Here is a 115,343-nt window from a genome sequence, read left to right on the forward strand (position 1 = left end):
GAATTCCCATATATCCGCCAACCGTACCGTCTGACAGATGATAGGCCGACAATGAATACAGGATATCATGCACTTCCCCGGACGCGAATTCCCGCTGCACCTGCCGGTTCACCGGCTGCCCGCTGATTATCACTTCCTCTTTCATCTCATTAATGATGCCCAGATCCTTACTGGAGAGATAGGGCAGATCGGACATCGGGGTTCCCGTCAACACCTCGCGGGATACCTGGAAGGCTTCCTCATAGGCTGTATTACAGCCGAAGAAATTCCCTTCAGCATCCATATACAGCATCGGGTGCGGCAAAGTATCCACCAGCTGGGAGGTGAAATACAGCTGATCGGAAAGCTCTTTTTTGATTCTTTTATACTCTGAGACATTCTCCTTAATGCCTACATAATGCGTAGTCTCTCCGTTATCATTAGTTATGGATGAGATAATTACAGCTTCGGTGTATTCTTCACCGCTCTTCTTGCGGTTGATGAATTCCCCCTGCCATTTTCCTTCAAGCTTAAGAGTCTCCCACAAATTACGGTAGGTTTCCCGGCTGGTTTTGTTCGATTTCAGAATGCCCGGTGTTTTACCGACGACCTCCTCCAATGTATAACCCGTAACCTCAGTGAAGTAGGGGTTTATGTATTCTATCCGGGTGTCCTTATCGGTAATTACAATAGACAGGGGAGATTGCTCAACAACGTCCATATAAAGTTTCAGCTTCTCACTGTACTCTCTTTCCGTCTCAAGCAGCTTCCTGGTGTTATTGATCTGTTTGGCGTACAGCCGTACGATGAAATAAGCCATAATAATAATAGTGAAATACAGGAACACATACACTGAGAACCCTTTGATTACGAAGACAAGCGCCGGATAAGCCAGGAACAGTATCCCGCCCTTTAACGTCCGCCCCTCCGCCTCCGGCTGTTGTTCATCCGCTTCCTGTACTGCCTGTTTCGGATACTTATAGAGCAGAATTCCGCTGGCGGCGGCACATAATACTGATATTTTATAGAATCCGTCTATAGGATAGCCCGAAATAATTCCATCACTGAGCGCCTGCATCAGATCCAGACAAGAAATCATGGACAGCGAGAACGTCAGCAGTATAAATCCCGAATTAAGGTATTCACGCCTCATATATACCCAGACCAGCATGAGCGCAGCCAGCGTCAGCAGCGGAACCAGCAGATAGAAGAACAGAATCAGGCTGCGGTAATTCATCTCCGTCAACGGTGAGAATCCGTCCTGAAAGAAAACAAACCAGACGCTGCCCACAATACATTCCAGTGTCGTAATCTGATCCCACAGCACCTGCAGCTTATTCATGCCGCGCTTGAAGATGCCGTACAGCTGCAAAGCCGCAATCAGTATAAAAATCCGGGTAACGCAGTAGAAAGTCAGGATAGTAAGAGTGAACGCCGAAGTATCCTCCCTGCCGAATTTGAAGCCATATTGGCCTATAATCAATAGCGCATTACAGATTACCCACAGGAAGAAGCCGAACTGGATCAGCCGCAGCGGCCGTTTCAGCAGTGATGGCGGAGGGCCTGATACCCGGTAATAGATGCAGACCAGCATTGGCGTGATAATCGTAAGAATTCCCCACAGGGGGCGGATATCCAGCAGCACTGACACCAGATAGGCTGCCAAGTAGACCGCCAGTCCCCCTAATAATCTGTTAGCTCTATATCTCTCCATCCCAATGCCAACCACCCTTGCCTCTATCTATTTTCCATCCCTGCAAAAGGAAATCTGTGCCTATCTATTCTATACGCAGATGTCATCGTCCCTCTACCTTTTTTTTCGACATTGTTCAGCAAAATACTTAGCTATTCCCGCCGAAAACCGGAAATCTATTAAATGCAAAAAAACCTCCCGGTTATCCGGGAAGCTTCTAATGAAATCTACAGGTTACACACCGTCATTCCGCCGTTTCCGCCTGATGCGCTTCCATCCACTCGCTTCCGAGCACGCCATAGGCATAAGTATTATGCCATCTCGGATTGCCGTATTCATCATGCTTGAAATACCCGGTCTGCAGAAAATGCCCTTCCCGGCGCAGCTTCAGCCGCTCCAGCAAATGCCATGATCGGTGATTATCCGGATTGCAAAATGCAGTCACCCGCCTGATTCCAAGCGTGCCGAACCCGTACGTAAGCAGCTTGCGGCAAGCCTCCACCGCATACCCGCAACCCTGATACCGGCCGTTAAACACATACCCCAGCATCCAGGTCTGAAACTGCGGAGGGTCCTGCTGCTGAAAATACAAGTTTCCGATCAGCTTACCGCTATCCTTCAGACACACAGCCCAAAAAGCCGGATCATCAGCCCGCCGCACGGCCTCAGTCTTGCTTGATGCTTCATCATATACACCGTAAGGCTCAAATCTCACAACTTCCTCCTGAGACAGATAATCATGCAGATCCTCTCCGTCCCCAGCCCTGAAGCGCCGGATGATTAACCGCTCCGTTGCGAATTCTTCCATTTGTCATTCCCCCGTTTTTGTACGCATAGAGAGTGTGATTCTGCCGCTTTTTTCATCTTATAAGCACATCCGATAGAAATCCAGTGTATCCGGTACTGAATCGGTCCATTTTCTTACAAATATACGAAACATTTTTTTCCAATCCACGTCTATACCTACAAATAACCGAAAGGACGGAAACTATGAAAATTAAACCCAAATTACTGCTTCTACCTGCACTGGCATTCGCACTCGCTTTCAGCATCCCTGCCGCTCCGGCCTCAGCAGCCAAGTCCGCTTCCGAAGTCCAGATTCAAATCACCTTCAGCAACGGACTGGACATAACCGGATCGGCAATAAGCAAGGCCCAGATTAAGAACGGTGTCTCCTATATGCCTGCCAGTCTGGTCAAGATTGCGGGAATCGAGATTGCCTGGAACAATTCAAGTAAAACCGCGTCATTCACCGGCTGGAACAAAAGCTTCCAGGTAAAGCTTGGCAGCATCAGCGGGGTACTCGACGGGAACAAGATCTCCCTGGACGGCGCTCCTTACATGTACAACAAGGAATTGTATGTTCCCGCCAAATTTCTGGCCAAAGCCATGGAAGGCGGGCCGGTAGTCTGGGATCCTGCAGCCAAAACACTGCTGCTGAACCGCCTGCATATGTACCGCAGCTATTCTGAAACCTATGAAGGTCAGGTCTACTCCTTGTCGCTTGACAGCGGAGAGCTCTATGTAACTTCGAAACAGAATAAGAAAACCAGGCTTGCCACACTGGGCTACGGCCTGGATCTCGTTGACTTCACCTTTGAGCGTACACCTGCCGGTCTTACACTGCTGCAGATCAGCAATAACTACGGTGAACCTCATATCCATGTTGAGTATTACAGCTATCTATTGAAGAATGGCAGCATCCTCCGCCAGGGGCATACCGATTTCCATACTACCTTCGGCGAGGCTGCAGTCTGGGCTGACGGCAAGCTGGTCATGAATGACCGGCAGACACTTAGGCTGATCGAGGATGGAACGTGCGCAGTAGCCGAGACGATAGATTTGCCTGAGCTGCTGGGTACTAGCGTAACACGCGATGTCTACTATAATGTTGAAGCGGTCTATCCCGATGTGCTGTTGGTCCGCCCCTCTAACAACGCCTTCCTCACGCTTGTCAACCGTTCGACCGGCGAACAGACTCTGCTGTACAAAGAACTGCTGAATCCCAGCCGCCAGCAGCAGGTAGAGCAGCCGGACTCCATGTTCCCAGGGGATTATCTTTACCTGATCAAGCGGGATGGTGATGTGTTCACCTTCAAGGCCCGCAACATGGTTAACGGCAAGGACGAGGTATATACGTATACTCTTGCGGGTACGGAGTAACCTCCATAATATTAAAAAGCCCGCCGGCCAAGGCCGGTGGGCAAGGAGTTAAAACGCGGTAATATGCGCATAAAAAAAGGCCCTCGAACCGAGCGACCAGCAGCGATGCTACAAACTGTGCAATGCTTCCATAATGTTGTCCTTCAAATACAGATGCTTCTCGGGTAATACGACTTCCTTGGCACCTGACACCTGAACACCTTGAGTACGCGCTTCTGTCTCTACTGCCTCAACAAATGACATCCTGTTGTCTTCCACATTTACCCTGATGTTATGTACATCCAGCAGATCAAGTATCAGAGTATGGTTTGTCTGTTCCATAGCAGATAGCTCCTTTCAGCATTTTCTCTATTGTGTCATAATGCGTCAGCTTTTGCCATGAAATATTTAACAGGATTTTTTATTTTACAAAAGGATACAAAACCCCGTCTGCCCCTAATTATAAAGGGCTGCAGACGGGGTTCTTCACGGTACAGCGTACATTCCGCTACTTGTTCATTCCGCCCAGGCTCGCGCCTGGAGCAAAGATCCGCTGAATATTGTGTTGCACCTCTGGATCTTCAATTAACGGCGGTGCCTGATGCGGCTTCACCCGGGCATCGATAATGACATTATCACAGCCCCAGTGCTTATGCTCCACTGTACTGTTCACCCCGTAGATATCATGGGAAGGGTTACTCCGGGTGAAGGTCGCCCAGAGGAAATTATTATGATGTCCGGACAGGAAACGGCTGTCATCACACACAATAATCATCGGGCAGGAATCCGGCATTCCCTGAGCTGAGAGCGCAGCACTTAAGCCGGCAAATTCCTGCGCTGCTGCTGAGTAATCTTGGAACGGCTTACCCTGCAGCGCCACAATACCCGGCAGAATCAGCGCCGCCGGCCCCCAGTCCTGCTGCGCGTGCAGAAGCTCCGGCACTTCTGTACAGAGGCTCCGTTTTTGCTCTCCAACCGCCGCAAAAATCACCTTGCTCCCGGTATTTATCCCGGTACCGGAATAATCCAGGGTATCAATGGTTGTATTCGTCTGGAAATGTATATCACGGCGCAGATTAATCCGCTCCAGAATATACGCCAGGAATCCGGGAATATCATGCGTGCTTACCGGGCGGTCCTCTTCCGCTGTAATGAACAGATACTTCGCCAGACTAAGCTGTCCTGTTCCGAGAATCCGGTTAGCAATCGTCAGAAGCTCCGCCGGCTGCTTAAGCTGCTGATACGGTGTATACCGTTCACTGCCGATAGCGAAGAGCAGCGGGTGCACACCGGAAGCGTCTACCGCATGCACCTCTTTGACTCCGGGGACCTCCGATTGGATGGCTCCGCCGGTCAGCTCATGAATCAGCTCGCCGAAGGCGGTGTCCTCTTGCGGCGGACGTCCGACAACGGTGAAGGGGAGAATTGCCCCCTGCTTGGCATATACCTTATGCACCCTCAGAACCGGGAAAGGATGGGTCAGGCTGTAATAGCCCAGATGATCGCCGAACGGGCCCTCCGGCTTGGTCTCGCCTGGATGGATCTCCCCTGTAATGACGAAATCCGCATCACTGCTGATACAGTAGCCGTCCACATAGCTGTAGCGGAAATGGCGTCCGGCCAGCAGCCCGGCGAAGGTCATCTCGCTCAAGCCCTCCGGCAGCGGCATTACCGCCGATAAGGTATGCGCCGGAGGTCCGCCGATGAAGATGCTTACCTTGAGCGGCTCTCCGCGCTTGTTCGCGTGACTCTGATGAATTCCGATGCCGCGGTGAATCTGGTAATGTACCCCGGCCTCCTTATTCAGCTCATACTCATTCCCGCTGATCTGGATACGGTACATTCCAAGATTGGAGTTCATAATCCCCGGCTTGTCCGGGTCTTCCGAATACACCTGCGGCAGGGTGATGAAGGCACCGCCGTCATCCTGCCAATGCTTGATCTGGGGAAGATCAGATAGCTTGATTTCCCCGAAGCCGGCAGGCACACCGCCCTGCTTCTTCAGCGGCAGTGCTTTTCTCGCCGCAAGCGCGGTCCCGGCATACCTGAACGGCTGCTTAAGCGCCTTCATAGGATTACTGCGCAGGGCAATAACGGCCTGCGAGGATTCCCAGGTATCCCGGAAAATGAACTTGCTGCGCTCTATAGTGCCGAACAGGTTCGATACCGCACGGTATTTCGAGCCCTTAACCTTTTCGAATAACAGTGCGGGACCACCTGCTTCATAGACCTTCATATGTATTGCCGCCATCTCCAGATGCGGGTCAACTTCCTCATGTATGCGAATTAAATGGCCGTGCTTCTCCAGGTCAATAATACATTCTTCCATTGTGCGATATGACATGCTTCTACCCCGATCCTACAAAGAATATGAACCTCTATATTATCAATGAGAGCGCCGCCCAGGTCAATCGCCGGGAGATACCTGCAATTTTAAGTAATTTCTTGCCTTCCTCTCCAAGGTGCCTATATTATAATTGTAAACCGGACAGCTCCGGATAAACAAACGGCAAAGGAGCCTTGCAAATGGTCATTAAAAAAGTAACCTGGCTGGAGCTCTTCTACGATCTGCTGTTTGTCGCAGCGGTATCCAAAGCCAGCCATGTGCTGCTGCATGTAGAGGATGAGATCCTGTCAATGGAGACACTGGGCAAATTCGTCCTGATTTTCATTCCGATCTGGTGGGCCTGGGTAGGGCAGACGCTGTTTGTGAACCGCTATGGGCAGGATACATTACAGCACCGGATGTTCCTCATCATCCAGCTGTTCTTCGTACTGATCATGACAGCCAGCCTGTCTGTAGATTTCGACACCAATTATTATCCGTTCCTGATCGGCTATCTCGGGCTGCGTGCCATGACTGCGGTACAATATCATTATGCGCATGCCAGGGAGACCGGCCATCTGCGGAACACGGCCCGCTACCTGGGAACACGCTTCTGGATCGGGCTCGTGATCTCCGCGTGCTCGCTGTTCTTCGACTCCTGGCTCCGGTATGCCGTCCTGTACGCCGGGATTGTGCTGGATGTCTTGCTCCCGCTGACCGGACGGAAGATTCTTGTAAAGACTCCCGCCAACACGCATCATCTGCTGGAGCGCTTCTCCCTGTTTGCCCTGATCCTGCTTGGTGAATCTGTAGTCAGCATTCTTGCCGTTCTGCAGTCCAGCACCTGGACCGGACAATCCGTCAGCTTCGCAGCCTTGACCTTTGTGCTGATTATCGCAATGTGGTGGCAGTATTATGACAACCTGGAGAAAAAGGTTGACCAGCATGTGCAAACTGCCGGACAGACGATTATTTACGGGCATCTCTTTATCTACTTGTCGTTATGTATGCTGGCCGCGTCGATCCAGCTGCTCTTCCTTGACCAGCTTCATTACGGGCTGATGCTGAATTTCATCTTCGGGTCTGTCTTGATCTACTTCGCATCTACAACCCTGGTCTTCCATGTCTACAGGCACAAGCAGCACCGGCTGGGCTTCATGCATCTGGCGCTGCTCACCGCCATCCTGGTCTGCTCCTATGTGCTGGATATCGTCATCCATATGCCGAATACGGTGATCATGGGGGAATTGGCCCTGTTCTTTGCGGTGTATGCGAAGATTACTACGTAGCATAATTAAGTGGAAAAACATCATATAATCCTGCGCGAAACACTTCGTCTGAGGATTTAATTGGAAAAACAGCACTTAATTCCACTGAATATCCGGCTTAAGGAAGTAATCAGTGGAATTAAGTGTATTATTTCCAATTAAATTTGTTAATGAGTCTGTTACGGAGAAATTAAATGTACAAAATCCAACTAAACTTGCGGCGCGCGGCTAAGGAAGGTTGGCGGCCGCGGCTGAGCTACCAGTGAATTCAATCTGATCATAGCTGTAGTAAGCTTGCAGAATCTGCTCCCTGCCATCCATGAACAGTTGGTCAGCTACGCCGCCGGCCAGCTTCGGAATCGCATTCCTCAGGCCGGAGATCGCCGAGGCGGATAAGCCGCAGCTGGCCAGTGCGGAGTAATTGAAGACGAACAAGCCGTGCAGGAGACTCCGCCCGGCTTCATCCCGGCTCTGCAGCGCGAACGCGGAGCTGAGATATGGATGGGCATCCAGCAGCGGATTCGCCGCTCCTGCAGGCGCCTGGTAACGGTCACTCCAGCGGGCGATATGACGCTCAAGCCCCTGCAGCTCCGGCCGCAGCGCCGGATCACTGATCAGCCCGGTGCTGATGATCAGGAAGTCGAAGCTGAACTCCCCCTTAGGGGTTGTGACCTGCACCCCTTCCCCTGACCGGGCAACGCTTAGCCAAGGTGAACCGAGATGCAGGCGGAATCCCGGCCAGGCGGCGGCGCGGGCGAAGGTATCATTCGTCGGCGGCTGGTTGCAGCTGAAGAAATGCGAGATTACCGCATATTTGTCCTCATCCGCGAGGGCATGGAACCGATCAATCATACCGGAACCTTCCATCTGGCGGATAGGGTTGATCTTAGGCAGCTGCTCGCGCCGGACAAACACATGCGCTTCAGCCGCACCTTCATTGAGCGCGAAGCTGGCATTGTCGAAGGCCGAGGCCCCGCCGCCGAGGATGGCTATCCGCTTGCCGCGGAGTACGGCGGGATCGATCTTTTGCGAGGTATGTGCGTACAGATGCTCCGGCAGATTGGCTGAGATCATCGGCGGCACATGCCACTCGCCTCCGCCCTGAATACCTGTCGCCAGCACTATTTTACGTGCGAGCAGCTGCCCCTGCACCGCCCCTTTCCCTTCAACATGAAGCCGGAAAATCCCGTCAGAGCCGGGCTCGATCATCCGCAGGCGCACCTCATTTCTGACCGGCAGCTGCAGCACCTCCCGGTACCAGCGCAAGTAATCCATCCATTGCCCGCGCGGAATTTTGTCCACCTGCTCCCAGGCTTCCGCACCATGCTGGGCTTCCCACCAGGAGCGGAAGGTTAGTGAAGGAATTCCGAGATCTATCGAGGTCAAATGCTTCGGAGTGCGCAGCGTCACCATCCGGGCATAGGTAGTCCAAGGGCCTTCCAGTCCACCTGCATTCTCATCAATAATCAGAATGTTGGAGATCCGTTCGCGCAGCAGGCCGAAGGCAGCACCAAGGCCGCTTTGCCCGCCGCCCACAATTACTACATCGTAGACATGCCCTTCAGTATGCTTCAGAGGATGGACCCAGTCTGTGCCGCCATAGGCAAGATAAGACAAATCGGTCTTCACACGTTCATTCAAGGCTTGCAGGCTCATCATTCCTCAGACCTTTCGCTGGCATCTTTAGGCTGCATATTTACGGCTGTCCCGCAGTGTACCACACCTATACCTGTGGCCACATTATAGCTTTTATCCCCGCATTTTTAAATATTCGCGTTATGTTTATTGTCATCAAAACCAATTTACGCGCTTATAATTGTGAATCAAAACAATATTTCAGCTTTTTTAGAGTATATTCCTTGACACGAAACTTTGCACCTGGCTTAAGCAGCTATTTTCATGTCACTAATATTCACTCTGGAAATCATAAAGAAGTGAAGAAGCTTACTGAAACCGCTCGAAGCAATCATAATTCCGCTGGCGGTGAATCAGGTTGTCCTTGAATTCAAAAACACAGCAGAAATACGCCTTCAGCTCCTGACCTGCCTTGAAGGCTCCGGCGTCTACCGCTACAACAGCGCTCCAGACCACCTCGGCGATCAATGTATTCCCGGCTTCATAAGTATGCTGAATATCATACTTCTGTGAGGAGAGCAGCTTGCGGCCACCCGGCATCCGTTTGAATAACAGCTCACGGTCACTCACGGTAAGCTGGGGCGTTAACGCATTCGGAAATTCCGTCTGCTCAATCTCAGGGTGCAGGATTTGCGCGTAATCGGCCTCGTCTGTCTTAAATTGCTCTGTCAGCTCGAAAAATCTGGTAACTGTCTGCAGCTTCATTTTTCCATCTCCTGTCATCACAACTGAGGATAACCCTCTCTGTAGAATTTCGCCGGACAGCTGTCTTTTTCCTACTGTACTTAGAGCTGTTATTCCGCATTTCGTCTTCATACCTTGAGGGGATAGAGATGCTCATGATTATGATCATTGAATACATAAGCTGACCCCGGCTATATACTTCTGCTGTTCCTCATCTGGTATCATATGTCCGGATTGATCGAATTCAACAACAGCACAGAATGGCAGTTCAGTCCTATATATATGCAGCGTCTCATCTGACAGGTCCGAACCGAGCTCTGCCGTCTTGTTCCTGCCTGCAAACAGTGTGACTGGGATCAGAAGCTCAGGCAGCTGTGCGGAGAAGTCCACTTCCCGGGCATCCCGCGCTAACCCTTGAATGGCCTCCAGACGCATATAGTTCAGAATCGGCACCTCTTGATACACCAGGCTGCTCCAGAAATTCACCGCTTCAGCAGACAAGCTGCGGTGAAGTGGTGGCTGGTCTACAAGAATAAGCCCCTTCATCTGCTCCTGATGCTGCAGACTCCAGCCAAGCGCATAAGCGGCACCACGTGAGAACCCAAGAATATAATAGTTCTCCAGCCTGCAATGCCGCACCACCGCCGCAATATCAGACAGATGGTCCTCCAGCCCATAGCCGGTTGCTGGCGTTGAGCTCAGCCCCCGGCCGCGGAAGCTGAATGCTAACACATGTCCCGGTACATTCGCCAGAAGCGGGATTGCCCGTTCTGCCGGCTCCCATAACCCGCCAATGATTAGCAGCGAAGCTTTACCGGAAGACTGTTTTCCGGATTCCAGAACATGTAACGCCAAGGGGCCATTATGTACAAAGTAACTTTTCAACTCTATCTTCATCCTCCCGCAAGAATTAGTATTTTTCCAACACACTATAAATATGTAACTTACTATTTATTATAATGTTAATGGTACAGCAATATCAAAACTCATGCTGTGACAAAAGGCAGCAGAGCGCAACAACGCGCCCCGGCTTAACCGGAGCGCATAATTCCCTTAGAAACGGGCTACGAAGAACTCACGGTTCGAAGGAACAAACTTCTGGGTGCGCTGCACATTATCCGCATCGATGATTCTAAGCGTGTAGCTTACAGTAGTCAGGGTGCTGATCGTATTAAACTGGGCTACGCCAAATTCATCAAACGGTGCGGTGATAACTGTGCCGGAGCTTCTGGTCAGTGTAGCCTTCCAGTCCTGGGTTTCATAAGGAACGTTATTGTTATTTACCGCGAGCACGATGAAATTGCTGAGAACCTGTTTAATTCTCCGTCTCTTGGGTCTGACCGCCGATGCTTTGGCTTTTTGGGACATAACGAGGCGTTTTGCCAGCAATGCCTTCTTCTCTGACTCTTTCAATTGCTTCACCACTTTCTGTTAGGATACAGTAGTAAATGCATGTCAGGAACAAAGCGAAACTTCTAATTGCCTACTGCTCATTGAAATGTGGTAGTGTCCTATATTCATAGTTTCGTACCCGCCAGGCATCCGGCCGCATATTATGCTCCCATAGAGGTGATCACAGTTATGAGTGACAAGTCATGGGTACAGCAGCATGCAGCCAAGCTTAACCATCCCCTGAAGCATATGATACGCAAGTCTTATTCATCTGCAGCTAATTCTGCAGCGATTCCGGTTATTATCCAGTTCAAGCGTCCGCTCACACCAGCCGGAATGCGGTCGCTGCAGACTCATCTGGGACAGCATGCTTTCAAGGTGAAGCATCATCTGCCGCTGCACCAGGCTGTTGCTTCACAGCTTTCGCTGAAATGCCTGGAACGGATGTGCTGCTGGCCCGGTGTCCGCAAGGTATATCTCGATGGAATCAAGAAAGCTAATCTGAATATTGCCACTCCGTCCATTGGAGCAACTGTAGTAAGACAGATCAAAGGGCTTACCGGTAAAGGGATTAACATCGCCGTCCTTGATACAGGGGTGTACCCGCATCCGGATCTGACCCGGCCCGTGAACCGGATCATTGCCTTCAAGGATTATATCAATCACCGGAAATGCCCCTATGATGATAACGGTCACGGTACACATATTACCGGGGATGCAGCCGGGAACGGCTGGTCGAGCAAGGGGAAATACAGAGGTCCGGCACCGGAGGCAGGTATCGCCGGCATCAAGGTGCTGGATAAGAACGGGGACGGCTACGATTCTACCATTATAAAAGGCATTGAATGGTGCATAGCCAACCGCAGGAGACTGAAGCTGCGCATCCTCTCGATGTCCTTCGGCGGTCCGGTAAACCCCTCACCGAAGGATGATATTCTCGTTCAGGCCGTCGAAAAAGCCGTCAAAGCCGGGCTCACTGTAGTCATAGCCGCCGGCAACAGCGGCCCCGGCCGGGGCACCGTGGAATCACCCGGCATCAGTCCTTCAGCTATCACTGTCGGAGCCGTGAATGACCGCCGCACAGTGACGCAGAAGGATGACCGCATCACCTTCTATTCCAGCCGCGGCCCGGCTCCCGGAGGCAAGGTGAAGCCTGACCTGGTTGCCCCCGGAGATGCCGTCGTCTCCCTGCGTGCCCCCGGCTCTGTACTGGTCCGTGAGTTTCCGGGCAACAAGGTCGGCAAGCGGTACTTCAGGCTGTCCGGCACCAGCATCTCTACTCCGATTGTTTCCGGCGCCGCGGCACTGCTGCTGCAGCGCAGTCCCGGCCTGACTCCCGGGCAGGTGAAGGCGCTGCTTAAGCGCAATGCCTTCCCGCTCGGCCTGAAGCCCAATACCGCCGGAAGCGGCGAGGTGAATGTACGGTTCCTGAACCGGAGCTGCCTCTTCCCGCACTCACCAAATAAACCGCTCCGATGAGCGGTTTATTGTTCATTACCCTATCCGTTTAACTGCTTGCGCCAGCTCTCAGCTAAAATATTTCTCATAACAGATGCATTCATGCACCCGTTTGAACCGGCTCCGGACAGCTTCACGGTCCGGGCCAGTGTAATGGGCAAAGGTATAGACAGGCCGCAGCCGGGGCAGATTTGAGCTGATGGTTCCTTCGATTTCTTCGTCCCCCTCCAGATATACATGCAGATAAGAATCCGCCTGGATGAACTGATTCCTTCCGTACCAGTTCCGCACCCACAAATCATCTCTGGTCCAGGCCTCCAGACGGTTCAGCCCTTTCTCCCTGGACATCACTTCAGCTGCTGCCAGCAGCTGATTGCCGGTGCCTTGTCTGCGGTAATCGGGATGAACAGCAATATGCCAGAGCATTCCCCCCAGCCCTGTCCCTCTCGAACAGACGGTCCGTTCCTCCGTTTCATATTCAATATCCAGCAGACCGATGATCTGCCCGTCCGCAACTGCAACCAGCTCAATCGCCGGATAGTCATAGCGTTCTTTTTCCCGGAGGACATTATCATAATAAGCCGTATCCAAAAAAGCCAATGTTCTGCAGCGCACCCAGCCTTGCTCATCCTCGGGTGTATAAGGTCTGATTTCTATTCTGACCGCCTCTTTTCATTTATTCTAACTGCTTATTTTCAGAACCATTTCCTTGTCCAGGTGACTGAACCCCAGCTTCTCATACACCGCTTTTCCATCTGCCGTGTAGTCCAGGAATATTTCAACGATCCCCAGACTGCGTGCTTCTTTGAAATGCCCTTTTTTCCTGAGGGATTTCCTAAGGTAGGCAGAGTCTCGTAAGTGCTCATAAGTGCAATAGAGAGGATAACATTATGTTCAGTGGCGAGATAACCGACAAGCCTGCCGTTTGTAAGGTTTACGAGTAAATAGGAAAGAGTATCCTCTTTTTAAGCTTAGACGTCACTGCGGTGAACATTTGGACTTCCGGCCGCTGTTATATTTGGATTTCCTGATTATATCCGCTGTTCGCGGTAGAAATCCAAATATAAAGGCGATCGCTATCGCTCCTACAGTTCCAAATTTCCCCTTCGCTCCTTTTTACTTTTAGTTAGGTTCTTTTGTGCTTTTTATATAGGCAGCAATATATTACATATTTCTGGATATGTCTATGATAATTAGCAGTTATAATAAGTAATAGATTTCTAACTTTTACTGGGGGAATGTCTATGAACATCCGCAAAGCTGTACCCGATGATGCCGGAAAGCTGGCTGCTTTGATGAAGGAGACTTTTGACACAGAAATGCGGCGCTGGCTGCCCGGTGAAGAGGTACAGGACAGCAACCTGCGGCCGCCCGGTTATGATTCAATAGAGCAGCACAGGTATGCCATAAGAGAATCCGAATATTACGTGCTGGAAGAAGAGGCAGTGATCATCGGCGGAGCGAGCATACAGCAGACAGGCAGGCATGCCAGAGTTGATAAGATTTTTATTGATCCGCTCTGCCAGGGCCGGGGGTACGGTTCGATACTTCTGGCCTACCTGGAAGAGCAATACCCTGAAGCCCGGGCCTGGAAGCTGGAAACCTCCAGCAGGCAGCTAAACAATCACCGATTCTATGAAAAAGCCGGATACACGCGAATCTATGAATCTCACGGAGAATTCGGATATGAAAAGCTTGCTGACCCGCTGCCTGCTGCCGGGGAGCAAGGCCCCAGCTTCATTGATCGGCAGCTCTCACAAGCCGAGTTTGAGAACTGCGTCATGAGCGGAGCTGATTTCTACAATATAAATCTTGCGGAAAGCAGCTTCAATAACAGCAATCTGTCCGGATGCGTCTTTACAGACAGCAATCTTCAGGATGCCAAATTCACAAACCTTAATCTGTGCAATACACTGATTGCCGACTCGAGATTAAGCGGCAGCGAAATCGCTCTGGTCGCCCTTGACGGTGTATATATTCACGATACCAGCCTGGGAACCTCACGCAAGCCAGCCGTATTCGAGCGCTGTGATCTTAGCGGGAGTCATTTTCTCGGCTGTGATCTGACTGGTGTAATTCTCTCACAGTGTGATCTCTCCGGCATGCGGATTAACGGCATACCCGTCGAAGAGCTGCAGGAAGCCTATGTTCGAGTGAACAAGGCTTAAGGGCCCGCGCAGTATCAGTTGCCTGATAAATGCGGCCACAGCACCCGTGCCCATGCCAGCAGTGTCTCATCTTCACCGAAGCTGCCGATACACTGGATGCCAAGCGGCATATTCCCGATCGTTACAGCAGGAAGGCTGATGGACGGCAGACCGGCGAAGCCCCAGACGGCAGGCATGCCGGACCAGCCTGTGTTCATCTCCTCTACTCTAGGAGCAGTCCCGCCTTGAGCGGGTGAGATCCACAGGTCTATTCCCTCCCCGGCCATAAGATCCTTCAGTCCGGCCCGCAGCACCTGCTGCCCATTACGGTAACCGTCCAGCTCCTCCTCAGAAACTTCCTTGCCTCTCAGAATGGCATCATGGACCGGACGGCCGTAGTCCTGTGCATGCTTCCCGAACCACTGCTCATGGCCCCGGGCCAGCTCTCCTTCAATAAAGCGCAGCATTGCATTCCCATAGATGAATTCATCCTCCCAAGGCATCTGGACATTGCGGATTTCATAACCCAGCTGCTCTAGTGCAGCAATCCGGTCGAGAAAGGCCGCTTTGACTTCCGGGCTCATCAGCTCCATATATACTCCCTTGGGGATGCCAAGTACCGGTTTACGAAGGGCATCCTCAGCCCGGGCCTGCCAATCCGGTACCAGCAGGGCAGCAGCATACTCCATCCCGGGCAGATCCTGCGTGAAGAAGCCTATGGTGTCCATTGAAGGTGAGAGCAGCAGCACACCATCCAGCGGAACCCGGCCATAGCTTGGCTTGAAGCCCACGATTCCGCAAAAGGAAGCCGGAGCAATCACCGAACGCAGTGTCTGGGTACCGACCGCCAGCGGACAGATGCCAGCAGCCACCGCTGCGGCAGATCCGGCACTGGACCCGCCGGGAGTATGGTCCGGGTTATGCGGATTCCGGGTAGCAACCGGTCCGTTATAGGCAAATTCCTCGGTCACTGTCTTCCCTGCAATGAACGCGCCCAGTGCCCGGAGCCGTTTGACGAGGCTTCCTTCCTCTCCGGTGATCAGCGCTGGCGGCAATGGCGAACCTGCACGGGTCAGCAGGCCATCTGCATGCAGCAGATCCTTAACAGCAACAGGAACACCGAATAGTGGAGGAAGATCTTCCGCAGAACTGCAGGACTGCAGCAGCAGATTTTTGTCCCGGGCAAGACGTTCTTCCGCATCGGGTTCCGCAACAAAAGCATGAATCTGCGGCTCGACTATTCCGAGGCGCTGCCGGAAACGGTTAAGGGATTCCTCAAGCAGACCGGCGGGTTCACCCCGGCTGTTCAGCATGTCCGTCAGAGAGGCTTGTTTCAATAGCATAAGATCAGCTCCATGGAAGATTATGTATAACACTTTTCTAATTACGGCTGGCAGCATAAAAAGGTGTCAAAAAAGTTAGAAGGCCCCCGGCAGGCGCTTCCGCACCAGGGGACCTTCAGCATCAAGCATCAGCTTCATGAGCGCAGGTTCATTCCTCTCCGCTTTTTTTATACTCCTCCAGCTTCTGGTTCAGCACCTTGGCTTCTCTTTTCCCGTCCATATGCATCATGGCGTACACCATACTTTTGACCACAAGAATTACGATAACAAACGGCACCAGCACACCTTTATCCATCAGCGGACCATCAGCGAAGAACCACAGCCAGAGGATTACAAAAACATCAGCGAGAATGAAGAAAACATAAAAGCTGATCGTTTGTACCCTTTTCTCCACCTCATGTGTATTCACCAAAGCATACCGGAAGCAGGTAAATGCCGAAGCGCCTAAGAACAGCTGCAAGAGCAGCGAGCCGTTAACTGTCTCCTTAGCGTTCAATGCCAGTACAGCCGCCGCCAGAACCATAAGAAATCCGCAAGCTGTTAACAGATCCTTCACGAAAAAAGAGAGATATTTACCGGTCTTGATCATCGTAAGCCCTCCTATAAACCTAATTTTCGCTTCAGCACAGGGACGTATTGTCTGGAGATATAGACCTTCTCACCGTTATGCAGCAGCGCCTCGTATCTTCCATAGAGCACCGGGCTGAGGGATTTGATCTGGGCGATATTCAGGATAACCGATTTGGATGCCCGGAAAAAGCCGCCGTGCCCGTAATCCGTCTCCAGCTCATACAGCTTCAGCCTCGACTCGTACACCAGCTCATGGCAATAAATGAATACCTTATGGTCGACCGCCTCGAAGTAATACACATCCCGGGGATTAATTACATGCAGCTGCGAATCAGTCATACCGATCAGCTTCCTTGTGCCTCCATTCACCGAGTAGATCAGCCTCAGCAAGGATTCATCCGGATCATTACACCTAAGAATAATTTCAGGCTCCCCGCCCTCCGGAACGTTCTCAATGGTAATCTTCATCGTCCATCGCCTCCTGCGCTTCTCCTTACATTTACAGTATATTTTTGTAGGAATCCTTATACAATGGCCTTTGCATAAGCTGCGCTGCAGCGGACCCAACTTACATTTTTGGCGGTTCAGGCTACCGCATTACATACCAAAGAACCCCACAACGTGGGGCCTCAGCTTCGGTATATAGAGTATGACGGCTCCCCTGCACACTATTGTGCCAGCTCTGCCCAAGTCCCGTTCAGCCACTGTGCAAACTTCGCTTTCTCCTCGAATTGCGGATAGTGGGCCGACTGGTCGAATACCACGAACTCCTTCTGCGGCGCCTTCAGCTCCTCCAGGTACCGGCGCGCTTCGTTCACCGGGGTCATAAGGTCATATTTACCCATCACGAAATAAACGGGAATATCGATCTCCTCCACCATCTCCGTGAGGTCACTTTTGGATACTTCCGGCATTAGTATAGTCTCAGACATCATATTCCCCTTGAAAAAGCGGACGGCATCCAGCAGATTATATTCCGTGCCGAATAGCAAACCTTTGAACAGATCGGATACATCGTCAATCTGCCGGGCTGAACCGCCGTATTTCCTGATGGTGTCACGCGGGGTGATCTTCTCGCCAGCAGTAACCGGTCCTCTTAGCAGCTCCAATTGATCCGCCTCAGCATCATTGCCCGCAAGCTTCGCCTGATCTATGACAAATTGCAGACTCTCCAGCTCACTGCTCACCCAACCAGCCATCTGGCCGATTCCAATATAGGCACTGAACTTGTCCGGTGCCTTATCCGCTGCCTGCAGCGCAATGTATGTCCCGAAGGAGTGGCCGATCAGCAGCACCTTCTCCTGGCCGAATTCCTGCTCCAGCTCATCCGTCAAGCTCAGCAGATCCTCCACCAGCACGTCCGCAGACAAATCCGAATAATCCTCCGAGAAATGATAGGATTTGCCGCTGCCCCTCTGGTCATACTGGACAACGGTGAAATTCTGCTCCAGCAGATCCTGATATTTCCGTACATATGGAGTCTCAGGCACCCCCGGCCCGCCATGCACAAAAATCACCAGCGGATTGCTCCGGTCCCGCCCGCGGATCATCACCTCCTGCTTCGTACCATTGATAGTCACTTGCTTAAGCATGCTGACGCTGTTGCTTCCTTTAATGCCCGGAGTCCATGTCGGAAACACCAGCCCGATTCCAATAAGCATTACTATCAGCAGCAGGCCTTACATTAACAGCCTCAGGGCTGTCTTCAGTTTAGTCCTTTTTTTCTTCAAATCCCGAATCCTCCTTCAACGCGAAAAAAAACCAATTTACCCACCTTATCACAAGAGAGGGTAAATCAGGTGTGATTAAGTTCTCTGCGGGGCAGCCAACCCAAGCTCACTGCGGAGATACCTCCCGGTATAGGAGGCCTCCACTTCCGCGACCTGCTCCGGTGTTCCTTCAGCAACCACATAGCCGCCCTGGTCTCCGCCTTCCGGGCCCATATCGATGATGTAATCAGCAGACTTGATCACATCCAGATGGTGCTCAATCACCAGAACGGAATGCCCGGAATCGACCAGTTTGTTCAGCGCCACCAGCAGCTTCTTGATATCCTCCAGATGCAGTCCCGTAGTCGGTTCATCCAGAATATACAGGTTATGTGCGCCTTTCTTAATCTTGGCCAGTTCATATGCAAGCTTCACCCGCTGCGCCTCGCCGCCGGATAAGGTGGTTGAGCTTTGGCCGAGGGTCATATATCCCAACCCCAGTTCATTCATAGTAGCAAGCTTGTGCTTGAGATATTTATGCTCCTGGAAGAACCCGGCCGCCTCTTCTACAGTCATGTCCAGCACATCTGCTATACTTTTGCCGCAGATTTTGATATCCAGGCCTTCTTCCGAGAAGCGTCTGCCTTTGCAGACCGGGCAGAGTGTCTCTATATCGGCCATGAACTGCAGGTTCGTGACCAGAATTCCGTCACCTGCACAATACTCGCAGCGGGTACCGTTCGCATGAGTCAGGCTGAAGTCAACCGGCTGATAGCCGCGGGCATCCGCTTCAGGCTGCATGGCATACAAATCACGGATTTTATCATAGATTCCGATATAGGTCGCCGGGTTAGACTTGCTGTTGCGCCCGATAGCCGTCTGGTCAATGTTGATAAGATGATTCAGCTGGTCCGCCCCGAACAGAAAGTCATGCTCCCCTGCTACAATCCGGGCTGAGGTCTTGTCAATCCGCAGCTGCTTCGCAAGAATCCCGTGAATCAGCGAGCTTTTGCCAGAACCTGAGACGCCTGTAACACAAATCAGTACCCCGAGCGGGATATCAAGGTCCACGTTCTTGAGGTTGTTCTCACGCGCCCCCTGGATGGACAGGAACCCATCACCAAGCTTGCGGCGCTGTGCGGGCACGGGAATGAATGCCTTTCCGGATAAATACCGGCCCGTAACCGATTCCGGTTGCCCCATCATATTGTCCACGCTTCCGCAGGCAACTACATTCCCGCCATGGATGCCCGGGCCGGGGCCGATTTCAATCACATGATCCGCGCTGCGGATTGTATCCATATCATGCTCCACTACAATCACGGTATTTCCGAGATCACGCAGCTTCTTCATCGTACCAATGACCCGGTGGGAGTCCCGCGGATGCAGTCCGATACTCGGCTCATCCATAATATAGAGCATGCCCATCAGCTCGCTGCTGATCTGCGTGGACATTTTGATCCGCTGCATCTCACCGCCCGAAATACTGTCACTTCTCCGGCCAAGACTGATATAATGCAGTCCGATCTCAATCAGCAGCGAGATCCGGGTCTGCAGCTCACGGACAATGGTATCCGCCACCTCACCGACATTTGGGCCGAAGCTTAATGAGTTCAGGAAGCCCAGCAGTTCATGCAGTTGCATCCGGCTAAGCTGGTCAATATTCTTATTCCCTACTGTAATCTGCAGCCGCTGCCGCTTGAGTCTCGCACCGCTGCATTCCGGACAGACCTTCTCGATCATACAATCTTTGATGAATGCCGGCTCAAAGGCTTCCGACGTCGAGGATTTGCGTATGTAATGCTTGTACCAGCTCTCCATCTCCTGGACAAAGCCGCCAAACGGCCGGTCCCGCCCGGTCATCCAGTTCTTTTTGGCGGAGAAGGGCGGCTGAAGCATCGGAACCAGCTCTCCCTTGGTCCCATAGAAAAGCAGGTCATGAATTGAAGACGGAAGCTCATGGAAGGGTGCATCCAGACTGAAGCCGTATTTCACGGACAGGCTGTACATCAGCACTGTACGGTAACTGTCCTTGCCTGCAGGATTGAATACAGTGCTCTTCAGCGCCCCTTTGTTAATGCTTTTCTCCGGGGCTACTACTAGGAACCGGGGCTCCACCACAAAGGACATTCCGACACCGAGGCAGGTGTGGCAGGCACTGGCCGGGGTATTGAAGGAGAAATGGAACGGCTGCATATCACAGAGGAAGAAATGATGCTCCGGGCAGCCGAAATGCTCATAGAACCCCTGCGTTATGCTCTCACCTGCCCCGCCGATAATCTCCACCTTGACCATAATATCCTCATCCAGTGACAGCATTGCCGATTCAATGGATTTGGTCAGCTGTATATAGGTTTCATCCTTTAGGGTGAACCGGTCAATAATCATCTCTATCCGGTATACCCGGCTCTCATCCGGCTCCCAGCCTTCCGCCAGCGATAAAGGCACGCCATCAACCAGCAGATGCTTGAAGCCTTTGTCCCGCAGCTGCTGAAAGGTGTAGCTGTAATCCTCACCATAGATTTTATAGACCGGAGCGCGGAGTTCTACGACGGTCCCTTTCGGCAGCGAGGAAATATGCTCGGCAATCTGGGCAGCGGATAATTGACACAGCAGTTTGCTGCATTCCGGACAATGACCCGTACCCGCCGTAGCGAACAGCAGCCGCAGATAATCGTTGGCATCCGTAACTGTACCTACGGTGGAGCGGGGGTTATGATTGCCTTTTTTCTGCTCAATCGCGATTACCGGAGACAGCCCCCGTACAGAATCCACTTTCGCTTTCTTCAGCTGGCTGATACGGCCCTTGGCGAAATTCGAAATCGAGTCGAGAAATCTCCGCTGGCCTTCTCCATAAATGACATCAAAGGCGAGCGAGGATTTACCCGAGCCGGACACACCTGTAATCACCGTTAACTGGTCACGCGGGATCTCCACAGATACATTCTTAAGGTTGTTCTGCCTGGCCCCGGATACTTCAATCGTTGTGCGGATGCTCACTGGCTGATTCCTCCTTGTTCTTCATCTTTTACGGGATGTATAAGTAGCCGATCTCTTCAACTGCCGGCCTGCTTTTGGGCGTAATACGGATCGTTTGCGATACCTTTTCAATAATCCCCTTATCCGCCAGATACTCCAGAATATTGATTAGTAAATGAGTGTCCAGCTTAAAATGCTTCGCAAGCATCGTCATCGTTCTGATCTCACCATCAGCGAGATAATCCAACACCGGTTCCTTCAGCATATCAAGCTTCCCGTCAATAAACCGGCTAATCCCCCCGATCGCCGTGCCGATATCCTCTTGGCTCATCCGGCGGGACATTGCCTCAGAATACAGCGGGGCCATTAATTCAGGCTTCCTGTCCATTACTGTAAGAATGGATTCTCTTATTGGGGGTTCGCCTTGTGAGCTGAGCTCCATCTTGGCAATCTGATCCGCAGCCTTCAGCAGATAATACTGGGCATAGAGCAGATCCTTCCGCACAGTGAGCCATTTCCGGCTTTTATCGAACAGATCAATCAGTTCACAGGCATCCCTTAATAAGGACAGGGCAATATCATGGCTGCCCAGCTTCTTGAACTCTTCGAAATACTCGTAAAGGCTGTCATCCGCCGAATACACGATCTGTCCCTTGGCAAAATACGATTGAGGAATAGAGCCTCCTACCATTTTCTCAAAGCCTCTCTTAAATTCACTTCTGGCAAACAGCTGCACATTGATTGTAATCCCATCCTCAACAAGGCAGTATCCATGCTGCTGAAGCAGCTGGTCGCGGACAATAACAGCCATATCGATATCGCTCCGCTCCCACACCTGATCGTAAGCAAGGCTGCCGCAGACAATCACGGCTATGACGTTCGGATCACCTTTTACTTTGTCCACAAAGCTCTCCGCTGCGGCTGTATAGCGGCTCTGCAGCTCAGCATGCACACTGGCTTCCATAATGTTGTACCTCCACCTTCAGTGCCCGGATTAACAAGAATATGTTAAGATGTTCTCTGTGGTAAATTATACTGCAAGCGTTCTATCAAAACAGGACAAAAATTGCTGGGGTGGATTTCTGCTCATGGACCATTATTTATTGTCACTTTTAAAGCAGACTACAGCGTACATGGAAGAGCATCTGCTGGATCCGCTGAGTCTGGATGAGATCGCCGGGCAGGTGAATGTCTCCAAGTTCCATCTTTTGCGGATCTGGAAAGGAGCGACGGCAACCGGATTGATGGAGTACGTCCGCAGAAGGCGGATTGCGGTGTCCCTCGGGGATTTGCTCCACTCCAGGAACACCATCGAATTCATCTCAGCGAAATACTCCTTCGGCTCTGAACGGAGCTATAACAGAAACTTCAAAGAGGAGTACCAGACTACTCCGGCAAAATGGCGCAGAAACCCTTCACCGGTAAGCATCTTGGACCGCTTTAATCCGGGACTGCTGAGTTATGCGGGGGAGGGACTGGTGTTCTTCAACTCCATTCGTGTACTGCCGTCCTTTGCGATTGCCGGGCACGAATTTAGAATCCCGGTCATGGAGAATGCCAGTACAATGGAAGCCACGCAGCGGGGCATTCATTTCTTTCAGCATGAACGCACAAGAATTGTGAACCCGCAGCACAAGGATGTGTATATCGGTTTCACCTCAGTTCCAGAACCGTTCGACGGTTCCACGGTATATCAGCCCTCCCTGCTGATCAATGCCGGCAGCCTCGTCCCGCCCGAGATGAAGATCCGGCATCTGCGGCCGCATAAATATGGCGTATTCACATATATCGGCCTCCACCGTCCAGAAGAGCTCTCCGCAGCAGCCCTGCAGGAGATCTGGAGATATATTTTTGAGGTCTGGATGCCTTTAGCGGAAATCGATATCCCGGAAACCTTCAGCTTTGAATGGGTTAATTACGCCAAGTGCAGCAAAAGCTACTGTGAATGCGATTTGTATTTTCCGGTTTCAGTGCTGGGCTAAGCGGGCTGCTGATATCATCAATGACTAAGAAATAAATCCCCGAATGCATTGATATCCTTCACCATCCCGATGCCGCCGTTATACTCAATCCAGCCCCGGCGCCCGTTGCCGTCATTGTCGTTGACCAGCAGCGCGAATTTCAGCTTCAGGCCAGCCTGCACCCGGTCAGTCTCGCAGGTCAGCCCGCTCCAGGGGATGGCTGCTTCATAGGCGGTAGTCTGTCCTTTGCGTACGACCGCCGCCTGAAGCGGAAGCGTGTCACCGGCGTCGAAGCCGCGCGGGGCCAGCCAGCGCCATTTCAGCAGCTTCCCCCGGCCGTCTCCGGCAATGCCGGCTTCATGATATCCGCCGGGATTACTTCCGTCAGGGTTGGTAATCCCTAGGGCAAACTGCAGGCTGTCACCGCTCCAGATCGCATCAGCCGCAGCACTCTGTGAATGAACATCATCGGTCACTTCAAGCGCCAGATAGAAATTCTCGGCATCCCAGGAGGTATAACCGGATGTGCTGAGATCCTGTCTGCCGCCCCAGCCCTCCAGCCTGACTCCGCTGATGTCAAACCGCGTCTGTGCTGCCCACTCTTCAAGGTTCCCGTCGATCTGAACCGGCTTAGTAAGCCTCGGACTCTGGGAGGCACGGGACAGCTGTTTCCTCTCCTGCAGCAGCATACCGGCTGAATTATAGCCACGCATCGTCCAGCTTCCGGTAACCAGTTCAGGAATAATAAGCGTTTCCGACTGTTCCGGCTCCAGCCCTTCTATCTTCGTTGCGTAAGAACCTGATGTCTGGCCTGCACCCCCGTAATCTATCTCATACGATCCGCTGAATGGCTGCTTCGATTGATTGGTCAGCACAATCCGGGTCTTAATGGTGCTGGCTGCATCATCATAATACGATTCCATTTCGGTCTTGAGCGGATTGATTACACTCACGTTCACGGCATAACCTGCGGAGACTCCGCTGGCCTGGACTACAGCAATGCGGACATAATAATCGCCTTGCTTAAGCCCGGCGGGAATTTGAATCCGCAGAGACTGATCATCCTGTTCCGCCAGCTTCCACCCGGCCGGCAGGCTGACCTTAAGCATATCGGCGGCCGTATCCGCCTTATAGCCTTCCGGCAGCGCAAGACTGAAATCATCCCCTGAAGCTGCTGTTATGCCCGCATTCTCCGGAAGCCAGCCGGAACCTTGGCGGTTCATAACATTCCAGAGGAACGCAGCCGCCGTATCCATAATCTGCTCTTGAAACCGTTCATCCTTATAGTCATGACCTCCGCCCTCCAGCGTGTAGAGCTCATGAGAGATTCCGCGGGCCTGCAGCATCTCGCTTAACTCCACACTAGTCTCATAAGGAACCGACCTGTCGAGTGTACCATGGATCATCAGCACCGGCGGCAGGCCCGGTTGGACACTGTCGGTTAGTGCTCCGCCATATATATCCACGATTGCAGCTACCGGCTTGATTAAACCGGGATCACTCTTCAGATACTTATTGGCAAAGTTAAGTGAAATCTGTCCTCCGGCAGAGTCGCCGCCCAGAAACAGCCGGCCCCTATCCAGCCCATAGGTGTCCGCATTCTGCCTGATCCAGCCCAGCACATCTGCGATATCCTCGCAGGCATCAAGCAAAGTGTCGTTGAAACGGATCGACGGTTCCTTCTTCAGCCGGTAGTTTACCGCCAGGACGGCGTAGCCCCGCTTGGCCAGACCCGCAGAGAACGCTCCGGCATCCTCTTTGCTCCCTCCGCTATAGCCGCCCCCGTGAATGAATATGAACACCGGGTGAAGCGCGCTTGGGTCTCCTGCCGGCTGATACAGATCGAGCTGAAGAGCTTCTTCAGCAGTACCTTCATTCCGCTTGCCCGCATAGACGATATCCTTCTGTACCTGGACTTCATATTGCGGGTTAAGGTAGAGAAGCGGATTCTGCGCATTATCCACTACTGCACTGACTGGCTCTGCTGCTATTCCTGCCTCCGCTTCCGCTGCTGCCGTCAGCGGAGCGGAAGCCGGAGCAGAATCCGGAGGACCCTGACTGTTCTGCCTTCCTATTAAAAGCCATACCGCGATAATTGCCAGGACAACCGGCAGCACATACAGAAGCCGACGTTTCATAACATAGAACCTCCCGGAATGATTTCTTGGCCTTATTCTAGAATTCCGGGCTTAATTTTACAATTACGCAGTTCATTGTTTATCAGGTGTTATTCTACGGATCAACCGCATAGCAAGTAGGGTAAGACGAGGGATTACTCCCTCGGACTCCCCGTCAAACCGTGCATGCGGATTTCCCGCACACGGCTTTCCTTCGTCAGTTCCCCATCTTCAGGAGTGAGTTTCCTTCATCCGTCGCCGGATTGCCTATTTCACTCCTGAATTAGGAACGTGTGGTGAGTAAGCTTGTTAGAAATACCATTCCCGCTGATTCCAGTACCTTGTTTGGAATCAGCCGGTTTGACACCGTAGATTTCTTTTGGCGCATAAAGGCTCGCACCCTCATTCGCGTCCATTCATCCAGACGTTGAAACTTTTTCTTCACATTCCCTATACCAAAATAATTTCCAAATCCTCGGATGATTTCGTTTAGTGTCTTGAGCATTTCGTTCAGATTGTTCCCTTGCTGCCTACGCGTTGCGTTTCGGATTTTATCCTTATATTTCTTCACTTTCGCGTCCGGCAAGGTCACATACTCTTTCCGATAGTCGAATCCCAGAAAACGAAATCCTTCTTCGAAATCTACTACTTTTGTTTTCTCCGGATGCATCCGCAGCCCTAGGTCCTCTTCCAGGATCTTCTTTGCTGTCAAGTACGCTTCTTTTGCCTGTTCCTTGCTCTTGCATAGGATCACGGCATCGTCCGCGTACCTGACTACAGCGAATCCCTGCTCCTTCATTTCCCAGTCAAACGTATTCAGATAGATGTTCGCCAAGAGCGGCGAGATCACTCCGCCCTGAGGAGACCCGATTTCTGTTTCATGGAACTGATCATCTTCCATGATTCCCGCCGTTAGCCATCCGCGGATGAGCGTCAGCACTTTTCCGTCGGTGATTCTCCCTCGCACCTTCTCCATGAGTCCTTCGTGTGGAATTTCATCGAAGAAAGATACAATATCCAGGTCTACCACATGTTCATATCCGTTTCGTTTGGCTCTCCGAATGGCCCGTATGGCTTGATGCGCCGAGTATCCTGCCCGAAAACCAAAGCTATAATAGTAAAAATCCTCTTCGAAGATAGGCTCAATGATTTGACGGACGGCTTGCTGACAGATTCGATCCCTGACCGTGGGAATGCCTAGCGGTCTTAATTTCCCATTTTCCTTCTCGATATAACGTCTGCGCACCGGATTGGGTACGTAACGACCCTGCTGCAATAACCTCTGGAGTTCCCTTAGGTTTATGTGCAGATTCTTTTCGTACATTTCAATGCTTACGCCGTCCACACCGCCGCTTCCTTGATTCTTCTTCACCGATAGCCACGCTTCGTGCAGATTGTTCATTTGGTATACCTTATCGATTAAGGAGTAGTAACGTCTTTTCGGTTTCATTGGTGTTTCACCACCTTTATCGTTACTCACCAAGCTGGTCTTGTTTTCGCTACAGAGCATCGATTCCTTGCTCGTTCCATCCCGGCAACTGCGTGTTAGAAAAAAAAAACCTTCAATCGCTCCTGCTGCCTTTGGATGTACTCAGGTCGTCAGTTTGCCTCATCCCCAAGCGTTCTTTCGCTCTCGGCGGGACGTACCCTCTCGGTCAAACCCTCGCTGGTTTAAGACGTTTACGATCTCCACTCACGAACACTCACGAGCTTTGACGAAGCACGTTCCCTTCGCCTCTGTCTCTCCTCTTTTGGAGTGAGAGCAGGGTATGCGACACCACTTTTTTTTTTTTTTTCCTCTGGCTACTTGCCGCTAAAAAAAAAAAAATTTGGGCACATACTCATCCGGGTTTTCTCCTCCAGTCTGTTACCAGCTTTCATTGGCCCGAATTTACTCACTACTACGGAACGATCCGCCATCTCGCAGCCCTTCGGCTTGGCTTTCCCTCTCGGTTATACCGCCCCTACCTTATCCGCGTTTGCGCCAAGGAGACTACGAGACTTCCCTCAGTTATCTGCACCTTCTGTTCCATCCATCCTGACCCTAAATACGTCGATGAGTCCTACAGGTCATGTCCCTTTGGTTGTTTTCCTGTAAGATATACGATTTTGTATAGGTTTCCCCGTTTTCTTGGCGGGTCACCCCGCATCGCCGCCACCTCTGGTTCACTGCATTCCGGGCTGGACTTTGCCTGCAGGCCCTTCGGATTCTTCCTCACGGAAGACACCCTGCCAATCCCGCACGTGAGTGCCGGATTTCTACTTCGGCTACGGCACTTTAAAGGGTAAAGTTACCGGGTGGATTTGAACCACCTAGATGATGCGACTGTGAGGCGCACAAAAAAACCGCAGATCAGCTCTGCGGGTTCTTGGAATATACAATTTTGCGGATGCTGTCTGCAGACAAGCCATATTGCTCTGACAAATGGTCGACCGACAAGCCTTCGCGGAAGGACTTCCGGATCTCCCCGTTCCGGAGCAGATAGAACCCTCTTGCCCCGGAGCTTTCGCCCCATTTTCTCCGGTCACTCGGACGGGTGGGGATATATAAAGCTTCCCCTTGAATATATTGCTGAACTTCCTTAAGCAGATGTTCGGGCAACAGCCCGGATGCGTTTACACTTTTCATCTCTGGCCAGCTCCTTAAAATATATTGATCTTTTAAGGGCAAAGCCTGTGGATGAATAACCGTACCAGATTGTTACTTCAGGCGAATAAATCCGCTCCATGCCAAGCTTTCGCCTTAGTTATTCCACAGGCTTTGCATGGAGCTTGCCCAGTACGTATTCGATTCTTTTTAACATCGTCTCTCACCTCCCGGACAGCATCTGCAGCCGCCGTTATAATTACATATCCTGGATTCTACCTTTTCTATTCTAGAGCAATCCTCACAGTGATTCAACGGGAAGCTCCCTCTGCCCGGCACATAATATTAAATATAATTAAACTTTCCGGGGAATAGAATGGTTTTTTGCCGGCTTCAATTATATAATAGGACTTATATGGTAAAGAAAGGGTGCTGATAATCCAATGAAATTCACTGAATACCGTTATGAACGTCCGGATGCGGAGCAATTCAAAACTGACTTCAGGAGTTTGCTGAAGGGCCTGGAGACAGGCAGTCTGGAGGAGCAAAAAGCTGCAATCGCTGCTATGAACGAGCTGCGCAGCAAATTCGACACAATGCAGACACTGGTCAGCGTACGCCACTCCATTAATACTGAAAATGCTTTTTACAAGGCGGAGCAGGACTACATGGATGAGACCGGTCCGGTTATCCAGGAGTACATAACTGACTATTACAAAGCGCTTGTCAATTCCCCGTTCAGAGCTGAATTTGAGCAGGAATGGGGTACACAGCTGATGCAGCTGGCTGAAATTTCACTGCGTACCTTCAGTCCGGAAATCATCAGTGACCTGCAGCTTGAGAATAAGCTGATCTCTGAATACTCCCAGCTGATCGCTTCGGCCAAAATTATGTTCGACGGTGAAGAGCGTACGCTCGCCCAGCTGATTCCTTATGATACCTCAACAGACCGCGAGATACGTAAGGGCGCATTCGACGCCCGGTTCGGTTTCATGGCAGAGCAAGAACCTGAGCTTGACCGCATTTATGACGAGCTCGTTAAAGTGCGGACTGCAATTGCAGTCAAGCTTGGATATAAGAGCTTCGTGGAACTCGGATACGACCGGATGGGCCGTACTGATTACAATGCCGAAATGGTAGCCAATTTCCGTAAGCAGGTGCTGGAGCACATCGTGCCGGTTGCCACTAAGCTGAAACAGCGGCAGAACGGGCGCCTGGGACTCGGGGAATTGAAATTCTTCGATGAAGGCATTAATTTCAACTCCGGCAATGCGGCTCCCAAAGGTGATCCTGACTGGATTGTAGCTAACGGAGCCAAGATGTATAAGGAAATGTCGCCGGAAACAGATGAATTCTTCACGTTCATGCAGGACAACGGGCTGATGGATCTGGTTAGCAAAAAAGGCAAGGAGTTCGGCGGTTACTGCACCTTCTTCAGCGATTATCAGGCGCCGTTCATTTTCTCCAACTTTAACGGCACTTCAGGCGATATTGATGTGCTGACCCACGAGGTCGGCCATGCCTTCCAGGCGTACTCCAGCCGTAATCTGGCTGTGCCGGAATATACTTTCCCGACTTCTGAAGCTGCTGAAATCCACTCTATGAGCATGGAGTTCTTCGCCTGGCCGTGGATGGACCTGTTCTTCAAGGAGGATACCGACAAATACCGGTTCAATCATCTGGGAGACAGCCTGCTGTTCATTCCATATGGTGTCTCCGTGGATGAATTCCAGCATTTCGTCTATGCACATCCGGAAGCGACTCCGCTTGAACGCAAGCAGGCTTGGCGGGAAATCGAGCAGAAGTATTTGCCGCACCGCGATTATGACGGCAACGTATATCTGGAGCAGGGCGGCTTCTGGCAGAAGCAGGCTCATATCTACAAGTATCCGTTCTACTATATTGACTACACGCTGGCCCAGCTGTGCGCTTTCCAGTTCTGGAAACGCTCGAATGAGGATTTTAAATCCGCGTGGTCCGATTATCTGCAGCTCTGCCAGGCAGGCGGCAGCCAGTCCTTCACGAAGCTGGTCGGGCTTGCCGGACTCATCTCACCGTTTGAGGACGGCTGCATCAGCTCCGTCATCGGAGAGATTGACAGCTGGCTGAACGGTATCGACGACAAAGCGCTGTAACAGCAGAATAACATACGCAAACGAGCCTTTAGAATTCTATCTAAGGCTCGTTTGTTTTTTTCAGGACAATTATGTTATAACCATTAAGAAACTCAAGCTCTTGATTTACAAGAAAAGTTGCCCTTAAGGCAGGGAAGGCTAAGCTGCGGTATGAATATCAATGAACTAATCACCCTATGGAATCATGCGAATTGCAAAGTCATAGATGTCCGCCGGATTACAATCAAAGCCGGTGAATCCCTGCTCTCCTATAAAATCCCTTCCAGCCTGTTTCTCATGTCTATCCGCGGCTATGCTACAGCGGAATTGGACCGGCAAATTCACCGCCTGCAGCGCGTTACAGTGCTTCATGCCGGTAAAGGGGCCATATTGAGCATTATTACGGGCAGCGAGGATCTGGAGTACTACTGCGTTTATTACAAAGCCGCCCTTATCCCCCCGGTACCGCCGGAACTTGCCAGATTACCGGGACAGGACCACTCTTGGAATTATTCCTACCATGTAACGCCGGATAATCCTGTATTGCTCCACCGGATATTAAGCGAGCTGTATAAGGATTGGCGGAAGCAGAGACCGCTGATGCATTTACGCGCCCGCACTTCTTTATATCACTTCGTCTACGAACTCCTGGATCAGATGCAGGCACATGCCATCAAACCTGCCACACAGGATCTGGCCGCTCAGGTTGCCGCTATTATCCATGAGCATTATGAGGAGCCGATCAGCCTGGAGTTCCTGGCGGAAAGCGTAAATTACAGCATCCCCCACTTATCCTCCTATTTCAAAACCCGTACCGGCCTCAGTCCTATTGATTATCTGATCAAGGTGCGTATGGATAAAGCAGGTTCCCTGCTGCTGGAAACGGATGCTACGCTGAAGGAGATTGCCGTTGCCGTCGGCTACCAGGATCCGAATTACTTGGGCCGGCTGTTCAAAAAATACAAAGGCGTAGCTCCGATACGCTATAGAGAGGTTCATGCCGGAAGGAGGCAGCCAGAAGATCGTCCTGTCATAACCATTGAATCCTCCATTGTCCCTCCTGAAGCATTTAACTATACTAATATAATTGATAACCATTATCAGTTAGAGAGTATAGAAGAGGGGGATCTATTCATGCCAAAACTTTCAAGACCCGCGCTGGCCTCGTTATGGCTGCTAAGCTTCGTTCTGATTCTGAGCGCGTGCGGTACAAACAGCGCAGCGGAGCAGCCGCAGACCAAAGTTGTAGAAACCGTTAACGGTGAGGTAGAGGTACCCATACATCCGAAACGGATCGTTGCCGGTGAATATCTGGGCAGTCTGATTGCGGTAGGTATTACACCTATCGGAACATCCGATCATCATATTAAGAATCCTTATTTCCAGGAGTACTTAAAGGATGTTGCGAACATTGGGGAAGGCAACGGCAACGTAGAGAAGATTCTCGCGCTTGAACCGGATTTGATCATTATGGATGACATGTATCCTGAACTCAATGAGCAAATGGCAAAAATAGCGCCTACTGTTGTCATTCCGTACGCCTCCTTAAAAACAGTACATGAGGAGGTCACATATTTCGGCGATCTGCTCGGACAGCAGACAGAAGCACAGGCATGGCTCGCTGATTATGACAGCCGCACTGCCAGTGCCAAAGAAAAAGTGCTGCAAGCTGTGCCTGCGGACAGCACATTTTCAGTTATTGAATCAAGTGACAATAGCCTGATGGCTGTCGGTACATCATTCGGCAAAGGCGGCCAGCCGATATACAACGGATTCGGCTTCAAGCCGCCTGCAGATATCGCCGCCGAGCTGGCCGATCCCGGCTGGGCTTCCTTCTCAGCGGAGGTATTACCTAAATATGCGGGGGATTATATTATTCTGACCTCTGATACGGCAACGCTGGATGAACTTAAAGCCGACCCCATCTGGGGATTGCTCCCGGCAGTCAAGAATAATCACGTCTTCTTATGGACAACTGACCGCTCCGGCTATTGGGACCCGATAGCCATTCTGAGCCAGACCGAAGAACTGGCTGCATGGCTGGTTAGCCTGTGAGTTATTTGCGGTCAAGCAGCAGCTCCTGCAGGGCAAACAATGTCTCTACCGGCTTGAAATAGAGGTGTCCATCCGGCCAGGGCTGGAAATGCAGATCCATTCGTGAGTCACTCCATACCTCCGGAGTACCCGAGGTCGCCAGCTTCTTCGGCAGCACAGGTTCTTCCACCACGGCCGGGAACTCCTGGTAGCCGAACAGCAGGTTCTCATGGATTCCGATCACTTCATATTTCGGCCCGTAGAAGGCCTGCTCTTCCTGAAGCTGATAGTGGTAGTACACATAACTGGCCGCCATTTCCGGCTTCAGATGCGCTACCCTTCCAACCTGCTGCTCCGGCTTAGTCTTCCGCCGCCAATGAGCGGCATCGCCCGGTGCATTGAAGTGAAACACATCAATCAGCGGAATCCACTGGCGGGGCTGGTCTTGCCCCGGCCAATCGGCCAGATACTGCGCGGCCTGCGGTAATACTGCTTCCGGCAGGATGGCTTCCTCCATACATTCATAGTAGAGGAATACATTATGCTTCCAGCGGAACCCGGCAGCTGTCATTAATAGGCCTTCCTCAATCAATCTTGCTGCAGCACCGCCAGTCCGCAAATAATGAATGCCTGCTTCGCCTGAATCCTTCAGACAGGCTCTTGCCATTACCCTGATCATCACCTCTGCCTCCACTTCTTACTTCCTGTTTCTTACTTCTTCTTCTTCGGCTTGACCGCAGCCAGCTTCTGATTCTCTTCTACTCTGAATTTTACAATCCGGGTGATCAATTCATACGGGAGCGGCTCATGAATCGGAAACTGTACGGAGCCTTTCGCCCCCTTATACTTTGCAAGTTCCTCTTTGAAGGCTTCAATTCCCTGCGGCGCCGGATAGAAGCCGATGTGATTCTTGAAGGCGGCGAAATGCACCAGATTCTTATGCAGGAAAAAGGTCGGCATCTGGTAGCTGATTTTCTCCACAGCCTCCGGTGCCGCCTCCTGAATGACCTCTCTCACCTTCTGCAGAAGCTCCCGGACTTCAGGCTCAAACGCGGCAATATACTGATCGATAGTCTCCAGTGTGCTTTTGTTATCTTCCATACTCTATTCATCCTCCTAAGTTAATCTATGGCCGCAAGCCATTCTAAGCAGACCGGAATGAATCCGGCATATTCATTCAGCGCTTGCAGCGTAGGCAGCACCTGGCTCGTCCCAAGCTCCCGCTCAGCCTCATCCGGGCCCTCCAGCCCGAGTGACCGCCGGATGCTGTATTCCAGCCAGCCCAGCTTACCCTGATAGCCCCCGCTTAACACTTCCGGCCAGGGATCAAGAATCTCTCCCCCGCGGCTGCGGTAAGCACGGATGATTGCATTGAATGCTTCCTTACGGACATGGCCGCTTTCAAAGTCTGACCAATAGAGCGCTACTTCAATCAGCTCCTGGGCCGGGTTAATCCAGCCGGCTGCCTCCCAGTCAATGATGACGGGCTGGCCGTCAGGCGCCCACAACACATTCTTCGGGTCGAGATCCCGGTGGCTGATCAGCCTGTTGCCCTTCAGCACCGGTACGGCTGCACTCACCTGCGCTTCATAACCGCATAGCTTGTCCGCCGCAGCATGCAGCGCGGCAGCCCACGGATGCCCCATTGCCCGGCCCTGCCCGGCATATTCTTCCCAATCCGTCTGCTGCAGATCAGCCTCCGGCTCCTTAGGGAATTCATTATGAAGCGGAGTGAAATCCGCCAAATGAATGGCAGCAAGAGTTTCCCCTATAAGGATGCAATGCCGGGTACTGGCAGCAGCTGCGCGTATGGATTGGCCTTGAACCCAGGGAAACAGCAGATAGTACTGCCCATCCGCCTCATGCATACAGCCCAGCTCCTGCCGGATGGCCGGAAGGGCGTTAATCCCCTGGCGGAGGGCAAGCACGGCTGCTTTTTCTGCGGCTATCGTATTCAGCATTGCAGCTTCCCGCAGCATGATTTGCGGATTCAGCGCTTTTACCGCGTACTCGGCTTCATCCGTGGTCATCCGGTACATCCGGTGCAGGAATCCGCCGAAGATTTGCTCAGGCTCTGCGCCCAGTGATCCCAATCTATATGTGGCACACAGCTTTTCAAAATTCAATTTATAGTTCATGGTGTCCCCCTTCATAATAACGCTTACTTATACTTTAGCATGAAGGTGGTTATTTATGGTATAACAACACGAATAGACCGCAGCTGCTGCGGCCTATCCTTCAATTATTACAGGGCGCTCACATTTTCCGGTCTGCTATGCGGCGGTATTGATCTGTCACAGCAACCGGCAGACTGCCCTTCAAATAGAACCGGTCCTTGACCTTCCAGGTGTGGCTCCCCTTATCCTTCCTGCGCATATATACATAATTGTAGGGAGTGGTCGCGTATATTCTATACCCTTTAGCCTTACATTTTCTTAGAAAAGCTACATCTTCACCGAGGGACCGGTCGGGAAAAGCAGCCTCCCGCGCCACCTTCCTCTTGAACAGCAGCGTGCCTCCCTGGATAAAATGAACATGTTTATTCTTTTCCCGGGGTGAGCGGATAATCAGCTTCCTGCCCGCTGCGAGGTACACCAGGCAGGCATGCTTGCCGACGATTTCACTGCGGGTGCGGCCAAGCGCCTGAACCTGCTCCTGTAAATAAAACGGTGAATAATAGTCATCATCGTCGAACTTGGCCAGTAACGGATAACGTGAGGCAGCAATTCCGCAGTTCAGGCATTGTCCCAAAGATATCCTCTCAGGAACCTTATAAACTGTGATATTGCTGTACGCACGGGCTGTACGCTGATACGTCTTCAGGTTCATCCTGTCGTTGTTAAGGATAATAATTAACTCTTTATTGGCATACCGCTGATTGTTGAAATTGCGCAGAACATTATTAAAAAACTGCGGGCGGTTAGTACATACAATAACTGATACGCCCGTTCTGCCGGATTTCGTACTCATAGCCAGCCCTCCCCTGTCATCCCTTCAGGATATGAAGTAATCCAGGCGCAGGTTTGGGCCTTTGCTCCTGCCTAGTTAATCTTAGTTAACAGCCATTTCTGGGCATCCGTTCCATTATCGGTCCATTGCTGTACTACCGCTCCGTCCGCTGTTGAGGAATTGGATACATCCATCGCGAGGCCGCTTGCTTTGGAAATAAGCTTGTAGTAGCCGCCGCCTGCATCGACAATGCTCCACCTCTGGGCGTTGCTGCCGTTATCATTGGCCTGTTGCAGCTGCACTCCGCTGGCGGTGGAGGCATTCGGAACATCCAGCAGCTTGCCGCTGTGCATAGCCGTCAGCTTGTAGTAGCCGTCGCCGGTGCTCTCTATTCTGAACTGCTGGTTGCTGGCGGTGTAATTCGTCCATTGATGCATTTTGGCTCCATCGGCGGTGGAGACATCCTTCACATCCAGCACCTTCCCGCTTGCTTTACAGGCTAAAGTGTAAATTCCGCCGCTGACAATGCCGCTTGAAGGCGCACCGGCCTGATATACACGTACATAATCAACGAGCATTTGTGCCGGGAAGCTGGTGGAGCTGTTCGGGGCTCCCGGCCAGTTGCCGCCTACCGCTAGATTCAGCAGCAGAAAGAATGGCCGCTGGAATTCCTCTGTGTTACCTGTTCCGTTCTCGATGTAGAACTGATTGAACTGGTTGCCGTCAACAAACCACTTGATATATTTGGAGTCCCATTCCACGCTGTATACATGATACTGGGAGAAATCCAGGCTGCCCGAGACCTGCCCGTATTCGGCATGGCCGCCTGCATCCCAGTGCACCGTACCGTTGACGAAGGCATTATTGTTGACCCGCTCCATAATATCCAGCTCCCCGGAGCTGGGCCAGCCGACTGTATTAATATTAGAACCGAGCATCCAAAAAGCCGGCCATATCCCCTGTCCGGAAGGCAGCTTGATTCTCGCTTCGATTTTGCCGTAAGTGAAATTCTTCAGCCCCTGCGTCTTGATCCGGGCCGAAGTATAATTCATGCCCCCATAGGATTCTTTAAGTGCAGTGATGACAAGATTGCCTCCGGTCACCTGCAGATTCTGTGTCCGGTTCGTATAGTATTGCAGTTCATTGTTCCCCCAGCCGCCGCTGCCCGTGCCGGTTTCAGCGGTCCAGTTAGACGTATTCAGGGAGGAGCCGTCGAATTCATCGCTCCAGGCCAGATTCCAGCTTGAAGCTGCACTGGAATTCGCCGCAGGCACCAGTGCGATTAATAATGTGAACAGCAGAAACAGGCTTAGGACTTTTCCTCTTCTCAACATCATTGTCCTCCTCTTGGCAATCCGAAGTTGTCAGCTTTATTTCAATGCACGCGTACGTTCGTACAGTTGAAACCTTACCCAACCGGTTTCGAAAGCGGCTACATACCCATATATATCGCTTTTGCCTTTGCTAAGAACCGCGAATTTGTCAATTTACCGAACAACGCGCGGACACTGATTACGGGATTCTGCTGAACAAGTGGAAACGGCTACGCCGTCCTTTCTAAGGACGGTGCCGTTTCAGCGAGAAATAGAAGGATAACTTATCAGGTGCAACATATAAATTCTTATATTTGAACAAATTTGCCCTCCGGGCGAGCTTAACTGCCTGCTCAATTGACCTGGTGAAGACTTTGAATCCCTGACAAGAAGAGTAGACCGCCACACTATACTTTTTCAAGTTAACCGCATCTTGCTGCGGACAGGAGAGACGTTAAATTGTAAAAATCACCTATGTACCAATCCTTAACGGACACCATGAAGTAGACTAATAGGTGGACACGGCAAACCCAACCCATGGATAATAGAATAAATGCCAGAAGAGGTGAACGCCGTGTCAGAACGGAAGCGATATAACCGAAAGTTTAAAGAAGAAACGGTAAAGTACATCCAAGAACAACGGAAGTCCATGGATGAGATTGCCCTCGAGCTCAATATTCCAAAAGGAACACTGAAAGGTTGGATGAGCACGTACCGTCAGTTCCCCGATGAACCGTTTGTAGGCAGTGGCCGGCTGCGTAGCCAAGAACAACAGATTGTGGACCTCGAGCAAAAGAATAAGGATCTGGAAGAGGAGATCGCCATCTTAAAAAAAGCCATGCACATCTTCAGCAAAGACCGGAGCTAGGGTTTCAGTTTATTGAGGAACACCGTTCCATGTTCCGGATTGAGAAGATGTGCAGCGTACTTGGCGTCTCCCGCAGCGGCTACTATAAATGGCGAAAGACCCCTCCCAGTGACCGAAAGAAACGACAGGAGCAGTTGGTGAAGCGCATTGAGTACCACTTTTACGATAACGATAAAATCTATGGCAGTCCGAAAATCACCAAAAAGCTGCAAGAAGAAGGGTTTACGGTGGGTGAAAAAACCGTAGGCCGACTCATGCGGGCGCATAAGTTCCGTTCCGAAGCCATGAGAAAATTCAATGTCCAGACGACGGATTCCAACCATGATTTCCCGATTGCCCCCAACTGGCTAAACCAGCATTTTGATGTGTGTACCCAACCGAACCAGGTATGGGTAACGGATATTACCTACATCCGAACACGCCAAGGCACGGTCTATTTGGCAAGCGTATTAGACTTATTTACGCGTAAGATTGTAGGCTGGAAGCTAGGGAACCGGATGAAAGTGGAACTGGTATCTGGCGCGCTAGCGAGGGCCTACGAGGCTCAGCAGCCGGGGAAGGGACTGATCCACCATTCAGACCGGGGAAGCCAGTACGCCTCTGCAGACTACCGGAAAAAGCTGAAAGAGTACCATATGATTCGTAGCATGAGCCGCCGTGGAAACTGCTACGACAATGCTTGCATTGAATCGTTCCACAGCATTCTGAAACGGGAACTCATTTACCGCAGAAAGTTTGAGACGCAAAAAGAAGCTGAACACCAACTGTTTCAATACATTGAGTTCTTTTACAACCGGAAGCGAATCCACAGTAAACTGGGATACCTGTCTCCGGATCGCTTCGAATCCCTATACTACCGTAATCTAAAACTTGCAAAATGACCTGTTTTTCCGTGTCCACTCTATTGACAGAAGTACACCAGCGCCGTTATTTCGCTGCAAAAGTAGGGTTAGCTACCTGAAAAGTGCTGAATAAGGGCTGTGATGTCCTCAAAGCTGCCAATTGGGCCGATAATCAGCTATTAAAGGCTGTGGTGTCCGCAAGGGTCAGACTTGTCACCTATTCACCCGGAGAAATGGTATTTCTTCACCAATACCTTGCGCAAGCGCAACATTCAGCCTGCATGGTCGGAGTTTGCCCGATTGCTGATCGATATGGCCTCCTTCGTTCTTTAGGCAGCGGCGCTGCTCCATTTCAATGACGGTCACCACACCATCCGCACTCTCTGCCACATTCTTCACCGCCTTAGCCATCTCTTCGCTGTTATCCACTTTTTATTGCGTTGTATCATTTCCTATGAAAAAACCGCCTCCATCCGGAAGCGGTCTAATCATGGCCTGGAAAACAGGCTATACAGCAGTAACAGGTTAGCGCTCCTGCCGTCTTTCGGCTAAAGGGCCGTATTTCTTGAGGCGGCTACTCGAGCCCGTGCTCCTCACGGATTTTGTACAAGCCTTGCAGCAGCAGTTCCGACGGGTCACGGTTTAACTGCAGATGCGTGAGCAGCAGATGGAGCGGAATTGCACATACATTGTTACCTTCAACAATACTTGGGAAGCCGGCTTCGAAGACCGGTCCGTGCTCTTCGTTCCAGGCAAGACCGGCATGGACCTGCTCCGGCGCGAACTCTTCCCGGACAGCCGTGATGCACATGGGAACCAGCACATTGTCTACAACCGCCTTGGCTTCCTCCTCAGTCGGAAGAGGCTTAGGCAGGGCATTACCGCCCTTGGTCTTCATCAGCTCATGGAAGAAGGAGGCCATCCAGATTTCCGGGCTGTTGCCGGTCTGGAATCTGGCTGCCATCTCGCGGAGGAAGAACCCGCAATAATAGTCATCGTTGTCTTTATCCTTCACCCGATACACAAAGACCGGCCCGTAAGTGCCCAAATTGAGCACCTGTCCTTCCACTTCACCAAAGCTCATTTTGAGAGCTACAATGCCATTATGAAAAACAGCCTTCAGCAGCTCGTTCCATTTCTCTTCGGTCATGCCATTCTCGTTGCCCTGCACTTCTTCATTCGTTGTCTCGCTTGTTGTCTCATTTGTCATAATTCAATTCACCCCACTTCCTATCATACCATCCTATTGAACAAGGTAACATATGATATCTCTCAGCTCAAATGGAAAGCGCTGGTGTTACGCTGACTTTTCTCCGGAATTTCCTGAGCTGTCACCAAGCTTATTGCCCTGAAATTGATTGCCACTCAGTTTTGGGATAGCCTCCCGTCCAAGTTGAAGCCCGTAACCGGCATTTCTCTGCAGCACATTAGCATTAAGCTCGGGAGCCGCTCTGCCGTCAACTGAAATTCCACTGTTACTGTTACTTACAGCAATATTTTTCTCAAGCACCGGTGTACTTTCTCCCGTAATGAAGATACCGTCCATGCCGTTATCATGACAATTGTTGCTGACAGCAGTCCCTGACGCCCGCTCAATATAACAAATGCCACTGCCTTTATTCATGAAACACTCATTTTCTCTCAGTATAAAAGAGGTTCGCCCTGCAAGATAGATACCCAGCTCATTTGCACTACACAGATTCTTAGCTGTAGTTCCCTTGGCTTCATCGTACATGTATATACCAAACAACTTGTTATCCTTGCTGGTGTTGGAATACAGCTCCACACGGGTATGTTCCCTTGCGGATATTCCAGCTTCCCCGTTCCGCTTGCAAGTGCTATGCTCCACACTGCCTGATGATTGATCACCAAACACTATGCCATTATACCGGTTGCCGTCTGCCGAACAGTGCTTGATGGCAGCCTGGGCCTCACCGCTTATGGCAATACCGGCTGAATTCGAATTACTTTCGCACCCGGTAACGGTTACCTTCGCAGCCTGCTTTGCATAGATACCGCCGTACAAGTTATGACTGTAATGCCCATCCTGCAGTACCGCCTGAGCCTGTTCAGAGACAAACAGGCCATTCTGATTGTTGCTGCAGTTGCCGTATGTGACCCACACGGTAACAGTGCCCCCTAATGCCATACCAGACTCATGATTATCCCTGCAGTTGTTCCCCTCCAGCTCATGGCTGCCGGCTCCTGCCGCATAGATACCATGCATCAGATTTCCGCTGCACTCGTTGCGGATAACTGCTGCAGCTCTTGCAGCATACTGGGCAATTCCCGCACTCCCATTGAGGTTGCACTGGTTATGCTCGAGGGTTACCTCGTGCTCCGTCTCATAATTAATCCCCGCTGAGAGATTCCGGTTACACCGGTTCGCTGCAAGATAACCTCCCGCAGAATCCAGCAGATGGATTCCATCCAGATTCATTTGGCAGTCATTCGCAACCGCCGTCAGGACCGCCTGACCCTCTCCGCGTATACCATCCCTCTCGTTAAATGCGATATTGTTCTCTTCAGCAATGAGCTCTGCATTTCCGCCGGCATAAAGACCATCCCCGCAGAAGCAAAGCCGGCTGTGTGTACAGCTTCCCTTAGCACTTTCAGCCAGGTGCAAGCCCGTCAGGTTATATGTCAGCTCACTGTTATGGAGTTCAACTGTACCTTGTCCCAAAGCTATAATGCCAGCCCTCTGATGACTGTGGAATACGCTGCTGCGGATGAGCAGCCTGCTCTCATCAAGCGCCGCTGCACCAACTGCGTTATGGATGAACCGGCAATTCTCTGCTTCTGCCTTGGAGTCTCCAAGCAACAGTAATCCTGCCCCCTGGAATAACGCATCTGCGGAATTCACCGGCACAGCGGCATCCTTGAATGAACAGTGTTTGAATAGAGCATGACCACTCTCGATTACAGCTATATTTCCAGCCGTGCCGGACAATTCAAATTGTACATTCTCTATAGACAGCTCCTTCATTGCCGTCAGCCGCAGCAAAGCTTCCAGATTGCCGGTAATTACTGTATTACCGGTGTCAGAACCGCGGATGGTTAGTGATTTTGTAACCACAAGTGTTTCGCTGAGCACATAACAGGCTGGCTCCAGTTGAAGCTCTGCGTTCTCCTCAGCCTCCGAGATCAGCACCAGCAAGCTTGCGGCAGCAGGGAGTGACGGCTCTATGTCCGATACCGCTGCCTCCATTGCCTGGGGACTGTCCAGACTTTCCAGTAAACGTTGCTCCAGCTTCTGCAAATATGCCAGTGACGGCTCCAGCTGCTCTCCTGTAATCTGCACATCCCCCCCGAGAGCAATCGTCTGTTGCAAGACAGCTCCAAATACACTTACCTCCCCGCTCATCAAATGGCTGAGCATAGACTTGGCGGCAGCTGTCCAGGCCAGCTCCTGCTGCATACGCTCAGCTTCAGCCTGGGTTTCCTCATGATTATCCAGCAACTTGTCGAATTCAGCGATACTATGCTTCAGCTTGTCTACAATGAGCTGAACCAATTCGAACCCCTCCTGCTCATTACGGTTCAACCGGTCCAGGAACAGCTTCTGCTGCGAGAGTATTTCCCGCCGGTTCGCATTAAGCTCTTCGGCTTTTTTATCCATTTCAGCAGACCTGGCATTCAGCGCCTTGAGCTTACCGTCCCAGTCCAGCAGAGGTTTTCCTCCAAACATCCCTGATTTATTGTACTCGCCGTAATCATTCTCAAGCCGCCTGTGGGCAATATTATGATCATTGATGTACTGATCGTTAATTCTGAAGCTCTTCTCAATACTGTTATGTTCTGCCTCCAGCTCCTTAAGTACAGCTATCAGCATCTTCATTTGCTTGTTCAGTTTCTGGGAGTCGCTTACAGTCCCCGGAAGTGGATGCAGCTCCTCTAAATTATGCAGTGCAGTCTCCTTGTTCAGAGCGTTGAACTCATTTAGCAGCTGCTGAACCTTCTTCCGGTTATTATTCAGCGTCTGGATCATTTGGCTCTTGTCACCTGCAAGCAGGCAGGCTTCCTCGTATTTTTTATTCTGTTCATGAATATCCTTGTGCAGAGCAGAGATAAGACTATGCAGTCTTGACAGGTGACGGGCGGTTTTCTTCATTGCGGATTTACCATAAAGCTCATCCTGCAGTGCCTGCTCCAGCTGATGCCAGCCGCTCCGGTTCTGTAGTTCCACATCTCCGGTTATCCGTCCTTCACATGCCTGAAGTGTGGATACCGCCTCCAGCCTGCTGATGCTGCTGCCGAGCCGTCTGCGTACCTGCTGCAGGAATGCAGGGAGTTCTCCCTCTTCCGGGTCATGCTCATCAATGCAGTTCACAACCCCGATAGGCTTCCAGCCGCCTGACATTCGACTAAGCCTGGACATTTCCTGCCTGGAACCTGCTTGTCCGTAGGAGAACAGCCACAGCACTTGATCGGCACGTTCTGCAAACCGTTCGGTTGCCCGGGTATGATGCTCATTATCAGAATTCAGTCCCGGAGTATCCACAATAGTCACCTTTCTCAGCAGGTCAACAGGAAGACGGACCTCCAGGTAATCAATGGATGCCCTGAAGGCGGCCGTCCCTTCATCCCCCTCTGCCGATAAAGCATGCAGCTTATCATAAGGATACGACTGTGCACTCCCGTCAAGCAGATGTGCGATAACCTCCCTGGTCTCGCCATAGCTGAGCATCGTAACAACTGCTGTAGCCGGGACATCATCGGTTCTCAGGAAATCCTTGATACCAATCAATTCATTAATAAAGCTCGATTTCCCTGATTTAAAAAGCCCCATCACCGCAAGCAGCAGTGGTTTAACCGCGTCATCAGCCAGCAGCTGAAGCTTACTTCTATACTCCTTCAGCTCCTCAAACCGCTCCAGCATTAGCGCCAGGCGCTCCGCCGTATTCTTCATCAGCTCCTCTGCCGGATAAAAGGTTAACTGATCCGGCAGCTTCACCTGCTGCTGCGGAATCCGGCGCTCCAGTTCCTCCCCGGTTATCCGCTGCACCGTCCTTATAAAGACGGGTTTCGTCAGCTCAGCTTGCAGCTTTGTTTCCGTTGCTTTCTTACGTTTATTCCGCTTCAGCCGGATATACAGCCCTGCAGCAAACAGTAGCAGCAAGGCAACTATAAGACCTGTATACACAATACTATTATTCACCGATTCTAGCATAGCCATAGCTCTATTTCCCTTCTTGCCTCTATCAGCTGTTGCTTCTCCCGGTCCTGCTCCTCCAGAGAACGCTTCACACCGGATATCTCTGTGTCCAGCCGGATTTTATGCATACGCACAATATCTACGTATCGCTGCTCTGCTGCTTCCCGCACCTGCCTGACGTTATTCAGCAGCCACTGCTCTACATGTCCGCTGAACTGCTCCATCACTTGATCAATAGCATTATCAAGCTCCGGGAGCAGCTTTTCTTTCGCTTTTTTCAGCTGATCTTGCAGCATGTGCTTCTGTATGAACGGGAATCCTGCCATCCCCACGATCGGAAGCAGGATCGGTCCACCAAGCAGCATAGCCAGCATCCCGGCGCCACCTGCGATCAGCCCTGCTATAATAGGGGTATTGGAAAGATCGTCACCGGTCAGTGCGAATCCGCTCTCCTCGCTGTGCAGGCCGTCCAGCCTGTTCTTATTCACAAGCGGATACAGGGCAGTATTGAATTCTGCAGCCAGTGCGGAAGCCAGCGCCTGTTCCAGCATCTGCAGCAGCTTCACCATGGGCTGCGAATGCAGCTCAATCCATTGCTTCAGCCGTCGCTTCACCTGCATGGTAATCTGGATTTCGATGAAATCCTTAAGCTGATTGCCGTTAAACTGTAAGACCGCAAATTCCATATCTTCCTTCAGCTGCTGCTCAAAATAGATAAGGGATTTCCGGACAAAGGCCAGTATCTCTGTTTCCCGGTCTCTCGTGTAATTCTCCATCTGCAGGCGGATATGGCTGTGGCGTTGCATCAAGCTCTCAATACTCTCCAGTTTACCTGCCAGCTCTTCCCCGGTCACATCCAGCAGTGCAAGCCGGCCATCAAGCTCACGGGCAATGGAAGCGCTCAGCGTATGCAGCCGCGTCCGGAACCGTTCAAGCTTCATCTCACCCTGTGAGCCGTAGCTGATAAGCTCCCGGATTGCTTGTGTTACAGACAAATACCCGGATGCTTCAAGGAACTCATCATTTCCGGATAGTCTTCCCTCTAAAGCCAGGGTTGCACAGTATGGCAGAACCGCCGGTTTGAACCCGCCCAGGGCAGCAGCCAGACGCTTAGTGATACTCTCCACATGGTCAGCCGGATCCTCATCAATCTGATCCATGAAATTTGCGATGAACAGCATACGGCCCGTTGCTCCGGCGGGAAGATTATCAGCCAGGAATTCCTTCTCGGAACGGGTCACAGGCGAGGTGGCATCCAGGAGAAAAATCACCACATCCGCCCGGGGCACAAACTGGTAGGTTACCTCAACACGCTGCTGATTAAGGTCATTAACCCCCGGGGTATCTACTAGCATTATTTTAGATTCAAGCATTTCCAGCGGCAGAGTCATTCTAAGATAGCGAATTTTATCCGGAATCTCTGCACCCTCGGCGGAAAAAGCGTCGATATTCTCCCGGCTAAGCTCCCGTAGCTCTGATGATCCATCCTGCATATGTACGGTTAAACTGCGCTCCTCGCCATAGTGAATCGCATTAAGGGTGGCTGTTGTCGGGGTTACATCGGCCGGCAGCAGAGCCTCACCCAGCAACCCGTTAATAAATGTAGATTTGCCGCGTTTGAACTCACCCAGGACCACAACTGTACAAAAATTTTCTTCAATCGACTCCTGCAGCTGCTCCAATTCCCGGACAAAGACAGACCCCGGCAGAAGCCCGCCAGTCCACTCCTTTATTTGAGCAATGGACTCAAGCAACTGACTTTTTCCGGCTTCATATTGCTCTGCAATGATCTCATCTGCTGCCAGCTGATTCACTATAACCGCTCCTTCCGATACCGAGCTCACCGCTCATCGCATCCAAATTGCTTATAACATGATCCAGTCGAGTCTCAAGCTTCAACAGATAAGTTCTCTGCTGTTCTACGCTGCCCGCTTCAGTATTACGTTCACGGATTGCTTGTTGCAATTGATCCGCAACAGCTTTAAGCTTGCGTCCTGTTTCCTGCTCGAAATGCCTTATCGTATCCTCAATTGTTTTTTGCCACTGTTTATCAAGGTCAGCGCACATCGCAGGAATCACATCCCTGTACCTCCGCTCCACCTGCACCCGGATTTTAGCCAGTGCATTATCACGGACCTTGTTATCAAAATAGGAATACATGAAGCTTCCTCCGAAAAAAAGCGCTGGTAAAGCAAGCGGCAAAGCGACATGAAGTCCGATAATCGCGCCCAGCATGCCTAGTGAGCCGATTCCAGTTTTGACTATAACCTCATCCTGGTCGTACAGCTTGCCAAATCCGGCACTCTCCTCCATGCTCTTCCCCGGATCCATGATAAATGTATGAAGAATCATCTGCTGAATAGCTTCCCACTCCTGCTCCAGCCGCCGGTTGCTCCGCCCGGTCTCCTCTTCAAGGACAGCAGCTTGTGCCGCATGTATGCGCTCCTGCAATGAGGTCTGTATAGGGGCCACCGCCGATTCAATAGCCCGGGCAATCTCCTCTTGCTGCAGCGGGCCTGTATAGTTCGTAACAGTCTGAACTGCAGCAGTCGCCACCTCATGCAGTCCCGACTCCCAGCGGACGCGAATGCCCAACCCTCCCGCATTCAGTGCCACACTCAGCCGTTGAATAGCATCACTAGCCACACGGGTTACCCGGTCCAGCTCCCCTTGTATCTTCAGCGCCTTCTTCTCCAGTTCGGATAAATGTATCCCCAGCATGGACAGCGGAAGCCGGATTGCATTCTGCTTCAGCTCACTCGCCATGCGAAGGGTGCGCTCCAGCGGTTTGGCCAGCTTCACTCTGCCCCGTTCTTCGGTCAGGAAAAGCCCGACAGCCGCTTCAAGCTCCGGATATCCGCTGTCGGACAGAGGAACAATAGTGCCTGCTACAGCTTCTCCAGAGGCTGCCCTTCGGGCATCAAGCGCCTGCTTGGCAGAGATCAGATAAATCCTCAAATCCTTTACAACCGGAGTAAGCAGATTAACAATCCGGTTCATTACCTTCTCTTGTCCCTCACTTGTGGCGAGTCGGTCCTTAAAGTTGACGACGAAAAATATCTTTTGGATATCTGCCTTGAGGATTCTGTCCTTAAAAAAATCTAGCTCCGTTTCGGTAAGCGGAGGCCGGGTCGATAACACAAAAATTGCCGCGTCTGCTTCCGGAATGAATTTATATGTAATCTCCTCACGGGCAGCATCCAGATCATTCGTGCCCGGTGTATCGATCAGTTCTACTCCGCCTTGGCATAAGGCAGCCGGATAACCGATCTCAGCATAGGAGACAGCTCCGTATTCCTGCAGAGCATGATCACGCTGCTGAAGCATCAGCAGGTCGTCCGGATCAGGCTCCTCCGGTGCAACAATGGACTGAAATTCCGCTTCAGTAACACTCATGATATCTCTTCCGTCACGATAGTGCAGACGATAATACTGCTGCTCTGCATAGACAATTTTGCTGAGCACCGTTGTTGTCGGATTAGCCGAAGAGGGCAGGACCCGCCGCCCCAACAGTCCATTCACAAAAGTAGATTTGCCGCGTGAAAACTCTCCGACAACAACAATTCTGAATACATCATCCGCGAGTCCTTCTTTGGTCACTTGCAGAACCCGCTCTACAGATTCAGCCTTTAGTTCTCTTGCCGTACACCCCACTTCATCAATCGCGTCCATAATCTGCTTGCGGCGTGCGCGGTATGATGACAAATCTATACCCGTCATTTTCACTTGTCCTTTCTGTCCGGGAAATAAAAAAAAGAGACCCGACCTAAGGTTATGGGTCCCTGAAGCGACTAAGTCATTAGATAAATGTGAGCACCGGAAGAGAATAACCCTGAATATGAGCCAGCGGATTAGGGTGCTGCATTACATGCTGGAAGGATGTGTCATATGTACTGAGATAAGCAAGCGGGTCACCTGTGGCAATCTCTCCCGTAAAAGGATTGATATTGCCCGGATAGGAATAATTATTAACCGGGTTGTCATCCGGATGTGAGCGCATATGCGCCTTCACATGTGTTCCGTCACTGCGGAAATAGTCCTCGACAAATACCGGATCATGTGAGGAGTGGGTAGTCTTTCCGAAAGCATGGTCAAGTATATCATGATGATTGAAAGGGTCATGATGATTGAAATAATTGGAATCCATGAAATTCACTCCCTCAAAAATTAGGACTTAATAAGCATAACTTTATAAGCATTATATCATTTCCGTTAATTTTTTCTAGTTTTTTCCCCTGAATTATCCAAGATAGCACTACTTTAGACATAGATACATAGAATAGAAGCCGCCTCTCCCCAACCCCTTACAGGCAGACGGGAAGAAACAGCTTCCAAAAACAATCTAGTATGTTAACTATTCTGCTGCAGCCGGGCAACTTCCGCCCGGACAAGCGGTGCGACCTCGGTGCCGAACAGCCGGATAGCCTGCATGACCTCTGCGTGCGGCATCGTGCCGTGCGGTACATGCAGCAGGAATCTTGTAATGCCTACGTGCTGATAGAGATGGATGATTTTGCGGGCAACGGTCTCCGGATCGCCTACATATAATGCTCCGCCAAAGCTGCTGGCCGCATCATAATCGGCACGGCTGTAAGCGGGCAGCCCCTTCTCTACTGCACGGAAGTTGGTTCTGGCATATGTAGACGGGAAAAACTTCTCGATCGCCGACTCCTTAGTCTCCGCAACGAAACCATGTGAATGCGAGGCAATCGGCAGCTGCGATACATCATGGCCTGCCTTGGCAGCTGCTTCCTTGTATAGGCGCACATGCTCCGCGTAATCCGACGGATTCACATTGCCGATAATCGCCAATGCAAACGGCAGCCCCAAGGTCCCGGCACGGACCGCAGACGCCGGGCTTCCGGCACTCGCAATCCAGACCGGCAGCGGATTCTGCTCCGGACGCGGGTAGATCCCCAGATTACGGATAGCCGGACGGTGTTTGCCGCTCCAGGTCACCTTCTCCGATTCCCGGAGCTTCAGCAGCAAGTCCAGCTTCTCGTCAAACAGCTCTTCATAATCCTTCAGATCATAGCCGAATAACGGAAATGATTCTATGAATGAACCGCGGCCCACCATAATCTCGGCACGGCCGCCGGATATCCCGTCCAGTGTAGCGAAATCCTGATAGACACGTACCGGATCAGCGGAAGAGAGAATCATAACCGCACTGGTCAAGCGGATTCTGCTGGTCAGCGAAGCTGCAGCAGCCATAACTACCGCAGGTGAAGAAGCGGCAAAATCAGGCCGGTGATGCTCACCTACGCCGTATACATCCAGTCCCACCTGATCTGCGAGCACAATCTCCTCCACTACCTCGCGCAGCCGCTGCGCATGGGTCATAGTCTCGCCGGTTACCACATCAGGCGTTGTCTCGACAAAGGTGCTAATTCCTAGTTCCACTTGTTGTTCCTCCTCAAAATTATGTAAGTACCTGCTCCATGGAATCCCCTTCGCAAAACTAGCTTCGAAGACTACGCTTCAGCAGCAATCTATATAGTTTAAATCCAAATAGTTAAATATTCAAAATATAAATTTATGAACAGAACAAACCCGCCCTCCGGGCGAACTTAGCTGCTCGCCGGGTATTAGCTTAGCCGTTACTATTGCTCCTGGCGAAGATTCTTCTGTTTAGTATCCGCTGGTTAAAATGCTGAAGCCGGCCTCTCTTATATATGGAATTAAATGGATAAACGTACTTTAATTTCATCTATTTCTCTAATTTTGGTCTGTTCCCCTAATATTAAGTGCTCTTTTTCCACTTGCTGTTTGACCTTCCCTCCATCGTCTTGTAACAAGTGTACTTTTTCCATCTATTGTTCTGCTGCCACGGCCTCCTGACTCCCTTAAGTACCGATCGACACTGCTCAAGCTACTTTTCCACCCTTATCCACAATGGTTCAGTTTACCTAATTTCCTGGATAATCAAAAAAACGGGATGTCTCCCCGCCCTATTGCGGCAGGGTGACATCCCGTTTATCCATGATTGGTGTAACGGAGCATGAAGCTTACTGCGCAAACCTGCTGTCGTTAAGCTTCTTCAGCACGGCTGTTACTTCAGCACGGGTCGCTGTTCCTTTAGGATCAAACAGGTTACCCGGTTTGCCGCTGATAAGGCCTGATTGCTGAATATTAGCCACAGCAGCCGCTGCCCAGGATGAAATCTCCTCACTGTCTGCGAAGCTTGAAGTCGCAGCCTGCTGCCCCGGCTGCAGCTTCAGATAGCTCAGATAATTGTTCATCAGCACTGCCAGCTCTTCTCTGGACACTGCCTGATCCGGAGCAAACCGGTTATTGCCTGTACCCTGAACAATACCGTTTGCCGCCGCCCAGGCGATGTACGGAGCATAATATTTCTGCGCCTGGACATCTGTGAAGGAAGACGCAGCCGATGTGTCCGCTCCGGACATTTTACCGAGGACCGTAGCAATCATACCCCGGGTTAAGGTCTGGTCCGGAGCAAATTTCCGGTCTCCAAGCCCTGTGAACCAGCCTCTTGCCGCTGCAAAATTAATGCTGTCCTTAGCCCAATGGTCTGCGGTATCCCTAAACCCGGAATCCAGATAACTTACAGCAAATTTGGAGAAGTGGCTGGTCTGGAATTCCACAATTTGCGTTGCCGCATTGTAGCGGCTGAGCACTGAGATGGCATTGCCGCTATTATCAATATAGTAGACGGCAATCGCATTTGGATCTTCTCCGGCGGCCTGGTTATAAGGAATCTGTACTTTGACGGCTTCCCCGCCAAAGCTTGTAATACCGGAAACACCATCGGTGATCGTGAAATCATACACCGGTCTGTTTCCTACCAGCGCCTGGACACTGCCGCCCAGAGCACTTACAGAGGAGCGGTCCACACTAATGCGGAGAGTCTCTCCCTTAGCTGCTTTGCTAATGGCATCAGCTGCCTGGTTCCCCAGGGTAATAACAGCAAAACCGGTATTGATTCTCAGATCAGCCTGTGTTCCCGAAGCCAGCTTGTTCAGGAAATCACTGCTGAATTCTACCGTTACTTTCTTAGCATCATTAACAGCTCCCCCGCGGATCTCAACAGCGGTACGCTGACCGGCTGTACCGCCCGCTGCCGCATTCGCAAGCAGCTTGGCTGCAGCCTCATCTGTAAGCTTGAAGCTTGCCTCTCCTGTCCCGGCATTCAGTGACAATACCGCTGCAGCAACGGTACCGGTAACCGTAATCTGCTGCGCCGAAGATGTTGGCTGTACCGAAGGCGTGGCCGATGGGACCGGAGTTACAGCCGGCACAGAGACCGAAGCCGATGTTGGTGCTGATGTCGGTGCCGGTGTTGCTGTCGGCGTTCCGGTTACCGGCGTTGGTGTTGGTGTTGCTTCCGGCTCCGGCGTTGGTGTTGCTGTCGGCGCTGTTGTTGGCACCGGTGTCGGATCTACCGGCGGTGTGTAATAGCCTTTAGGAATTTCAACAACAGATACGGTTCCAGACACTTCGTTAGCTACTAGCAGCAGCGGGTAACGTGTCGGGCTCTGATCAGCCGGAATGAAATGCTGTCCTTCAGGCGATACATCGCCGGCAATTTTATAAGCAGGCTTCGAACCTGAGTTATCCACTGAATTCGCGAAATCTCTGGTGTTCAGGTAATCATAATACACAGGGCTGCTGACATTTGAGATATCATACATCATGTTGCCGCCGACCCGTTCGAGCCCGATGAATGCATAAGGCTTGCCGTCTACGACACCTACCTTAACATCTTCCGGCTCCGGTCCTTTTTTGGCACTTCTTTTCTCAAAGACATAGTCATCATTGGACCAGTTGAAGTACTCCGGCAGCAGCTTGGCCGTAATCTGTTCGAACTCCGCACCGCTGTCATATACCAGGGACATATCCGCTGCATCCCAGATCGAGAATGAACGGGCACCGAACAGATACATAGTACCGCTGTTAAAGCCTGTTCCGCCGGCACCCACTTCATATTCCGAGGTATCGAAAGCAGTGACTTTCATATCCTTGCTGCTGTCTCCATCCTGGCCTTTGCCAAGTACGACATCCTTCTCGTTAAGATGGCCTTTCCAGTCTCTGGAATCCCCTTCATTGGCGGTAAGGATATAGGTTTTGCCGCCCGCTGTGTAGGTGGTGATCCCATCCGGATTGTACATCCCGAGCACGTTCGCTTCAGTTTGAATCTGTATTTTGCCATCCCGGCGCATATCCAGCTCATTACCGGTAAGACTGTGATCCTTGAATCCGAGGCCTTTGACTGCTGTAAAGATACCTTTCTCAATATCCAGTGTAGCAATCGCATTAGCCTCTTGAAGTGAGATATAGGCCAGCTTGCTGTCCGCAGACACTGCCGCATATTCAGGCTCCAGGTCTACGGATGGTGCAGTTTGTTTCTTGAGAATCACATTGTCTGCGAGAAGCGCATTTCTGGCCGCAGTACTGTCAAAGCCGGTGAAATCAACGATTTTGGCACTTTGAGTCTGCAGATTGATTACTGTAACAGATCCCTTGGGATCCGTTGCCGGAGCTTTGTAGCCTTCTCTCGGCTCGCCTTCATCGGCCGTCAGCACATACTTACTGTCCGGAGTGAAGGTAATCATATCCGGCTGTACACCTGTAGCATAATGTTTCAGGTATTTGCCGTCATAATCGAGCAGCAGAACAGCGCCTGCTTTGCTGTAATCTGCTTCCTGCACCGCAATCGCAATAATATCCAGTTTTGTGTTAATATCCACGCTTGTAATATCCCCGAAAGTAAATCCTTCGATCATTTTGCTGACATCAATCCGGTGATCCAGCGTCAGCTGCGTATCCTGCCCGGACTTCAGCCCTTTCAGGCTGACAATATCAACCTGCTTCTCTTTACCGTTCACCAGATAGAACTTTTGATTGTCACTGTTGTATTTGACGATCTCGGCCACACCGCCGTCCTTACTGGAGTAGCCTGTGGAATAACTGCCGATCTTCTTCATGATGGAGCCGGTAAGATGCTTGATCTCCTTCCGGTCACGTACACGGATTCTCTTGCCCACAGTGTCTACAGATGACAGCCCGATGGCCGAAATCCGTTCCCCAGCCTTAATGGATTCAAGCTGCACATCCGGAGTAATATACCCGTCGATAAATACTCTTACATCGCCGGATCCGTCATTCAGGACGATCGCTCCTACTTTTCCGCTATCCAGTGTTACAGACTTCACAATTCCTTCTACCTTCACCAGGCTTCCGCGGCTGGAGTCAGCTGTAGCTTCTGCAGTAGATACCAGCGCCGGAACAATTTCCTTAACACTGGCGTCCAGGAGCTGGATATCCGTAACCGTCAACTGCTTCTCCCCTTGATATCCGCCTACGGTTCCGGTAACCTCTACCTTCTGTCCGGCTTTGAAGTTGCCCGATACCGGGAACAGGTTAATTCCGGCCGTATCATCCTGTACGTAAATAGAGTCGAAGAACGCAGTGCTCTGGTTATACCCGCTCGCATTGGAGGTAACCGTACCCTGAACCGTAAACTTCGTGCCTTCCGCTGCCGCCTGAACCTCAGCAATCGGGGTTATGGTTCTTGGGGCAATCTCCTTCAGGATATTCTGGCTGATGTTGTAGTTGCTGTATCCAAGCTCAGCCGCATTGTCCAGCGTTGCCTGCACTTCAAAGTTCGACATGAACACTGAACCGGCCACGAACAGCTTGGCTCCCTTATCCAGCGTCTCTACAGTCAGAACTGGAATATTCCCCTTTACTACCGGGTTGCCTTCACCGCCCAGGCCGTCTTTATCCGAATCGAGGCTTTCCGAAGTGGCATGTGAAGCTACGATAGTAGTCACAGCAGCTTTATCCGCATCCGCTACAGTAATCGAAGAGCCGCTATAGAAGCTGTATTCCTGCGCCGGATCTACACCGAACGTATACGGGCTGTCCATATTATAGGCTTTGAAGCGGAGCCGGAAATTCTGGCTCACATAATTTGTATTGTCGATCAGCTCATCATCTACAAGCCGTGCCTTGGCGTTCAGTGCATCCAGAATTAAATTCTGCTGATATGCCGCGTGATAGATCGAAGCGTTTTTTCCGTCGCCATAGTCCGCGAGTCCGGTAACAATCAGAGTTTTACCGCTGTCGGCAAAAGCCTTCACAGCAGCGAGCTCCTCCGCTGTATACTCACCGAAAGCACCTACAGAGGCTTTCCGGTTTGGCGGGGTCAGAATGAACGCCTGCAGTTCAGCAAGCTTCTCCGGCGTAATCCCGTCCTTAACCTCGACCAGGCGGATATCATAATCCTCTGCCAGCCTCGCAAAATTAGTCAGGCTGTTCGCGTAGTTGCCGGCTACATATTCGTTCTTATGCGAGGCATCTACACCGATGTTCACCAGCTTGGCTGCATCCCGGACATTCAGCTGGAGCAGACCGGTAAGCGTCCGGCTGTTGCCGTTCACGAGTGCATGTACAGTAACCTCTACTGTCGCCTGGCCTGCAGCTGACGGGGTATAGGTAATGCTGTCCTTCAATGTTTTGAAGGATTCCAGCGTACTGTTTAACGTTTTATCCTCAGCAGCTGCACCGCCGATACGGTAGCTGATCGACTCAATGGTTGCCGGAGCTGCTTCATTGTTGAAGATTTCCGCAGTAATGTTCAGCGCTTCACCTGTTACAGGCATGCTGGCCGAAGAGGTTACAGCAGTGATGCCGACCTTCTCAACCTCGCCTACCCATACTGGTGCAGTTACTGCAATATTTCCGTCGCCCTGTACTACCCGGATGTAGTAATAGCCTTTAGCCGGGTTATCGATTTTGACCGAATAGTTAGCTTCGTTGGTTGTAAAATTCTGAATATGGGTTTCTGCGCCGCCGCTGCTGATGACCGATACTTGTCCGATCTGGTCCCCTGCATCCGGGTCATGCAGATCGGCGCTGATATTCAGCTCAGCGATGCCTGCCGGCAGGCTTGCTCCCAGAAGTTCGCCGTTTGCTCTATATTTGATCTCCAGATTCTCATCCTCTGTTGCATACACTTGCAGATTACGAAGGGCGGCATATACACCCTCCTTGCTGAAATCATCCGTCACAATTGCCGTTCTGGCTGTGTTGGAGTTGCCCCAGCTGCCTTTGTGGTTATCCTGATTGTTGGTTGGCGCCAGATGCCAGCCTTTATCCAGCGCGTTATTGTAATATTCGTAAGAACGGAAATATCCGCCGGAGGTAACAGCGCCTTCCCCGTTGCCCACTTCAATCAGAGTCATATGCTTATTCAGCTCTGGATCATAGTTCGAGAATGCGTCGAAATCGCCGAAGGTCGTTCCCGGGTGGTTAAACTGGCCGATTGCGCCCGGAGTATCCTTCAGCAGCTTATAGAAATTCGTCATGCCGGATACACCGGAAGCGTATTTAGGATTGTTTCTGCTGACGAACCCTTCTGTATTGAACGTGTTGATATGTCCGGGACCGCCGGTCCAGGTCATTTCATAGCCGTAGAAGGAGACGAAATCAGGTGTTGCCGCAGCTGCGGCCGCTTGTTGCCCCAACTGCCACTTGGCATTATTGAAGCTGTTCTCATATTCGACTGGTGCACTGGTGGTGTCAAAATAATTGGAGTGGTCCGTTACGGCGAAGAAATCAAGTCCGGCCACATCTCTTGCGTAAGTATATGCGTCTGTCAAAGTACCTGATCCGTCGGACTGGGTCGTATGCCCGTGCAGCTGGCCGAAGTAAACCTTCTCCTCCGCACCAATTTCCTTAAGGGTATAATTGAAGGTTGCAGGATTACTGTCCTTATAGGTTGCCATTACCGCAGTGGCTTCGATTCTGGCCGGAAGCATGTCCGCAGTTAATGTGATTGGAGCCGTATACGCTGCTTTGGCATCTGCCTTTTCGCCGGATTCACCAGCCTTCCGGGTCAGAATATAAGTGATTGCAGCCCCTTCCGTTGGTGTAGTCAGCTTAACCTGCGTACCATCGGAGATGGAGCCTGTTACATTAGCCGAGACAGGTCTGACCTGCGCCTGCGTATAGGTGAAGGTTCTTTCCACACTTGCAGTTGCCCCTTTTACAGCTTTAGCTGTAATAACTGCCAGATTTCCCGGCTGGTTGAAGGCATCGATAACGACCTGGCCGGAGGCTGCATTGATCGTCTCAACAGCTCCGCCGTTCAGTGTGTACTCGATAGCGGCATCCGGGGTGAGGGTAGACAGGAACACTGTGCTTCCCAGCGCAATTTGCGTGCCGTGATCCGGGGTGGCCGTAACCGCAGCAACTACTCCTGAGTCAGCCTTCTGCTCACCCTTGATGTAAATATTGAACAGACGGGAGGTACCTCCTGCACCTACTGTTTCAGTAGGAGAATAAGTACCCGTCCCTGATCTGATGGACAGGTCACTTGTCTGCAGGAAGCGCAGATATACTGCTGCACTATCATCTACCGCTGCAGGCAGCTGCAGGTCTGAGAGGGTAGGTACAGAATTATATGCCGATGTATTGGTAAACGCCCCATTCTCCACATCTGTGAAGGTGTGGTTATCTGTGCTGTATTGCAGCTTGAAATCCCGCGGACCTGTACCCGATCCATAGGAATTGAAGGATAATTGCAAATTCTCGTAACCGGCAGTCGAAAGTGCCAGCTTCCAATACTTAATATTAGCGCCGCCATCCCAGCCTGCAACCGAGAATGATTTCTGAGTTGCGTTATACGCCCCAACTGCACCACCCGCCGAGTTCTCCCCCATATATGTAGAGAGAGTTACCGTGGGAGCTGCGGCAAGGCCGCCAGTCGCCGGGAAACTTGTTAATGTCTTAGTAGTATCAGGATCTTTGTCAAAGACCCATTCTGCAACACTTACAGGTGCAGCATTCACAAGAGGGGATACAGGCAGCGTCATCAGCAGCAGCAGGACAGCCATGAACGCGCTTAACATCCGCTTTGAATTTTTGGTATTCATATTAACCTCCCTAGTTTTTATACCTATTACTTTAAGAGGCAACTGTTAATTTACGGCCGCGAAATTGTTAAAATTCCAACTAATTAATGTTAACGATTGCTCATATATTAACATTGTCCTGAATTACCATTAACCTGAAAACCAAATAACCCCGGCCCTGAAGGACCGGAGTTAACAATTTCATTATGATATCAGCGATAAGTTAAGGCTGCGCCTATACTCCACTTAGCTTCTCTACCGCCTGCTGCTCATCATCCAGGAAAAAGATATCCTTCCCGTTATTGCACTCATAAATGAAATCGCGCAGGCTCCGGCTGGAATAGCCGCTGAAATCGCCTACCACTGCCACTTTTACATGATAATTGATGAACTTCTGCAGAATATCGCCTGCAAGCCTGGTCTTCAAATCGAAGAAGCTTTCGCTGAGCAGCGCTTTGTGGATAATGATCCGGTCGCAGTCAGCCTCATAACGGACGGTTGCCATCAGATCCAGCGCGCTCTGCACATCATTGACCACAATCTCATTTCCGTTCACTATGGCTATTAATTTTCCGCTTTTGTCTACTGTTGTTATATTCATAATCAAGCCTCCTGTTAGCAATCCTTCTTAATCTTAATCTTAATATTGTACTACACTGCTGTAATCTTTTCTGTATGCAGGATTCTGCTCCGCCAATAGGGAAGATATCTTACAACCTATATTATTCCAAATGGAGATGAGGCAGAAAGTGGCAGGATTTTTCAGCAGACAGACTATAACCTGGGAGCCTATTGATACAGGAAGAGGAGTGGAGGTTCATGTGAGTTCATCAGAAGGACGTGCTGCCATTTTAGACCCCATTGAGGTCCAGGCGTTTCTTCAGAAGGTGAATTCAGCGTCACCGGTCAAGGTTGTTCCTGCAGCATCCTTTGGCCCAGATCAATATCATATTTTAATCCACACAGGGCCGTACAACGTCTACATCAGTCCTGCTAATAAACAAGGAATGGTCTACGCAGATGTCTCAAAATGGCTGGAAGAGACTAAGAACCGGGATGATCAGAGGGTGTTGCTCCGTTCTGAGGCCCTCTGGAATTGTGTACACCTCTACAGGAACATTAAATTTATGCAGGAGCAAGAACAGCGCTACAAAGCTCACATTCATGCCCTTATACAACAAAATGAGGGGATCCGCCATGTACATTTCAGCATCATTCATGACTATGATCTTGCGGCCTCTATCTATACCCACTGTGTGGATGAAGCGACCTTTCAATTCTTCAACCGTATGGAGCGGGGGCAGACGGGGGCGTTCAAAGGACATACCCTGCTTAGCGTAAGTGATTACTTGGAGGAGGAGGATAACCTGGATGCGAAATGGTACCCTAATCAAAAGGTGGAGGACATCTCTTTTCCCGAGAACCGGATCTTTTTCCTGCGCAAAAGCAAACACGGACGCCACCGGATTGGCGGTCCTCTTCCTGAGGGATACACTAAACCGGTACACCCCGACCTAAAGACTCCTTTTCAATACATTGGAACTATCGATGGAACTGATCCGAAATTCTCCTGGCTCGGAGCAGACAAGCTCCATTTAGCCTTCCCGGTAAATGAATGCCTGAGCCGTGTATTCCTCGACTACTCTAACCCGGCTGCTCCAACCGTTATTAATTTAGTAAATCACTCAGATGCCTGGTTCAGCACTTCCGGCCGTGTCCGTGATATTGAATATCAGCAGGTGAATTACGAGGTATACGAGGATGTAGATGCCGTAAACTTTGAGGATTTGGAAGAGATGAATGTATGTGGAGTACCCGTCTGGTATAATGACCCGGTTTTGCACCGCTGCCCCCGGACAGGCCGGATTATGCGGTTTGTCTGCTCCATTAACTCCGACACGGAGAATCAAATTCTAAATCCGCAGTTCACCTTTCCCGACCGGCGCAACCCTGATACTTTCCTGAACTTTGTTCACCCGGTCCATTTATTTGTCTTCATGTGTCCGGAATCACGGATTCTGTATATTACACGCTGAAGGCTGCAGGTTCGGCCCGCTACAATCCCTCCATCACCTTGCGGACCCATTCATCCTGCTTCAACTCCTCCGGGTCATAACCGGCCGGATAAGCTGTAGGATACCTTGAGCTCTCCAGCAGAACATCCGGCTGCGTTCCATAGATTTCATTAATCTGCCCTTCAGCATTTCTGTTCAGGTCTGTTTCGAGCTTGAACATCAGCCCGCTGTTCGGCAGCGCATACCGGTAAGGCTCCATGTACACACAGGCTCCGCCTCCCGTATTCGTTCCTGCTACCGTACCCAGCCCCAGCTTGCGGACAGCCGCAGTGAAGTTGTCAGCCGCCGAGAAGCTGTCGTTGTCTACAAGCACAACCAGTTTGCCGTTAAAGGGAAAAGAATTCTCCGGCTCCCAATGCTTAGTCACCCTGTAAGTAACCCATTCTGCAGAGTCCAGGTCCGGCAGATACTCTCTGGTTACTCCGGTTACATCATATCTGTCCCTTTGGGTCAGCGTAGAGCTGACCAATTGTTTGTACAGGCGAAACCGCAAGCCATAACGTTCCAGAAAGGATTTCTTTACGCTCGCCGACTGTACATAATCTACGGGTGCTTGTAACAAAGGCTTCACTAAATTATCCGCCCAGTAATCATCTTCCCCGCCGCCGTTTCGTCTTAAATCTATGATCAGCTTGGAGTATTTCCCCGCCGACTGCTGCATGAATTCCTGAATGGCCCGGCCATCCTGCTCCTTATCACCGGCAAAGCTGAAAATCTTAATGTATCCGGTCTGGCCGTCCAACTCCCGGGTAATTACATTACTATCCTGCTGGTCGTCGGGATAAGGCGGCTTATATCCCTGATATACAGGAAAATCGCCTCTGGCTACCGTACCGTCAGGACGGACGGCTTCAATCAGCCAGGCGCCGGTGCCAGGATCGGCACCAAGCAGCGTCTGCAGATAGACCTGATGAAGCTCCGCATCCCAGGCAAGGTGAAGCCGGGTCTGCACCGACTTGGCATAAGCCTCTACAGCAAGGCCGTCCACCCGCTTAATGACAGAGCCTGCCGGAAACAGGGATTCACCGGCATAGTAATCCTGCTTCAGCACATATTTGCCCTGTTCATAATAAATATCAGCTTCGGAATATACATACATCTGGACCCCGGCAGCCAGTTCACGCCAATATTCCCTTGAGCGGTAAGCCTGTTTATCAATATTATAGAAGTAAGCTAATAGCGGTTCATACGGCTCATCGAATACTGCCTGCGCATGTCCCGCCTGTCCCAGGAATGTCATATACTCGAAGAATAGCTCTAGAAATGCTGCATTATCGGGAGTCTTTCCGGCCCGGGTAATGAAATCCTGACTGAGCTCATCCGGATCTGCCAGCCCTTTGTCCGTCTGCAGCACCTGCCCCAGAGGATACGCCTCCTTCACAAGCTTAGCCAGAAACGCGAAATCCTCCCGCTTCTGCGCAGCCGTTAATTCAGGCACAGCTTCCTGAGACCCCTCGCCTCCCAGCAGCCATGCTCCAAATAGTAGTCCTGCAAGCACAAGTAATACCGACAACAATAGAATCTTTTTCATTCTGTAGCCTCCGGCAGTCAACTAACAACCTTCCTAATTAATTGTAGCGTTATCAGGCACAAGACGTCTGTTAAAAAAGACAAACTAATCGTATATAATGGACACAATCAGGATTACATACAAAGGAGCCTAGCCACATGAAGTTAAGCATGAACTGGATTACGCTGAGAGTACGCGATCTGGAGGCTTCCCTGGATTTCTATCACCGGATTTTGGGGCTGCCTATAGAGCGCAGATTTGAGAGCAGAGGGCGGCAGATTGTCATGCTGGGTGCAGCAGGGCAGCCAAAAATCGAGTTAATCCGGGGCAGTGACCCGGATCTGAAGCCGGAATGCGGCGTATCGGTCGGATTTGAGGTAGGTTCACTGGATGAAGCTATAACCGAGCTAAGCAACGAGGGTATCCCTATTGCGCGCGGGCCCGTAAGCCCCAATCCGCATTTGCGTTTCCTGTATATCCTGGACCCGGACGGGTTCGAGGTACAGCTTGCGGAGCATATTTAGTCCAAATTCATCAGCAAAAAGACCGTTATCCGATCACCTTTATAAGATCAGATAACGGTCTTTACTTTTAAAGAATACCAGTCCGGATTATTTCGCAAGCAGCAAAGATACTGCCTTCGCACTTTCTGCCCGGTTCGTGAATGACTGCGGCAGGTAGAAGCCATCCGCGTTTCCATTGATGAAGCCGAGTGATTGAGCAGCACTTACTGCATTCACAGCCCAGTTGTCGATCTTGTCTGAATCGGAAAATTTAGCAAGTGAAACTAACGGTGTTACATTTCCAGTGCGAATCTCGTAAGCCCGCATCAGCATCACAGCCATCTCTTGACGTGTAATGTGCGCTTCAGGCTCGAACCTGCCTGCTGCGTAACCCTTCACCAGACCGGCTTCATAAGCCGCTGCAATCCCGCCCGCATACCATTTTGTATGTTCTACGTCATTAAACGGACTGGCATTAGCGTTCTTCACACCAAGCGCGCGGACGAGCATGGAGACGAATTCTGCCCGGGTCACTTCTTGCTTGGGTGCGAAGCTGCTCTCACTGATGCCTGCAATAATATGTTTGGCTGCAGCTTCTTTAATTACGTTGTATGCCCAATGATCGCTGGCAACATCTGCGAAAGTCTTGTTATATTCGAGTACGGCATACTTGCTGAAATGATTTACCTGAGCGAGCATCACACCCTGATCCATCGTTCCGCCAACATACTCAAGTGTCCCTTCGTCTGCGATATTATACACTCCGAGCAGCTGCACATTTGCGCCAGCCTGCACCTTCAAACGGAGGGTGACCGGTTCTGTGAAGTGTGTCATCGGGGTCTTTGTACCGTCCGGATTAACGATAGACAGATTGAAGCTATACACATCTCCAGCCAGCTTCAGTTCAGCATCACTCTTGTTATCCGCCAGTTGTAACAGCGCGGACTTGTCTTCAGCAGACAAAGACGCCCATTCTAAGGAAATCATTTTATCCTCAGCATTCTCTCCAGCGAGCACTTGAAGCTCCTTAAGAACCTTCCCCGGAATCTCTATAACCGCATCCTTAGCTTCCACTCTTAGGCGATTTGTCCCATTTATTGCAGCTGCGTTTGCAGGCAGCCTTACTTCCTTCACTCCGTCTTGAGCCGAGATTACAATCTTATTCTCAGCATTTGCTTCCGGGGTAGTCAGCACTTTAACATCCGGCTGCGCCGCTGGCTGCGGCGTTGGCTTCAGTGCCGCCTGCGGAGCAGACCACACACTGCTGGAATCCGCGGTTGGACTTGGTGAAGGGCTTGCAGTTGGACTTGCAGCCGGAGATTCTACTGGCGTTTCTGCCGGCGCCTCTCCCGGATCCGGCGTAGGCTCACTTGGAATTTCCGGAGAAGAGTCAGGGTTCCGCACAAATGTCACCTCGTCCAGGTAACCGTAATGATTGTCCGAATTTGTTTTTACCGTGAAGCCCACTTGGGCAATTCCGTCATCCCCGACATGTACATACTTCAGTGTCAGCGTCCGGGGGTTCAGCCAGGCGCTGCCTGAATAGGTGATTGGAACGGAATAAGTCTGTCCCTCCGAAACAATGTACATGACTGATCCGGGATCAGGCTCGCCTTTGTCCCCGAATACTTTAGCATTCAGTGTATAGGTTCCGGGCTCAAGTCCTGTAATCTCGTGGGTAATCGTGAAATCAATTGGCTTATCGTCGCCATAATCAAATCCGCCCGAAGCGTTGCTGTCACCGAATGTTGAAGGCTTGTTCCCTTCCAAATACCAGTCAGCAAGCTTTCCGTTCACTGTAAGATTCGACGTTTGAATGGCTCCGGCTTGCTTAACCAGCTTGAAATCGTCAATATTTCCCCACTGCCCGCCGGAATATTTCAGCTTTGCGCCAATGCTGAGTATTCCATCCGTAACTTCAATATGATCAATCGCCGGATTGGACCAGATCTGCCAGCCTGTATTCTTGAAGCTCTGCTTCTGATCTCCCGCAAAAATCTCAGCGGTCTCTTCCTCACCGCCGCCCGAGACCCAGGCCGATAATTGATAGGTTCCATTCTCAAGCCCTGTAATCGTCTGGGATACCTGGAATTCACCAGCTCCCGCACTCCAGTAATGCAATGCAGCTGATCCTGAATGCTTGTCGGAATCTGTACTTACCGCGCCGGCATCACCTGTAACTGTCCAGTTGTTCAAGCCATCCTCGAAACCGGGATTCTGGATTAAGCTTGTACCCGCAACTACAGTGATTTCAGCAGCATCTGTAAACCCGCCGTCATACGTAACAGCAGTTACTGTAGCTGTCCCGGCAGCAAGGCCGGAAATCGTGCCCTTATACCGGTCTACTTTTACAACTTCGGGATTGGAGCTTGTGAAGGTAACGCCTTTATAGGTTGCATTATCAGGACTTATGACAGCCTTGATACTGCCCGTTCCCCCTTCTTCAATGGAAGCTGTGTGCTTATCCAGCGTAAGTGATTCTACCGGATAGCGGTTAATCTCCGCAGCCCCGTCCTTAAATGCATTCATTGCAAAAGAAGGAGTACCATCCGGATTCCATGCAGACAGCGGATATCCGAAATAAACGCCTTCAGGCGCCCAATAAAACACGCCTGTTCCCTGCCCGTCCGGCACCGCCTTGGAATGGTTCTGCACAGCTACGAGCATGTTATATACATTGTCTGCATTCGTGCTGACGTTTCCGCCAACCTCTACAATCATAACTTCCTTGCCAAATTTAGCAGCGAGCGTATTCATGTTGGCAGATAATTCATCAATGCTGGAAGTGAAGACCGACTCGGGATAATAGGATAAACCAATAATGTCGTAATCAGTATCCTTGAGCCCTGCCGCAACCAGTCCGTCATAGAAAGAGACTACTCCGTTATCTGCCCCGTTCGCCCGGTGAATGATGATCTTCGTTGCCGGGAAAACCGCTCTGGCCGCACTTGATCCGGCTTGAATCAATTGAACCAGATTCTCAGTGTTGCTGTAGCTCCCGAGCGGGTGCATCATTCCGTTGTTAATCTCATTGCCGATTTGCACCCACTCCGGGGTTACGCCTGCCGTCTTGAGCGCATTCATGACTTCCGAAGTATACTCCGATACATGCACCTTCAACTGCTCCAGATTGTCATTAGCCCAGGCTGCAGGTGTAACCTGCTTCCCCGGGTCCGCCCAGGAATCGCTGTAATGCAAATCAATCATAACCCTGAACCCGAGAGCGCTTACACGGGAGGCCAACTGCACCAGTTCCTCTGTACTGTTATGGCCATTGGAAGGATCATCTGACGGATTCACAAAAGCCCGCAAGCGGATCGAGTCGATTCCGTAATCCTTTAAGATCTGCAGCAGATCCTGCTCTGCTCCTTGTTCATTGTAGAATTTATAACCCAAGGCTTCCAGTTGCGGCAGCCAGCTGACATCGGCGCCTTTGGCGAACGAACCCGGAAGGGTTGAGGCGTTTACCTTGAGCGGCTGACCCAAGGCCGTCATGGATACAAGAATTGCAAGGATAAGCAGCTTAACAAGTATTCGTTGTCCTTTTTTCATTAAATATCCTCCTTTTAGGTATAGCAAACAGCACTTAACAAGATTAATAAGCGCTTTCATAAAATAATGTTCCGCTCGTTTCCGCCTCCTCACTTCCCCCTTCACCGTCTCAGGTTAGTATAGACGAATGTAATGGCCGCCCATAATTAGGCAAAACAACGAAAACATATACTAATTCAATTTTTTTGATATTTTGTAGCTGTTGATTGTGCTATTCAGCACTGTTTATTTTCAGGCGAACTTAGTTGTACAGAGTGCAGCTATCCGATCGAGCAACTTCTTTTCTTTCCATATAATTGCACATAATACAACTATCCCTGAGTTTCCTCTAGGAACTGAAGATGTATATTGCTTCATCCTTGAATGAGTTCACTTCCGTGATAATAAGCGGACTCAGGTATTTTACGGGACCCAAAATCTTATTAATTATATCCAGACAGCAAAAAAACGGCATCTCTGCCGTTTTCTTTAGGATGGACTCTCAGGGACTCGAACCCTGGACAAATTGATTAAGAGTCAACTGCTCTACCAACTGAGCTAAGAGTCCAGATGGTGTCTATGTATGCAATTATACTAGACGAGAATCTCTAAGCTGTGAACTTCCGCTCAAAAGATACTTTCATAGTATACTTTTTAAATCCGCCTCTGTCAACCTTTTCTTTAAAATTAATATATCAGCAGCAGACCGCCGCAGCACAAAGCAGGAACAGCCCTGCACCGCAGCAGATTCCGCAAGCTTGGCTACTCCCGGTTCTTCCGGGCCAGCACATAATATATCGGGAGTCCGGCCAGCGTAATGCCGATGCCTACAAGCGAGCGCAGCGGATCACTGATGATTGTACTGGCCAGAATGTAAATTCCGCCGCCTACCCCGATTATCGGAGTCAGCGGGTATAACGGCACACGGTAGCGCCCCTGAACCGGCGGCAGCTTCCGGCGCAGCAGGAACACGCCGAATACGCCCATCGTAAAGAATATCCACAGCACAAACACCAGCAGATCAGTAAGCGTGTTAAAAGTCCCTGAGAAAATATAGATGACTGCCAGCACACTCTGGAAAATAAGCGCATTGGCCGGTGTCTGGAACTTCGGATGAATGCTGCTCAGCACCCGGGAAAACGGAATCTGCTTCTGCTCCCCCATCGCCTGCGGCACCCGCGCCGCAGTCATCAGATATCCGTTGAGCGCTCCCAGCACAGAGACAATAATCCCTGCTGTAATGAAAGCTCCGCCGCCGCTGCCGAACAGCGCCTCTGCTGCATCCGCACCCGGAGTCGCTGAAGAAATGATCTGCCCGTAGGGCAGCGCCTTGAACACGGCAATGTTAAAGAGTACATATACAGCGATTACGAAGATAACCCCGATTGAAATGACTTTTGGCAGCGTCTTTGCCGGGTCCTTGATTTCTCCTGCCATATTAGTGACGCTGATCCAGCCGTCATACGCCCAGAGCGTGCCCAGCACCGCAGCCCCGAAGCCTGCACCCGCAGCTGATGCGCCAATTCCGCCAAAGCCGGGAGCCAGGTTAGAGAACAGGCCTACACCCACGATCCCTGCCACCGGAATCAGCTTGCCCACCGTTGCCACCGTCTGGATGATTCCGCCGAATTTGGTGGCAATGACATTCATCAGCAGAATGAACCCGAGAATGCCCACCGCCAGCAGCTTCTGCTGCCAGTGATTGAGCGGCAGGAAATACCCCGAGTAGGTAGCAAAAGCAATCGCCAGCGCCGCAACCGATGCCGGATAGGAGATTACCGCCTGCACCCAGCCCAGCAGATAGCCGAATACACCGCCGTATAATTCACTTAAATAGGTATACAGGCCGCCTGACTTCGGAATTGCCGCAGCGATCTCCGCCACGCTCAGGGCCGAAGCCAGCGTAATCAGTCCCCCTACACCCCAGGCCAGGATGCTCATCCATGGGCTTCCCGCGTTATTCAGTACAATCCCCGGCTTCAGGAAAATCCCCGATCCGATAATCATTCCTACCACCAGGGCCAGGGCTTCAAAAAATGTAACAGTTTTCACTAACGGCTTCGTACTCATGATGTCGTTCATTGTCCTTCCAGCTCATATTTATGAATCTGATACAGCTTAAGAGCCAAATGCAAACAGCTTGGTTCCCCAGACATAGACTGTTCCGTCTTTCCCGATGACTACCGGACTGTCCAGGACAGAATCTACCTTCACATACCAGTTTACCTTCCGGGAAATCATATTGATGGATGTAATACCGTTACCGCCGTTCAGGTTATCCATACTGGTGAACAAGATATTCTGCTTGCTGTCTATCGTTAGCCTGTCTTTCGGGTAGAACCGGTATACCTTTTCCTTGAGGGAAGCAGGCAGGAAGCTCCAGATCAGCTTGCCGCTTGGGTCATACACACGTTGTCCAAAAACAATATTCCCCTCCTTGCTGATCGAAGGAGGAAGCTCACTGCCGATAAATCCGCGCTTCACGCTAATCTTCTTGGTAAGCTTGCCGTCCGTATTGATGATATACAGGTTATTATCTTTATTGTATGGCTCACCAACCAGATAGAAATGATTATTATAATAGACCGGAGCATAGGGAACAATTCCTTTATAATCCGTACTGGACAGCAGCTTGCCCTGCTTATTGTATTTCATGAACCTGGCGTCATCGAATTCGGCCATTTCCGCACGCTTGCTGTAGGGCCTGTAATACCCTTTGGATGAGGAGAGATAGATATTGCCTTTTACGATCAGCGGGTTGGAGTAATAGACCGGAATCCTATCGGTTGAAGCAACCACAGGCGTATTAAACTGTGTCTTTCCATCAGCACTTACCCCAATCAGCCGGACCTCTTCTTTAGTGAGGCTGCTACCTTTTGCCGTGGAATACAGGGTGGCAGCAAAAGCTATGAATCCGTCTGTCTCATCCACCGTAAGGTCACTGTGCCGGACAGCAAAATGCGTATCTTCATAAATATTTTCCCAGACCAGCTCTCCGCTAATGGTATATTTAGAGAGGATTCCGCTCGGCTGATACACCTCCGACTTATCACGGACCTCCTGCGTATCCAGCGTACCTGACACAATCAGATATTTATCATTATACAGATAGAGGCCGCTTGCGGCTGAGCCATTAATCACCTTGGACCAGAGGAGCTTGCCGCCCGGCTGGACTGCAGTCAATTTCAGCTCACGCGAATTGTCAGAGAGGACGTACAAGATTCCGGCAGAATCAATGACCACCTGCTCTATGTCCCCGTCAAAAGGAACCGCCCACTTCAGCCCGGGCTTTGCTGCCGGTGCCGCAAATGCGGACTGGCGGGGCCCGTGATCTGTCGGATACACCGCCTTTGTCTCTGCATTTGCCGTACTGATGCCACTTACAGACAGAACAATAATGAATAATAGGCTAATTAACTGCTTCTTCACCATAAATCTCCTCCTGATCTACTCTCCATAAGTCTCTCTCAGAAACGCCACCGATTGCCGGATTAACGCCTTCAGCACCTCTGTATCAATATCATCCAGCTTGTTCACATAGACACAGGCCTTGCCGGCCGTGTGCTTCCCCAGCTTCTGCAGCAGTACGTCCCGCTCATCATCCCCCGTAGCAAAATACAGGCTGATCTTTGCTTTTCTCGGCGAGTAGCCTGCCAGCGGTGCATCCCCTTCATGACCGGTAGCATATTTGTAGTGGTACGCTCCGAAACCAATAATGCTCGGTCCCCACATTACCGCCGGAAACCCGGTTGTCTCACTGAAGATATCCAGCAGCCTATACGCATCCTCACGTTTCTTGAGACTATCGATGGCTTCTATGAATTCAATGACGCTGTTATCGGTTTCTTTCGTCTTTTGCTCGTACATCGCCCATTCACTCCTTCATTTATAGAAACAGCTGTTGTCTCCCTATTATGGTAGAATGTTAGAGAAAATAAAATCGGCAGGAGAATAAATATGAATCAGCCTAAACGGATTCTCATTATCGAGGACGAACATGATATCTCCCGGATTCTCAAAGACTATATTCAGCTGCAAGGCTATGAGGCACATATTGCCGGCAATGGTGCGGACGGTCTCCGGCTGGTGGACATGCTGGCGCCTGACTTCATTATTCTGGATATTATGCTGCCGGATGTCAATGGCATTGATCTCTGCCGGCAGATCCGCGGGCGGACGAATCAGCCGGTTCTGATCTTAAGCGCACGCGGCAGCGACACGGACAAAGTTCTGGCTCTTGGCTTCGGGGCGGATGATTATATGACCAAGCCGTTCTCCATCAGTGAACTGGTCGCCAGAATCCAGGCCCATCTCCGCAGAATTGACGGGATGACCAGCCTCCCAGGAACTGATGCCCTGCTCACCCTGGGAGCGGTTACCCTTGATAAAAAGGCCTATAAAACCACACTTAACGGGCAGGAGATCTCCTTGTCTGCCAAGGAATTCGAGCTGCTGTACTATTTGGCCGAGCATAAAAACCAGGTGTTCTCCAAAAGCCAGCTGCTTGATCAGATCTGGGGCTACACCTCCCAGGGCGACGAGAACACCATCACCGTGTACATCCGCCGGCTGCGGGAGAAGCTGGAGGCTGACCCTTCAAGCCCGGTCTATCTCCGGACCGTATGGGGAGTCGGCTATAAGTTTTCTCTGGATTAATTAACAGAACGGAGCAGCAGAACTATGTATTGGAGCAACTGGTTCAAGCGGTGGTTCATCTCGGCATCGCTATGTATAATCTGCTTCACCGTTAGCGGAATCGTTCTTATCTACACGCTGTCACATCAGAAGCAGGAGGTTCAGCCTTCTTATGCAGTAAACCTGGCACGTGTTGAGGTCAGCGAGCTGATGTTCCTGCTGGAGGAGCATCATGAAGACCTGAACCAGACCACGGCTGATTCCCGGCCCGCGTTCCTGGATAAGCTGCTGGCCCTGAGCCGGCAGCAGCAGTTGAGCCTGCAGTATGCAGGTCTGGACGGAACGGTTCTGTTCGACACCTCTGACCCGCTTCCTGCTGGTAAGGCCCGGCTTAATCTTAAAGCTGATCTTCATTACGATCTCTATAGAGCGGGAACCGGGCAAGACAGCTTTAGGCTGGCTTTTCCGGTTATAGATCCTGACTCCGGAATCCAGGCCGGAAATGCCCTGTTCACCCTTTCTGAAGCTGCTGTCCGTTACCCGCAGGCTTCCTCTTTTCCGGTTATCGCTCCGGCCCTCATGACTGCCTCCGTTCTCCTTCTTCTGTTCCTCCTGTTTCAGCTCAGAAGGAAAGTGAATCTGGATCTGCTCAATCCGATTACCGGACTCAAGGGTCTTGCCGAAGCCATCCTCAGGGGAAACTATGAACAGAAAGCGGAGTACGGGCAGCAGGATGAGATCGGTGAGGTGTATGCTGTGTTTGATCAGATGCGAAGTGAGATTATGGAGCTCAGCCGGCAGAGGGAAGCCCGGGATAAAGCGCAAAAAGAGCTGATTACCAATATTTCACATGATCTTAAGACCCCACTGACCGCAGTCAAAGCGTATATCGACGCCATTCAGGACGGTGTCTGCCCTGATCTGCCGGCTGTGATGGAATACATGACCATTATTCAGAGTCAAACCAACAAAATGGCCGGTTTAGTTGAGGATCTGCTCGTCCATGCGTTAAGGGATTTGGGGCAAATCTCTGTGAACCTTACAGAGTGCTACAGCCGGGAGACATTCGTAAATATTCTTAAGCCTATGGGACCTTATATCCGGGCAGCCGGCAAAGTATTCATCGAACCTGCTGAGATTCCCAATGTACTGATTCGTGTTGACCCTGTCCGGATAGAGCAGCTGCTCTCCAACCTGATTGCCAATGCCCTGAAGCATACGGCTGCAGGTGACACGATCCGCGTAGACATCATCAGAGAGCATGATCAGCTCAAGCTGACTGTATCCGATACAGGGGAAGGCATTCTGGAACAGGATATGCCGTTTATTTTCGAGCGGTATTTCCAGGGGCAGGCTCCCTCACAATATGCCAAGCGGTTCAAGGAAGGCACCGGACTTGGCCTGTCGATCTGCAAACATATTGCAGAGGCCCATCACGGCAGCATTTCTTTCAAAAGCATCAAGCATCACGGAACAGAGTTCTACCTTATACTGCCGGTAGGCTAGAGCCTGAAGCGGCTTGTAATACTTTATTAATATCTTGATAAGCTTCCTGCAAGATCCCCCTTCTATAATGGGTACAAAAGAGCACAGCGGGAGGGTCCTGTATATGACGAAGACTGCTATTATTCAGACAAAAAATCTCTGTAAAACCTACTCGACAGGCAGCGAGCAGTTCCATGCCATCCGCAATATCGACCTGAGTATATATCAGGGGGATTTCACAGTTATTATGGGTGATTCGGGGTCCGGCAAATCTACACTGCTCTATCTGCTGAGCGGGCTTGACTCTGTAACGGCAGGTGAGGTGTACTTCCATCAGCAGCGCATGGATACCTTCTCGGACAAAGAGCTGGCTGGCTTCAGAGCCCGGAAAATCGGCTACATCTACCAGAGCAGCAACCTGGTGCCTGACCTGACACTGTTCGAGAATATTGCCTTGCCCGGTTATGTTGCCGGTATTCCCAAGCGGGAAGTGAAGCAGAAGGTGCTGTCCGTTATGCAGGCAATGAGCATTGATGCCCAGCGCTTCCGCTTGCCTGCCGAGGTATCCGGTGGACAGCAGCAGAGGGCGGCTATTGCACGGGCGATTATCAATAGGCCGGAGATTATTTTTGCCGATGAGCCGACAGGAAGCCTGAATTATGATCAGGGTGTAGCTGTACTCGATATCCTGACGAAGATGAATACCGAAGGCCAGTCCATCGTGATGGTCACCCATGATATTAAGGCTGCCTGCCGGGCGAACCGCCTGATCTTCATCCGGGACGGTAAAGTCGGCGGTGTACTTGAATTCGGTTCCTTCTCTCCGGATCAGCTGCAGGACAGGGAATCGCTGATCTTCTCTTATATTTCCGAGAGGGGCAATGCGTGATGGCGGCAATCTTGTCCATTTGTCTCGGAAATCTGAGAAGGCGCAAGGTTCAGAATAGCCTGATCGGGCTGCTCCTTCTGCTGTCCACCCTGCTGATCAGCACCGCGATAAACGTGATTACAAACTCAGAAGATTTATATGAGGGGATGCACCAGGAAACTAAAGGATCGCATGAACTGCTAAATTTGACTAAAGGCGTGCATGATCCCCAGATGGTCCGGGAATGGTGGGCAGCCCAGCAGGGAATTACGGTATCTTCCGCTATGCCCTACAAGCCGCTGGCCGGTATCATCCATGATGGTGAAGATATTCCCAATCTTTTCTTGTATATGATGAATACACCTGCGCGTCCTTTCGGTACAGATGAGCCGGTGTTCGCCCAGGGCCGGGATACTGCCTATCCTGAGCCGGGAAACATTTGGGTTCCCACTTCACTAGCCTATAAATATGATGTTGCCGTAGGAGATACACTTCAGTTCAAAGCCGGAAAGAAGCCTTTGCAGCTGACTGTCTCAGCTGTTATTATCGACCTGCCGCTGGGCGGCCCCTTCTCAACAACGGCACGCATCTGGATGAATCCGGCGGACTATGCGCAGGATCTGGGATCTCTAAAAGCCGCTGATTCCTATCTGATCGGCATCCGGTTCGATGATTGCAGCCAGAGCCCTGCTTACTGGGAGCGGTTTGAGGACTATTTGGGTACTCCTTTTATGGAAGAGAGAACCACGTATGAGGAGCTCTCCGCCTTCTACTTCATCATGAACAAAATTATCGGGTTCGTCATGAGCTTCCTCGGGCTGGTCATGATGCTGGTTGCCCTGTATACGATCGGCTTCACGATTTCAGATGCCATCCTGGCCAATTACAAAACGATCGGAATCTTCAAGTCGCTGGGCCTGTCGTCAAGACAGATTATATCAATGTATCTCATTCAGTATAGTTTCATTTCGCTAATCACCATAATACCCGGGCTGCTGCTCAGCCGGCTGCTATCCGGTATTATCATTGAACAGTCCTTGTCCTTCTTAAAAACAGACCATTCCTCCATCAAGGTTGGGGGTACGGGTATAGAGTCTGTTGTAGGAGCAGCCATCCTGCTGCTGATTCTGCTGGTCGTGTGGATCTACGCGAGTAAAGCCCGTTCCATTCAGCCCATGCAGGCCATCCGGTACGGCATGTCAGAAGCAGATCACAGCCGGACTAACAACCGCTGGGGCGAGAGCCGCAAACGCGGTAAAGAATTCGCGCGCTTGCCTGTTCCAGCAGTAATTGGCCTAAGGAACATAACCAAGAATCTGAAGGGCTCACTGCTGATGCTCTTTCTGACTACTGTAACCTCGGCTGTACTGGTCTTCGGTCTGGTCCTGCTGAACAGTATCTACCAGATGCAGGAAACGTCCCCGCTCTGGGGATATGACTCTTCGGATGTGGTAGTTATGGTCACGAATGCCGTGGAATTCGACCGCAGCGGTCTGATCCAGGATATCTCAGCAGATCCAAGGGTGCTCGATCTGAACTGGATAGGGTATACGATTGGTGTTGCTGCTGCAGACCGGTCCGGGAACCCGGAGGCCTCCGGCAGCCGCCCGCAATCGGTCAATATTCCGCTGACGGTGGTTGAAGGCAGTATGGACGAAATCGGGCTTGCCTCCACCACCGGCCGCAATCCGCATAACCGTAATGAAATCTCCATCGGCATCAACATCTCCCGTGAGCTTCACAAAGAAATCGGCGATATTGTCGAGCTCTTTATTGAAGGGGAGAAGCATTCTTTCACCGTGACCGGAATCTATCAGTCTATTGCCAATATGTCTTATCAGGCACGGGTAACTGCAGACGTAGTTCATAATCTGACTCCGGATGCCGGTTATCTGAATTTACAGGATAGCACTGATGCCGGTGCGATTGCCGGGGAGCTGAATGAGAAATACGGGACGGATATTCAGGCCATCAAGCAGGAGACCCTGCTCAATTCTGTATTCAAGGAAGCTACTGCCGTGCTTATCATTCCCATGAGCATATTAGGTCTGCTGTTCCTGTTGATCACTTGCTTCATTATCTACAGCACCAGCCGTATTCACATACGCAAAGAGATCCGAACTTATGGAATCTATAAATCCATCGGCTTGACCTCTAATACGATCCGCAGTGCTTTAACCTGGGGAACTGCCATGCTAGCCACGCTCGGAGCCGTTCTGGGGATATTCTGCGGTGTCTATCTGCTGCCTGGAATCCTGAGAGGGCTGCTGTCCTCCTACGGAATCATTAAGCTGCCGCTGCTCATGCACTGGCCGGGAATTACCCTGCTTGCTCTGCTGAGCATTGCCATAGCCGGCGGAGGCTGCTGGGCTGCCTCGAGAATCATCCGCAGCCATTCCCCAAGAATCCTTGTGACGGAATAAGCGGCTGTTTTGCTTAATATTTGCCTAAGGGGGGTGTCTCAAAAGCCATGAAATGGCTGCTTGAGACACCCCTCGTTTTGAGTCAGAGATACGTTAACTCGTGGTGTGGACGCTGCGTGAACGGACCGTTGTTCCAATCACAGACTCAATTTATTCTCAGCACATATACCTCTTCCCCGTCCTGCAGCTCACCCGTACTTACGAAGCCCTGTGACTCATACACATGCTTGCCTCTGCTGTTCCCCGGCTCTGTGGACAAATAGATCTCCTTACAGGCGAACTTCTCTTCCATCTCTCTGATAATCAAAGCTAAGGCCTGCTTGCCGTAGCCGCGCCCCTGAAATTTCCGGTCAATCATGAATCTGCGCAGCTCGTAAGCACCGCTTCCTTCAGGGAGACCGTACATTGCAAAACCAACTAGCTGCCCGTCCTCTTCAACCGCTTTGATTGTCCAGTCCGCTTCATAGATGGACTCGACAATCGAATATGTATTCGAAGCGACAAATTCCTCATCAAGCGTGTGCTGATTATTCGGGTTGGTGGTCAACAGAATGACTTTTTCCCAATTACTACTTGTAATATCAATCAGTCTCATGAATATCTTCTCCTCTTGGAATAATATGTATTGAATTGTACCTCAATCAAACTGCTTATGGAACGGGTGAGTTCTGTTATAAAAAAACTCGCCATTGTAACATCCATTCTCTGGAAATATACTGGAGATGAACGTGCCTTAGCAAAGTCCATGCGGCAGGGTGCGGACAGACAGCTTTTGGACAGCGCTTACAGTTCAATGCATGGCATACTATATTATAGGAGGCTACAACTATTATGCTGCATGTCCCAGGCGTTACCGACTGTTCACCGGCAGAGGTAGGTTATGACGCTTCGAGAATTGCAACCTTGCACACCCACTTTCAGAACCTGATTGACCAGAACAAAATCCAGGCTGCATCCTACTGCGTTTCACGGTACGGCAAAACCTTCATGCATGGCGCACTCGGGCCGCTTTCCTTCCGGGAAGACAAGACTGACCCGCTTTTACCGACCACTATACATAAAATTGCTTCTATTACTAAAGCCGTTGCCTCTGTTGCTGTTGCCAAGCTTGTTGAGGATGGAATTTTCCGGTTTGATACCCCGGTTGGGGAGATTCTGGAGCAGTTCAAGGCAGAGCCGCTGAATAAAATTGATATTTACAGCCTCTTGACTCATACCTCCGGCCTGTATCCTGACTGTGCCCCTGACTACATTCCCTATCATAAATCCTATTGGCAATTGATCGGTGAGTATTTCGCCAGAGTGAACCTGGAGGATGGCCCTCCGGACTGGATCACTGCTGCACTCAGCAACGGTGTGAGCAAAAAGGTCGGCGAGGAATGGCAGTACTGCTCCTTCGGCTTCTGTCTGCTTGGTGAAATTATCAAGAAAGTTACGGGTGTAACCGCTGAACAATATATAGCAGAGCAGATTCTGCAGCCCCTCGGGATGCAGGACACGATGTGGGAGCCGACTCCAGAGCTGGCTCAACGCTTCATCATCCGAAATGAAATGTATGAGCAGCGGCTGAATGATCTAATTAGCGGTAAGACAGCTGATTCCGGGCTATCCCAGCAGGAGAAGCTGTGGCATACCGTTTCCAGTACAGGCGGAGGCCTGGCTTCTACACCTGGTGACCTCATCCGCTTCGCTAATATGCTGCTGGGCATGGGTACGCTGGGCGATACCCGTATTATCGGCCGTAAGACGGTTGAGAAGCTTACTACACGCACCCTTTATGGAGTACCCGACTACTGCTGGGGCGGCTATAACAGCGACCGGAGCTACGGCATCGGCCTGGACATGCGCAGAGGACCGGGCTTCCTCTACTCTTCTACCACCTACATGCATGAAGGTGCAGGTGCCTGCAGTATGGTTATCGATCCCACGGAGCAGCTTGCTGCTGTATGGTTTGTCCCTTTTACCGGGGATAACTGGTATGCGGAAGGCCTCTACAATGTAACGAATATTATCTGGTCAGGACTGATGTAATGAACCGGCTCAGACACAACTGGAATATATGCCGTTCGGTAGCAGATGTGACCTACAAGGAGTGGAGCGCCTACCGTACACATTCCATGGTGTCCATTATCGTAGGCCCTATCTATTTCATGGTACAGTATTTTATTTGGACTGCAGTTTATGGGGATCAGGCGCTGCTGGGCGGCATCACGCTCCCCCAGATGATCCGCTATTTCGGCGCTACCGCGCTGATCGGTTATCTGATTATGGATTTTGCCGACTGGAACTTATCCATGCTTGTGCGTACCGGTAAATTCCTTACCTTCCATCTGCGCCCGGTTCACCACCGTTCCTTCGCCTTATTTCAGAAAATCGGCCACAGGTCACTAGGCTTCCTGTTTGAGTTTTTGCCCTGCCTGTTAATTTTCATCTTTATCTTTGGCGTGGATATGTGGCCGGCCAGCTTTCCTTGGACTCTTCTGTCCGTGGCGCTTGCCTTTCTCATGAATTTCTATGTGAACTATACCATTGGCCTGGCTTCCTTCTGGCTGGTGCAGTCGGCTGGAATCCGAAGCGCGTTTATGCTGGCAGCGGGAATATTCTCAGGTGCACTCATTCCGCTCGATTTCTTCCCGCACTGGCTGCAGGTCATTCAGTTCTTCCTTCCGTTTCAGTACATCGCTTATATGCCTGCTATGGTATTCACTGGCCACTATTCGCTTGGCGGGCTGGAGCTGTCCATTCCCCAGGCAGTCGGACTGCAGGCACTGGCTGTACTGGTTACCTTCGGAGTGAATGAGCTGGTCCGGCGCCTCGCCATGAAGCAGTTTACTGCGGTAGGCGCATAAATGCCCTATGAAAGGACCCTTCAATCGATGAAACGGTATCTGGATGTTTATAAGCAGTGCATGTATTCCGCTCTCCAATCGGCAGCGGCGTACCGGATGAACTTCCTTATCAGCAGTCTGATTACATTGATCGGCAATATTCTGTTTCCGCTGGTGACCCTGCTTATTTACCGGGCAGGCACCAGCTTTCCCGGCTGGACCCTGTACGAGGTACTGCTGATTCAATCGGTATTCACGATGTCAAGCGGGCTGTCCAGCCTGATCTTTGGCGGACTTCTCTGGAGAACGATGTCTTATGTACGTGAGGGGAGCTTCGAGGTAGTTCTGCTGAAACCGCTGAATCCGCTGTTCTATATTGTCGCCACCACCTTTTCCACGGAGAGTGCCGGACTGTTTCTGGGCGGTGCGGCATTATTCATATTCGCCGCTCTCCACGTAGCCGCCATTCCAGCCTTCGGCTGGCTGCAATTCGCCGTGCTGTTCGCCGCAGGGGCAGCCGTTCTGGCCGGAATCTCCCTGATGATGGCCGCGATGTCCTTCAAGTGGGTCGGCAACTCGCGGATGTCCGAGCTTGCGGACAGTGTGCTGAATATCGGCAAATACCCGCTGCCGGTCTTTCCGAAGGCGGTACAGGCGGCTGCCACCTTAATTATCCCCGTGGGGATGATCGGCTTCCTTCCGGCCTCTGCGTTACTTGGCCGGGTGCAGGCCAGCGATTTCATAGCCATCCTGCCCTGCTTCTTATTCTTGGCGGCAGGAGTATGGCTGTACCGGCATATGATCAGATTGTACGAGGGGGTAGGCGGATGACGCCCGTTATAGAGGTGCAGCATTTAACCAAGACGTATACAACATATAAGCGGGGCGCAGGTGCGGGACAGACACTGAAGAGCTTCTTCCGGCGTGAAGAAGTGGTTATCCAGGCTGTGAACGATATCAGCTTCAGCATCGGACGCGGGGAAATCTGCGGTATTCTCGGTCCCAATGGTGCGGGCAAATCAACCGCGATCAAGATGCTCTGCGGGGCACTGTACCCGACCAGCGGAGATATCCGGGTGCTCGGCTATTCGCCGGCGCGGGACCGGAAACATTATGTCAGCCAGATCGGAGCTGTCTTCGGCCAGAAATCCCAGCTCATCTGGGATATTCCCCCGCTCGACAGCTTCAACATGAACAAGGCCATCTACGGCATTCCCGATCAGGATTACAAAGACCGTCTGGAAGAGCTGGCTGTCCTGCTGGACATTACCCATGTAATCGAGAAACCAACCCGCGTGCTCTCCCTCGGTGAACGGATGAAATGTGAATTCGTCATGGCTATGCTCCACCGGCCGGACATTCTGTTCCTGGATGAGCCGACTATCGGGCTCGATGTGATCGCCAAGGCGAAGATCCGCGAGTTCATCCGCCGGATAAACCAGAAGCAGAATATGACCTGCATTCTGACCACCCATGATCTGGAGGATGTGGAGGAGCTGGCCCACCGGGTCATTGTCATTAATCACGGGGACAAGGTATTCGATGATTCGCTTCAGCGGCTGAAGCACTTCCTGGGCGACAAGAAACGGGTAAGCTTTACGTTTGCGGAATCTGCTGAGGGAACGGTCTTCGACAACGCCTACACCCGGGTAATTGAGCGGCCGTCTGCACTGCAGATTACGCTTGAGGTGGATACTGCGCAGATCTCCATCAGTGATTTTCTGGAGAGCATCTCCCGGAAGCACCGCTTCTCCGACATTTCGGTGAAGGAGCTGCCGATCCAGCAGGTGGTGATGAATATATATGAGAGTGGCGCTGCCATGAGCTGATAAGTATGGATCATTGACCCGGGCTTCAGGCAGCTGAAGCCCGGTCTATTTTCACAGCTAAACTATGTATCTAGCCATCATATATGTACTGTAATATTTACCGTCTGACAGAATCCGGTCCTGTTTCAATAAGCCTTCAATCTCAAAGCCCAGACTCTTGTAAAGCCGGATCGCCTGCTCATTCGTTTCCAGGACACCGCTCAGAATGATCTTGGTGATGCCGTTATCATCCGCCCAGGCGATGGATGCCTTGAGCAGATTTCTCCCGATGCCATAACCCCAATACTGCTTCAGCACACCTACCCCGAATTCCACCTTATGCTCGAACCTCTTGAGATCATTGCCCGCACACCGGGAATAACCGATAATCCCGCCCTCTGCCTCCGCAACCAGGCATATATTCCGCGGATGGTCTGTATCCGCCTCGATGATCCGTTCAAACCCTGCTTCGTCAATAAAAGCTTCCCCCGGAATCCGGTCCATATGCTCAGTCTCTCCATCCACCTGCAGCCTTACCCCGGACAGCCGCTTGGCATCCCCTTTGACCGCGGAACGGATCACATAATGAAGCCCCTTGACTTCAAATTCCTGCTTCTTAATAATCATCGTGATTCCCCCTCCCAACATTCCCCATATTCTGCTATGCTAGGATAATCATATGACGAAAATGCAGGAGGCGCAAATTGTAATGGATGCATTTCAATATCAGCTTACTTCTGAGACTTCTATCAATCTGAAATTTGAGTACGGAGGAGAGTACTTCACATTCAGCCTGTACCGGGAGGAGGGCGGATGGGTCCTACACCCCTTTGACGGCATCCTGCTGCGGAATCAGGCCATGTGCGCTCTTGTCGTACAGGAATTGTTCAAGCATAAGCCCTTTCAGGTCATGCTGGCCAAGGAAAATATCCACTTCGATAATATACGTTCTACCATCAATCTCGAGAATGTAAATGCGCCGGTTGCCTCACGCAACGAGCGGGAGGATCGTACCCACCCCGCTGATGACCTGATGGATTTTGTTCAGCAGCACTCGCTTGAAGAGGTCATTGAATATGAGTGTCAGCTTATTGAGGAACGTATCAATTTCTATAAAGAAATTCTGCAGCGCATGTTCATGGACAACCTTGGCCCTTCCGATCCGGAGTTTCAAAAGGTCCAGGATATCGTGCGCATCCATCAATATTCCCTCGATTCATTATCCAGTCTGAACGGCCCGAATCTCGATGCCGGGAGACGCGGAAGATTTTAATTCCTCTTTTGAAAGGCTGGTTCTTATGACGCTCAATCTGATTAAGGGACAAAAATGCAGCTTGACGAAAGACAACCCTCTTCTTTCCCGCATTATCGTAGGGATGGGCTGGCAGAACGCCGGAGCCGGCGTTGAGGTGGATTTTTCCGTTTTTATGCTTACACCTGCGCAGACCGTCACCAAAGATGAGGACCTGATTTTTTACGGCAATCCTTCTAATCCGAATAAGTCCGTGGCTGTACAGCAATCCGGCACCCGAACCTACGCTGGACTAACTGACAATACACAGATCGCTGTTGAGCTTAGACAGGTCCCTGCAGAATATGAACGGATGGCCTTTGCGTTAACAATATATGATTGGGAAAAAAGACAGCAAACCTTCTCGTTATTAGACGGTGTGTATCTGCGGATTATCAATGATGCTGACGGGACAGAACTCCTCCGGTACCCGCTGGGCAGCATGTTCACTGTAGAAACAGCTATTGTTGCCGGAGAAATCTACAGATACAACAATGAATGGAAATTCAGCGCTGTAGGCTCAGGATATGCCGGAGGCTTAGCTGCCTTGTGCCGGAGTTACGGGATTGAGGTTATTCATTCACAGCCGCCTGCTCCACCCGCCGGTACAGTAGATCCATTGCAGCAGCCGCCGCTGATCCTGCCTGAGCTGCGCTCACGGCCTAGACCGGCGGACAATTTGCCGCCCGCTCCCCCGCCATCAAGCCCGGGTTCCATCCTGCTTAAGAAGCGCGGGGAGAAGATCAGTCTCCAGAAAGGGGCTGCGGCCCTGAGTGAGATCCTGATCAATTTGAACTGGCATCAGAACAAATCATCCGGCTGGTTCGGGAGCAAAGGCGTCGATCTTGATCTGGGTTGCCTGTTCGAGTTGAAAAATGGCATCAAAGGCTCTGTCCAGGCACTTGGCGAGTCCTTCGGAAGCTTAAGCAGACCGCCGTATATCTCCCTTGACGGAGATGACCGGACCGGTACCATAGCCACTGGTGAGAATCTGCGGATTAACGGCCGCTATCTTAGTGAAATCAGCAGGATTGTCATCTTCGCCTTCATTTATGAGGGAATCACGAACTGGTCGCAGGCTGACGCTGTTGTGACCATCCGGCAGCAGAGCGGACCGGAGATTGAAGTCCGGCTGGATGAGCATAACAATCACAAGGGAATGTGCGCAATCGCTATGATCCATAATCAGAATGATGAGACCTTCAGCGTGGAGCGGCTCGTAGAATATTTCGCCGGCCATGAGGAATTGGATCAGCATTATCACTGGGGGCTGCGGTGGGAGGCCGGGAGTAAGTAGGTGGCTGGTTGTGGCTGGTTGTGGCTGCTTTAACAATACTATCTATCCGGGCTGGATCCGCAGATTTTGCGTTAAGCGAAATGCCGGCCGAATCGTTACGGACTAACCGCTAGTTAGTTTGAGTAAAATCACATAGTGACCCTCAGGAGGGGGCTCCTTGGGATTAGAATGGAAAGTGGACGACTGTTAACGGACGGAGGGATAATAAGAGCAACGGAGGTGCGTCCCTATGGGAGAAAAACGACAACGGTACAACGAAGAATATAAGAAGCAAACGGTGAAGTTCATTCAAGAACAGACGAAGAGCTTAGGGGACATCGCGCAAGAGCTGGACATTCCGAAAAGTACGCTGCACCAGTGGATGGGGCAATACCGGGAGCTAAAGAATGAACCGGTCGCAAGTATGGATCGGGTACGGGAACTCGAAGCCGAGCTCCAAGAGATGCGCCGTCAGCTTCAGGAGAAAGACACTCAACTTGCTGACACGGAGGAAGAACTAGCGATCGTAAAAAAAGCAGTGCACATCTTCAGCAAACCAAGGAACTAAGATTCCAGTTCATGAAGGACCATCGCTCCGAGTTTCGCTTGGAGAAGATGTGCAATACCCTACAGGTATCCAGGAGCGGATATTACAAGTGGCTCAATGCCAAAGCCAGTTTGCAGGCACTCCGCAAGGCAGCCGTTATGGAGCGAATCCGGTACCATTTTGACGATCATAAAAAACGGTATGGAAGTCCGAAGATCACCCGCCTGCTGCATCAGGAAGGCTATACGGTCACGAAACGCACAGTGAGTGTGTACATGCGAGAAATGAAGCTCCGCTCTATTGTATCTAAGCCATACCGTGTGCAGACGACCGATTCCAAGCATAGCAATCCCGTTGCACCAAACACACTGAACCAAGAGTTTAAGGTGCTTAAGCCCAATACCGTATGGGTCACGGACATCACGTATATCCCTTGTCGTGGAGGTCGCTTATACCTAGCTAGCGTCATGGATCTATGCACGCGAGAAATCGTAGGGTGGCGGCTGTATAACCATATGGAGACGAGCCTGGTCTTAGACGCACTGCAGGCGGCTTACACGGCGAAGCGGCCCGGCGAGGGCCTACTGCATCACTCTGACCGAGGGTCTCAATATACCTCAAAAGAATATGTCGACCAACTAAAGACATACCACATGAAATCCAGCATGAGCCGTAAAGGAAACTGCTACGATAACGCCTGCATTGAGTCTTGGCACAGTATTTTAAAGAAAGAGCTCATCTACTGTAATCCGCGCTTCAAAAACCCGGAACAGGCATATGATGCTATTTTCCAATACATTGAGTTCTATTACAATCGCAAGCGAATGCACAGCTCGCTGGGGTATCTTTCCCCCGCCCGCTTTGCTAAGCAATTCACTAAAAAATCCGTTGCGTGACAGTCTACTTTCTTGACAGAAGTCCACCTTGTGCATGGTTACGGACACAGGAGACCTTATCCCCGCCAAAAGCGCTCATCTGTCTGCCTTACGGACACAGGCGCCTTTATTCAGCTGATCTCACGGTGAAATCGGCTTGGCGAGGGGAAATAAGGGCTGTCAGGTCCGCAAGCCCTGCCTAATGTGCTGTAAAGGCAAAATAAAGGCTGTGGTGTCCGTTGCGGCATGCTGATTACGCTTGAAAATGTACACATCAACTTCTGCAGGCTCATAGCAGTATGGTATCTTTTCCTGCCGCTGCTTCTGCTGCTTTAACTGTAATCGTACAAGTAGTTCATCCACGCACTCTATTTTTCAGACATTCACCAACTACTTATTGAATCCTGTAATGTCTGCGCTATAATAAGAAGCATAGGTTGTGAAGCACACACCGCTTTTAATGCATTATCTATCCGGTTAGATCCGGGGATATTGCGTTAAGGCGGCTTTTTTGTGTGCAGAAGCAATTTTCGCGTGAATACTGAAGGAGGAGCACAAACATGTCAAGATTTGAACAACAGTATGATGAATGGCTAGCCATCAATACGGAGAATGAAAGTAACCATAGACGAAAAGAGCTGCTGGGTAAAGGCCTTGGCCACGGAACAGTAGAGTTCCTCCGCACGGTTTGGTTTCCGGCCATCGGCAATCTGGACCATCTGTACCCGGAATGGGAAGTGCGGGATTTCAGCAACGGATACCGTTATCTGGATCTGGCCTATATGCCAGGAGGCGTGAAAGGCGGGATTGAGATTCAGGGCTATGGACCACATGCCAGGGATCTCGACGTCCGAAGATTCAAGGATCTGTGCCGCAGGCATTGTCTGCTTGCCTTGGACGGCTGGACTTTTCTGCCAATAGCGTATCCTTCCATTGTAGAGGAGCCTAAGCAATGCCAGCAGCTGGTGTTGTCTTTTATCGGCAAGTTCATGGCAACAGATATTGTCTCCACGTTACCTTGTCTGGAGGCAGAATCCCTGCGTTTCGCTAGACGTCTGCTCAGAGCATTCACCCCCTCAGAACTTGCGCATCATCTTAAAATTACCGATCGGCACGCCAGACGCATTCTGAATGAGCTGGTGCAGCTGCAGCTACTGGATGTCGCCAGCGGCGGGCAGCAGCGCAATCGGACGTATCAGCTCAGAGTGTAACTAAGTAACAATGGCAGACTGCCGGCTAGAGCAAATGTTAGTTGAAACGGCAATTCGAACACAACCAGTTGGCAGTTTGGGATGCTGGTACAAATGCTTACGGACACAGGAGACCTTGATATGAACGAAACAGTCAAGCGCCGCAGTAGCAATCCCGTTTTTGGCGCACTTAAACAAACCTATCAATTGACGTCTTTTAGAGGAGGTTCCCTTTTTCCCAAAGGGTTGACGCAGTGTTTAACCTTTCTTCTCAACACATAGGGAGGAGCATGTTCTTAACTTGGAGGCAAAAATCATTCGCTGGTTGGCATCCTGATATTCGTGGGTTTACACATGGTATCTATCCATCTGAAGAGCCTGCCGCTAACTATTTTCGTCCGTCGTTTGCAAGCAAACGGGCACAAAGGTCTTCCGCGGCGTTTCTCTTCACCTTGCTCGATTTTGCCTCCAAGGTAAGTCATGCTCTAGCTTCCCGGTTTTCACTTCCTTTCTTTTAGGGTGGGACTTTTTTTCAGTAACGTAACGTGTGGCCTTGTCGTCCATGTACGGCAAGGGTTATCCGGCAATTAGAGAATCCGTGGCTGGGTTTCGGTCGCCCTTCTCCAGAACTCTGGCAATAGCCCATACAAAGCCGGCAAGCTCCCGGGCAATGGCGGCTACGATTTTCGATTTGTGCTTCCCTTTTCCCAGCATCGTCATGTATTTGCGATGAAGTCGATTTTGTGCCTCAAAGGCCATTCGCTGCACCTCCGGCGGCAGTCCGCTGATTCGCTCCCGCAATTTGCGCCGTACGCCCGGTGAGTGCCGGTAATGGTGGGCCGCTTCGACCAGCACCCGCCGCAAATGTGCATTGCCTGCCTTGGTCAGCTTTCCCTGACTACGGCTCACACCGCTGGAGTGTTCACTGGGTACTAACCCACAGTAGCTCATGAACGAGGGGGCGCTGGCAAACCGCGTCACACTGACCATCTCCGACACCAGTGTGGTAGCGGTGAGTGTGGCCACTCCTCGCAGCGCCTGAAGGGCTTCAATAAGTGGCGCCTGCACATGGGTGTGAGAGAGACGCTCGATCTCTTTTTCGTAACGCCGAAGTCGTTCTGCCGTTTCTCGAATGCTCTCCCGGTATTCCTGGAAGACTATGCGGTGGCAGGAACTCTCGAAGCGGAGGGTATCCAGCCACTCTTCAAAGGCGAAGGTCCAGGCCTTGACCTTGCTTGGAGGGAAGAGCTGCAAACGCAGCAGGAACTTGCCCATGCGCTGCTTGTGGCGGTTCATATCTTCTTTGGCGTCCTCGCGGGCTCGAACGAGATCCCGGAGCGCTTCCTCCTCAGGAGAGGGGATGTAGATCCCCGTTAGTTCGCCAGCCCGAAAGAGTTGAGCCAAGCGAAGCGCATCCCGCTTGTCGGTTTTAATCCGGTCCCCAGCGCGCTGAGGGATAAGAGAAGGAGCAACAACGGTACAGGCAATGCCGGCTTCGAGGAGCCAACGGTGAAGCATGTACCCGGTGGGCCCGGCTTCGTAGCAGACTTCCAGTTCCACTCGGGATTCACCGGAACCTTGCAGTTGATGTAGAAGCTTTAGTATGCGTTCCTTGGTATGTTCAATAATCCCCCAAAAGCGGGGTTCGCCACGGCCCTCATCTGCGATGGCTACAGCAATTTTGGCTTTGGATACGTCTAATCCAATATACTTTTTGGCGATACTCATTAGTAAACCGACTCCTTTTTGTTTGTTAGCTCTGAATTGGGATCTTTGAGCCATTCACTCTTAGGATTTCCAATTTAACCTACGAGATAAACAAATTGCGATGTCGGTTTCGTTCATGATAACTATTCCTGCCAAAAGCTCCCCTCTGCCTGCTTTACGGACACAGGAGCCTTTATTCAGCTCATTTCACCGTGAAACCGGCTTGGCGAGGGGAAATAAGGGCTGTCAGGTCCGCAAGCCCAGCCAAATGCGCCAAAAAGACAAAATAAAGGCTGTGGTGTCCGTTGCGTTCAGCCGCACAGATTCATAGAGTCAAAGTTCGTAGTTAGTTAGCAACTCTGGTGGCGCTGCGGTCAGATACGGAAGCTCATGGAGCCAAGGGTTAGTTTGGGGCCTGATGTGCGTAGCAGTCAGATACGGAGGCTGATGGAGCCAAGAGTTTGTTGTAAAGGGCTGCTTTGGAGTTCTGGTGCGAAGTCGGGATAGGGCCCCCCACAGACAGTACTACGCGCAAACAAAAAATCGCCCCCGGACATTTCTGCCCGGGAGCGTTTTGGTACAGCTTCCCCTGCCTGCCAATCTAATCATTCGCCAGATCGGCGCCATTGGAGGCAATGACTTTCTTGTACCAATAGAAGCTTTTTTTGCGTGTGCGCTCCAGCGAGCCGTTGCCTTCATCGTCCTGATCGACGTAGATGTAGCCGTAGCGTTTACGCATCTCAGAAGTGGAGGCTGAGATCAGATCGATACAGCCCCAGCTTGTGTAGCCCAACAGCTCTACCCCATCGGCAATCGCTTCAGCCATCTGCCCGATATGATGAGCCAGATAATCGATACGGTAATCATCCTGAATCGTGCCGTCTGCCTCCACAACATCAGCAGCCCCGAGGCCGTTCTCCACCACGAATAGCGGAATCTGGTAACGGTCATGCATCTCCTTAAGCGCAATCCGCAGTCCAGTCGGATCAATCTGCCAGCCCCAGTCGGAGGTTCTCAGGAACGGATTCACTAGACCGGACGACAGATTGCCCTCGGTCCGTTCAGTGATACTCTCGTCCGTACTGACCGCTGTAGACATATAGTAGCTGAAGGAAAGGAAATCCACCCGGTTCTCCTTCAGAATTGCCTCATCCCCAGGCTCCATCTTAATACTGACTTCATGCTCTGCCAGATGCCGTTTGATGTATGACGGATAATATCCTCTGACCTGAACATCCGAACAGAACTGGGCCAGCTGGTTCTCAGCCTGCGCCTTCAGCACATCCCCGGGATGGCAGGAATACGGATAGATCAGCTTGCGGGCCAGCATGCAGCCGATCTGGAAGCCCGGATTAATCTCCCTTGCCCGCTTGACCGTCAGCGCACTGGCCATGAACTGGTGATGCAGCGCCTGATAAGCGGTCTGCTTCGGATTCTCTTTCCCTTCAGTCAGCACTCCTGCCCCCAAATAAGGAAAGCGGATAGCCGCATTGATTTCATTAAAGGTCAGCCAATACTTCACTTTGTCTTTATAGCGCAGGAAGACAGTGTCCGCATACTTAAGGAACAGCTCAATCAGCTCGCGTGATTCCCAGCCGTTGTAACGGGTAACCAGCTCCACCGGCATCTCGTAGTGGGAGAGCGTCACCAGCGGCTCAATGCCGTATTTATGCAGCTCAGCAAAGACATTATCATAGAAGCGCAATCCGGCTTCATTAGGCTCCTGCTCATCCCCCCGCGGGAAGATCCGCGGCCAGGAGATCGACAGCCGGAACACTTTAAAGCCCATTTCCGCGAATAAGGCTATATCCTCTTTGTAACGGTGATAGAAATCAATGCCTCTGCGCTTGGGGTAATTCCCCTCCTGCTCATCCAGGGCAGCGGCCGCAAGCTCCGCTCTGGACATACTGAGGGCGTGCTCCAGAGCAATGCGCTGTCCCGGCGGAACGTATTTGACCACATCTGCGGTAGACAGCCCTTTGCCGTCCTCGCAGTAAGCACCTTCAACCTGGTTGGCTGCAACCGCTCCGCCCCACAGGAAATTGTCCGGGAATTGGTTAGGCATCGGATAAGCCTCCCTTTTCATTTAGTTTGCTGCGGCTGCTGTCTTAGACTCAGCCTGCTGCTCCAGCTCGAAAGCTTCGGCATCGGCCTTTTTGAAGAACGGATAGTAGATGGCAAAGCTCGCGACGATCATCACCAGCTGGAATGCGGATACACGCCAGCCCCCGTTCATCCAGCCATTCACCAGCACCGGAATACCCAGCGGAACCTGGATACCGTGCAGAACCGGCAGAACTCCAATCGAAGTCAGTAGGATTGCCAGGCCGCTGCTCACCAGCGGTGTCACAATGAACGGGATCATGAACCGTACGTTAAGCACCAGCGGCATTCCGAAGATAACCGGCTCGTTAACTCCAATGATGCTAGGGATGATGGCAAGTCTGCCCAGCGTTTTGTACCGGGTTGATTTTGCAAACAGCATGGCAATGATCAGACCCAGCGTGGCCCCCGCACCGCCGATCAGAACATAGACCGGGAAGAACGGTGAACCGATAATATTCGTGCCTTCTACACCTCTCTGGTAAGCATCCAGATTCTCTAGTCCAAGCGCTACCCAAATAGGGCCTACTACAGAGTACACCACGAGTGTTCCGTGAACACCGAAGAACCAGAGCAGATGGATCAGGAAGATACAGATCAGCATCGCCCACCACGTACCTCCAAGGCTCGTCAGCGGCAATTGGATAATGGAAAAGACAAATTCATGCATGTTCCCGTATTTCGTTGCTCCAAAAATCGCTGTCAGAATCAGCATCACGAATACAATAATGAAGCCGGGCGTCAATGCGGCAAAGGATTTCTCAACCGTCGGCGGAACACCCTTTGGCATTTTGATATACACTTTTTTCTCCAGCAGGAAAGTATAGAGCTTGCCGACAATGAGGGCAATAATAATAGCTACGAACAGCCCCTTGGCTCCCAGCCAGGAGTAACCGAAGGCTTTGGTGGCACCATCATCGAGCAGTCCCTTCGGAGTAACCAGCAGAAAGCTCATCAGTGCCAGAATACCGGCAGAGAATCCCTGCTGCTTAAGCTGTACCGCAAAATTGTAAGCGATGGAGAACACCGCATAAAGAGCGATTAAATCTGTTGTGATTGTTGCCGGAATTGCCGTATATGTCTTCAGGCCGGTACTTTCCAGGAAGTTCTGGTAAGGCTCCAGCTTCAGTGCATTGATCAGGGAAAAGATTGCACCCAGGATCAGGATCGGCATCAACGCCATCAAGCCGTTTGAGATCGCACTGATATAATTATTTTTTTGAATCTTGGTACTGGCTTTCTGAATCTTGACTCTCCATTCTGCGCCGCTGGCCATGAACTAAGCCCCCTTCTCCATAAGTTCAATTGCTGTTTCCAGCACTTTATCCCCATCCATCATTCCGTAGGCCATCATCTCAATTGTCGTTACCGGAATGCTAGGATATTCGGCAGCCAGATCCCCTTCAGCATGGCCCATCTGCGGCCCCAGCATAATAATGTCGAACGGTGCCTGGTCAGCAATATCACTCTCCGCTACTGCATCGATGACAACCTCAATTCCCTTGGCGCGCGCTGCATCCTTCATGCGTTCCACCAGCATACTTGTTGAGAAGCCGCCTGCACAGGCGAGTAGAATTTTTTTCATAATTAGTTCACCAGACCTTTCAATTGTTGTTCCAGCGCCTTGCGCTCCTTCACTTCTTCAATCAGTTCCACAGCCAGCTCACGAACCGTCAATGCGTTCATCAAATGGTCCTGTGCGTGAATCATCAGCAGTGTGATTTCTGTTTTCTCGCCGCGGCCTTCGGCCTGGATCAGACCGGTTTGGACTTTATGCGCTTTGGTCAGACTCAGCTTCGCATTCTTGATCATTTCTTCTGCTTCTTCAATATTGCCTGTACGTGCGGTGCGTACCGCTTTAAGGCTGAGACTCCGGGCTTCCCCGCTGCTCGCGATAATCTGCATAATTGTTTGTTCATAATCCATGGTTTCTTCACTCCTGATCTTTATAGTAGGTTCTCTATCTCTATCATAAATTGCTCATAGCTGTTAACGGCCAGCAGGCGGTTTCTGCTGTCTTCTCTCTCCATCAGAACCAGCAGCAGTTTGCTGATTTCTTTGTGCAGGAACAATTGCCCCGGACGCAGGTTAATCAAAAAGATCAGCTGCACCGGCTTGCCGTCATGCAGGAGCTGTTTCTTCAGTACAGTTACACTGATGCAGTCGCGGATGGCGCTCATCCGCATGGGATGCGGGCCGGCGATGCCATTTTTATAGATGGTTGTAAATTTATTCTCCCGGAACAGGACCTGCTCCGGAAAATCCTCAGCCGCATAATGATAGTCCGTAATCTCACAGCAGCGCTGCTGCAGCAGCTCGATGTAGTCATCCGGCCCGTCTGTATGGAACAGCTCCTTGCGGAACAAGTCCTTGAAATCCATAAGCTTACGGGATGGCTGTGTATGGCCCATCTGCAGCGATAAGATCTCTTTGATCCGCTGAATCTCCTGATCATCGAGCAGCTGTTTAATATGAATGACCAGCTTGCCGTCAATATCAGTCTCCACCGGCACTGTCGTCAGAATCAGATCCACTTGTCTGCCGCTGATCTCCTTAAGCTCGGTAATGGACGCCGTGATTACGGATGCCTTGGGAAATACCGCTTCAAGCTTCAGCCGGATGAGCTGTGCGCTGCCACCGCCGGTCGAGCATATCACAGCAATCCGTTTGTACTGCTCCAGATTACGCTGCTGCATCCGTTCCAGATGCGTTGCGAAATGAAGCGCGACATACCCGGCTTCGTCCCGGGACATCTTGAAGCCGTATTGCTCTTCAATAATCTCAGCGAACCGGAAGGAGATCACGAACACGTTGGCATACTGACTGTATACATCTTCTACAAGCGGATTTCCAAGCTGCAGATTATAGTAAAGACGGTTCAGCAGCGGGAACATATGCAGCAGCAGCGCTTCCTGCAAGGCATCATCTTTATTAAAGCCGGTGAGGAATTCCTTATCCAACCGCTGCAAAATATCGTTAATCCCTTGCCGCAGCTGTGACTTGGTCTCATCTGACATACGCTCCATAATCGTTTTGCCCGAAATATGCAGCGCCAGATAATCCACTTCGACCTGCGGAAGCGTTATCTCGTAGTGGGACTCGATCCACTTGGCAATTCTGCCTGCTATATCCTGATACAGCAGCTCCGGCTTACCCTGCACCGCTTGTCCGGGTACGATGTAATTGTGCTTGGAGACACGGTACAGGAGAATGAACAGATGGGTAACAATATTATTCAGGAACACATCCGATATTTTCAGTTCCTTGTCCTTCAGCACCTGCAAAAGATAAGCGGTCAGCTGCTCCCTGTCAAACTCCCGCTCATACGCATGGAAATCCTCGGTTTGCTGGAGCGTTTGGCCGGATTGCAGGATAAAATAGGAGAACGCTTTGCGGAAATCCTTCTCGTCCCCCTCAATTTTCATACCGTAATGGGCCCGGCGGGCCAGACTTAGGCGAAACGCACCCAAGCGCTGCTCCACTTCCTTCAAGTCAGAGATAATGGTGGAGCGGCTGACTCCCATCTCCTCTGCCATCTTATCCATCGACTGATAGCTGCTGCTCTGCAGGAGATAGAAAAGCAGAAACTGCTGCCGTGACTGCTTGTTGTCCAGATCCACCTGATCACTTTGGAGCAGCCCCTTTTCCCGGTAAATCCGGAAAGCCTCCGGCTCCTTGACCTCAAGCTGATAGCCTTGGCCCCTTATCATTCTGACTTGAAACCCGTGTGCTGCACCGGTCTTGCCAAGAGATCGGATAATGTCGCGGACCGTCCGTTCGGACAGCCCTACCTCCGCCATCAATTCGCCCATCTTAACCGGAACATTTCTGTTTAATAGAATATTGACGATCGTATATTCCCTCATCGGTCACCCTCGTTTGTGATACTAGTATCGGTGTGAAGCAACTCAGCTGGTTATGGCCTTATCTTACTTGAAAACGTTATCTTAAGAACAGTTTGTATTCTGCAGTTTGGAACGGCAGAATTTGCAGGTTATCTGTTCATTCGCTAATAAGGTGTCCCTAATCCTGGAAAACAAACATCCGGGTGCATAACCGTAATTACTGGTCTTCCCAAAATAAAAAGCCCTTCCCGTCATAAGACGAAGAAGGGCTTAATACGTTTAGCAATTATTCTGCAGTGTGATCTACAGAAGCCGCTTGAATGCTGCCGAATGCCCAATACTGCGCAGGGACGTCAGTCCACTTTGGCGCGGCGCTGGTCAATGGAGCGATACCAAGGGCGCGGTTAATGATGGTTACAGCTTCGGCACGGGTCAGCGGCTGGTTAGGACGGAAGGTTCCGTCTTCGTAGCCGGTGATCATGCCCGCCTGAGCTGTCAATTCGACAGCAGCCTGTGCCCAGTGGCCGGCAACATCGCTGAAGCTGGCCGTATTTCCTTGAGCACCTGTAATCAACCGGGACAGAATAGCCGCCATTTCGGCTCTGGTTATCGTTTGATTTGGTTTAAAGCTGCCGTCCGCATAACCCTTCATAATTCCGCTTGCACTCACCTGACTAATGGCATTTGCTGCCCAGTGTCCGGCAACATCAGTGTAAGCAGCGCCTGAAGTACCAGCAATTTGGCTGAAGGTACGGGCGATGATGCTGGCTACTTCGGCACGGGTGATACTGTTGCCCGGCTTGAAGGTGCCATCCTCATAACCTGTCATATAAGCCTTCACTTCTACTTTAGGATTCTGAGCAAGAACCACCGTAAATGTGCTGAACTTATTCACCGTAAATTGAATACCGGATTTGCCGGCTTGTCCGAATGATACAATCTCACCCTTGACCAGTTCTTTCGTGCCGTCGCTATGCTCGATGAAGACGGTTAGCGCCTGCAGCTCTGCAGGGGTCAACGAAGCAGTATTCACCGGCAACACGAGCGTAACCGGACGGTTCTGCAGATTAGTATCAATCGTTACCGGACGGCCCATCAGCGTTACAATGGCTCCGCCCGTTACACTTTGGATCTGATTTTTCGCACGGGCTTCAGCCTCGGCAGCCTGCTGCTCCGTTTTGAGCGGTACCAGATGGAAGTAAATCTCCTGGGCAAAATCAGCCAGAGAGCCAGCCGGCACCTTCACTTCAGCATTTACGGTGAAGATATCGAGGCCGACCCTATTATCGGCGAGTTGCTTGCTGGAAGCTGCAGGAATGGTCAATCTTGTTTCTGCAACCTCATCATTTGTATCCGGAATAAGGATTGTCGCAATGTTTGAGCCAGTGGCCTTAAGTGCATTAATGATCTGGAGCACTTTGTCAGAGGCCAAGGCAATTGCATCCTTCTTCACACTGTTGGCATCCTTCGTACGGGTAATGTCTACAGATACCGTTGAACCTTGCGCACTGCCATTGCCTACATTCGCCGAAATGGTTTCGGTTGAAGAGGATGGAGTGCCTGATCCCGCAGGTGCAGAAGATCCAGAAGATGGTGCTCCCGGATTTGGCGTGACCGGTGCAGGAACGGTTGTGAAGCTCCAGACGCCTTTATCCGCAAATCCTGCAAAGCTGTTACCCGCCTCGTCTTTGAGTGCACCAGGCTGAATCACTACATAATAATTGGCGCCTTGCGCCAATAGGCCGGTTGTACTAATGCTGACCGTAGCGTTTGTAATGCTAACACGCGCTGTATCGCCCGCTTTAATCGTTGCTACGGCAGAATCATTAGCCGCATTCATAATAACGAACTCTGCATCTCCTGGCAGCACATTCTCATTAAAGGTTATCGAGAGTGTAGCCGATACAGGAACATTATCCGCATGATTTACCGGACTGAAAGCTGTCACCAGCGGCGCTGTTGTATCCGGCAGGCTGGTAGTCATAAACCGCCAGGCGGTGATACCTGAGATGCCGGCAAAGCTGTTGCCTGCCAGATCTTTAAATGCGCCTTCTGTAACACGTACAAAGTAGTTAGTGCCATGCTCCAGATTGTCAGCCGGATTAATCGTTACTACATTATTCCGGATGGTTACATAATCTGAACTCGCCGGAATGATCACAACCGGATTAACTTCATCTGTACTTTTGAAAATACCGATGCTGCCGGCTGCCGCCTGAACATTCTCACTGAAGGTAAGGACCAGATTAGCATTGATGGCTACCTCTGTTGCCCAGGACTCAGGTGAATACGTACTCACCGTCGGTGAGGTTCTATCAGGTACGGCTGTTGTTGTAAACTGCCAGGCCTTGCTGTCCGCGATGCCCGCATAGCTGTTGCCTGACATATCTTTGAACGCGGCGGAGCCAATCTTAACATAGTAAGTTGTATCATAACCCAGACCACCCACTGGATTAATCGTCACTACTGCATCTTGGATGGTTAGGTCTTTGGCCGTAATTGCTGCTGCCGGCTTGTCGGTTGCACTGTTATAAATAACTATAATGTTGCCGGCTGCCGCAGTTACTTTCTCACTGAACGTAAGAGTCAGACCCGTTTCAACCGGCACTCCCTTTGCTCCCGGCTCAGGTGAAAACGCGCTTAACGTTGGTGCTGTCGTATCCGGCTCAGCAAGTGTTGTAAATTTCCAGGCTGTGCTGTCAGAGATACCAGCAAAGGAATTACCGGCTGTATCTTTGAATGCATCGCTTGTGATAAGTACATAGTAGCTTGTACCATACTCCAGAGCTTTAGTTGGAATAATCTTTGCAGCCGTGTTATTGAGGATCGTTACGTCCTTGGCGGCAATTGTATCGACCTTCGTATCTGTCGCACTGTTGTAAATCTCAATGTTACCTTTTGCCGCTACTACATTCTCGTTGAAGGTTACCACCAGATCCGTACTGACACTCACATCTTTTACCCCGTTATCAGGTGAATAAGTGCTTACTTCCGGTGCTGTCTTATCCGGTTCATTGATGGTTGTGAAATGCCATGGAATTTCGCTTGGCTGACCTGTAAGTCCAGCATAGCTATTGCCTGCTGTATCTTTAAATGCACCGGCCTCAATCCGCACATAATAACCTGTGCTATAATCCAGCTCTTTAGAAGGTGTAATCGTCGCTTTATTTTCGTCTACAATTACATCCTTAGCGGAGATTGTATCTGCTATAGTGTCAGACGCACTGTAGTAAATTACAATATCGCCTTTCGCAGCAACTACATTCTCGTCGAAGGTAAGGATCAGATTGGTATCAACCGCTACATCCTTTGTTCCAGGTACAGGCGACAACGCACTAACTGTCGGTGGTGTCATATCTGGTTCTTCAACTACTGTAAACTGCCAGGTTTCATTGTCTGTAATGCCGGCAAATTTGTGTCCTGCAGCATCCTCGAACGCTCCGGCATCGATGTTCACATAGTAGTCATCACCATATTCCAGCTGATCATACGGAGTAATTGTTACAGTATTTTTATCAATAGCTACGTTGGAAAAAGCCACATTAATGCTCTGCGGAACACTGTTATCCGTGCTGTTATAAATCTCGATGTTGCCGTTCCCCTCGAATACTTCCTTGTTGAAAGTAAGGACCAGCTTAGCGTCTCTGGCTACTCCTGTAGCCCCATTCTCCGGGAAATACGTGCTTACCGTTGGAACTGTCGTATCCGAGGCTTTGACGGTCTTAAATGTCCAGGAGCCATTATTTATCGCTGAGCTCCCTACTTTTAGACCTTCATCATAGAAGGCATTGCTGTCGACCTGAATTTCATAATCAGTATCGCCAGCTAAATCTTTTTGCGGATTAATCGTCACTTCATTATTTTTGACCGCCACCTTGCTGTCGCTAACCGGGATGGTTTCGACCGGAGTAGACAGGTCCGAAGCTTTGTAGATAAAAATGTTGGCATCCGTTGTCGTTTTCTTGATCTTCTGATTAAACGAAATAATCAGATTGGCATCGACCTCGACACCCTGCTCAGAAGGTTCTGGAGATCTGCCGATGACTTTCGGAGCATTGACAACCGGATTGGAAAGAATCACCACGCCGGAATTTCCGGCTGCGATAAATTGTTCCAGGCTGGAGATATACCCGATACCGTTAAGCTTGCTGGTCACACCCGTCGTCTCAGTAGACCACTTCTGTCCCTGATTTTCTGAGTACAACGCAGTCCCGTTGTCTCCCGCTGCCATGAATGCACTGTTGCCGTAAGCAACCCCATTCAGATTTACCGCTGGAATGTCTGCAATCTTTGCTGCTTTGGTAGTATCCGGAGAGGTAACCACCGTTCCCGAGGCACCAACCGCAAGGAAGATGCCGCCCCCGAAGGTAATGCCATAGAGCGAATTAGTTGTTTTAGATGATGCTGGTACACTCCACTCAGCTCTATCTATTGATGTTACTATAGCACCGTCTGCACCAACCGCTACGTATTTGCCATTGCCATAGGCTACAGCATACAAGCTCTTGGAGGTTTTACTATCCGTAACCTCTTTCCAAACAACCCCATCCGAAGACGTTACAATTGTCCCGCTGTCACCTACTGCAACTAGACCTTTGGGGTCATAAGCAATTCCGTTCAAGTTAGGCACTGCACTCATAGTCTGGTTTGTCCAAACTGTACCGTCATCGGACGTTATAATCGTTCCCTTATCACCTACGGCAATAAATTGGCTGCCTGTGTAGATAACATCATTCAAGTTTTCTGTTACACCTGAACTGTGGATGGTCCATACCGAAGTGCTACTTGCTGTAGCTACAACTCCGTCTTCACCCACGGCAACAAGCGTTGCATTGTCAGTCCCGCCGCTGGCTATAGCACTTACATTGTCACCGCCTGGCAGCGAATTAAGCTTCTCCCAGGCTGCCGGAGCCGGTTCCACCGGCAGGGCATATGCAGGAAATGCTCCTGTTAATAACACACTGATCATGAGTAACATCGAGATATACTTCTTCAGACTCCTGCTCATTACCAATCCAACGCTCCCCCTTATTCATTGATCATTTTCCGTCCGCTGTGCAGCAAGTGTTGTTGCCTTCTGTATTTGCTCCCTTTGCTCCTGCATTCTCCTTTCAACTTGCCTCCCGCGGACAAAAAACAATTAAACACTACATAGAATTTTTCATATCTCCGGTCCATTTTATCAGACAGCTCTAAACAAACTCTTAACAAATCTCGACAAAAACCGTATCTACAGACCCGAAATCCAGCATCTCTATCAAAATAAACGAAAAAATCCCTGTTTTTTAGTTAAAAATGTCTAAAAATAAAAAAAGCACGGAGCTTCTGCTCTCATGCTTAGTTTTTTTGTACTAGATGTTTAGCCTAGGCGACTGTGAGCTCCGACTGCTTCAAAATCACTTCGTAACAATACTGACGACATAATTCTCCTGGTCCATGTGACTAAAGTCCCAAGCGCCTGACTTACGAACCGTAACGAAGATCAGCGGTATTTTTGATAAAACATTGCCTTTGTTTGCTAAAGACCACACACGCTGCCGGATAACTGCTATATGTTGGTTTGAGTTCATTTTCATTATCCTAGCGTCACTGTTGAGTGACTGGGGGGTTCCTTACGGACCTGAGAGCCTTTATTTCTACCAAAATCCCTGTTTCGCCTGCCTTACGGACACAGATGCACTTATTTGCGGGTACTGGAGTGAAATGTTGCCGGATTGAAGGAAATAAGAGCTGTAGTGTCCGTATGGCCTGGAAAATGAGCAGATTTGAGTAAATAAAGGCTCTGGTGTCCGCAAGGGTGAAACGCACCCTGTTGATTAACTTAATTAATGCTATTGGAACAACGGGGAGGCAATCAGTATAGCCGTAATAAAAACGAGCTGAATGCCTATGCGGACCGGCAATCTGGGCACAGGCCTGCCGCCGACTGTCATGTTGTTGCGTGCTGCATGGATGTTGGCGGGAAGCATTGCAATAAGAAGCACCACCAGGCACACAGAAGCAACCGGTGCGACAGAGGGCAGTAGCATTCCTAGTGCTCCGGCAATTTCCAAAATCCCGGTGACCGTCACGATCCGTTCTTTCTGCGGAAAAGCAGGCGGCACCATTCTCACCAAATCAGACCGCCGCCGACCCCAGTGAGCAGAAGCACTTAGCAGCAGCATAATGGATACTGCCCATTGCAGGGATGTATACCAGTCATTCCAATGAGTCAAACCCAAGAAACCAGCCACTTGGAACAGCAAAAAGGATACAATGAGCGCGATAAACGGAACCATTTCAACTTCCTCCTTTTAGCGTCGGTTATCTGTCTGTTTGGGCAGCTTCAATTTTTCAGAATTCCGGCCATAAAGTCTGATACTCTCTTCGCTGAAAGGGATTCAGTTGATGTACGCAGGGATGCCTGCACACGCAGGCCCAGTGAGAGCAGGACGAACAGCTCTGCTGTCTCATCAGGGTTTACGTTTTCGTTAATCACCCCGTACTTTTGACCCGTAATGATCCACTGTCTGGAAACAGAGACCGACCGCTCATGAAAATGCTCAAGCACTTTCGCTACCACTGGTTCATTCTCCTTGCCCAGCATGTACAAAAGGATTTTGTTAGTCGCCTCATGGCTGTCTTCTAATCCTGCAAGACTTCTGGAAATCGCCTGCATGGGTCCTTCGAATGTTTTGTCAGGGCTGCTTGCGACTGCTTCCTCAAAATGTTCATTAACAGCTTCCAGCCGCTCCTCCAGCACTCTGGCGAAAATTTCATCCTTACTCTTTACATAATGAAATATTGCCCCCTTCGATAACTGCGACTGCTCCATGATATCCTTTAAGGTAACCGCATCGCAGCTTTTGTGCCGCAACAATTCCTTGGTTGCATCCAGAAGTTGCCGGATGGTATGCTCCCGGCGCTCCGAATTCTTCATGGCACTCCACCTCTTCATTCCGAATTTGTATAGGGTATAATGTTATTCCAATTATACATACCGACCGATGGTTTGTAAATTAACAAACTGGATATCCATCTTTGCCTGCTTGCTCCGGACGGCTGGACCTTTCTCCAGCTGGCTTAACCCATTGTGGAAGTACCTCTGCAGACTGGTGAATTTGAACCAATTACTTATTGCCATCGTGACAATTGGAGGATCGTAGAATTCCATACGGACCTGAGAGCCTTTATTTCCGCCAAAATCGCTGTTTCGCCTGCATTACGGACACAGATGCACTTATTTGCGGGTACTGGAGTGAAATGTTGCCTGTTTGAAGGAAATAAGAGCTGTAGTGTCCGTATGGCCGGGAAAATGGGCAGATTTGAGTAAATAAAGGCTCAGGTGTCCGCAAGAGTCAGGCACAGGTAGTCAGGGGCTAAACGTGGCGTGAGGAGCAGCGTGTGGGTAAGGTTTGCGGGGCGCGATACCTACAGATATACAGCACACAGGCTGGGGCCAGGCGGGATACAGTTACGACGCGAGATAAAGTAAGGATGCGGTTCAACTCGGGAGTTCCTGGCGCGGGAGGCGCGGTGCACAGTACATGCTGCCGGCTAACAGTAGACCAACGCACACACCCAGCACAAGCGGGAAAACTCGCGGACTGAGATCAGTATATCCGAACAGCAAAAAAACGGCATCGCTGCCGTTTCTTCTAGGATGGACTCTCAGGGACTCGAACCCTGGACAAATTGATTAAGAGTCAACTGCTCTACCAACTGAGCTAAGAGTCCATGGTATGGTGGAGAATAGGGGGCTCGAACCCCTGACCTCATCGCTGCCAGCGATGCGCTCTGGCGTGATGGTCAGGGGCACTGCCCTAAGTAGATGATATCAAACTTATACAGACACTACGTTTATTCTAATATTAAGTAGGTTTAGCTTCATTCGGCTTCAGGATCTGGTTTTGTAATAAGTCTAGCATTTTTATATGCCATGTCCAAAGACAAAAATGTTTGTGCCACATAAGAATTGCTTACTCTCCTAAGAGGCAAAGCACAAGTAGCCCTATATTTATCTATGTCAATTCTTGTACAGACAGGTATAAGCAATTGAATTTCGCCTTGGAAATATTGAGGGATAGCTAACTTATAATTTCTTCTAAGTCTTTTCAGTGAATCATAAATAAGTGAGCGTAACCATGGTTCTAACATGTCTACTGTTAGTTCCCGAAGTATATCCATCCACCTTTCAAGTCTATCATCAAGTATGTGCTTATGCTTAAAGCTAATGTTACTTGTTTTTCTGTAATCAAATATAAAATCTACAGGATCATCTATATAATATGCCGGCTCTGGCAAGGCCGAAAACTCACGGATTGGATCTACTTTACGACTACTCTCCTCATAAAATCCAATTAGCTTATATTTCAAATCTGCAGGATTACTTTTGTAGAATAATGCATAAATGTCTTCACGATTTCTGAACTCTAAACCGGTATTAAAACATGAATATAGTGAGTTCTCTACTATTTTATGTTTTTCTTTAGTATACAGCCTTTCAAAAGTATGAAAAACATAGTTCCAAATAATGTATAAATCTTTAGAGACGCCAATCGTCGGTTCGGCAATTCCACTCCAGTTCTCACTTTAAGCTAAATTATCAGTCAAGTAATACAGTTTTTTCGATATTATTTATGTGTGCATATGTTTTAAGTTTGAAAGTTTCTCGGATAATACTTTGAGTTGTAGACAAACAATCCCTCATATTTTAAATTGCAATCCCTTTTACACAAAATTCTAATTGAAAGCACTTTACTTCTCGGTTACAATGGAAATTTAGGCAGGTAATTTCCAAGCGCCTTTTGAAACTGCTCTTTGTATTGTCCCCTGATTCTCCTGAGAAATCGTTCTTCATATCCTTCCTTCCTTAAATGTAATACTGTCGCAACTTCTTGCACTAAGCTTTTTCTATTGTAATATTTAAGGGCTTTTTTATAATCCGCCTCTTGAAGAATAGCGGTAAACAAACTATCATTTTGACTATAAATATCATCAATTTTTACACTCTCAATGAGTTGCATTGCCGCTTCCTTCAGTTGTGCTAGTCCTTTTGCTTTCGTATTATACGTATTAAGTCGGAAGGAAATCTCTTTAGCGCTCCTAAGAGAGATTTGATTTTCCAATTCTCCCTGAAGTCGTTTTAATATATTTATTTTTGCTTTAGGTACGACTTCTTCCTTCGGTAACTCATCCAAATTGCTCATTAACTCAATTACTTCCTCCACAATTAGTAAATTTTCAACTTCCGCTACCTCAAGTGAATAGACTCCATAAGTTTCAAGGTTATCAAGTTCTTCATCCGTTTTATAGTCTCTATCGATAATTCCATAACAATCAAACATATGAAGCTCAGGTGAATTACGCAATGCTCTAGTTGACTCTATAACTTTTTCACAACTTCCTCTCGGAACTACAAAGTAATCAGGGTATTGCACCTGATAAATCGCTGTGTCAAAACTACCTCTTTCGCCCTCAACAAATAGAACTTTCTTTCTACTTCCAATAATATTCATTACAAGTTCTTCTGGAAGCCCGATGACCTCAGGAACTTCCTGTATCTTCCACCATACACCATCAAATTCTTTGATCCAAAACTTTTTAGAACCAATTCTAGATGATGCAAAGTCTAAATCATGTGTTATATATATAAAACGGCAGTCCTTTCTGACTTCCTCTAATGTATCCCATAGTTTTGTCATCACTGAGCGATGTAGATGAATTTCAGGCTCATCAAGTATTAATATTGTGCCGGGTACAGCACATAGACATTGGCCAATAAGGTATAGAACTACCCTCTCTCCATCACTCATTTCTTTTCCATGATAGCTAGGAGATTCTATTCCTGGAGTTGTGACTTGAACACGTCCTTCACTGAGAGTTACTTTGCGTTGAGGATAAATCAAGTCCCAAATATAAATAAGTTGATCTATCGGAGAAAAAGGAATATCCCCCATTTCTTTCTCCCCTCGCATTTTACGCTCAGTTGACTCTTTTACATATGCTTCATTCCTCGCATTATGTTTGGCAAATAATGTGCTAAGCACTCTATCAAAATCACTCAATATAGCAGTAGCTGGTATACCTCCCCACTTAAAACCTATTTTATTAGAACGACCTTGAAAATTTTCTGTACCGAAAAATAGCTCATTTTGAGCCTGCTCAAGGAATTTTAAAGGAGCGAATTCTGGTACATTTAACTGACGTTGAGCAGAAATACGTTGAACCTTTTCTCCCGGCATCGTTTCTTCTATTTTTACTCCTAATCGTGTTTTTCCTGAACCATTAGGTCCAACAATCACAATATTTTGTTCTAATTCCAATTCTTTCATCTCATAAACATTCTCACCAGGAAACATAAGAGTTATATTCAATTTAAGGCCTCCAATATATTTGTGTAATGTAAATGCATATCAAAGTGAGTTCTTGCAATTAACCTTGCTCCCATCTCTTCAACCTATCATCCAACGACAGCCCATTAATCAGCTTAATATTAAGCTTATCCGCTGCCTCCTTCGCCGCCTTAGTGAAATTACTCGTCGTCACAATCCAAGCATCATAACAGCCATGTACCTGCTTACCGGCTTTAAGTCGCAGCACAATGTCATTTCCGACATCCTGCTTCCAGCGCTTGCACTGCACGGCGATTTTGTACCCCTCTTTGCCTTTGAGGATCAAATCCACTTCGTGATCGCCGGAACCACCGACGCGTTGTACGGTATAACCTTGATCTATGTAATATAACTCCATTAACCTCTCAAAATCCGTACCGGACAATGTCCTTGCGTCCGCATATAGAATCTGTGCATCTGTCAACTTCTTCATGGGTGTCTTAGTCGAAGTGCTGTGAGAACTACTTTTAGCTTTGGCTGTACTAACTTGCCTCACTCCACTCGTTCGGGTGGATTTCTTTGCCTTCTTGTCCTTTCGCCGCTTACGAGTCCACATGCCACCGAATATTTCACCGAGAATAACGGAACCAAACAGGATTCCAAAGAAGAATCCCCAATGTAAACCATGAATGCTGTAATAGAACCACACTCAAACAATTCAAAGGACTATCTACCCAGAATGTCCGACATAAGAATTGATCTTTCTTCTAAAATTTCTATATTCCGGTTATATTCCCTCCACTATATCATAAGTTTGGTTTGATTTGGCATAGAAAAAACCCCCGAATATGTCCGAGGGCGTACTAATCGTTGACTGTAAGCTATAGTGATAAATTCATAGGCTTGTCGCTCTTGGATGACTCTTTCTTCTTGAGTTTGACTTCATGAGTCAATACTTTACTTGCCGGCTTAGCGAATAAATTACCCCTGCCGTACTCAGGAATGAACCAATATCTAGCTTAAAAGAAACCATACAAGAGTTTCTTTGTGATGTTATATCATCATCCTATAATTGTCCTTTGCTAGAGCAATTTTGGATGATAATTGTTGAATTCCCTCCTAGTGGATATAGCTATGGAGATAGCAAAAGAACGACATCTCTGCCGTTCTTTTGAGGGACCTCGACAATTCGAATCAAATTACTCATCTTCCAAAGTACTAATTCTTGTATCCAGTGCCGTCAGTTTAATCTGCCTTTTATGTTCAGGATCCTGATTATACACATATTTAAAGAACTGGCGAACCTCTTTTTTAGTAGAAATATTCTCTTTCACGCACAAAAAGCATAAATCTTCTATAGTATCCTGTACGATTAATTCTGGAGCAAGTGCCTCATCTGAACCCACAAGTAACTGCTCATCTTGTATAACTTCTCTAATGTCATAATCGTTACTACATATATAACCAGCTGACAGAAATATCGCTGCTGCCAGCGAATGAATTTCACCTGTGTCGCTCGTTCCCTTTATAGGTCTTCCCTGAAGTTTTTTCTTTTCGTCCAGTCGTTTGAAGCCTTGCTCAATATACTTGACATTTCGTTCGTAGATTGAAAATTCATCATCTGCAATCTGCTGGGGATCGTTTGGATCAAAGAGAATCCACTTACCCTTTCCCATACGTTCCAGCACAATCTTTTTATTGGACTCGATTTATATTTCGGCCAAGACCTCGGAATGAATGTATAGTGTATCGTACAGTTCATTTAGCCAGCCCAGTACGTCACTTTTTTGGTAAGTCACGGCGAAATTTATAATATTGGCATCAATAAACACTTTTCCATTACGGCTGGTCATTCTTCCTTGTCCTCTGACGCTTCAGCAGTCGCCATTAGCGTTAATGCAGCCTCCTGATATTCTCTGGCTTGCTCGGGAGCGATATGTGCCAAGAGGTTCGCAGCCTCCAATAAGGAGAGTTTACCATGCTCTAGAACAGATGAAACAACATTGGTGTATCTTTCAAAAGTTTCCTCGGTGTAAGCCTCATCAAACGGACTGGCTGGCAAAGAAAATATGCTGCGCTGCTCTTTCCAGTCCGCATCATTCAGTTTTAACCATTCTTTGGCGATAGGTAGCTCTAATTCACTCACCCGTCTGGCAATGGCCTCATAAGGAACAGCCGCCATATCTGCAATCACCAAAAGAGCCTTTGGCTCTTGTAATTTCTTCTTAAGCTTCGGCCACAACAGACGAATAATCTGCCGTGGCATCATCAGAGCTGCCGCAAATCGATCCGCTGCCCGTTCCGTATCCAAATGCTCGGGTAATAGCTGTTCAAAATTCAAAACATGCCAAAGCTCATGGGCTGCGGTATAATAACGGCTTCTTAAAGGCTGGTATGTATTAAGCATCACATATTTATCATCGTCAAAACCTACTGTAGCACCAAAAAAAAGAAGGTCCGGGATATTCTGATAAATAACGGATGCGTGCTCCCGCAATTTCTCTTCGACTCCCGAACCAATAAAGGTTAGCGCTCCAATTTGTTCAGTTAGCACTTCATATGCAAAATTTTCACCCATCTGCTCAGACTGTTGTTTTATGGAGGACATTATCGTTCCACCTTCACAAGTTCCTTTTCCAGCTGCCGGCTATTCTGAATAGCATTTAATAAAATATTTAAATGCCTTTTGGCAGTCCGCGAATCCGCTTTTCCCCTTAAGCTTAAAGTATACCCCTTCTCTTCCACTTGTTCAGGAGTCAATAATTCTTCTATGCTAATCCCCATCACACCGGCAACCTGCACCATACGCTTGGGCAGAAATTGACGCTCACCGCTCAGAATATGCCCCATCAATGCTTTGCTTACCTCAATTTGATCAGCAAGCCACTGAATGGACTTGTCGTTAGCGGCCATCCATGATTTCACCTTTGCAATGGCCACCTGATTCAATTCATTAGCCATACGAGTATACCCCCAATAGAAATATTACAACATAAAGACCTATTTCTATTATACGCCAAACTGAGTTTTATGTGTAGACGAATACAAAATATATAATTACCGTCTACAATAATTTTATACATTATAATGAAACAGCAAAAAAACGGCATCGCTGCCGTTTCTTCTGTGATGGACTCTCAGGGACTCGAACCCTGGACAAATTGATTAAGAGTCAACTGCTCTACCAACTGAGCTAAGAGTCCATGGTATGGTGGAGAATAGGGGGCTCGAACCCCTGACCTCATCGCTGCCAGCGATGCGCTCTCCCAGCTGAGCTAATTCCCCATACACATGATTTACGAACACATTATGTATTCAAAAATTCAATCTGAGCCGTAAGCTCAGGCCGCTTTCAATGTTTCGTATTTCGTAGGCGACTTCTATATAATACAGAAATTCAGCGTCAGTGTCAACACTTTATTGAAATTAATTATATTAATTAATTTCCGCCGCTTTCCTTGCCCGGACAGGACACGCCACCCGGGACCAGCCTCATTACCCGAGGCCGGTCCTATACATCTCCGGCACACTACTCTGCCCACCCGTTACCAAGCGCGCTTTCTTGTACCGCTTACAGAACTACAGAGACTACAGCCCCTCAAGCTCCTCGGTGTTCTTGGACAGCAGTCCCTTCAGTTCCTTCATGAACATGTTAATGTCCTTGAACTGGCGGTATACGGAGGCGAAGCGGACATAAGCAACCTCATCTACCGGATAGAGCTGCTCCATAACCAGCTCGCCGATCTGGCGGCTCTCAATCTCGGCCAGGGCGATGCCGCGCAGGCTTTTCTCCACCTCGGACACAATGACTTCCAGGCGCTCTACAGGCACGGGACGTTTCTCACAGGCACGGATAAGGCCGCGGAGGATTTTGTCACGGCTGAACTCTTCACGGCTGCCGCCTTTTTTGATAACGATCAGCGGGGTTTCTTCAATCATCTCGAAGGTGGTGAACCGGCGGCTGCATTGTTCACATTCACGCCTGCGGCGGATCGACTTATTCTCATTAGCTGGACGCGAGTCAAGCACTTTCGTATTCGTGTGATCGCAGTAAGGGCATTTCATAAGCTAAATCACTTCCTCATAGTAAGAATGGTTATGCCCTGCCGCTGAATCTCCAGCAGTACAAGGCTGATTCTAATTTCCAGAAAACACCGTTTTATTGTTGTTATGAATATGGCAAGTCCGGCACATAATACAGTTACCAACCGATAGGAGGTGAACAGCAATGAGCCAAAACAGCAGCAACAACCTGGTAGCTCCAAATTCACGCGGTGCCTTGGAACAACTGAAATATGAAGTTGCCCAAGAATTGGGTATTACCCTCTCCCCAGACGGATACCAAGGCAATAAAACTTCTTATGAAAACGGTTCGATCGGCGGTTACATCACTAAACGTCTCGTAACCCTGGCAGAACAGCAATTGGCAGGTCAATACAAATAACCTGTCACCATAAGCTTGCCTAAGAAGTATTAAACGGCTCCGGCCGTTTGATACTTCTTTTTACATACAGGCCAGAGACTCAGAACTCACTATACAGCTCCGTATATTGCTCGTAATAATAAACTACCCGCTGGACATAGTGACGGGTCTCACCAAACGGAATATCCTTTACCGCTGCTTCAGTGCCGTCCCAATCCCCTGCATCAAGCCAGCTCTTAACCTTACCGGGTCCGGCATTGTACGCGGCGATGACCGCTATACGGTTGCCGTCAAACTGCCGTGACAGCGTAGACAAATACCAGGTGCCCAGTTCAATATTGGAAGATGGCTCCTCCCTCAGACGCTCAAGCGACACATCGGGTAGCTTGGCCTTTTCAAGCGCCCACTTCGCGGTGTCCGGCATGAGCTGCATAAGCCCGATCGCCCCTTTTTTGGACTCACGGCCGGTCTTGTAGTTGGTCTCAACCCGGATAATCGCCGCTACCAGGAACGGGTCCATCTCATAAGTAAGGCTGTGCCTGCGGATCTCTTCTTTATAATAGATCGGATAAAACCAGGACATCCAGTTGGTGCTCAGGAACAGAACCGCTGTGAAGCCGATGAATAACAGCAGCAGCACTCTTTTTTTGCGCAGCCATCTCATCATATTAATCCCAGCTTGTCCCACAGGGAAGCTACCTGCTGCTCCGTAGCCCCGGGATCACCGCTATTGTCAATGACATAGTCAGCCTTCCTGCGTTTCAGCTCGATATCCATCTGGGATTTCAGCCGTTCTTCAGCCTGATCAAGCTTGAGCCCGTTCCTCGCCATAAGCCGGGCCAGCTGGACCCTGCGGGGAACGTACACTACAATAATCTGCTCAAATAAATGATCCAGCTCCGACTCGTAGAGCAGAGGAATATCCACAATAACGAGCCGCTGCGGATTCTCCTGCTCAAGCACGTACATCTGTTCCTTAATTTCTCTGCGGATCGCCGGATGGGTCAGCTGATTCAGGGTCTGAAGCGCTTCAGGGTCCCGAAATACAATCTCGCCCAGCCTTGCCCGGTCCAGCGACCCGTCAGAGTGCAGAATTCCGTCTCCAAAAGCCTGCACGGCAGCAGCCAGCACCGGATGTCCCGGGAGCATAACCTCCCTGGCGATAATATCCGCATCCACCAGCGCTGCCCCCTTCCGGGCAAACAGTGCAGACACAGTGCTTTTTCCGGAAGCAATTCCTCCGGTTAAGCCCATAATCATGTACTCACCTCATAATAGCTTCATTATACCCATCGCAATCAATAATAACGCCGGCAGCAGGGCCGCATGCTTCATCCAGTAGCTGCCTGATAGCCGGAGTCCTGTCTTCATTCCCAGCAGCAGAAAGGTTCCGCTGAACAAGGCAATCATCAGGGCTGTAGAGACCGGGCTGAACCCGAGCAGCGCAGCACCGAGTCCGGCACCAAAGGCATCCAGTGATAACGCAATGCCCAGAATCATCGCTTCCATGGAAGAGATACTCCCGGAGGCATCCATATCGGCGGAAGAAGGTGTGCGGAGAATCTGAATGACCACGCCGAGATGCCGGAGCTCCAGCGAAAACACAGCGGGCTTCTGGAGGTCCGCAGCATCTGCCCCATCAGCAGCAGCAGCGGCTGTCTCCAGCCTTGCCTGATCCTCCGGCAACTCATCGCCATTCACGGCCCCCTCCTGCTCCTTCTCCTTCTCCTTCTGTGTCAGCATCTGGAACAGTGACCAGCAGCCCATCAAGACGAGAATAACCGCCCCGATACTGGAAGCGGCATGCGGTGAGACCACCTTGGCCAGCAGCACGCCGACCTGCATAGAGACATAAATGACTACCCCGGAACACAGCGAGATAATCATAATGGAGAGCAAAGGTATTTTCATCTTACGTAATCCATATGTAACGCCTACACCAAATCCGTCCAAACTCAGGGCAAACGCAAGCAGCAGCAACGATAACAAAGGGCTCAGCACCCGCAATCCCTCCCGTGAAGAACCGGAGCCTGACGCGCCTGCGCGCCGGGTTCCGCTTCGCCATAATCAGCAATCTTCACACAGTATATGGGCGGGATAGGCTATGAGTGCCTGCCCTTCAATAAATCATGGGCGGCATGGATAACTTGTTAACCATTACATTTGTTGCATGCAGCAGGCTAAAAGCTTACTAAGGCGTTACTGGCAGTGTTACCGGCACAGGCTGGCAGCTTGGACAATAATGTGTCCCCCGGCCGCCGACAACACTTTTCTCAATGATCGTGCCGCAGGTTGAGCAAGGCTGGTCCTTGCGCCCGTAGATCAGGTGCTGATCCTGGTAGCTGCCGCTCTCCCCCTGGCCGTTGACATACGATTTCACAGAAGAGCCGCCTGCATTCACCGCCTCAGTCAGGGTAGCTACTATGGCATGATGCAGCTTGGCAAGGCGTTCCTCGGGCAGCGACTTTGCCGTCTCCTCGGGATGAATGCCGGCGCGGTGCAGCGACTCATCTACATAAATATTGCCGATGCCGACAACATATTCCTGGTTCAGCAGCAGCGGCTTGATCTTGGTGCTTTTACCCGCGATAATCTGTTTGAACCGCTCCAGAGAGAAATCGTCATCCAGCGGTTCCTGGCCCAGCTTGTTCAGCGGCTTCTGCAGCAGATCCTCACCCGGGTCGAACAGATGCATTGTCCCGAACTGGCGTACATCCGTATAACGCAGCTCAGTGCCATCGGTGAAATGGAAAATCACATGACTGTGCTTGTCCAGCGGCTCACCTTCCTTATACAACCCGTAACGGCCTTCCATCCGCAGATGGGTGACCATTACGAGACCGTCAAACACAAACCGCAGGAACTTTCCCCGCCGCTCAACACTTACAACACTATGGCCCGCCAGCATATGGGCAAAAGCCTGAATATCATCCGGGCGCTGAATAATCCGCGGCAGCCGGACTGTGACATGCTCTATCTGCTTCCCTGTAATTAACTCATTTAAGGTTCTTCTGACTGTTTCTACTTCCGGTAATTCCGGCATGATGGCTCACCTCTATTCCATTATACCGGATAAGCTGTATGAACGGGGAGCCTATTTCGCTTCATACCAGTTACTTCCATAACTTACCTCCGCTTTCAGCGGAACTGACAGCTTGAGCGCTCCCGCCATAACCTCAGGCAGCAGCTGCTTCATCTGCTCCAGCTCTTCCTCCGGCACCTCAAAGACAAGCTCATCGTGCACCTGCAGCAGCATACGGCTCCTCAGTCCGCGTTCATACAACGCCTTATCCATCTGCACCATAGCCAGCTTGATAATATCGGCAGCCGTTCCCTGAATCGGCGTGTTCATCGCGGTACGCTCAGCGAACGAGCGCAAATTAAAGTTCTTCGCATTGATATCCGGCAAATAACGGCGGCGTTCCAGCAAGGTGGTTACATATCCCTGCTTGCGGGCCTCTACGACAATATCATCCATATAACGGCGTACACCCTGGAATACCTCGAAATACTGCTCGATGAACTGCGCTGCTTCCTTACGCGGAATATTCAGGTTCTGGGATAGACCGTAATCACTGATTCCATAGACGATCCCGAAGTTAACCGCCTTAGCGGAACGGCGCATGTTGCTGTCCACCATATCCGCTGTAACGCCGAATACGTCCATCGCTGTTTTGGTGTGAATATCCATATCCTCGACAAAAGCTTCCTTCATCCGTTCATCGCCGGAGATATGCGCCAGCACCCGCAGCTCAATCTGCGAATAGTCCGCCGCCAGAATGGACCAGCCCGGTTCCGATGGAACGAATACCTTACGGATCTTGCGCCCTTCCTCCAGCCGGATCGGAATGTTCTGCAGGTTCGGGAACTGGCTGCTCAGCCGTCCTGTTGCGGCAATGGTCTGCCGGTAGAAGGTATGCACCTTTCCGGTGTCCGGGGAAATTTCCTTCAGCAGGCCCTCTACATAGGTAGACTGCAGCTTGGCAATGGAACGGTACTGCAGAATCAGACGCACGGCGGCATGATAAGGAGCCAGCTTCTCCAGCACCTCGGCATCCGTCGAGTAGCCGGTCTTCGTCTTTTTCACCACAGGCAGTCCAAGCTTAACGAACAGTACGTCCCCAAGCTGCTTGGTTGAATTAAGATTGAACTCTGTACCGCATACCGCATAGATTTCGGCAACCAGGCTCGCGATCTGCGCTTCGAATTCTTTGCCGAGCTCTATAAGATCATCTCTGTTCACCGCAATCCCCTGCTTCTCCATATCAGCAAGAATCCGTGACAAAGGCATTTCCAGATCTTCGAACAACCCGGTCATCGCGGTCTCATCCAGCGCCTCCTGCTGCTTCTGCACAATACCGAGTACAGTTGCGCTTTTACGGGCTACGTGGTTTCCGAGAATCTCAAGCTCCGGTAACTTGTATTTGGCACCTTTGCCGAACACCTCTTCATCCGGTGCCAGACGGGGCAGCCCGTATTTGCCGGTCAGATCATTTAGATTCTGGCTGGCTTCCGTCGGGTCCAGCAGATACGCGGCAAGCTGGACATCGTGGGCCGCTCCGGCAAAAGCAATGCCCTGCCAATGCAGCGCAAGGTCGGCACGGTGCAGATCATAGCCGCTCTTCGGCGCTTTGTCATCGCCGAGCCAAGCCCGCAGCGGGTCTGAGGCGGTGCTCTGCAGCAAGCTGACCGGCACGAAGTAATGCTTCTCCGGAGAAGACAGACCGATGCCGATCACCTCCGCCCGGTGCGGATTCTCCCCGTTTGATTCCACATGCAGAGCCGTAATATCCGGCAGCGCAGCAGCCAGCTCCGGCAGCCCGGCTTCATCAATGATGGTGATGTCAAGCTCTGCCGCTTCCACAGCGGCACCATCCGGATTGCCTCCGCCTGCCCCCGGGGCATAGGCGCTAAGCGACAGCCGCTCCAGCAGGGATTTGAATTCCATCTTGGCCAGTGCCGGACCCGCCGTATCTGCATTAATTCCGCTGAAGACCATGTCCTCCCATGAATGCTGAAGCGGAACTTCGCGGTAGATAGTTGCCAGCTTCTTGCTCATGATGGCGCTGTCCGCATGCTCTTCCAGCTTTTCCTTCATCTTACCCTTCAGCTCACCTGTTCCGGCCAGCACCCCTTCTACCGACCCGAACTGCTGGAGCAGCTTAAGCGCCGTCTTCTCTCCGACACCGGGCACACCGGGAATGTTATCGCTGGCGTCGCCCATCAGTCCCTTAAGGTCAATGATCTGCTCTGGTGTCAGATCATATTTATCGCGGATCTGCTGCGGACCGTACAGCTCTACATCCGTAACACCCTTGCGGACCAGCGCTACAGTGGTATGCTCTGAAGCCAGCTGCAGCATATCCTTATCCCCGGATACAATCATTACCTGCCGGCCGGCGGCATCCGCCTCACGGGAGATCGTCCCGATAATATCATCAGCCTCATAGCCGCTGATCTCAAACTGCGGCACACCCAGCCCCTGCAGCAGCTCCTTCAGCAGCGGGAACTGCCCGGAGAGCTCCGGCGGTGTTTTCTGGCGTCCGCCCTTGTAATCCTCATAGCCTTCATGCCGGAAGGTGATCTTCCCGGCATCAAAGGCAACAATCATATGACTCGGCTTATGCTCGTCAATCAGGCGCAGCAGCATCGTCGTAAATCCGTATACCGCATTCGTCTGCTGCCCCGCTGTATTCGTCAGCGGCGGCATCGCGAAAAACGCCCGGTAAATGATATTATTTCCATCAATTAGTATCAGCTTGTCCACACTAGCACCTCGCCTTTTCTTGCTTGCTTCTTACATAGTACCATATGCTCCGCATCAAAATGAACCTGAGCGGCCTGTAATGCAGGATTTCCAAACAGGGCCCATTTAAAACAAAAAAACAAGCCCCCGGGGAGAGGGGGCTTGCCGTCAGCAATCTATTTCACTATTGGTTCAAGTCCGGACGTTTACCTGTTACCAGATAAACTACACTTTCACCGATGTTCGTTGCATGGTCGGCAATCCGCTCAATATAACGGCCAACCAGTGTAAGCAGCATCGCCTGATTCACGGATTCAGGCTTCTGAACCATGTAAGTATACAGTTCATTAATCATCGCACTGTACAGCCCGTCTACCTGATCGTCGTCCTGGGCCATTTTGTAAGCCAGATCCGTATTCTCATCCAGATAGGATTGAATGGCTTCTGTAATCATTCCAGTCACAATCTCGGCCATCCGCGGAATATCCACAAGCGGCTTAATCAGCTGCTGTCCCTGAATGCGCATCGTCACCTTGGCTACATCCAGTGCCAGATCGCCCATACGTTCAAGGTCACTGGAAATTTTGAAGGCGACAATAATCCGGCGCAGATCCTTCGCTACCGGCTGCTGGGTAATAATCAGGCGTGAGCCGATCTCCATAATCCGGTCTTCCATAGCGTTAAGCCGCAAATCAGCTTTAACAATATCCTGGGCACGTGCAGTATCCAGGGTCTGCAGAGCTACTACTGCACCATCCAGTGCATCTGTTACATGTTCGCCCATCTGCTGCAGCAGTGTGCGCAGTTCTTCCAGATCTTTATCGAATTCTTTTCTGCGAATCATATTGAAAACGATCCTCCTCAGTAACATATGGCCAGCTGATTTCTTTCCGGGAAGGAATTCCTGTTGCCGCTTAGCCGAAACGGCCGGAGATATAATCTTCAGTGCGGGAGTCTTTCGGATTCGAGAACAATTGCTCCGTATCCGCTGCCTCCACGATAACGCCGTTCAGGAAAAATACGGTGCGTCCCGATACACGGGCGGCCTGATGCATATTATGCGTGACCATCACAATCGTATACTTATCCCGCAGTTCCTGTACCAGTTCCTCAATCTTCAGTGTAGATACCGGGTCAAGTGCGGAGGTTGCCTCATCCATCAGCAGAATATCGGGCTGCACGGCAAGGGCTCTGGCAATACAGAGGCGCTGCTGTTGACCGCCGGACAAGCTGAGTGCAGACTTCTTGAGGAAGTCCTTCACTTCCTCCCACAGTGCAGACTGGCGCAGGCTTTGCTCTACAAGCTCATCTAGCTCAGCTTTGCTCTTCACACCGTGCAGGCGGGGACCGTAAGCCACATTGTCATAGATCGACTTAGGGAACGGGTTAGGCTGCTGGAATACCATACCGACCTGCTTGCGCAGGCTTTCCACTTCAATTTCGTCACTGTAAATATTTTTACCGCCAATGTTCACTGTTCCTTCAATACGTGTTCCGGGAATCATGTCGTTCATACGGTTTAGGGTACGCAGCAGGGTGGACTTTCCGCAGCCGGAGGGACCGATAAAAGCGGTAACCTGTTTCTCCGGAATACGCAGATCCACATTCTTCAGTGCGTGGAATGACTCATAGAAGAGATCAAGCTTCTCTATGTCAATGATGGATTTCATTAGTTTATATTATCTCCTTCTCATCATCTTCGTTCCCCATGATAAGCTTTCAGTGTAAATAGAGCTCCAGAGAATTGTTAACGCTGTGTAAAATCAAAAATCAGGAAAAGTGTATCAGAAAGAGAACACCGCCATTTTAAATGACCGGTGCTCTCTTCTTGTTCACAACCAGCTTATAGCCAACACCGCGGATCGAATCGATATGCACGGATTCCGGATCCAGCTCAAGCTTCTTGCGCAGTGAGCTGACATGAACATCCACGGTACGCTGGCCCCCGATATAATCGAAGCCCCAGACCGCATTCATCAGATCATCACGCGTCAGCACTACACCCGGCTTGCGGGCCAGATATAACAGAACCTCGAATTCCTTAGGGCGCAGGTTGATGCTCTGTCCCCCAAGCGATACCTCATAACGCTCCGGATAAATCTCCAGCTGTCCCAGAATAATGGTGGATGCGGATACCGCTGCTTCCGGAGGCGTCTCCTCAGCCAGCCCTGAGATCCGCCGCAGAACCGCACTGACACGGGCCAGCAGCTCGGATACGCCAAACGGCTTCGTTATATAATCATCCGCTCCGGACTTTAGCCCCCGGACTACATCTTCTTCAGCATTTTTAGCCGTAAGCACAATAACCGGTGTGCGTATGCCTTGTCCCCGCAGCTTATCCAGGATGTCGATGCCATTCATGCCTGGCAGCATAAGATCCAGTACGATTAAGTCAAAAGGTTCTCTAGTCGCACGGTCATATCCTGCCGTTCCATGATCCTCCACCGTCACTTCATAGCCTTCCTGTGTCAGGTTATAAGACAGCAGCCGGGCCAGTGTCGGTTCGTCTTCAATGACAAGCAATCGTTGTGCCATAGGTTCCCCCGTCTTTTCTTAGGTTATAAATTTTACAAAACTGCATACATGCCCATCATAGCACCACAATATTAACTGGGTGTAAAATTCCGAATTTAATATTAACCCCTTGCTAACATATATGCAAATTTAACAAATTTCACACACCGGGTTAATCGGACTATTCGCTTTCTTCCTGCAGCAGCGGCAATTCAAGAATGAAAGAGCTGCCGATGCCCAGATCACTCTCTACTGTAATGGAGCCGCGGTGCAGGTCTACCAGATGCTTCACAATCGACAGGCCCAGGCCTGTTCCGCCGGAGCTTCTGGAGCGGGCTTTGTCCACCCGGTAGAACCGTTCGAAGATGCGCGGCAGATCCTTGCGCGGTATCCCCATCCCGGTATCGCTGACAGTAAAGCGTACAGATTCTGAGCCGTTCTTCTTCTGGACGTTAATTACGGTAACTCTGACATTGCCGCCGTCCTGGGTATAATTGATTGCATTGGAGAGCAGATTCATGAAAATCTGGCGCAGCTTGTCCTCATCCCCCTCGATGAACAATTCCGGAGGGACCTCCGCGCTGAGACTGATCTTCTTCTTCTCTGCGACCTTACTAAGCGTCTCAAGCACGGAATCAAAGAAATCTATCAGATGCACAGGCGAGCATTCCAGCTGGACGCGCTTGGATTCGATTTTGGACAGCTCCAGGATATCTCCGATCAGACGGTTCAGCCGTTCATTCTCGTCATAGATAATCTGCAGGAAGGAACGGGCCGTCTTCTCATCCGTGACCCCGCCGCCAAGCAGCGTTTCGGCAAAGCCTTTGACCGCAGCGACCGGCGTCTTCAGCTCATGGGAGACATTGGCGACGAATTCGCTGCGCATTCTTTCCAGCCGGCGGATTTCCGTTACCTCCTGGAGATGGAACAGCATCCCGCGCGTTGAACCGTCCTGTATCATCGGCACACCGTCCAGACGGACAATCCGCTCCACCGGATTATAGATTATCCGTTCATCATGAATCGGTTCATTATCAGCGATCCCCTGCTCCATCAGGCGGGTCAGCTCATAATGATGTTTGATCTCTTTGTAGGAATGTCCGGTTACCTCACTGTTCTTCACATCAAGCAGCCGTTCGGCAGCCAGGTTAAGCAGGGCAATTTCTCCCTCGGCATTAATCATTACAACCCCGCCGGTCATGTTGTCGAGTACGCTTTGCAGGAGTCCCTCGTTATCGCGGATCGTCTTCAGCTGGGCCTGCAGACTGTCTGCCATCGCGTTGATGGCTGTGGCCAGCTGGCCGATTTCATCCCTGCGGTTCATCGGCACCCGGGCATCATAATCCAGATCCGTGATGCGTCTTGCTACCCGGGTAATCTGCTCCAGCGGTGAGGTCATGCTCGATGCAACCTTGTAGCTCACGAATGTGGCCGCGATGAAGAGCAGTACGAGTCCGCCCGCCATTATCATCCACGCCCGGTTCAGCCCTTCAGTCACGGCATCCAGCCCCATCGACAGCCGGATATATCCGTCAAAGCCCTGATCTGAGACTACGGCACCTGCTACATAGAGCATCTCGCGGTCCAGCGTATCACTGTAACGGATTGCCCGGCCAATTCCCTCCTTGGCGGCAAGCAGCTCCTCCTCACGGGTAGAGTGGTTGTCCATTTCCAGCGGATTCCGCTCTGAATCTCCGATAA

At 50.5% G+C, this 115,343-nt stretch carries 89 protein-coding genes, 4 tRNA genes and 1 pseudogene (2 of these 94 running past the window's edge); 25 read left to right on the top strand and 69 right to left on the bottom strand.

The window, feature by feature from the left end; translation table 11 throughout:
- Positions 1–1,693: the beginning of a PAS domain S-box protein gene (locus tag LOS79_RS13760; RefSeq protein ID WP_315420633.1), read on the bottom strand. 2,291 nt of this gene lie to the left of the window's left edge; only the first 1,693 of its 3,984 coding nucleotides appear in the window; its start codon is at positions 1,691–1,693; the stop codon falls past the left edge of the window.
- Positions 1,694–1,916: 223 nt separating this feature from the next.
- Positions 1,917–2,480, bottom strand: coding sequence for a GNAT family N-acetyltransferase (locus tag LOS79_RS13765; protein ID WP_315420635.1), 564 nt, complete (start codon positions 2,478–2,480; stop codon positions 1,917–1,919).
- 182 nt (positions 2,481–2,662) lie between these two features.
- Between LOS79_RS13765 and LOS79_RS13770 the strand changes: the two genes are divergently transcribed.
- A complete protein-coding gene (locus tag LOS79_RS13770) occupies positions 2,663–3,835 on the top strand; it encodes a copper amine oxidase N-terminal domain-containing protein (RefSeq protein ID WP_315420638.1) in 1,173 nt (390 codons plus the stop codon).
- A 108-nt stretch (positions 3,836–3,943) separates the two neighbouring features.
- Here LOS79_RS13770 and LOS79_RS13775 read toward each other — a convergent pair whose 3' ends face one another.
- Positions 3,944–4,156 carry a hypothetical protein gene (locus LOS79_RS13775; RefSeq protein ID WP_315420640.1) on the bottom strand — a complete coding sequence of 71 codons (213 nt, stop codon included), beginning with the start codon at positions 4,154–4,156 and terminating at the stop codon, positions 3,944–3,946.
- Positions 4,157–4,322: 166 nt separating this feature from the next.
- Positions 4,323–6,158 (bottom strand): UbiD family decarboxylase, encoded by a 1,836-nt coding sequence (locus LOS79_RS13780; protein ID WP_315420642.1) that lies wholly within the window; start codon positions 6,156–6,158, stop codon positions 4,323–4,325.
- Positions 6,159–6,340: 182 nt separating this feature from the next.
- Here LOS79_RS13780 and LOS79_RS13785 point away from each other — a divergent pair, with 182 nt between their 5' ends.
- On the top strand, positions 6,341–7,429 hold the full coding sequence (locus LOS79_RS13785) for a low temperature requirement protein A (RefSeq protein WP_315420644.1): 1,089 nt from the start codon (positions 6,341–6,343) through the stop codon (positions 7,427–7,429).
- Positions 7,430–7,636: 207 nt separating this feature from the next.
- Here the strand turns inward: LOS79_RS13785 and LOS79_RS13790 are convergent, their stop codons facing one another.
- The 4 genes from LOS79_RS13790 to LOS79_RS13805 form a co-directional block, all read right to left on the bottom strand.
- The gene (locus LOS79_RS13790; protein ID WP_315422214.1) at positions 7,637–9,064 is read right to left on the bottom strand and encodes an NAD(P)-binding domain-containing protein; all 1,428 of its coding nucleotides are present in this window, start codon (positions 9,062–9,064) and stop codon (positions 7,637–7,639) included.
- A 288-nt stretch (positions 9,065–9,352) separates the two neighbouring features.
- Complete coding sequence (locus LOS79_RS13795) at positions 9,353–9,748, bottom strand: nuclear transport factor 2 family protein (protein ID WP_315420647.1); 396 nt, start codon at positions 9,746–9,748, stop codon at positions 9,353–9,355.
- A gap of 144 nt (positions 9,749–9,892) precedes the next feature.
- Positions 9,893–10,582, bottom strand: a complete 690-nt coding sequence (locus tag LOS79_RS13800) for an alpha/beta fold hydrolase (protein ID WP_315420649.1) — start codon at positions 10,580–10,582, stop codon at positions 9,893–9,895.
- 198 nt (positions 10,583–10,780) lie between these two features.
- Positions 10,781–11,140 carry a hypothetical protein gene (locus LOS79_RS13805; protein ID WP_315420651.1) on the bottom strand — a complete coding sequence of 120 codons (360 nt, stop codon included), beginning with the start codon at positions 11,138–11,140 and terminating at the stop codon, positions 10,781–10,783.
- A gap of 168 nt (positions 11,141–11,308) precedes the next feature.
- Here LOS79_RS13805 and LOS79_RS13810 point away from each other — a divergent pair, with 168 nt between their 5' ends.
- Positions 11,309–12,598 (top strand): S8 family peptidase, encoded by a 1,290-nt coding sequence (locus LOS79_RS13810; protein ID WP_315420654.1) that lies wholly within the window; start codon positions 11,309–11,311, stop codon positions 12,596–12,598.
- 48 nt (positions 12,599–12,646) lie between these two features.
- Here LOS79_RS13810 and LOS79_RS13815 read toward each other — a convergent pair whose 3' ends face one another.
- Positions 12,647–13,234, bottom strand: coding sequence for a GNAT family N-acetyltransferase (locus LOS79_RS13815; protein ID WP_315422216.1), 588 nt, complete (start codon positions 13,232–13,234; stop codon positions 12,647–12,649).
- 587 nt (positions 13,235–13,821) lie between these two features.
- Between LOS79_RS13815 and LOS79_RS13820 the strand changes: the two genes are divergently transcribed.
- Entirely contained in the window at positions 13,822–14,745 is a 924-nt protein-coding gene (locus LOS79_RS13820) for a GNAT family N-acetyltransferase (protein ID WP_315420657.1), read from the top strand.
- Positions 14,746–14,759: 14 nt separating this feature from the next.
- On the opposite strand, the gene LOS79_RS13825 is transcribed toward LOS79_RS13820, so the two are convergent.
- The 6 genes from LOS79_RS13825 to LOS79_RS13850 all read right to left on the bottom strand — a co-directional run bounded on the left by LOS79_RS13825 (position 14,760) and on the right by LOS79_RS13850 (position 22,289).
- Entirely contained in the window at positions 14,760–16,067 is a 1,308-nt protein-coding gene (locus LOS79_RS13825) for an amidase (protein ID WP_315420660.1), read from the bottom strand.
- Between the two features lie 148 nt (positions 16,068–16,215).
- Positions 16,216–16,656, bottom strand: coding sequence for a hypothetical protein (locus LOS79_RS13830; protein ID WP_315420661.1), 441 nt, complete (start codon positions 16,654–16,656; stop codon positions 16,216–16,218).
- An 11-nt stretch (positions 16,657–16,667) separates the two neighbouring features.
- Entirely contained in the window at positions 16,668–17,105 is a 438-nt protein-coding gene (locus LOS79_RS13835) for a LytTR family DNA-binding domain-containing protein (protein ID WP_315420664.1), read from the bottom strand.
- Positions 17,106–17,305: 200 nt separating this feature from the next.
- Positions 17,306–18,298, bottom strand: coding sequence for an alpha/beta fold hydrolase (locus tag LOS79_RS13840; protein WP_315420667.1), 993 nt, complete (start codon positions 18,296–18,298; stop codon positions 17,306–17,308).
- A 144-nt stretch (positions 18,299–18,442) separates the two neighbouring features.
- The gene (uvrA, locus tag LOS79_RS13845; RefSeq protein ID WP_315420669.1) at positions 18,443–21,346 is read right to left on the bottom strand and encodes an excinuclease ABC subunit UvrA; all 2,904 of its coding nucleotides are present in this window, start codon (positions 21,344–21,346) and stop codon (positions 18,443–18,445) included.
- A gap of 28 nt (positions 21,347–21,374) precedes the next feature.
- Positions 21,375–22,289, bottom strand: a complete 915-nt coding sequence (locus tag LOS79_RS13850; protein WP_315420672.1) for a nucleotidyltransferase domain-containing protein — start codon at positions 22,287–22,289, stop codon at positions 21,375–21,377.
- Between the two features lie 124 nt (positions 22,290–22,413).
- Here LOS79_RS13850 and LOS79_RS13855 point away from each other — a divergent pair, with 124 nt between their 5' ends.
- A complete protein-coding gene (locus LOS79_RS13855) occupies positions 22,414–23,307 on the top strand; it encodes an AraC family transcriptional regulator (protein WP_315420674.1) in 894 nt (297 codons plus the stop codon).
- Positions 23,308–23,324: 17 nt separating this feature from the next.
- Here the strand turns inward: LOS79_RS13855 and LOS79_RS13860 are convergent, their stop codons facing one another.
- From LOS79_RS13860 to LOS79_RS13870, 3 genes are all read right to left on the bottom strand, one after another.
- On the bottom strand, positions 23,325–25,424 hold the full coding sequence (locus LOS79_RS13860; protein WP_315420676.1) for an alpha/beta hydrolase fold domain-containing protein: 2,100 nt from the start codon (positions 25,422–25,424) through the stop codon (positions 23,325–23,327).
- Between the two features lie 262 nt (positions 25,425–25,686).
- Positions 25,687–26,853, bottom strand: a complete 1,167-nt coding sequence (ltrA, locus tag LOS79_RS13865) for a group II intron reverse transcriptase/maturase (protein WP_315420679.1) — start codon at positions 26,851–26,853, stop codon at positions 25,687–25,689.
- Between the two features lie 903 nt (positions 26,854–27,756).
- Positions 27,757–28,032 (bottom strand): CD3324 family protein, encoded by a 276-nt coding sequence (locus LOS79_RS13870; protein WP_315420681.1) that lies wholly within the window; start codon positions 28,030–28,032, stop codon positions 27,757–27,759.
- A gap of 401 nt (positions 28,033–28,433) precedes the next feature.
- Between LOS79_RS13870 and LOS79_RS13875 the strand changes: the two genes are divergently transcribed.
- The gene (locus LOS79_RS13875; protein WP_315420683.1) at positions 28,434–30,125 is read left to right on the top strand and encodes a M3 family oligoendopeptidase; all 1,692 of its coding nucleotides are present in this window, start codon (positions 28,434–28,436) and stop codon (positions 30,123–30,125) included.
- Positions 30,126–30,275: 150 nt separating this feature from the next.
- Positions 30,276–32,159 (top strand): AraC family transcriptional regulator, encoded by a 1,884-nt coding sequence (locus LOS79_RS13880; protein ID WP_315420687.1) that lies wholly within the window; start codon positions 30,276–30,278, stop codon positions 32,157–32,159.
- 1 nt (position 32,160) lies between these two features.
- Here the strand turns inward: LOS79_RS13880 and LOS79_RS13885 are convergent, their stop codons facing one another.
- The 5 genes from LOS79_RS13885 to LOS79_RS13905 all read right to left on the bottom strand — a co-directional run bounded on the left by LOS79_RS13885 (position 32,161) and on the right by LOS79_RS13905 (position 36,424).
- The gene (locus LOS79_RS13885) at positions 32,161–32,817 is read right to left on the bottom strand and encodes a hypothetical protein (RefSeq protein WP_315420689.1); all 657 of its coding nucleotides are present in this window, start codon (positions 32,815–32,817) and stop codon (positions 32,161–32,163) included.
- Between the two features lie 32 nt (positions 32,818–32,849).
- On the bottom strand, positions 32,850–33,239 hold the full coding sequence (locus tag LOS79_RS13890) for an iron chaperone (RefSeq protein WP_315420692.1): 390 nt from the start codon (positions 33,237–33,239) through the stop codon (positions 32,850–32,852).
- Positions 33,240–33,259: 20 nt separating this feature from the next.
- The gene (locus LOS79_RS13895) at positions 33,260–34,276 is read right to left on the bottom strand and encodes an aminoglycoside phosphotransferase family protein (protein WP_315420694.1); all 1,017 of its coding nucleotides are present in this window, start codon (positions 34,274–34,276) and stop codon (positions 33,260–33,262) included.
- Positions 34,277–34,394: 118 nt separating this feature from the next.
- Positions 34,395–35,108: a glycosyltransferase family 2 protein gene (locus LOS79_RS13900; RefSeq protein WP_315420697.1), complete on the bottom strand. Its 714-nt coding sequence runs from the start codon at positions 35,106–35,108 to the stop codon at positions 34,395–34,397.
- 71 nt (positions 35,109–35,179) lie between these two features.
- Positions 35,180–36,424 carry an RICIN domain-containing protein gene (locus LOS79_RS13905; RefSeq protein WP_397386759.1) on the bottom strand — a complete coding sequence of 415 codons (1,245 nt, stop codon included), beginning with the start codon at positions 36,422–36,424 and terminating at the stop codon, positions 35,180–35,182.
- A 529-nt stretch (positions 36,425–36,953) separates the two neighbouring features.
- Here LOS79_RS13905 and LOS79_RS13910 point away from each other — a divergent pair.
- Together LOS79_RS13910 and LOS79_RS13915 are read left to right on the top strand one after the other, a co-directional pair.
- Positions 36,954–37,268 (top strand): transposase, encoded by a 315-nt coding sequence (locus LOS79_RS13910; protein WP_315414133.1) that lies wholly within the window; start codon positions 36,954–36,956, stop codon positions 37,266–37,268.
- Positions 37,269–37,279: 11 nt separating this feature from the next.
- The gene (locus LOS79_RS13915; protein ID WP_315422104.1) at positions 37,280–38,149 is read left to right on the top strand and encodes an IS3 family transposase; all 870 of its coding nucleotides are present in this window, start codon (positions 37,280–37,282) and stop codon (positions 38,147–38,149) included.
- Between the two features lie 174 nt (positions 38,150–38,323).
- Here LOS79_RS13915 and LOS79_RS13920 read toward each other — a convergent pair whose 3' ends face one another.
- From LOS79_RS13920 to LOS79_RS13965, 10 genes are all read right to left on the bottom strand, one after another.
- The gene (locus LOS79_RS13920; protein WP_315420699.1) at positions 38,324–38,539 is read right to left on the bottom strand and encodes a hypothetical protein; all 216 of its coding nucleotides are present in this window, start codon (positions 38,537–38,539) and stop codon (positions 38,324–38,326) included.
- 145 nt (positions 38,540–38,684) lie between these two features.
- Positions 38,685–39,320: a hypothetical protein gene (locus tag LOS79_RS13925; protein WP_315420701.1), complete on the bottom strand. Its 636-nt coding sequence runs from the start codon at positions 39,318–39,320 to the stop codon at positions 38,685–38,687.
- An 87-nt stretch (positions 39,321–39,407) separates the two neighbouring features.
- Entirely contained in the window at positions 39,408–43,286 is a 3,879-nt protein-coding gene (locus LOS79_RS13930) for a right-handed parallel beta-helix repeat-containing protein (protein ID WP_315420705.1), read from the bottom strand.
- Positions 43,274–45,079, bottom strand: coding sequence for a dynamin family protein (locus tag LOS79_RS13935; protein ID WP_315420707.1), 1,806 nt, complete (start codon positions 45,077–45,079; stop codon positions 43,274–43,276). The genes LOS79_RS13930 and LOS79_RS13935 overlap by 13 nt, the downstream gene beginning before the upstream one ends.
- Positions 45,057–46,970, bottom strand: a complete 1,914-nt coding sequence (locus LOS79_RS13940; protein ID WP_315420709.1) for a dynamin family protein — start codon at positions 46,968–46,970, stop codon at positions 45,057–45,059. The genes LOS79_RS13935 and LOS79_RS13940 overlap by 23 nt, the downstream gene beginning before the upstream one ends.
- 94 nt (positions 46,971–47,064) lie before the next feature.
- On the bottom strand, positions 47,065–47,412 hold the full coding sequence (locus LOS79_RS13945) for a hypothetical protein (RefSeq protein WP_315420711.1): 348 nt from the start codon (positions 47,410–47,412) through the stop codon (positions 47,065–47,067).
- Between the two features lie 203 nt (positions 47,413–47,615).
- Positions 47,616–48,668, bottom strand: a complete 1,053-nt coding sequence (locus LOS79_RS13950; protein ID WP_315420714.1) for an LLM class flavin-dependent oxidoreductase — start codon at positions 48,666–48,668, stop codon at positions 47,616–47,618.
- 278 nt (positions 48,669–48,946) lie between these two features.
- Positions 48,947–49,078 carry a hypothetical protein gene (locus tag LOS79_RS13955; RefSeq protein WP_315420717.1) on the bottom strand — a complete coding sequence of 44 codons (132 nt, stop codon included), beginning with the start codon at positions 49,076–49,078 and terminating at the stop codon, positions 48,947–48,949.
- Between the two features lie 195 nt (positions 49,079–49,273).
- Complete coding sequence (locus tag LOS79_RS13960; protein ID WP_315420719.1) at positions 49,274–56,167, bottom strand: choice-of-anchor I family protein; 6,894 nt, start codon at positions 56,165–56,167, stop codon at positions 49,274–49,276.
- 214 nt (positions 56,168–56,381) lie between these two features.
- Positions 56,382–56,747, bottom strand: a complete 366-nt coding sequence (locus LOS79_RS13965; protein WP_315420721.1) for a DUF4180 domain-containing protein — start codon at positions 56,745–56,747, stop codon at positions 56,382–56,384.
- Positions 56,748–57,273: 526 nt separating this feature from the next.
- On the opposite strand from LOS79_RS13965, the gene LOS79_RS13970 reads away from it, so the two are divergent.
- Positions 57,274–58,182, top strand: a complete 909-nt coding sequence (locus LOS79_RS13970; protein ID WP_315420723.1) for a hypothetical protein — start codon at positions 57,274–57,276, stop codon at positions 58,180–58,182.
- Between the two features lie 19 nt (positions 58,183–58,201).
- Here the strand turns inward: LOS79_RS13970 and LOS79_RS13975 are convergent, their stop codons facing one another.
- The gene (locus tag LOS79_RS13975) at positions 58,202–59,752 is read right to left on the bottom strand and encodes a S41 family peptidase (RefSeq protein ID WP_315420725.1); all 1,551 of its coding nucleotides are present in this window, start codon (positions 59,750–59,752) and stop codon (positions 58,202–58,204) included.
- Between the two features lie 137 nt (positions 59,753–59,889).
- On the opposite strand from LOS79_RS13975, the gene LOS79_RS13980 reads away from it, so the two are divergent.
- The gene (locus tag LOS79_RS13980) at positions 59,890–60,255 is read left to right on the top strand and encodes a VOC family protein (RefSeq protein ID WP_315420727.1); all 366 of its coding nucleotides are present in this window, start codon (positions 59,890–59,892) and stop codon (positions 60,253–60,255) included.
- An 87-nt stretch (positions 60,256–60,342) separates the two neighbouring features.
- Here the strand turns inward: LOS79_RS13980 and LOS79_RS13985 are convergent, their stop codons facing one another.
- The 5 genes from LOS79_RS13985 to LOS79_RS14005 all read right to left on the bottom strand — a co-directional run bounded on the left by LOS79_RS13985 (position 60,343) and on the right by LOS79_RS14005 (position 67,632).
- Positions 60,343–63,786, bottom strand: coding sequence for a glycosyl hydrolase 53 family protein (locus LOS79_RS13985; RefSeq protein WP_315420729.1), 3,444 nt, complete (start codon positions 63,784–63,786; stop codon positions 60,343–60,345).
- 474 nt (positions 63,787–64,260) lie between these two features.
- Positions 64,261–64,333 (bottom strand) — tRNA-Lys (locus LOS79_RS13990).
- A 194-nt stretch (positions 64,334–64,527) separates the two neighbouring features.
- Entirely contained in the window at positions 64,528–65,847 is a 1,320-nt protein-coding gene (locus LOS79_RS13995) for an APC family permease (RefSeq protein ID WP_315420732.1), read from the bottom strand.
- A gap of 36 nt (positions 65,848–65,883) precedes the next feature.
- On the bottom strand, positions 65,884–67,197 hold the full coding sequence (locus tag LOS79_RS14000; RefSeq protein ID WP_315420734.1) for a hypothetical protein: 1,314 nt from the start codon (positions 67,195–67,197) through the stop codon (positions 65,884–65,886).
- Between the two features lie 15 nt (positions 67,198–67,212).
- Positions 67,213–67,632, bottom strand: coding sequence for a DUF1801 domain-containing protein (locus LOS79_RS14005; protein ID WP_315420736.1), 420 nt, complete (start codon positions 67,630–67,632; stop codon positions 67,213–67,215).
- Between the two features lie 90 nt (positions 67,633–67,722).
- Here LOS79_RS14005 and LOS79_RS14010 point away from each other — a divergent pair, with 90 nt between their 5' ends.
- The 4 genes from LOS79_RS14010 to LOS79_RS14025 all read left to right on the top strand — a co-directional run bounded on the left by LOS79_RS14010 (position 67,723) and on the right by LOS79_RS14025 (position 73,176).
- Positions 67,723–68,421, top strand: a complete 699-nt coding sequence (locus LOS79_RS14010; RefSeq protein WP_315420738.1) for a response regulator transcription factor — start codon at positions 67,723–67,725, stop codon at positions 68,419–68,421.
- A gap of 24 nt (positions 68,422–68,445) precedes the next feature.
- On the top strand, positions 68,446–69,906 hold the full coding sequence (locus LOS79_RS14015) for a sensor histidine kinase (RefSeq protein WP_315420740.1): 1,461 nt from the start codon (positions 68,446–68,448) through the stop codon (positions 69,904–69,906).
- A 103-nt stretch (positions 69,907–70,009) separates the two neighbouring features.
- Positions 70,010–70,774, top strand: a complete 765-nt coding sequence (locus tag LOS79_RS14020) for an ABC transporter ATP-binding protein (RefSeq protein ID WP_315420742.1) — start codon at positions 70,010–70,012, stop codon at positions 70,772–70,774.
- Positions 70,774–73,176: an ABC transporter permease gene (locus LOS79_RS14025; protein WP_315420744.1), complete on the top strand. Its 2,403-nt coding sequence runs from the start codon at positions 70,774–70,776 to the stop codon at positions 73,174–73,176. The genes LOS79_RS14020 and LOS79_RS14025 overlap by 1 nt, the downstream gene beginning before the upstream one ends.
- Positions 73,177–73,321: 145 nt before the next feature.
- Here LOS79_RS14025 and LOS79_RS14030 read toward each other — a convergent pair whose 3' ends face one another.
- Entirely contained in the window at positions 73,322–73,771 is a 450-nt protein-coding gene (locus LOS79_RS14030; protein WP_315420746.1) for a GNAT family N-acetyltransferase, read from the bottom strand.
- A gap of 236 nt (positions 73,772–74,007) precedes the next feature.
- Between LOS79_RS14030 and LOS79_RS14035 the strand changes: the two genes are divergently transcribed.
- Genes LOS79_RS14035 through LOS79_RS14050 form a run of 4 tightly spaced genes read left to right on the top strand, consistent with a single transcriptional unit; the run spans position 74,008 to position 77,833 of the window.
- A complete protein-coding gene (locus LOS79_RS14035) occupies positions 74,008–75,207 on the top strand; it encodes a serine hydrolase domain-containing protein (protein ID WP_315420748.1) in 1,200 nt (399 codons plus the stop codon).
- Entirely contained in the window at positions 75,207–76,025 is an 819-nt protein-coding gene (locus tag LOS79_RS14040; RefSeq protein ID WP_315420750.1) for an ABC transporter permease, read from the top strand. Before LOS79_RS14035 ends, LOS79_RS14040 begins: the two co-directional genes overlap by 1 nt.
- Entirely contained in the window at positions 76,026–76,835 is an 810-nt protein-coding gene (locus tag LOS79_RS14045; protein WP_315420753.1) for an ABC transporter permease, read from the top strand.
- The gene (locus LOS79_RS14050; protein WP_315420755.1) at positions 76,832–77,833 is read left to right on the top strand and encodes an ABC transporter ATP-binding protein; all 1,002 of its coding nucleotides are present in this window, start codon (positions 76,832–76,834) and stop codon (positions 77,831–77,833) included. Before LOS79_RS14045 ends, LOS79_RS14050 begins: the two co-directional genes overlap by 4 nt.
- Before the next feature lie 57 nt (positions 77,834–77,890).
- On the opposite strand, the gene LOS79_RS14055 is transcribed toward LOS79_RS14050, so the two are convergent.
- Complete coding sequence (locus LOS79_RS14055; RefSeq protein WP_315420757.1) at positions 77,891–78,439, bottom strand: GNAT family N-acetyltransferase; 549 nt, start codon at positions 78,437–78,439, stop codon at positions 77,891–77,893.
- Positions 78,440–78,521: 82 nt separating this feature from the next.
- Here LOS79_RS14055 and LOS79_RS14060 point away from each other — a divergent pair, with 82 nt between their 5' ends.
- The 5 genes from LOS79_RS14060 (at position 78,522) to LOS79_RS14080 (ending at position 83,012) form a co-directional block, all read left to right on the top strand.
- The gene (locus LOS79_RS14060; protein ID WP_315420760.1) at positions 78,522–79,085 is read left to right on the top strand and encodes a hypothetical protein; all 564 of its coding nucleotides are present in this window, start codon (positions 78,522–78,524) and stop codon (positions 79,083–79,085) included.
- 25 nt (positions 79,086–79,110) lie between these two features.
- Positions 79,111–80,400 carry a TerD family protein gene (locus tag LOS79_RS14065; RefSeq protein WP_315420762.1) on the top strand — a complete coding sequence of 430 codons (1,290 nt, stop codon included), beginning with the start codon at positions 79,111–79,113 and terminating at the stop codon, positions 80,398–80,400.
- A gap of 229 nt (positions 80,401–80,629) precedes the next feature.
- Complete coding sequence (locus LOS79_RS14070) at positions 80,630–80,947, top strand: transposase (RefSeq protein ID WP_315416277.1); 318 nt, start codon at positions 80,630–80,632, stop codon at positions 80,945–80,947.
- 11 nt (positions 80,948–80,958) lie between these two features.
- Positions 80,959–81,822 carry an IS3 family transposase gene (locus tag LOS79_RS14075; RefSeq protein ID WP_315416278.1) on the top strand — a complete coding sequence of 288 codons (864 nt, stop codon included), beginning with the start codon at positions 80,959–80,961 and terminating at the stop codon, positions 81,820–81,822.
- Between the two features lie 539 nt (positions 81,823–82,361).
- Positions 82,362–83,012 carry a transcriptional regulator gene (locus LOS79_RS14080; protein WP_315420764.1) on the top strand — a complete coding sequence of 217 codons (651 nt, stop codon included), beginning with the start codon at positions 82,362–82,364 and terminating at the stop codon, positions 83,010–83,012.
- A gap of 555 nt (positions 83,013–83,567) precedes the next feature.
- Here the strand turns inward: LOS79_RS14080 and LOS79_RS14085 are convergent.
- From LOS79_RS14085 to nrdR, 19 genes and pseudogenes are all read right to left on the bottom strand, one after another.
- Positions 83,568–84,719 (bottom strand): IS110 family RNA-guided transposase, encoded by a 1,152-nt coding sequence (locus tag LOS79_RS14085; RefSeq protein WP_315411724.1) that lies wholly within the window; start codon positions 84,717–84,719, stop codon positions 83,568–83,570.
- Positions 84,720–85,299: 580 nt separating this feature from the next.
- Entirely contained in the window at positions 85,300–86,763 is a 1,464-nt protein-coding gene (locus tag LOS79_RS14090; protein ID WP_315420767.1) for a glycoside hydrolase family 1 protein, read from the bottom strand.
- A gap of 21 nt (positions 86,764–86,784) precedes the next feature.
- Positions 86,785–88,077 (bottom strand): PTS sugar transporter subunit IIC, encoded by a 1,293-nt coding sequence (locus tag LOS79_RS14095; protein ID WP_315420769.1) that lies wholly within the window; start codon positions 88,075–88,077, stop codon positions 86,785–86,787.
- Between the two features lie 3 nt (positions 88,078–88,080).
- Positions 88,081–88,386: a PTS sugar transporter subunit IIB gene (locus LOS79_RS14100; protein WP_315420772.1), complete on the bottom strand. Its 306-nt coding sequence runs from the start codon at positions 88,384–88,386 to the stop codon at positions 88,081–88,083.
- A 2-nt stretch (positions 88,387–88,388) separates the two neighbouring features.
- A complete protein-coding gene (locus LOS79_RS14105; RefSeq protein ID WP_315420775.1) occupies positions 88,389–88,727 on the bottom strand; it encodes a PTS lactose/cellobiose transporter subunit IIA in 339 nt (112 codons plus the stop codon).
- Between the two features lie 20 nt (positions 88,728–88,747).
- On the bottom strand, positions 88,748–90,667 hold the full coding sequence (locus tag LOS79_RS14110) for a BglG family transcription antiterminator (RefSeq protein ID WP_315420777.1): 1,920 nt from the start codon (positions 90,665–90,667) through the stop codon (positions 88,748–88,750).
- A 265-nt stretch (positions 90,668–90,932) separates the two neighbouring features.
- Positions 90,933–95,654, bottom strand: coding sequence for an Ig-like domain-containing protein (locus tag LOS79_RS14115; protein ID WP_315422220.1), 4,722 nt, complete (start codon positions 95,652–95,654; stop codon positions 90,933–90,935).
- Between the two features lie 823 nt (positions 95,655–96,477).
- On the bottom strand, positions 96,478–96,924 hold the full coding sequence (locus tag LOS79_RS14120; protein WP_315420779.1) for a DoxX family protein: 447 nt from the start codon (positions 96,922–96,924) through the stop codon (positions 96,478–96,480).
- A gap of 47 nt (positions 96,925–96,971) precedes the next feature.
- Positions 96,972–97,565 (bottom strand): TetR/AcrR family transcriptional regulator, encoded by a 594-nt coding sequence (locus tag LOS79_RS14125; RefSeq protein WP_315420781.1) that lies wholly within the window; start codon positions 97,563–97,565, stop codon positions 96,972–96,974.
- A 724-nt stretch (positions 97,566–98,289) separates the two neighbouring features.
- Positions 98,290–98,362 (bottom strand) — tRNA-Lys (locus tag LOS79_RS14130).
- Between the two features lie 150 nt (positions 98,363–98,512).
- Positions 98,513–99,202 (bottom strand): annotated as a pseudogene (locus tag LOS79_RS14135) (DUF3825 domain-containing protein); the annotation flags it as partial.
- A 191-nt stretch (positions 99,203–99,393) separates the two neighbouring features.
- Positions 99,394–101,001 (bottom strand): DUF4435 domain-containing protein, encoded by a 1,608-nt coding sequence (locus LOS79_RS14140; protein WP_315420783.1) that lies wholly within the window; start codon positions 100,999–101,001, stop codon positions 99,394–99,396.
- Positions 101,002–101,059: 58 nt separating this feature from the next.
- A complete protein-coding gene (locus LOS79_RS14145; protein ID WP_315420786.1) occupies positions 101,060–101,452 on the bottom strand; it encodes a restriction endonuclease in 393 nt (130 codons plus the stop codon).
- A 706-nt stretch (positions 101,453–102,158) separates the two neighbouring features.
- The gene (locus tag LOS79_RS14150) at positions 102,159–102,635 is read right to left on the bottom strand and encodes a hypothetical protein (protein WP_315420789.1); all 477 of its coding nucleotides are present in this window, start codon (positions 102,633–102,635) and stop codon (positions 102,159–102,161) included.
- Positions 102,636–102,808: 173 nt separating this feature from the next.
- Entirely contained in the window at positions 102,809–103,567 is a 759-nt protein-coding gene (locus tag LOS79_RS14155) for an ImmA/IrrE family metallo-endopeptidase (RefSeq protein WP_315420792.1), read from the bottom strand.
- The gene (locus tag LOS79_RS14160) at positions 103,567–103,920 is read right to left on the bottom strand and encodes a helix-turn-helix domain-containing protein (protein ID WP_315420795.1); all 354 of its coding nucleotides are present in this window, start codon (positions 103,918–103,920) and stop codon (positions 103,567–103,569) included. The genes LOS79_RS14155 and LOS79_RS14160 overlap by 1 nt, the downstream gene beginning before the upstream one ends.
- 169 nt (positions 103,921–104,089) lie before the next feature.
- A tRNA-Lys gene (locus LOS79_RS14165) sits at positions 104,090–104,162 on the bottom strand.
- 6 nt (positions 104,163–104,168) lie between these two features.
- Positions 104,169–104,244, bottom strand: a tRNA-Ala gene (locus LOS79_RS14170).
- A 303-nt stretch (positions 104,245–104,547) separates the two neighbouring features.
- Positions 104,548–105,024, bottom strand: a complete 477-nt coding sequence (gene nrdR, locus LOS79_RS14175; RefSeq protein ID WP_315420797.1) for a transcriptional regulator NrdR — start codon at positions 105,022–105,024, stop codon at positions 104,548–104,550.
- Between the two features lie 163 nt (positions 105,025–105,187).
- On the opposite strand from nrdR, the gene LOS79_RS14180 reads away from it, so the two are divergent.
- Entirely contained in the window at positions 105,188–105,403 is a 216-nt protein-coding gene (locus LOS79_RS14180) for an alpha/beta-type small acid-soluble spore protein (RefSeq protein ID WP_315420800.1), read from the top strand.
- 79 nt (positions 105,404–105,482) lie between these two features.
- On the opposite strand, the gene LOS79_RS14185 is transcribed toward LOS79_RS14180, so the two are convergent.
- The 9 genes from LOS79_RS14185 to pnpS form a co-directional block, all read right to left on the bottom strand.
- The gene (locus LOS79_RS14185; protein WP_315422222.1) at positions 105,483–106,046 is read right to left on the bottom strand and encodes a lytic transglycosylase domain-containing protein; all 564 of its coding nucleotides are present in this window, start codon (positions 106,044–106,046) and stop codon (positions 105,483–105,485) included.
- Positions 106,046–106,642: a dephospho-CoA kinase gene (gene coaE, locus LOS79_RS14190; RefSeq protein ID WP_315420803.1), complete on the bottom strand. Its 597-nt coding sequence runs from the start codon at positions 106,640–106,642 to the stop codon at positions 106,046–106,048. Before coaE ends, LOS79_RS14185 begins: the two co-directional genes overlap by 1 nt.
- 9 nt (positions 106,643–106,651) lie before the next feature.
- The gene (locus LOS79_RS14195) at positions 106,652–107,383 is read right to left on the bottom strand and encodes a manganese efflux pump (RefSeq protein WP_315420805.1); all 732 of its coding nucleotides are present in this window, start codon (positions 107,381–107,383) and stop codon (positions 106,652–106,654) included.
- Positions 107,384–107,573: 190 nt separating this feature from the next.
- A complete protein-coding gene (gene mutM / locus LOS79_RS14200; protein ID WP_315420807.1) occupies positions 107,574–108,425 on the bottom strand; it encodes a DNA-formamidopyrimidine glycosylase in 852 nt (283 codons plus the stop codon).
- A gap of 51 nt (positions 108,426–108,476) precedes the next feature.
- Positions 108,477–111,149, bottom strand: a complete 2,673-nt coding sequence (polA, locus tag LOS79_RS14205; RefSeq protein ID WP_315420809.1) for a DNA polymerase I — start codon at positions 111,147–111,149, stop codon at positions 108,477–108,479.
- Between the two features lie 163 nt (positions 111,150–111,312).
- Positions 111,313–111,972, bottom strand: coding sequence for a phosphate signaling complex protein PhoU (gene phoU, locus LOS79_RS14210; protein ID WP_315420811.1), 660 nt, complete (start codon positions 111,970–111,972; stop codon positions 111,313–111,315).
- Positions 111,973–112,042: 70 nt separating this feature from the next.
- Positions 112,043–112,798: a phosphate ABC transporter ATP-binding protein PstB gene (gene pstB / locus LOS79_RS14215; RefSeq protein ID WP_315420813.1), complete on the bottom strand. Its 756-nt coding sequence runs from the start codon at positions 112,796–112,798 to the stop codon at positions 112,043–112,045.
- A gap of 136 nt (positions 112,799–112,934) precedes the next feature.
- Positions 112,935–113,663 (bottom strand): response regulator transcription factor, encoded by a 729-nt coding sequence (locus LOS79_RS14220; protein WP_315420816.1) that lies wholly within the window; start codon positions 113,661–113,663, stop codon positions 112,935–112,937.
- Between the two features lie 160 nt (positions 113,664–113,823).
- Positions 113,824–115,343, bottom strand: the 3' portion of a protein-coding gene (gene pnpS, locus LOS79_RS14225; RefSeq protein ID WP_315422224.1) for a two-component system histidine kinase PnpS. Its footprint extends 274 nt past the window's final position; only the last 1,520 of its 1,794 coding nucleotides appear in the window; its start codon lies beyond the right edge, outside the window; it ends in the stop codon at positions 113,824–113,826.

Source organism: Paenibacillus sp. MMS20-IR301, assembly GCF_032302195.1.
In the GTDB taxonomy this organism is placed as follows: Bacteria; Bacillota; Bacilli; order Paenibacillales; family Paenibacillaceae; genus Paenibacillus_AQ.

Coding starts and splice junctions, on each gene's coding strand:
- LOS79_RS13765 (WP_315420635.1), bottom strand. CDS start 2,480: ATGGAAGAATTCGCAACGGAGCGGTTAATCATCCGGCGCTTCAGGGCT.
- LOS79_RS13770 (WP_315420638.1), top strand. CDS start 2,663: ATGAAAATTAAACCCAAATTACTGCTTCTACCTGCACTGGCATTCGCA.
- LOS79_RS13775 (WP_315420640.1), bottom strand. CDS start 4,156: ATGGAACAGACAAACCATACTCTGATACTTGATCTGCTGGATGTACAT.
- LOS79_RS13780 (WP_315420642.1), bottom strand. CDS start 6,158: ATGTCATATCGCACAATGGAAGAATGTATTATTGACCTGGAGAAGCAC.
- LOS79_RS13785 (WP_315420644.1), top strand. CDS start 6,341: ATGGTCATTAAAAAAGTAACCTGGCTGGAGCTCTTCTACGATCTGCTG.
- LOS79_RS13790 (WP_315422214.1), bottom strand. CDS start 9,064: ATGAGCCTGCAAGCCTTGAATGAACGTGTGAAGACCGATTTGTCTTAT.
- LOS79_RS13795 (WP_315420647.1), bottom strand. CDS start 9,748: ATGAAGCTGCAGACAGTTACCAGATTTTTCGAGCTGACAGAGCAATTT.
- LOS79_RS13810 (WP_315420654.1), top strand. CDS start 11,309: ATGAGTGACAAGTCATGGGTACAGCAGCATGCAGCCAAGCTTAACCAT.
- LOS79_RS13820 (WP_315420657.1), top strand. CDS start 13,822: ATGAACATCCGCAAAGCTGTACCCGATGATGCCGGAAAGCTGGCTGCT.
- LOS79_RS13825 (WP_315420660.1), bottom strand. CDS start 16,067: ATGCTATTGAAACAAGCCTCTCTGACGGACATGCTGAACAGCCGGGGT.
- LOS79_RS13830 (WP_315420661.1), bottom strand. CDS start 16,656: ATGATCAAGACCGGTAAATATCTCTCTTTTTTCGTGAAGGATCTGTTA.
- LOS79_RS13835 (WP_315420664.1), bottom strand. CDS start 17,105: ATGAAGATTACCATTGAGAACGTTCCGGAGGGCGGGGAGCCTGAAATT.
- LOS79_RS13840 (WP_315420667.1), bottom strand. CDS start 18,298: ATGCTTATTGGAATCGGGCTGGTGTTTCCGACATGGACTCCGGGCATT.
- LOS79_RS13850 (WP_315420672.1), bottom strand. CDS start 22,289: ATGGAAGCCAGTGTGCATGCTGAGCTGCAGAGCCGCTATACAGCCGCA.
- LOS79_RS13855 (WP_315420674.1), top strand. CDS start 22,414: ATGGACCATTATTTATTGTCACTTTTAAAGCAGACTACAGCGTACATG.
- LOS79_RS13860 (WP_315420676.1), bottom strand. CDS start 25,424: ATGAAACGTCGGCTTCTGTATGTGCTGCCGGTTGTCCTGGCAATTATC.
- ltrA (WP_315420679.1), bottom strand. CDS start 26,853: ATGAAACCGAAAAGACGTTACTACTCCTTAATCGATAAGGTATACCAA.
- LOS79_RS13870 (WP_315420681.1), bottom strand. CDS start 28,032: ATGAAAAGTGTAAACGCATCCGGGCTGTTGCCCGAACATCTGCTTAAG.
- LOS79_RS13875 (WP_315420683.1), top strand. CDS start 28,434: ATGAAATTCACTGAATACCGTTATGAACGTCCGGATGCGGAGCAATTC.
- LOS79_RS13880 (WP_315420687.1), top strand. CDS start 30,276: ATGAATATCAATGAACTAATCACCCTATGGAATCATGCGAATTGCAAA.
- LOS79_RS13885 (WP_315420689.1), bottom strand. CDS start 32,817: ATGATCAGGGTAATGGCAAGAGCCTGTCTGAAGGATTCAGGCGAAGCA.
- LOS79_RS13890 (WP_315420692.1), bottom strand. CDS start 33,239: ATGGAAGATAACAAAAGCACACTGGAGACTATCGATCAGTATATTGCC.
- LOS79_RS13895 (WP_315420694.1), bottom strand. CDS start 34,276: ATGAACTATAAATTGAATTTTGAAAAGCTGTGTGCCACATATAGATTG.
- LOS79_RS13900 (WP_315420697.1), bottom strand. CDS start 35,108: ATGAGTACGAAATCCGGCAGAACGGGCGTATCAGTTATTGTATGTACT.
- LOS79_RS13905 (WP_397386759.1), bottom strand. CDS start 36,424: ATGATGTTGAGAAGAGGAAAAGTCCTAAGCCTGTTTCTGCTGTTCACA.
- LOS79_RS13910 (WP_315414133.1), top strand. CDS start 36,954: ATGCCAGAAGAGGTGAACGCCGTGTCAGAACGGAAGCGATATAACCGA.
- LOS79_RS13925 (WP_315420701.1), bottom strand. CDS start 39,320: ATGACAAATGAGACAACAAGCGAGACAACGAATGAAGAAGTGCAGGGC.
- LOS79_RS13930 (WP_315420705.1), bottom strand. CDS start 43,286: ATGGCTATGCTAGAATCGGTGAATAATAGTATTGTGTATACAGGTCTT.
- LOS79_RS13945 (WP_315420711.1), bottom strand. CDS start 47,412: ATGGATTCCAATTATTTCAATCATCATGACCCTTTCAATCATCATGAT.
- LOS79_RS13955 (WP_315420717.1), bottom strand. CDS start 49,078: ATGGAAAAAGTACACTTGTTACAAGACGATGGAGGGAAGGTCAAACAG.
- LOS79_RS13960 (WP_315420719.1), bottom strand. CDS start 56,167: ATGAATACCAAAAATTCAAAGCGGATGTTAAGCGCGTTCATGGCTGTC.
- LOS79_RS13965 (WP_315420721.1), bottom strand. CDS start 56,747: ATGAATATAACAACAGTAGACAAAAGCGGAAAATTAATAGCCATAGTG.
- LOS79_RS13970 (WP_315420723.1), top strand. CDS start 57,274: ATGCAGGAGCAAGAACAGCGCTACAAAGCTCACATTCATGCCCTTATA.
- LOS79_RS13975 (WP_315420725.1), bottom strand. CDS start 59,752: ATGAAAAAGATTCTATTGTTGTCGGTATTACTTGTGCTTGCAGGACTA.
- LOS79_RS13980 (WP_315420727.1), top strand. CDS start 59,890: ATGAAGTTAAGCATGAACTGGATTACGCTGAGAGTACGCGATCTGGAG.
- LOS79_RS13985 (WP_315420729.1), bottom strand. CDS start 63,786: ATGAAAAAAGGACAACGAATACTTGTTAAGCTGCTTATCCTTGCAATT.
- LOS79_RS13995 (WP_315420732.1), bottom strand. CDS start 65,847: ATGAACGACATCATGAGTACGAAGCCGTTAGTGAAAACTGTTACATTT.
- LOS79_RS14000 (WP_315420734.1), bottom strand. CDS start 67,197: ATGGTGAAGAAGCAGTTAATTAGCCTATTATTCATTATTGTTCTGTCT.
- LOS79_RS14005 (WP_315420736.1), bottom strand. CDS start 67,632: ATGTACGAGCAAAAGACGAAAGAAACCGATAACAGCGTCATTGAATTC.
- LOS79_RS14010 (WP_315420738.1), top strand. CDS start 67,723: ATGAATCAGCCTAAACGGATTCTCATTATCGAGGACGAACATGATATC.
- LOS79_RS14015 (WP_315420740.1), top strand. CDS start 68,446: ATGTATTGGAGCAACTGGTTCAAGCGGTGGTTCATCTCGGCATCGCTA.
- LOS79_RS14020 (WP_315420742.1), top strand. CDS start 70,010: ATGACGAAGACTGCTATTATTCAGACAAAAAATCTCTGTAAAACCTAC.
- LOS79_RS14025 (WP_315420744.1), top strand. CDS start 70,774: ATGGCGGCAATCTTGTCCATTTGTCTCGGAAATCTGAGAAGGCGCAAG.
- LOS79_RS14030 (WP_315420746.1), bottom strand. CDS start 73,771: ATGAGACTGATTGATATTACAAGTAGTAATTGGGAAAAAGTCATTCTG.
- LOS79_RS14035 (WP_315420748.1), top strand. CDS start 74,008: ATGCTGCATGTCCCAGGCGTTACCGACTGTTCACCGGCAGAGGTAGGT.
- LOS79_RS14040 (WP_315420750.1), top strand. CDS start 75,207: ATGAACCGGCTCAGACACAACTGGAATATATGCCGTTCGGTAGCAGAT.
- LOS79_RS14045 (WP_315420753.1), top strand. CDS start 76,026: ATGCCCTATGAAAGGACCCTTCAATCGATGAAACGGTATCTGGATGTT.
- LOS79_RS14050 (WP_315420755.1), top strand. CDS start 76,832: ATGACGCCCGTTATAGAGGTGCAGCATTTAACCAAGACGTATACAACA.
- LOS79_RS14055 (WP_315420757.1), bottom strand. CDS start 78,439: ATGATTATTAAGAAGCAGGAATTTGAAGTCAAGGGGCTTCATTATGTG.
- LOS79_RS14060 (WP_315420760.1), top strand. CDS start 78,522: ATGGATGCATTTCAATATCAGCTTACTTCTGAGACTTCTATCAATCTG.
- LOS79_RS14065 (WP_315420762.1), top strand. CDS start 79,111: ATGACGCTCAATCTGATTAAGGGACAAAAATGCAGCTTGACGAAAGAC.
- LOS79_RS14070 (WP_315416277.1), top strand. CDS start 80,630: ATGGGAGAAAAACGACAACGGTACAACGAAGAATATAAGAAGCAAACG.
- LOS79_RS14075 (WP_315416278.1), top strand. CDS start 80,959: ATGAAGGACCATCGCTCCGAGTTTCGCTTGGAGAAGATGTGCAATACC.
- LOS79_RS14080 (WP_315420764.1), top strand. CDS start 82,362: ATGTCAAGATTTGAACAACAGTATGATGAATGGCTAGCCATCAATACG.
- LOS79_RS14085 (WP_315411724.1), bottom strand. CDS start 84,719: ATGAGTATCGCCAAAAAGTATATTGGATTAGACGTATCCAAAGCCAAA.
- LOS79_RS14090 (WP_315420767.1), bottom strand. CDS start 86,763: ATGCCTAACCAATTCCCGGACAATTTCCTGTGGGGCGGAGCGGTTGCA.
- LOS79_RS14095 (WP_315420769.1), bottom strand. CDS start 88,077: ATGGCCAGCGGCGCAGAATGGAGAGTCAAGATTCAGAAAGCCAGTACC.
- LOS79_RS14100 (WP_315420772.1), bottom strand. CDS start 88,386: ATGAAAAAAATTCTACTCGCCTGTGCAGGCGGCTTCTCAACAAGTATG.
- LOS79_RS14105 (WP_315420775.1), bottom strand. CDS start 88,727: ATGGATTATGAACAAACAATTATGCAGATTATCGCGAGCAGCGGGGAA.
- LOS79_RS14110 (WP_315420777.1), bottom strand. CDS start 90,667: ATGAGGGAATATACGATCGTCAATATTCTATTAAACAGAAATGTTCCG.
- LOS79_RS14115 (WP_315422220.1), bottom strand. CDS start 95,654: ATGAGCAGGAGTCTGAAGAAGTATATCTCGATGTTACTCATGATCAGT.
- LOS79_RS14120 (WP_315420779.1), bottom strand. CDS start 96,924: ATGGTTCCGTTTATCGCGCTCATTGTATCCTTTTTGCTGTTCCAAGTG.
- LOS79_RS14125 (WP_315420781.1), bottom strand. CDS start 97,565: ATGAAGAATTCGGAGCGCCGGGAGCATACCATCCGGCAACTTCTGGAT.
- LOS79_RS14145 (WP_315420786.1), bottom strand. CDS start 101,452: ATGAAGAAGTTGACAGATGCACAGATTCTATATGCGGACGCAAGGACA.
- LOS79_RS14150 (WP_315420789.1), bottom strand. CDS start 102,635: ATGGGAAAGGGTAAGTGGATTCTCTTTGATCCAAACGATCCCCAGCAG.
- LOS79_RS14155 (WP_315420792.1), bottom strand. CDS start 103,567: ATGTCCTCCATAAAACAACAGTCTGAGCAGATGGGTGAAAATTTTGCA.
- LOS79_RS14160 (WP_315420795.1), bottom strand. CDS start 103,920: ATGGCTAATGAATTGAATCAGGTGGCCATTGCAAAGGTGAAATCATGG.
- nrdR (WP_315420797.1), bottom strand. CDS start 105,024: ATGAAATGCCCTTACTGCGATCACACGAATACGAAAGTGCTTGACTCG.
- LOS79_RS14180 (WP_315420800.1), top strand. CDS start 105,188: ATGAGCCAAAACAGCAGCAACAACCTGGTAGCTCCAAATTCACGCGGT.
- LOS79_RS14185 (WP_315422222.1), bottom strand. CDS start 106,046: ATGAGATGGCTGCGCAAAAAAAGAGTGCTGCTGCTGTTATTCATCGGC.
- coaE (WP_315420803.1), bottom strand. CDS start 106,642: ATGATTATGGGCTTAACCGGAGGAATTGCTTCCGGAAAAAGCACTGTG.
- mutM (WP_315420807.1), bottom strand. CDS start 108,425: ATGCCGGAATTACCGGAAGTAGAAACAGTCAGAAGAACCTTAAATGAG.
- phoU (WP_315420811.1), bottom strand. CDS start 111,972: ATGATTCGCAGAAAAGAATTCGATAAAGATCTGGAAGAACTGCGCACA.
- pstB (WP_315420813.1), bottom strand. CDS start 112,798: ATGAAATCCATCATTGACATAGAGAAGCTTGATCTCTTCTATGAGTCA.
- LOS79_RS14220 (WP_315420816.1), bottom strand. CDS start 113,663: ATGGCACAACGATTGCTTGTCATTGAAGACGAACCGACACTGGCCCGG.